Below are 113,462 nucleotides of genomic sequence, written 5' to 3'. Positions count from 1 at the left end.
GCGAACAGCGGCAACAGGGCCAGGCAGAGCAGGGCGGGGGAACGGCGAAGCTGGGACATGGAAACTCTCGACAATGGGAGGAAGGCAGCACGCGCATCCGGCGAGTGCTGCAGGGTCGCTAGCGTGGCGATACGCCGGCGACCGATCCGTCCGCAGTTGTGCGGGAGTTGTAATCAACTGTAATCGCGCCCAGGGGCGTTCAGCTGGCAGCCAGCGGCCAGTGCATTTCCATGCGCGCGCCGCCCAACGTGGCGCGGCTGATGCGAAGTTCGCCGCCGTGGCGGACGGCAATGCGGCTGACGATGGCCAGGCCCAGGCCGAAGCCCCCGGTATCGCGGCTGCGGCTGTCATCCAGGCGGGTGAACGGGCGCATCACCTTCTCGCGATCGGCTTCGGCAATGCCGGGACCGTCGTCATCCACACGCAGGCAGGCGCGGCCGCTGACACCGACCAGCGAGACTTCCACCTGCGAACGCGCATGGCGCAGCGCATTGCCCACCAGATTGCTGAGTGCCAGCTGCAGCAGGCGTGGTTCGGCATCCACCCGCGGCAACGCACTGGGCTGCACGCGCAGTACCACCCCGGCACGTTCGGCATCGCGGCGCGCATCGGCCAGGCAGGCCTGCAGCCAGTCGTTGGCTTCGATGCGCTGCATCGGCTCGCCCTCGCTGGGATGCTCCAGCCGTTCGTAAGCCAGCAGTTCGCTGACCAGCCGGTTGAGTTCGGCCAGATCGCCGTGCAGGCCCCGCGCCAGCCGTTCGCGGCGTTCGCGGTCATCGCTGTCCTGCATCAGGTCCAGGCCGAAGGCCACGCGCGCGATCGGCGTGCGCAGCTCGTGCGAGATCGCATGGGTCAGGTCGCGCTGGCGCTGCACCAGTTCGGCCACGCGTGCCGCCATGCGGTTGGAGTGGTCGACGATGACCCGGATCTGCGAGCGTGGCGAGACCTGGGCACGTGCCTGCAGATCGCCCGAACCGATGCGGTCGGCATGCCGGCGCAGCGCTTCCAGGTCGCGCCAGAGCAGGCGCACCCACGCGTACAGGCTGGCGCCCACCAGCAGCAGGATGCTGAGGTAGGCGGCGATGGTCATGTACGTCGTCATCTGCACCGCGCCAGGCAGGCGCAGGTGCAGCCAGCGGCCATCGCTGCCCTCGATGGGCAGCAGGACCTGCTGGTATTGATCGCGCACGATGAAACCATCGGCCTTCACGGCCACCTGTTCCTGCGCGTCGAGTGCGGGAGGTTTGTCGAGCAGGGCCAGGGCGATGCCGTAGTGTGGCTGCCACTGCCGCAGGCGCTCACGCTGCTGGTCGGCATCCAGGCCGGCCAGGCCACTGCGCAGGGCGTACACCTGACCACGCACCTGCTGGACGAAGACGCGATCCTGCACGGGCGTGTAGATGCCGTCCAGGATGTGGTTGAGGAAGAACACCGACACCAGGAAGCAGGCACCCGTGATAAACCACAACCACAGGAACAGCCGCTTCATGCCGTCCAGGCCGACGGATTGAACTGGTAGCCACGGCCCCACACGGTCTTGATCCGCCGCGGTTCGCGCGCATCATCACCGAGCTTGCGGCGCAGCTTGCCGATGCTGACATCGACACTGCGGTCCAGGCCGTCAAAGCCGATGCCGCGCACCGCCTGCAGGATCTGGTCGCGCGACAGGATCTGCCCCGGCTGGCTGGCCAGCAGCCACAGGATCTCGAATTCCGTGGTGCCCAGCTCGACCGGTTGACCGTGCAGGTGCACTTCGCGCTGCATGCGGTCGATCAGCAGTTCGCCATGCATCAGACGGCTGGGTGTACCGGTGTTGCTGCTGCCATGGCGGCGGCGCAGCAGGGCGCGCAGGCGGGCCAGCAGCAGGCGCGGCTCGATCGGTTTGTGCACATAGTCATCGGCGCCCGATTCCAGGCCCAGCACCTGCTCGATGTCGTCTTCGCAGGCGGTCAGCATCAGGATCGGCACGTCGGAGAAGCTGCGGATCTGCCGGCACACGTCGATGCCGCCGAGGCCGGGCAGCATCAGGTCCAGTACCACCAGCTCGGGCGCATGCTGGCGGCAGGCCGCGCCGGCAAGGTCACCGCGCGCCACATGCTGCACGGCGAAACCATGTTCGTGGAGATAGTCGCTGACCAGTTCGGCCAGGCGACGGTCGTCCTCCACCAACAAGACCTGGGTCGGGGTACCGTTGGCGGTGGGTGTCCAGGGGGATGGCTGCATGCGCGTGGGGCCTCCGTGCCCGGGCAGGAGCGCCCGGCGGCGAAGCCTATCAACGCCCCGTGACCGCTGCCTGAATCGCGGCCAACCTGATAACCCCCGGTATGGACGTCATCGCCAGCAGCTTTCAGCGGCGGGCGACGGCTGGCCTATGGTGGCGGTTTCCCCGGATGGAGCCTGGCGCAATGAGCGACCCGCAGTGGCAACTGGAAACCCTGGCCGTGCACGGCGGCTACCGTCCCGACCCGACTACCCGCGCGGTGGCGGTGCCGATCTACCAGACGGTGGCGTATGCCTTCGATGACACCCAGCACGGCGCCGACCTGTTCGACCTGAAGGTACCGGGCAATATCTATACGCGCATCATGAACCCCACCACCGACGTGCTGGAGCAGCGCCTGGCCGCGCTGGAAGGCGGCATCGGTGCGCTGGCGCTGGCCTCGGGGCAGGCCGCGATCACCTATGCCATCCAGACCATTGCAGAGGCTGGCGACAACATCGTCGCCTCCAGCGCGTTGTATGGCGGTAGCCTCAACCTGCTGGCGCACACCCTGCCGCAGTACGGCATCCAGGCGCGCTTTGCTGATCCGGCTGATCCTTCTGCGTTCGCCGCGCTGATCGACGAGCGCACCAAGGCGGTGTTCGTCGAATCGATCGGCAACCCGCGCGGCAACGTCACCGACATCGCTGCGATTGCGGAGGTCGCGCATGCCGCTGGCGTGCCGCTGATCGTCGACAACACCGTGGCCACGCCGTTCCTGCTGCGCCCATTCGAGCACGGCGCCGACATCGTGGTGCATTCGCTGACCAAGTACCTGGGCGGCCACGGCACCAGCCTCGGCGGCGCGATCATCGATTCCGGCCGCTTCGACTGGACCGCACAGCCCCAACGCTTCGCGCGGCTCAACCAGCCCGACCCCAGCTACCACGGCGTGGTCTATACCGAAGCCCTGGGGCCAGCGGCCTACATCGGCCGCGCGCGGGTGGTGCCGCTGCGCAATACCGGCGCTGCGTTGTCGCCGTTCAATGCGTTCCTGATCCTGCAGGGCATCGAGACCCTGGCCCTGCGCATGGAACGCATCAACGCCAACGCACTGGCCGTCGCGCAGTTCCTGAAGTCACACGCAAAGGTGGCGTGGGTGCGCTATGCCGGGCTGGCCGACGATCCCGAGCACGCCGCCGCGCAGCGCTATCTGGGTGGGCACGGCTCGGGCGTGCTGACCTTCGGCCTGCCGGGCGGGCGCGAGGCAGGCGCACGTTTCCTTGACGCGCTGAAATTGTTCACCCGCCTGGTCAACCTGGGCGATGCGAAGTCACTGGCCACCCATCCCGCCTCGACCACCCACCGCCAGTTGGATGCGGCGGAGCTGGCCAAGGCCGGCGTCAGTGAAGACACCGTGCGGCTGTCGATCGGCATTGAACATATCGGCGACCTGCGTGCCGACCTGGAACAGGCCCTGGCCGGCGCCTGATAGCCACACGCTTGGTCGTCATCGCCACAGGCGATCACCACCGGTGCCGCGATGCGCTACGGTGGAACTGCCTCTCCAAGGCGTGGCAACGTGGCGATCCAGATCCCCGGTCGATGCGGGTCGACCGGGGATTTTTCTGTTTCCGAGGTCAGATCCGTTTTCCTGTGGAAAATGGATCTGACCCCATGCACCGCCGTGTCGACCAAGGTCGACACCTACCAGAGCAGGACGCCGTTCCGGCAGATCGCAGGAATCTGTCGAAGGCGGGGTGGGTCCGGTGGCGGGAGTGTCCGCGGCATGGGCCCGAGGCATGCCTCGGGCGGGTTGGGCAGGACGCCCAACCCTGGTCTTGCCGTGTGTGCAAGGACTGCACACACGAGCAAGCCGCGGCCAAGCCCCCATGGAAGGGTTTACGGCGTCTCCCGCCACCGGACCCACCCCGCCATCCCACGGAATGCCTGCTTTTGCCGTTGCAGTTGAAGTTGCTTCAGCAGGTGCAGGGCTGCGAGCCCTGCCGCACGCACACCCCTCACACCACCGGAATACTGTGCTGGCCCAACCCGCGATACGGCGGCGTGGCCATCACCATCTCCGCCAGCGAATACGCCAGCTCACGTTCGGCCATTACCGTGCCATCCGCACCGTGTTCCAGCAGGTGCTTCACTTCCGCGTCGCTGTGCGCACGCGCCAGCAGGGTCAGATCCGGGTTGATCGCCCGCAGCTTGGCCAGTGCCTCACCGGCTTCCAGCGGCTGCGGAATCGCCAGCACCGCGATCTTCGCGCGTTCCGGATGGGCCTCGGCCAGCACCCGGTCGGCAGCGGCATTGCCGCGGATCGCCGCCAGGCCCTTGGCGTGCGCCTGCTCGACGTGTTCCTTGTTGTCATCGATCACCAGCACCGGCACGCCACGGTCGCGCAGCACCTGTGCCAGTTCGCTGCCGACCCGGCCATAGCCGATCACGATGGCGTGGTCATGCAGGTCGCGCGACGGGCCGATCGCTTCGGGCGGCTCGGGTACCTGCGGAGACTGCTCCTGCTTGGCCTGCCAACGGTCGAGCAGGCCGAACACCAGCGGGTTGAGCATGATCGACACCAGCGCACCGGCCAGCACCAGCGACTGGCCCTCCTTCGGCAGGATCTGCAGCGCCACGCCGAGGCCGGCGATGATGAAGGCGAACTCGCCGATCTGCGCCAGGCTGGCCGAGATGGTCAGCGCGGTGCTGGTCGGGTGGCCGAACGCACGCACGATGAAGAACGCGGCGGCTGACTTGCCGAACATGATGATCAGCACCGTGGCCAGCACCTGCCACGGGTGCTGCACGATGATGTTGGGGTCGAACAGCATGCCGACCGACACAAAGAACAACACCGCGAACGCATCGCGCAGCGGCAGCGAATCATGCGCGGCCTTGTGGCTCAGCTCCGATTCGTTGAGCAGCATGCCGGCAAAGAACGCGCCCAGCGCGAACGAGACGCCGAACAGCATCGCCGAGCCGAACGCCACGCCCAGCGCGATCGCCAGCACGGACAGGGTGAACAGCTCACGCGAACCGGTACCGGCGATGCGTTCCAGGATCCACGGGATGACCCGGCGCCCGACCACCAGCATCACCGCCACGAACAGGCCCAGCTGCACGAAGGTCCAGCCGATGTCGGCCAGCACGCTGCCCAGCGAGTGCGATTCCTTGGCCGCGTCGGGGCCGAACACGCCGGCCATCACCGGCATCATCACCAGTGCCAGCACGCAGGCCAGGTCTTCCACGATCAGCCAGCCGACCGCGATCTTGCCGCGCATCGTCTCCAGCAGGCGGCGTTCTTCCATCGCCCGCAGCAGCACCACGGTGCTGGCGGTAGCCAGCGAGAAACCGAAGATGACGCCATGGATGGCCGGCCAGCCCATCAGCGAGGCCACACCCCAGCCGAGCAGGGTGGCGACCGCGATCTGCCCGATGGCACCGGGAATGGCGATGGCCTTGACCGCCATCAGGTCCTTCAGCGAGAAGTGCAGGCCGACGCCGAACATCAGCAGCATCACGCCCAGCTCGGCCAGCTGGTTGGCCAGCGCCTGGTCGGCGACGAAGCCGGGGGTGAACGGACCTACGCAGATGCCAGCAACCAGGTAACCGACCAGGGGAGACAAGCGGAGCTTGTTGGCCAGCGCGCCGAAGATGAAGGCGAGCCCCAGGCCAACGGCAACGATGTTGATCAGGTCGGTGTCATGGTGCATCGGCACTCGCAGGAAATCGGGGGAATGCCCCGATTTTCACCGATGCGGCCAGATACGGCAAACCGGGCCAGCGTATCGGATCGTTGCGTGGGCGGAGCCATCAGTGGTCGGCGTCCGGCCTGGCGTGTGCGGGGCGGTCGAGGGTGGCGCTGTCGGGATCGGACCTGTTTGGGGTGGCCAGTGGCTCTGGACCGTGAACCGCAGCCAGGCCGACGCCACCCGAGAAAGGCACGGGAAGGGGATGGGTTCGATACGCGGCGGTGCCATCGCAGGACCCTTTGCCCCTGTGCGCCAAGGTTTTCAGTCGATGCGACAGCATCCAAGGGCCGGTGGCCGGCCGGGAGGCGCAGGCGACGGGGCTGAAGTTTGCAATCTGGCGGAGGGTTCCTCGAGTCCGGAACACGTCACCATGTGTCCGCTACTCCGTTCTGCTGACCAATCAGAGGGGCCTGCTCTCTCCAGACCGCATGGGCGAACGACCACATGAAGCTTCCCGGCATTGACGTAGTGATTCAGGCGATAGGTCAAGACACAAGCTCGGCGCCCCTGTCCCGCTTGCTCCTTGATCTGGAAATTGGTGAGCGCGACTTTCGTCACTATCCGTTGAAGTTGGCGGGAATGCGGTTCTGGACTGACGAGGAAAATACGCTGCAGTTGGAATTCAAGGACGTCGGGCTGCTGGTGGACATTCCTTACCACGACCTGGACGAAGGGCCCTGGGTACTGACGAGCGTAGCGCTCTGGGGAGCGAGAGTGAGTAAGAAGAACAAAGTCAGGAAGGAGAAGCCTGCCTACTCAGGCCCGTTGCCCTGTGGACTGAGCTTTTCCATGCTGCGCCAGCATGTAAGGGAGCGACTCGCCGCGTTGAGTGCAGGGAATGCTGTTGAAATGGGATTTGATGGTGAGGTGGATGTCTGGTGCGTCAGTGGCTTGGAGCTTGCGGTTGATTTCTCTGGTCCAGATGACTCGATCCGCTGCATCTCGTTGAGCATCCCCATCAAGCGTAGCGATCACCATCCGTAAGCGCTACGTAGGCGCATCTCGCCCATACAGATAGGCGGAATTTCATGAATCATCCCACCGTTGAAGAGTTCATCGCCGCGATCGGTAGAGATTCGGAATCGAAGGAGCTCGAAACCATCTTTTCCAGGATCGGAATCCAGCTTCAGAATCTGGATGATTACCGCCTGGGTGTCAGTGGTCACCGGATCTGGGCAGATGACGCTGCTGGACTGCAGCTTGAATTCAAGGATGCCGGTCTGGTCTCAGAGACCGCCTATCACGACATCGATGATGGCCCCTGGATGCTCACCGACGTGATCTTCTGGGGCTGGCGAAATGACACCGGCACCCAGTATGAAGGGCCGATGCCTTTCGGCCTGAACTTCCTGATGTCCAGGGACCAGATCAGGTCGGACGCATCTGTCGATCTGGGGGCGCCAACGGTGTTTGGTCTGTCTGGCAATGTCGACGCATGGACGCTCGGAAAGCTGGAGCTGGCTGTCGACTACGACGGTGAAAGGGGAGTCCGCTGCGTCAGCCTGGGGCTGCCACAAGAGGAATGAATGGACCTACAGGCGATAACAGCCCTGTTTGGCAGAAGCGCCACTGACCCAGCCGTCTCAACGATGCTGCAGTCGCTTGGCGTCAGGCGAAGGCCAGAGCTGGCCCGGCCTGCCAAAAGCCCTTACGAGACGATTGTGCGTGTGAGCGCGCGGGGCATGCTGTTCTCCTTCAGCGAGCGCAACTACTGGAACGGGCGATCCATTGCTTCGCACGGCAAGAGCGGTGAGCTGATCTTCACCAACGTTGCGGTGACGGCCGGCATTCCGGATGTCATGCGCAGGTACGAAGGCGACCTGCTGTTTGGCCTGCAATGGGAGGACGATAGGACGACAGCGCGCGAAAGGCTCGCCACGGCGGGCTTTGGGGACAGCTTGCACGCCGGCAGGCGTGACGCGTGGTGGTTGCCTGACTACCGCATCCGTCTGACGTATCAGGCTGGATGCATCAAACAGGCAGGAGCGTGTGGGATCTTTGATATCAGCTTGGGAATTCCCATGCATCCATTGGCTTGCGCACCGGCAACGCGCGAGTACCCTTCGGCGGAGCAGGTGCTCGCTGTCCTCGGCAGATCGACCAATGACCCCGATTTCCAGGTCGCGTTCCGGGACCTTGGTCTTGCGAGTCTGATGGCGGAGGCGAGCAGCGAGGTCGTTGATAGATCCGACGAGCATGGCTTCATCCTTTACTTTGACAGTAGGCAGGGCGTGCCCGGTAGCCATCCGGTATGCACCGGCATCAGTTTCGTCCGCGATCGACTGGGAAACTCAAGAGCCTGGGCTGGGCCGCTGCCATTCGGCCTTCAATTCGATGATCCGCCGTCCATTCTCGAAGAGCGCATGGATCAACGAGCCAGTCGTTGGCTTGATGAAGGAACGTTTGGCAGCGCGAGGTGGTCGCTGCCTGGTCTTCAAGTGAGCGTGAATTTTGACAGTCTGGACAACTGTCTCGAGTCTGTCCGTGTGATCGTAGAAGGTCATCGCACGTCCAATTGCCAGCCGCGCGGCTGATCTTGCCCGCAGCACATAACAAAACACCCGCCGGATCACTCCGGCGGGTGTGAGAGATGTGGCTAGGAGTTGCCGGCCAGCGGCCGGCACTACCAGAGCGTCGCTTACCAAGTGTACTTGATCCGCCCGTACACATACGCGCCGTTGAAGCCGAACGGCGAGTAGTTGCTGTACGGCAGCATGCCGAAGGTCGAGTTCTGCAGGTCTTCGGTGCGGTCCGGGTACTTGTCCAGCAGGTTGTCGGCGCCCACGGTCAGGGTCCAGTTGCTGCTCGGCTTGTAGCTGGCCGAGGCATCCACCACCCAGGCGTCGCCGTAGGTCTGGTCACGCAGCGCGGTGGCCGAGTTGCGCACGGTGAATTTGCCGTAGCGGGTGGCGGCCAGGCCCAGTTCCCAGTGGTCCGAACGCCAGGTGCCGCTCAGGATCGCCTTGTCGCGCGGGTAGCTGTCCTCGATGCGGCCAATTTCGTCGCGACCGATCAGCGACTGGGTCAGGCCCAGCGTTCCGAACACCGCCGGGGTGCCGCCGACGCGGCGCACTTCGGTGTCGTTGTAGCTGTACGCAGCGGTCAGCTCCAGGCTGCTGGCGTTGAACGGCACCGTATAGCTGGACACGAAGTCGACGCCACGGGTGCGCGTATCCAGGCCGTTGGTGAAGTAGGAGAAAGCGGTCACCTGCGGCAGGCCCAGGGTGCCCAGCAGCGCGCTGGTGGCCGCGTTGGTGGTGATGCTGGACGACAATGCGATGCGGTCATCGATGTCGATCTGGTAGGCGTCGACGGTGATATACAGGCGGTCGGCCGGCTGCAGCACCAGGCCCAGGCTGTAGGAGGTGGAGGTCTCGGCCTTCAGCGGCGAGGCGCCCAGCGCCTGCGCGGCCGGGCTGGTGGTCGGGAAGGTGCCACGCTCGACGAATACGCCATTGAGGAACTGGCTGGTGACCGCCTGGTAGCCCTGCTGCGCCAGCGACGGTGCACGGAAGCCACTGGAGGCGGTGGCCCGCAGCGCGACCTTGTCGGTGAATGCATAGCGCGCCGACAGCTTGCCGGAGAAGCGGTCGCCGAAGTCCGAGTAGTCCTCGTAGCGGCCGGTGATGCCGGCCGAGAACTTCTCGGTCAGGTCTGCTTCCAGGCCAGCATAGACCGCGTAGTTGTGGCGGTCCGCATGCACTTCATTGGTCGGGGTGAAGCCCGCGAAGCCCTGCGCGCCACTGCCGGTGTACGAGTTCAGTTCGCCCGGGTTCTGGTCCCACTTTTCCTTGCGGTACTCACCACCGAAGGACAGCGTGACCGGGTAGGCCAGGCCCCAGTCCAGCGACTTGGTCAGGTCGGCATTGAAGATGTCCTGCTGGTATTTCAGCGTGCCGTCGTAGAACGAGCGCGGGCTGGTTGCGCCGAGGCTGTAGTTGATGCTGTTGCGGGTGTGGAAGTCGAGGGTGTTCTCACCGTGGTTCAGGCTCAGGTCCCAGGTCCAGCCGTTGTCGGTGTTGCCCTTGACCCCGGCCACCAGCGAGCGGTCCTTCGAATACTGGTTGATCTCCGGCACGAAGCCGTCGGGGTAGGTCTGCGCCAGCAGCGCGCTCTGCCCGCTGTGGTTGCGCGAACGGTAGAACGCGAACGAGGTGATGTCGCGGTTGCTGAGCAGCGCGCTGGCGTAGCCGGTCACGTGGTCGCTGAAGTCGAAGCTGGCGTTGGCCGACGCGGCGGTGGCATCCACGCGCGGGTCGCCGACGATGAAGGTCTTCTGGCCGATGCTGGGGAAGTTGCCGGTGTTCGGGGCGGCGCCGCGGTACGGGCCGGCGCGGTTGCTCTCGTCCTGCTGGCTGATCTGGCCAGCCACGTGCACGCGACCACGGCCGTTGCCGAACTCGACGCCGGTATCGCCGGAGAGCTGGTACTTGTTGCCGTCACCGGCCGAGTACTGGCCGTAGTCCACGGCCAGGCTGCCGCCACGGCCGCTGCCCTTGAGCACGATGTTGATGACGCCTGCAATGGCGTCCGAGCCGTACTGTGCCGACGCACCGTCGCGCAGCACTTCCACACGCTCGATGGCGGCGATCGGAATCGCATTGATGTCCACCGCCGACGAGCCACGGCCGATGCTGCCGTTGACGTTGATCATCGCCGAGGTGTGGCGGCGCTTGCCGTTGACCAGCACCAGCACCTGGTCCGGCGACAGGCCGCGCAGCTGCGCCGGGCGCACGCCACTGGTGCCGTCGGTCAAGGCCGGGCGCGGGAAGTTCAGCGAGGGCAGGGCGCGCGACAGTGCGGTGGCCAGTTCACTGGTGCCGGTGGACTGCAGCACTTCAGGGGTGATGATGTCGATCGGCGACTGCGATTCGGCGACGGTGCGGTCGGCCACGCGGGTGCCGGTGACGATCACCGTGTCCAGGGTGTTGGCGGCGGTGCCGGCCTGCTGGGCAGCGGCAACGAACGGAGAGCCACCGAGTGCGACAGCGACGGCGGCGGCGATCAGGCTGGTCTTGCGGGTCATCGGGATGGGGCTCCGGTTGGCGGGGGTGGCACCGGAATCGACATCACGGGGGTGAGGCGGACGGCGGTTGTTGCGGTGCGCAAGGCAGGAATTAACGGGATATTCAGTGCCTGTCAAATGGTTGCAACAGGAAAAAACGTTGCAGCAGCAACCATTTAGCGGCAGAGGGCAGCGGCGGGAGGTGGGGCCCGGGGGCTGCGCGGGGCCGACGAGGGAGAGAGTTGGCCTGCCGCCGCGCATCCCGGGGCGCGTCAAGTATTCGTTAACGCTAGAATTACGTCGCAGGAACAGTGCTCACCAGCACATTCCATCCGGTTATATGGACCCCTCCCCCGATGATCTCCCTTCGTAATTTCGCCTTGCGCCGCGGCGAGCGGCTGCTGTTGTCCAATGTCGACCTGACCCTGCACGCCGGTTACCGGGTGGGCGTGGTCGGCCGCAACGGTGCTGGCAAGTCCAGCCTGTTCGCGGCGGTGAAGGGCGAGCTGGAGGCCGACAAGGGTGACGTCGACCTGCCCGGCAAGGTCCGTATCGCCAGCGTGGCCCAGGAAACCCCGTCGCTGCCGGACCCGGCGCTGAGCTTTGTGCTGGGCGGGGATACCGATGTGGCTGCGGTGCTGGCTGAAGAGGCTGAAGCAACCGCGCGCGAAGACTGGGAGGCGGTGGCCAACGCGCACACGAAGATGGCCGAGATGGGGGCCTACGACGCCGAAGCGCGCGCCGGCAAGCTGCTGCACGGCCTCGGTTTCCCGGCCGAGACCCACCACCGCGCGGTGTCCTCGTTCTCCGGCGGCTGGCGCGTACGCCTGAACCTGGCCCGCGCGCTGATGATGCCCAGTGACCTGCTGCTGCTGGACGAACCGACCAACCACCTGGACCTGGACGCGGTGTACTGGCTGGAGCAGTGGCTGCTGAAGTACCCCGGCACCCTGCTGTTGATCTCGCATGACCGTGAGTTCCTCGACAACGTGGCCACCCACACCCTGCACCTGCACGGCGGCGGCGCCAAGCTCTACCCGGGCGGTTATACCGATTTCGAGCGCCAGCGCGCCGAACAGCTGCGCCAGCAGCAGATCGCGCACGAGAAGGAACAGGCCGAGCGCGCCCACCTGCAGAGCTTCATCGACCGCTTCAAGGCACAGGCCAGCAAGGCCGCGCAGGCGCAGAGCCGCATGAAGCGCCTGGCCAAGCTGGCCGGCACCGAAGCAGTGCGCGCCGAGCGCGAGTTCCGCATCGAGTTCGCGCCGCCGGCCAAGCTGCCGTTCTCGCTGATCCGCCTGAACCATGTCGAGGCCGGCTACGGCAAGGACGCAGTGATCCTGCACAACGTCGGCTTCGGTCTGGAAGCGGGCCAGCGCATTGGCCTGCTCGGCCCGAACGGTGCCGGCAAGACCACCCTGGTGAAGACCCTGGTGGGCGAGCTGGCACCGATCGTCGGCGAGCGCATGGCGCACCCGGACCTGAAGATCGGCTACTTCGCCCAGCACACGGTGGAGTCGCTGCACGAAGGCCAGTCGCCGATGGAGCATTTCCGCGAGATCGCCCCGGACGCACCGAACCAGTCGTTCCGCGACTTCCTCGGCAAGTGGAACTTCCCGGGTGACCGCGCGTTCGAGCCGGTCGATGGCTTCTCCGGTGGCGAGCGCGCACGCCTGGCGCTGGCGCTGATCGCCTGGCAGCAGCCGAACGTGCTGCTGCTGGACGAACCGACCAACCACCTTGACCTGGAAATGCGCGAAGCGCTGGCCGAAGCATTGGCCACCTTCGAAGGCGCGATCGTGATGGTCTCTCACGACCGCCATCTGATCGGCCTGGTCTGCGATACCTACTGGCGCGTGGCCGATGGCGTGGTCGAGCCGTTCGATGGCGACCTGGATGCCTACGCCGCGTGGCTGCGTACCCGCCCGCAGGCGCAGGGCACCAAGGCGCGCATGGAACAGGTGGAAGAGCCGGTGGTGGTGAAGACCGCCCCGGTGGCGCAGGTGGTGCAGAAGAAGCCGGTGAACCCGCACAAGCTGGCCGCCGCTGAAGCCAAGGTGGCCGAGCTGGAAGGTGCCCTGGCCGAGCTGGACCGCCAGCTGGCCGACCCGGCCAACTACGCCGATGCCACGCGCATGGCCGTGCTTGGCCGCGATCGCGAAACCGCCGCCGCGCAGCTGGAAAAGGCCGAAGCCGCCTGGATGGAACTGCTTGAGTCCTGACCGGTAGTGCCGGCCGCTGGCCGGCAGCGCGATGCGCCCACAACGATCAAGGGATTGCCGGCCAGCGGCCGGCACTGACTACGCGCCCTGTGCCTGCAGCCACTCGCGGAACCGCTTGGCCGGCTCGCGCTCTGCACGCGATCGCAGCCGCGTCAGCCAGTAGCGCCCCAGCTCCAGCGTGGTGCTGAACGGCTGCAGCAGGCGACCCTCGGCCAGTTCCTGCTCGAACATGCGCAGCGGCAGCAAGGCCACACCGGCGCCACCGGCGGCCGCCATCGCGACCGTCAACGAGGAATCGAATACCGGCCCGCGCGCTTCCACGCCGCTGACCCCGGCCGCCTGCAGCCAGCGCGGCCATTCGTCGCTGCGGTAGGAACGAAGCAGCGGCAGCGTGCCCAGGTCGCGTGGCTGTTTCAGGCGCCGCGCCAGCGCCGGTGCGCACAGCGGTGCAAACGGCGCGTCGAGGATCGCCGTGCACGCCTGGCCCTGCCAGTCGCCATCACCAAAGCGGATCGCCAGGTCCAGCCCTTCTCCGGCCAGGTCGATGCGGTTGTTGTGGGTCTGCAGGCGCAGCTCGATGTCCGGGTGCGCTGCCTCGAACGCGGCCAGCCGTGGCAGCAGCCAGCCGGTGGCGAAGGTGCCGACCACGCCCAGGGTCAGCACTTCACGCGCAGGTCCGCCGGTGTAACGCGCGATGCTGGCGGAGATGCGCTCGAACGATTCGTTGAGCACCGGATACAGGGCCGCGCCTTCATCGGTGAGCGCCACGCCGCGCGGGAGGCGATGGAACAGGCGGATGCCGAGCCGGTCCTCCAGCCCACGGATCTGGTGGCTCAGTGCGGCCTGGCTGACACACAGCTCCAGCGCGGCACGGGTGAAGTTCTGGTGGCGGGCGGCGGCCTCGAAGGCGCGCAGCGCGTTCAGTGGCAGGGCAGGGTGCAACATCGCGCAGTCGTGAGCTGGAGTGATGGATGATCCTAACGCTTCAACGAGACATTTCGGAAAATTAAGGGGTTGAATGCGTCAGGCATTAATTGAACTAATGTCTCTCGCAGATTTTTTGCGCTGGTCGCCCCCGATCAAGGCTTCAATAATCGAGCAGTCCCCCAGGAGAACCCGCATGCTCGCCCGTCGCCGATTCCTGCAGTTCAGTGCTGCCGCCGTGGCTTCCTCGCTTGCCTTGCCGCTGCTGGCACGTGCAGCGGGCAAGGCCACCGCCAACGCACCCACCGATGCCGCCATCACCGCCGCCAGTGATTTCGCCGCGCTGGAAAAGGCCTGCGCCGGACGCCTCGGCGTGACCCTGCTGGACACTGCCAGCGGTCGCCGCATCGGTCATCGCCAGGACGAGCGCTTCCCGATGTGCAGCACCTTCAAGAGCATGCTGGCGGCCACCGTGCTCAGCCAGGCCGAACGCATGCCGGCATTGCTGGACAGGCGCGTGCCGGTGGGCGAGGCCGATCTGCTCTCGCATGCACCGGTCACCCGCCGCCACGCCGGCAAGGACATGACCGTGCGCGACCTGTGCCGTGCCACGATCATCACCAGCGACAACACCGCCGCCAACCTGCTGTTCGGCGTGGTCGGTGGCCCGCCCGCAGTGACCGCGTTCCTGCGCGCCAGCGGCGACACGGTGAGCCGCAGTGACCGCCTGGAGCCGGAGCTGAACAGCTTTGCCAAGGGCGACCCGCGCGACACCACCACGCCGGCGGCGATGGCCGCGACCCTGCAGCGCGTGGTGTTGGGCGAGGTACTGCAACCGGCTTCGCGGCAGCAGCTGGCCGACTGGCTGATCGACAACGAAACCGGCGACGCCTGCCTGCGCGCGGGCCTGGGCAAGCGCTGGCGCGTGGGTGACAAGACCGGCAGCAATGGTGAAGACGCGCGCAACGACATCGCCGTGCTGTGGCCCGTAGCCGGAGGCGCCCCGTGGGTGTTGACGGCTTATCTGCAGGCGGGCGCGATCAGCTACGAGCAACGCGCTAGCGTGCTGGCACAGGTGGGGCGGATTGCCGACCGGTTGATCGGATGAGGTAACCGGGGTCATTCAAACGTGGCTTGCCGGATCGGTTCGGCGCGCGCATCCTGCGCGCGTTCGAACCACACGGAAGTCCCCCATGAGCCATGAACTGATCTACCTGCTGCTGATCTTCGCGCTGCTGGTGATTCCGCGCGCGCTGCAGCGTTTCAGCCTGCCCGCGCCGCTGACCTGCCTGCTGTTCGGCATCATCGGCATGCTCTGGCTGGGCGACCAGGCCCACGATGCGGTGATCGGCCTGCTGGCCACGCTGGGCATTTCCTCGCTGTTCCTGTTCGCCGGCCTGGAAGTGGACCTGCAGGCGCTGCGCCGTGGCATGTGGCCGCTGCTGGCGCACCTGGTGATCCGTACCGGCACGCTGTTCGGCGTGGGCTGGCTGGCCTGGCGCTATGCGGGGCTGCCGTGGCAGGCCGCGGGCCTGTTGGCGCTGGCGCTGCTGACGCCGTCCACGGGCTTCATCATGGACTCGCTGTCGCGGCTGGGCCTCAGCGAAGACGAGCGGTTCTGGGTGACCAGCAAGGCCATCGCCGGCGAACTGCTGGCGCTGGCGGCGTTGTTCATCGTGCTGCAGGCCGGTGACCCAGGGCACATGGCGTTGTCCAGCCTGGCACTGCTGGCGATGATGATCGGCCTGCCGCTGCTGTTCATCGCGCTGGGCCGCTGGGTGGCACCGCACGCGCCGGGCTCGGAATTCTCGCTGCTGGTGATGGTCGGCATGGTGGCGGCCTACATCACCTACCTGCTGGGCGTGTACTACCTGGTTGGCGCGTTCATCGCCGGGCTGGTCGCGCGCCTGCTGCACCAGCGCATGCCGCTGCTGGCCTCGCACGAGAACCTGCACGCGCTGCGCCTGTTCGCCTCGTTCTTCGTGCCGTTCTACTTCTTCAACGCCGGCACCAAGGTGCCCGCCGAAGCGCTGAGCTTCGAGGCGCTGGGGCTGGGCATCGTGATCACCCTGGTGGTGCTGCCGCTGCGCATCGGCGTGGTCTGGCTGCAGCGCCGGGTGATGTTCGGCGAGAGCTTCCGCAGCAGCCTGCGGGTCTCGCTGGCGCTGGCACCGACGCTGATCTTCACCCTGGTGCTGGCGGCGATCATGCGTGAGCGCTTCCAGATTCCGGCGGTGCTGTTCGGTGCGCTGCTGCTGTACGCGGCGCTGACCACGCTGTTGCCGTCGCTGGTGTTCCGTACACCGTTTGACGTTGATCCGGTGGAGCAGGAGCCGGCCGGCGAGGGCGAGGCCGCACCGGTGGCGGCGACCGAAGCACTGCCGGCAGCACCGTCTGCCGAGCGCTGAGCGGGACTGGCGCGCGGTTTGCGCCCATCGTCCATGGCCGTTAGGGTTGGGGCATGAGACCGATTGCCGTTGCCACTACTGCCGCCCTCCTGCTCAGCCTCGCTGCGTGCACGCAGCGCTCCGATACAGTCGCTCATGACCTGGCGACCGCACCGGCCGATGCGTTCATGGCCGCCGTCGCCGCACATTGCGGCCAGGCCTACGTCGGCAAGGTGGTGGAGGACACGCCTGCACCGACCTCCAAGGATCCGTTCGCCGGGCAGCGCCTGGTCATGCATGTGCGCGGCTGCGCCGACCCGGCGCACGAGCTGCGCATCCCGTTCCATGTCGGTGATGACCACTCGCGGACCTGGGTGCTGACCCGCACGCCGAACGGGCTGCGGCTGAAGCACGACCATCGCCACGAAGACGGCAGCCCCGACGCGATCACCCTGTACGGTGGCGACAGCACGCCGCCGGGCACCGCCGAGCGCCAGCAGTTCCCGGCCGATGCCGATTCGGTGGCGATGTTCCGCCGTGCCGACATGCTGGCTTCCACGCACAACACCTGGGCAATGGAGATCGATCCGGACCAGACGTTCGTCTACGAACTGACGCGCCCGGACGGCCGCCGCTTCCGCGTCCAGTTCGACCTGAGCAAGCCGGTCGAACTGCCACCGCCACCGTGGGGCGACGACACAGCACCCGCGCCGTGATCCCGGGGTCGGATCCCTCCTGCGGAGGGCTCTGACCCCGACCCTGCACTCACCGCGTGCCGAAGCGCGCCCGGCAGCCGTTGCTCACCCACACCTGGCCACGCGAGTAACCCCAGCTGCGGCCTTCCTGGCAGACGCTGCCCGACAACTGCTGCTGCAGCACCGGCCGGCCCTGGCGCTCATCCCAGTCGCAGGTCTGCGAGCGGTTGTTGTTGCTGCTGCAGGTGACGGAATAGTTGCTGTTGCCACCGCCCCAGCCGCCACCGCCACCGCCCCAGCCGCGGGCCTCGGCGAATTCGGCGCGGCAGCCATTGCTGACCCATACCGCGCCGTTGCGCACGCCCCAGGTACGGCCCTCGTCGCAAGGGCTGCCGGACAACTGGCGGACCAGGCGGGCATTGCGCCAGCCGACCTGGCAGCTGCGCTCGCGGTTGTTCTGGCTTTCGCAGCGGATGGTCTCGCCGGGCCGACCGTTGTTGCCTCCCCAGCCACCGCCATTGCCGCCGCCCCAGCCACCACGGGCCTCGACGAACTCGGCGCGGCAACCATTGGTCACCCAGATGCTGCCATTGCGGCTGCCCCAGGAGCGCCCTTCCTCGCAGGGGCTGCCAGACAACTGACGGACCAGCTGCGCGCCGCGCCAGCCGGTGTTGCAGACCCGTTCGCGGTTGCTCTGGCTTTCGCAGCGGATCACCCCGTTCTGCGCAGAGGCGGACGGGGCGGGCAGGGCAAGGGTGCCCAGCGCACCCAGGCTGAGGGTCACGGCCAGGCTGGCCAGGGACAGCGGTTTCATGGCGGCATCCCATACGGTGGCAGGTGCCCGACTATAGGGAGGGGGACGATCAAGCCGGTGTGACTGGCCGGATTTGCCCCAGCCGGGGCCTCGGCCGCAGAATACGAGGCTTTCCGGCCCCCATCCGGTGCCGGCGTTCTCCAGCGGAGCTTCCCCCCATGCGTACCCACTTCTGCGGCCTGGTCGACGAGACCCTGATTGGCCAGACTGTCACCCTCGCCGGCTGGACCGACGTGGCCCGTAACCAGGGCGGCGTCTGCTTCATCGATCTCCGCGATCATGAAGGCATCGTGCAGGTGACGGTGGAGGTCGACAATGCCGAAGTGTTCGCGGTGGCCGCGTCGCTGGGCTACGAGGATGTGCTGCAGGTGGAAGGCGTCGTGCGTGCCCGCCACGCGGTGAACGACAAGATGCGCACCGGCAAGGTGGAAGTGATCGCCACCGCCATCACCGTGCTGAACAAGGCTGCGCCGCTGCCGTTCCACGCCCACGAGAACCCGGGCGAGGAAACCCGCCTGAAGTACCGCTACCTGGACCTGCGCCGCCCGGAAATGCAGCGCATGCAGCGCACCCGCATCAAGCTGGTGCAGGCGCTGCGCCGCCACCTGGACGAAAAGGGCTTCCAGGACATCGAAACCCCGATCCTGACCAAGGCCACCCCGGAAGGCGCACGCGACTTCCTGGTGCCGGCGCGCATGCACCCGGGCGAGTTCTACGCCCTGCCGCAGAGCCCGCAGCTGTTCAAGCAGATCCTGATGGTGGCCGGCTTCGACCGCTACTACCAGATCGCGCGCTGCTTCCGCGACGAGGCCCTGCGTGCCGATCGCCAGCTGGAATTCACCCAGCTGGACATGGAATTCGCCTTCGTCCGCGAGCGCGACGTGCAGGATTTCGTCGAGGACATGATCCGCGCCATCTTCAAGGAAGTGGTGGACGTGCAGCTGGACGCCAGCTTCCCGCGCATGACCTGGGCCGAGGCCATGCGCCGCTACGGCTCGGACAAGCCGGACCTGCGCATCGCGCTGGAGCTGGTGGACGTGGCCGAACTGGTCAAGGACAGCGAGTTCCCGGTGTTCACCGGCCCGGCCAATGATGCCGAGGGCCGCGTTGCCGCGCTGCGCATCCCGGGCGGTGCGTCGCTGTCGCGCAAGCAGATCGACGAATACGCCGCGCATGCCGCCAAGTACGGCGCCAAGGGCCTGGCCTACATCAAGATCGCCGACAACGGCGAAATCAGCTCGCCGATCCAGAAGTTCTTCAGCGAAGCGTCGTTCGCCGCGCTGGTCGCCCACGTCGGCGCCGGCAACGGCGACATCGTGTTCTTCGGTGCCGGCGGCTACAACAAGGTCTCCGACTTCATGGGCGCGCTGCGCCTGAAGGCCGGCAAGGACTTCGGCATGGTCGCCGACGGCTGGGCGCCGCTGTGGGTCACCGACTTCCCGATGTTCGAGTGGGACGAGGAAGAACAGCGCTACGTCGCCCTGCATCACCCCTTCACCGCACCGGCCGTGGACGACATCGCCGACCTGCGCGCCAATGCCCGTACCGCCGTTTCGCGCGGCTACGACATGGTGCTCAACGGCAATGAGATCGGCGGCGGTTCGATCCGTATCCACCGTCCGGACATGCAGAGCGCGGTGTTCGAGCTGCTGGGCATCGGTGCCGAAGAAGCCCGTGCCAAGTTCGGCTTCCTGCTCGACGCGCTGAACTACGGCGCGCCGCCGCACGGTGGCATCGCCTTCGGCATCGACCGCATCGCCGCGCTGATGGCCGGCACCGAGTCGATCCGCGACGTCATCCCGTTCCCGAAGACCACTGGTGCACAGGATCTGATGACCGACGCGCCGTCGCCGATCGTCGACGCGCAGCTGGCCGAAGTGCACATCCAGGTTCGCCCCAAGACCAACTGATCAGGAGATCCAGGCAATGACCGAGTTTGCGTTTTCGCTGGAGTGGGAAAAGCTGGGCAATGAAGGCTCCGAGGCCAACCTGGTCACCGAGCGTGCACGCGTGTTCGGCGGTTGGCTGGTCCGCGTCGGTACCAACCCGGCCGCGATGGCCCTGACCTTCGTCGCCGACGGCGAAGGCCGTTGGGATGGAGAAGACTTCGGCGTCGAGGATTACGAGGACGACGAAGAGGAAGAGTACGACGAGGACGAGGAAGGCGAAGAAGACGAGGACGAAGAGGAATACGAGGAAGAGGACGAGGAAGACGAAGAAGCGGAATCGTCGGAAAAGGCTTGACCGCCCCTCCGCGCTGACGTCAACTTGCTGCATGTATTCCATCCGCCGCGCCACCGTGGACGACGCGCCGACCCTGTCGGCGCTGGCCGCCCGCACGTTCACCGAAACCTTCGGCCATCTGTATCCGCCGCAGGACCTGCAGGCCTTCCTTGAGGAGGCCTACACGGTCGAGCGCCAGCGCGTGATCCTGGCCCACCCGGATTACGCGGTGTGGCTACTGGAGCTGGACGGGGAGGCGGTCGGCCATGCCGCCGCCGGTCCCTGTGGCCTGCCGCACCCGGACGTGAAGCCCGGTGACGGCGAACTCAAGCGCCTGTACCTGATCAAGACGCAGCAAAGCTGCGGCTGGGGCAGCCGCCTGCTGGAAACCGCGCTGGCCTGGCTGGAACACGAGGGCCCGCGCACCCTGTGGTTGGGCGTGTGGTCGGAGAACTTCGGCGCACAGCGCTTCTACGCCCGCTACGGTTTCGAGAAGGCCGGCGAATACCTGTTCCCGGTGGGCGACACGAACGATCTCGAATTCATCCTGCGCCGCGCACCGCGCGCGGCCTGATGTTCACTGCCGCTTGCTGCGCGCGCGTGTTCAATCACCGTACGTTCCTGCCCCGCTGACCGCCAGGCTGTTTGCATGACTCCCCCCGTATTGCTGCTGCATGGCATCTGGAATGCCCGCGCCTGGGTCGGGCCGCTGGCCTGGCGCCTGCGCGCGCGCGGCTTCCAGGTGCACGCGTTTGGTTATTCCTCGGTGTTCGGTGGCCCGGACGTGGCCGTACCGCAGCTGCTGGAGCGGCTGGCCGACGCCGGCCCGCTGAGTTTGGTCGGCCACAGCCTGGGCGGGCTGTTGGCGCTGGAAGCGCTGCGGCGCAATCCGCAGCTGCCGGTGCAGCGCGTGGTCTGCCTGGGTTCACCGCTGCGCGGCAGTGGCACCGCGCGCTCGTTGTCCGATCATGGCTGGGGCCTGGCGCTGGGGCGCAGCAGCGAGCTGCTGCTGGACGGCTTGCCGGACTGGCAGGGCAGGGCCGAGGTCGGGCTGATCGCCGGTTCGGTGCCGCATGGTCTGGGCAGCCTGCTGGGCGCGATGGACGACGCCTCCGATGGCACCGTGGCCCTGGCCGAAACCCGTCTGCCGGGCCTGACCGATCATTGCGTGGTGCGCACCAGCCACAGCGGCCTGGTCGTGTCGCCGGATGCCGCGCGGCAGACCGCGCATTTCCTGCGCCACGGCCAGTTCGACCACAGCCGCGACGCCGCCGCCGCGTAATCTGGTAGGGGCGACCGCCCTGGCTCGGTGGGTGCGAACCGTCCTGCCCTGGTGGGTGCGACCGGACTACCTCGGTGGGTGCGAACCGTCCTGCCCTGGTGGGTGCGAACCGTTGGTTCGCACGCGCTTCGCCGGGCCATGCCCGACGGCATCTCTCCGCCCTAGACACGGTTGCCGTCCCCGATCAGGTAGAATCCGCGCCTTGATCCTGAAGCAGCCAGACGGTAGCACCCATGGGTAGAGGCCCCTCCATCGAAGCCCGCAAGAACGCGTCCGACGCGAAGCGCGGCAAGATTTTCACCAAGATCATCCGCGAGATCGGCGTTGCCGCGCGCGGCGGTGGAGGCGACCCCAACAACAACCCGCGCCTGCGCGTGGCGGTGGACAAGGGCCTGGCCGTGAACATGTCCAAGGACGTGATCGAGCGCGCCATCAAGAAGGCCACCGGTGAACTGGAAGGCGTCGACTACGAGGAAATCCGCTACGAAGGCTACGCCCCGGGTGGCGTGGCCGTGATCGTCGACTGCCTGACCGACAACCGCGTGCGCACCGTGGCCGATGTCCGCCATGCGTTCAGCAAGTGCGGCGGCAACATGGGCACCGAAGGCTCGGTGGCCTTCATGTTCAAGCGCCTGGGCGTGCTCAGCTTCGCCCCGGGTGCCGACGAGGAAGCCATCACCGAGGCGGCAATCGAGGCCGGCGCTGATGACATCGTGGTCTATCCGGACGATGGCTCGATCGATGTGGTCACCAGCCCTGACGCGTTCAGCGCAGTCAAGGACGCGATGACCGCCGCTGGCCATGTCGCCGACCACGCCGAGATCACCTTCCGCGCCGATAACGACATCAAGGTCGAGGGCGAGGTCGCCCTGCAGGTCAAGAAGCTGCTGGACATGCTGGAAGACCTGGACGACGTGCAGGACGTGTATTCCAACGCCGAGCTCGGCGCCGACGCCTACGCCTGAGCCGTCTTCGACGGCCTGGGCGCGGGCCGTTGAACGGTCACCGCGGACAGTCATGAGCCCATACGCCTGCCAGCGCATTCCGTTCCGCCCCGCCAGGAGTGCAGCATGACCCGCATCCTCGGCATCGACCCCGGTTCGCAGCGGACCGGGGTCGGCATCATTGATGTCGATGCCACCGGCCGCGTCAGCTACGTGCACCACCAGCCGCTGGTGCTGCTGGGCGCTGACGACTTCCCGCAGCGCATGAAGCTGCTGGTGCTGGGCCTGGCCGACCTGTGCCGCGAGTATGAGCCGCAGGAAGTGGCCATCGAACGCGTGTTCATGGCCCGCAACCCCGATTCGGCATTGAAGCTGGGCCAGGCCCGTGGCGCGGCGATCTCGGCGGTGGTGCTGCGCGACCTGCCGGTGCACGAATATGCTGCCAGCGAGATCAAGCTGGCGGTTGTCGGGCGCGGTGGCGCCGAAAAGCAACAGGTTCAACACATGGTCGGGCTCATGCTCAACCTGAAAATCAAGCTGCAGGCCGACGCGGCCGACGCGTTGGCGGTGGCGATCACCCATGCCCACGTAAGGGCGACGGCCAACCGCCTGGGGCTCAGTGCCCGCCAGGCATGGGGCCGCAAATGAGGAGCTGCACGCAATGATCGGTCGACTGCGCGGCATCGTCGCCTACAAGGCGCCGCCGTGGCTGGTGGTGGACGTGAACGGAGTGGGCTACGAACTGGAGGCGCCGATGAGCACCTTCTACGACCTGCCCGAGCTCGGCCGCGAGGTCACCCTGTACACCCACTACTCGCAGAAGGAAGACAGCGTCTCGCTGTACGGCTTCCTGCGTGAAGGTGAGCGGCGCCTGTTCCGCGACGTGCAGAAGGTCAGTGGCATCGGCGCGAAGATCGCGCTGGCCGTGCTGTCCGGCGTCACCGTCGAGGAGTTTGCGCGCATGGTCCAGGCCGGTGACATCACCGCGCTGACCCGCATTCCGGGCATCGGCAAGAAGACCGCCGAGCGCATGGTGCTGGAGCTGCGTGACCGCGCGGCCCAGTTCGGTGCCGGCGGCGCGCTGCCCACCGGCAGTGGCCCGGCCCCGGCCGATCCGCTGTCCGACGCCACCGTGGCCCTGCAGCAGCTGGGCTACAAGCCGGCCGAAGCCGCGCGCATGGCCCGTGATGCCTTCAATGAAGGCGACGAAGTGGCCACCGTGATCCGCAAGGCGCTGCAGTCGGCGCTGCGTTGATCCGCCTTCCTTTCCTTCAACAAACCGCCTGAGCTTCGCCAGGAGTCCCATGTCCAGCAGTCAAACCCCGCACGCAGCCGCCCCCGGCGGCCATGGCCACGCCCCCTCCGCTGGAGGACTGGCGCTGGTCATCGGTGCGATCGGCGTGGTCTTCGGCGATATCGGTACCAGCCCGCTGTACACCCTGAAGGAGGCGTTCTCGCCGCACTACGGGCTCAACAGCGACCACGATACCGTGCTGGGCGTGCTGTCGCTGGCGTTCTGGGCGCTGAACCTGGTGGTGACGCTGAAGTACGTCACCATCATCATGCGCGCCGACAATGATGGCGAGGGCGGCATCATGGCGCTGATGGCGTTGACCCAGCGCACGCTGCGCCATGGCTCGCGCTCGGCTTATGTGGTGGGCATCCTCGGCATCTTCGGCGCCTCGCTGTTCTTCGGCGACGGCGTGATCACCCCGGCCATGTCCGTGCTCAGTGCGGTCGAAGGCCTGGAGGTGGCCGCGCCCGGACTGCATGTCTTCATCGTGCCGGTCACCCTGGTGGTGCTGCTGGCAGTGTTCGCCGCGCAACGCTTCGGTACCGAGAAGATCGGCAAGGCGTTCGGCCCGATCATGGCGATCTGGTTCGTATCGCTGGCGGCGATCGGCATCTACAACATTGTCGATGCGCCCGAGGTGCTGAAGGCCTTCAACCCGTGGTGGGGCATCCGCTTCTTCATGGAGCACGGCTGGCACGGCATCTTCATTCTCGGTGCAGTGGTGCTGGCGGTGACCGGCGGCGAAGCGCTGTATGCGGACATGGGCCACTTCGGCCTGCGCCCGATCCGCCACGCCTGGTACTTCTTCGTGCTGCCGTGCCTGGTGCTGAACTACCTGGGGCAGGGCGCACTGGTGCTCAACCACCCCGAGGCCCTGAAGAACCCGTTCTTCGAGGCGGTGCCCTCGTGGGCGCTGTACCCGATGATCATCCTGGCCACCATGGCGGCGGTGATCGCCTCGCAGTCGGTCATCACCGGCGCGTTCTCGGTCTCGCGCCAGGCCATGCAGCTGGGCTACATCCCGCGCATGCGCATCAAGCACACCTCGCACGACACCATCGGCCAGATCTACATCCCGGGCATCAACTGGGGCATCGCAGTGATGGTGTTCGGCCTGGTGCTGGCGTTCCGTAGTTCGTCCAACCTGGCCGTGGCCTACGGCATCTCGGTGTCGGCCACGATGCTGATCGACACCCTGCTGCTGGCGGTGGTGGCACGTTCGCTGTGGCCGAAGTCGCGTGGCTGGCTGCTGCCGCTGTGCGTGGTGTTCTTCATCATCGACCTTGGCTTCGTCATCGCCAACGGCGCCAAGCTGCTGCAGGGCGCCTGGTTCCCGGTGGTGCTGGGCATCTTCCTGTTCACCATGATGCGCACCTGGCGCCGTGGCCGCGAGCTGCTGCGTGATGAGATCCGCAAGGACGGCATCCGCCTGGATACCTTCCTGCCGGGCCTGATGCTGGCACCGCCGGTACGCGTGCCGGGCACCGCCGTGTTCCTCACCGCCGACCCGACCGTGGCCCCGCACGCGCTGATGCACAACCTCAAGCACAACAAGGTGCTGCACGAGCGCAACGTGTTCCTGCACGTGGAAACCCTGCCCATTCCCTATGCGATGGAAGGGCAGCGGCTGAAGATCGAGTCGGTGGGCGACGAGTTCTACCGGGTCTATGTGCGCTTCGGTTTCATGGAAACCCCGGACGTGCCGCTGGCGCTGATGCGCTCGTGTGACCACGGTGGCATCTACTTCGACCCGATGGACACCACCTTCTTCGCCAGCCGCGAAACCATTGTGGCCACCGCCAACCGCGGCATGCCCATCTGGCGCGACAAGCTGTTCGCGCTGATGCACCGGAATGCCGCGCCCGCGACCGGTTTCTTCCGGATTCCGGGCAACCGCCTGGTCGAACTCGGCGCGCAGGTGGAGATTTAATCTCCGCCTGCGCTACGTCCCACACGCATTCCACCTCATCCCCCGCCTATCGGCGCGCCCCCTTGAAACGCAGGCGCCGTTGGCGCCGGCGTTCCGCGCATTCCACCTTATCCCCCCGCCTATCGGCGCGCCCCCTTGAACAACAAGGGGGCTCCGCTTGCGGAGGCACCGCGCGCCAGAAGCTGAGCCAACTCTCCCCCTCTGTTCCATCCACGCATGGCGTGGATCTGCCGTGTCGACCAAGGTCGACACCCACAAGAGCAGGCACAGGCCACGCCATCCAGACAGATCGCAGGAAACTGTCGAAGGCGGGGTGGGTCCGGTTGCGGGGGCGTGAGCCGCATGGATGCGGCGACCGAGCTTACATGGACGTACTTGCAGCGTCCCCCGCAAGCGGACCCACCCCGCCATTCCCCAGAAAGCCCGCTTCGGCTGTTGCTCTGGATGTTGCCGTTGCCGTTGCCTCTGCGGGTGCCGGGCGCAGCCCGGCCGAAACCCGCACTTTTGCCGCATAATCAGCACATGACCGACGACCGCATCATCGGCGCCGGCGCCACCCGCGAGGATGACGCCGCCGACGCCAGCATCCGCCCCAAGCGCCTTGCCGACTACCTCGGCCAGGTGCCGGTGCGCGAGCAGATGGAAATCTACATCCAGGCGGCCAAGGGGCGTGGCGACGCGCTCGACCACGTACTGATCTTCGGGCCGCCGGGCCTGGGCAAGACCACCCTCAGCCATGTCATCGCCAACGAACTGGGCGTGGCCCTGCGCGTGACCTCCGGCCCGGTGATCGAAAAGGCCGGCGACCTGGCTGCGCTGCTGACCAACCTGCAGCCGCACGACGTGCTGTTCATCGACGAGATCCATCGCCTGTCGCCGGTGGTCGAGGAAGTGCTGTACCCGGCGATGGAAGATTTCCAGATCGACATCATGATCGGCGAGGGCCCCGCCGCCCGCTCGATCAAGATCGACCTGCCGCCGTTCACCCTGATCGGCGCCACCACCCGCGCCGGCCTGCTGACCGCGCCGCTGCGCGACCGCTTCGGCATCGTCCAGCGCCTGGAGTTCTACAGCGTCGAGGAACTGACCCGTATCGTGCGCCGCTCCGCCAGCATCCTCGGCATCGACTGCACCGCCGATGGGGCAGGGGAGATCGCGCGCCGCGCGCGTGGTACCCCGCGTATCGCCAACCGCCTGCTGCGACGCGTACGCGACTATGCGCAGGTCAAGGCCGGTGGCCACATCGACGAGCCCGTGGCCCAGGCCGCGATGAAGATGCTCAAGGTCGACCCGGAAGGCTTCGATGAGCTTGACCGGCGCCTGCTCAAGACCATGGTCGACTACTTCGATGGTGGCCCGGTCGGCATCGAATCGCTGGCCGCGGCGCTGTCCGAAGAGCGTGGCACGCTGGAAGACGTGGTCGAGCCGTACCTGATCCAGCAGGGCTTCCTGGTGCGTACCGCGCGTGGCCGCATGGCCACCCACAAGGCCTACCGGCACATGGGTCTGAAGCCGAAGAACCCGCCGCAGGACCTGTTCGCGGAGGTTCCCGATGTCGGTTGAGCCACTATTCAGTTGGCCGACACGCATTTACTGGGAAGATACCGACGCTGGCGGCGTGGTCTACCACGCCCGCTACGTGGCCTTCATGGAACGGGCCCGGACCGAATGGATGCGTTCGCTCGGCTACGGCCAGGAGCGCATGCGCGCCGAGCACGGGATGGTCTTCGCGGTGCGCTCGATGCAGATGGATTTCATCAGGCCGGCACGGCTGGATGACACCCTGCAGGTGAGCGCCCGCCTGGTCCAGCTGAAGAAGGCCAGCATGGTCTTCGACCAGCAGATCCTGCGCGACGGCGAATTGCTGCTGTCGGCCCAGGTCCGCATCGCCGCACTGGACGCGGCCAGTTTCCGCCCGCGTGGCATGGACGAGGCCGTCCTTGCCGTGCTGCAACCCCACCTCCACCCCGAATCCGAACACTGAGGAACAACGGATGATCGCAACGCTCCTGGCCCTGCAGGCCACGGTCACCGAGGCACTGCCGGCCGACGTCAGCAACGCCGCGACACAGACCCTTGCCCAGGCCACCACCGGCGGCGGCATCAACTACCTCGAACTGATGGCCAAGGCCAGCCTGCCGGTGAAGATCATCGTGCTGCTGCTGCTGGTCGGCTCGTTCGTCAGCTGGGTGATCATTTTCCGCAAGGCCCGCGTGTTCAAGCAGGCCACCCGCGAAGCCGACGAGTTCGAGAACCGCTTCTGGTCCGGCGCGGACCTGGGCAAGCTGTACAGCGCGGCCACCGACCGCAGCCGCAGCGTGACCGGCCTGGAAGCCATCTTCGAAGCAGGGTTCCGCGAATACACCCGCCTGCGTGACAAGCGCCGCCTGGATGGCCGCGCCCAGCTGGAAGGCGCGCAGCGTGCGATGCGCACCACCTATACCCGCGAAGTGGACCAGCTCGAGCGCAACCTGGAACTGCTGGCCAACATCGGTTCGACCGCGCCGTACGTGGGCCTGGTCGGCACCGTGTTCGGCATCATGGTGACCATGCACGACATGATCAGCAGTGGTGCGCAGGCTGGCATCGCCGCCGTCGCGCCGGGCATCTCCGAGGCACTGTTCGCTACCGCCATCGGCCTGTTCGTGGCGATCCCGGCGGTGTGGGCCTACAACCGCTTCACCACGCGCGTTGAGCGCATGTCGGTGCGGTTCGAGACCTTTGCCGAAGAGTTCAGCTCCATCCTGCAGCGCCAGAGCGCTGGCGACGAGTAAGCGCCTGACCCGGGAGTCCAAGCCATGTCCGCTGCCATCGGTCGCCGCAAGCGCCGCAAGCTGAAATCGGAAATCAACGTCGTTCCCTACATCGACGTCATGCTGGTGCTGCTGATCATCTTCATGGTCACCGCGCCGCTGCTCACCCTGAGCTTCGACGTCGACCTGCCGCAGTCCAACGCCAAGGCGCTGGAGAGCAAGCAGGACCCGGTGATCGTCTCGGTGCGGCAGGACGGCCAGCTCAGCCTGAAGCTGCCCGATGCCAAGGAACCGACCGCCGTGTCGGCCGAGGAACTGGAAGGCCGCCTGGCCGGCATCGCCGCCCAGGACAAGGGCGTGCGCGTGATCGTCGCCGCCGACCGTGCCGTGGCCTATGAAAAGGTCATCGCCGCGATGGATGTGATCAAGCGCGCCAAGGTAGACAAGGTAGGCCTGGCCACCGATGCACGCTGACGCCCTGCCACCCCCGCATCAGCGCGAACCCGGCTGGGGCCTGCCCCTGGCATTGGCGTTGCTGGTGCACCTGCTGGTCGCGCTGGTCTTCATCGTGGCCTGGTTCTGGTCGCCCGAGCGCAACACCGACGCCGCCGCCGGTGATCCGTCGGTCGAGGCCAGCCTGGCGCTGTCCGCGTCGGAGGCTTCCGCTGCGCGCCAGGCCCTGCGCCAGTCGGAAAAGCTGGAAGACCTGCCGCCGCCGGTGGCCGAGCCCATCCCGGTGCCGGAAGACACCATTCCGCCGCCGCAGCCGATCCCGGAACCGCGCCCGCAGGACGCGCCCACGCCGCAGCAGCAACAGGCGCAGGAGCGTGTCGCGCAGCCGGATACCAAGGACCAGGAAGCGGTGAGTGCGCTGGCCATCTCCCAGGAGAAGGCCAAGCAGGAACAGGAAGCCAAGCGCCGACAGGAACAGATCGACCTGACCGAACGCAAGCGCCAGGAAGAAGCCGAGCAGAAGCTGCGCCTGGCCAAGCAGCAGGAAGCGGACGAGAAGAAGAAGCAGGCCGAGCAGGAGCGCGTGGCCGCTGACAAGGCCGAGGCCGAGAAGCAGAAGAAGATCGCCGAGATCCGTGCCCGCCGCGAGCAGGCCGAGAAGGAAGCCAAGCTGGCCGAGCAGAAGCTGCGCCAGGTGGCCGCCGCGCGCAATGCCGCCGGCAGTGCCGCTGCCGGTTCCAGTGGTGCCTCGCAGCCGGCCGCCGGTGGCGGTGGCAACAGCGACGACCTTTCGGCCAAGTACGCAGCCGCCATCCAGGCCAAGGTGCTGTCGCAGTGGGTGCGCCCGGATACGGTGCCGTTGGGCCAGCGCTGCCAGATCACCATCACCCAGATTCCGGGTGGTACGGTGATGCAGGCCAAGGTCAGCCCGAACTGCCCGTACGACGAGGCCGGCAAGCGCTCGATCGAGGCCGCCGTGCTCAACGCGCAGCCGCTGCCGTACCGCGGCTTCGAGTCGGTGTTCGCACGCACGCTCAACTTCACCTTCACCGCCCAGGATCGCTGAGGCGGGCAGGGCAGGGTGGCTCTCCGCTGCCCGCGTCCACGGATGTCGCGCTTGCCTCTGGCAGGCCAGGTCTCGGCCGGGCAGGCTGTGGGCTGCTGTCGGACACCGCCCCGCAGGGCGGCGTGACGGGGCACATGGGCGCGATGTTAGCCACGACGTTAACGGTGCGTGAGAGGACGGGCTGGAACTGACCCGGAATTCACGTACCCTTGGTTCATGATTGCGAAGCGGTTCACTGCCGCTTTGTTATCCCTCGTTCCGGTTTCCCCCTATTGAGCGCTCCATGAAAAAGATGCCTCGCTGGCTTGCCGTGTTTGCGGCCCTGTTGCTGCCCTTTGCTGCCGTCGCGCAGCAGAAGGGGCTGGATATCGACATCATCGGCGGCAATGCTTCCGCGCTGCCGATCACCATCGTGCCGATGCCTTACCAGGGGTCGTCGGCTGCACCGCAGACCGACGTCGCCGGCGTGGTCCGTGCCGACCTGGAGCGTTCGGGCCAGTTCCGTACGCTGCCCGAAGCGCAGATCGTCGAGAAGCCGGTGCGCGGCGGCGACATCCAGTTCGCCACCTGGCGCGCGCTGAAGCAGAACTACATCGTGGTCGGCCGCGTGCTCGACGCCGGTGCCGGCGCCTACCGCGTCGAGTACGAACTGTTCGACGTACCCAAGGGCGAGCGCCTGCTGGGCCTGGCGATGACCGCCCGTGGCAACGCCATGCGCGACGTTGCCCACCAGATGGCCGACGCCATCTACGAAAAGATCACCGGTGTGCGCGGCGCCTTCTGGACCCGCATCGCCTACGTGACCGCCAGCGGCAAGGGCGACGCCATGCGCTACGCGCTGATGGTGGCCGACTCCGATGGCTTCAATCCGCAGACCATCGTGCGTTCGGCCGAGCCGCTGCTGTCGCCGTCGTGGAGCCCGGATGGCAGCAAGCTGGCCTACGTCAGCTTCGAGCGTGGCAATTCGGCCATCTACATCCAGAACATCGGTACCGGCGCGCGTGAGCTCGTCACCAGCTTCCGCGGCATCAACAGCGCCCCGGCGTTCTCGCCGGACGGCCGCAAGCTGGCCCTGACCCTGTCGCGTTCGGGCAACCCGGAAATCTACGTGATGGACCTGGGCAGCAAGCAGCTGACCCAGCTGACCAACCACTTCGCCATCGATACCGAGCCGACCTGGGCGCCGGACGGCAGCGCGGTGTACTTCACCTCCGACCGCGGCGGCCGTCCGCAGGTCTACAAGGTCGGCGCGGGCGGCGGCAGCGCCGAGCGCGTGACCTTCCAGGGCAACTACAATGCCAAGCCCTCGGTGTCCTACGACGGCAAGAAGATCGCCGTCGCCCAGGGCTCGGGCAACAGCTACAAGATCGCGGTGATGGACAGCTCGCTGGGTTCGCCGCGCTGGAGCACGCTGTCCCCGGGCTCGCTGGATGAATCGCCGAGCTTTGCGCCCAACGCGAGCATGGTGTTGTACGCCGCCCGCGAAGGTGGCCGTGGTGTGTTGTATGCCGTCTCGGCCGATGCGCGGGTTCGCCAGCGCCTGGTCCTGGCCGATGGTGATGTGCGCGAGCCGGCATGGTCCCCATACCGTACCCAGCGCTAAAAGAGTGTTAATATTTTCGTTGTCTTGAACCCCTCATCGGCCTAGGAGCCACAAAGGTATCGCCATGAACAAGTCCACCCGCGTTCTGCTTGTTTCCCTGCTGTCTGTGGCCGTCCTGGCCGGCTGCTCGAAGAAGGTGAAGGAAGAGCCGGCAGCCCCGGTCGACACCGGCACCTCGACCACCACCCCGACCGGTCCGTCGACCTCGGGCCTGTACGGCCCGGGCGACCTGGATACCGACGCTTGCCTGCGCCAGCGCGTTGTCTACTTCGACCTGGACAAGGAAGACGTGAAGCCGGAATTCCAGGCCATCATGGCGTGCCACGCCAAGTACCTGCGTGACCGTCCGTCCTCGCGCATCACCCTGCAGGGCCACACCGACGAGCGCGGTTCGCGCGCGTACAACCAGGCCCTGGGTGAGCGTCGTGGCAACGGCGTCAACTCGGCCCTGCAGGCCAACGGTGGCTCGGCTTCGCAGCTGACCGTCGTTTCCTACGGTGAAGAGCGTCCGGTCTGCACCGAGTCGAACGAGTCCTGCTGGTCGCAGAACCGTCGCGTCGAAATCGTCTACACCGCGCAGTAATCCATGCGCATTGGCATCAAACTGATGCTGGTCGTTGCGGCAGCCCTCGTGGCTGCCGCACCGGCGCATGCACAGCGACAGAGCCTGGCTGACCGTGTCGGCGCGCTCGAGCAGCAGATGTACAACAACAGTGCCAACCAGGACCTGTTGAACCAGATCAACCAGCTGCGGCAGCAGGTCACCAGCCTGCAGGCCTCGATCGAGCAGTTGCAGCACGACAACGCCCAGCTCAAGCAGTCCGCCCAGGACCAGTACCTGGATCTGGACAGCCGCCTGAACCGGTTGGAAGGGGGCAATGCCGCCCCGGCCCTGCCGCCCGTTCCGGCGAGCGCGCCGAAGGCCGCACCGGCCCCGGCAAAACCCGCAGCGGCGGCCACTTCCGAGCGGCCGCCTTCCGTCCATGGTGATGCTGGCAGCCTTGCCGCCACCGGCGACGAGCGCACCTCCTACAACGTCGCCTTCGATTCGCTGAAGGCCGGCAAGTACGATGATTCGGCACAGCTTTTCCTGAGCTTCCTGCAGCTGTATCCGAACGGCGTCTACGCGCCGAACGCGCTGTACTGGTTGGGCGAGAGCTACTACGCCACCCGCAATTTCCCGATGGCCGAGACCCAGTTCCGTGAACTGCTCGCGCGCTATCCGACCCACGACAAGGCCGCTGGCGGCCTGCTCAAGGTTGGCCTCTCGCAGTATGGCGAGGGCAAGGTCGACCAGGCCCAGCAGACGCTGGAGAGCGTCGTGGCGCAGTACCCGGGCTCGGACGCCGCGCGCACCGCCCAGGATCGGCTGCAGTCCATCCGCCTCGGCAAGCAGATCCGTTGATCCGCTGACCGGGCGTACAATGCGTACCCTGGCGCCGGGCTGATTTCCGGCAGCCTCCTGTAGAGCCGAGCCCATGCTCGGCTGCTTTCGTTTCCGGCGCCGATAAATCGGTCGCCCGTCCCATGAAGAATTGTTTGCCATGACCGCCGTTACCCCGTCCAACGCCGTCGCTACCCCCAGCGACATCGTGCAGTCGCCGCTGCCGCGCCTGAAGATCACCGAGATCTTCACCTCGCTGCAGGGCGAAGCCGATACCGCCGGCTGGCCGACCGTGTTCGTGCGCCTGACCGGCTGCCCGCTGCGCTGCCAGTACTGCGATACGGCCTATGCCTTCCACGGCGGCACCTGGTGGGACATCGACGACATCGTGGCCGAGGTGCTGGCCCAGGGCGTGCGCCACGTCTGCGTGACCGGCGGCGAGCCGCTGGCGCAGAAACGCTGCCTGGTGCTGCTGCAGAAGCTGTGCGACGCCGGCATGGACGTCTCGCTGGAAACCTCCGGCGCGCTGGACGTCAGCGCGGTGGACCCGCGTGTATCGCGCGTGGTCGACATCAAGACCCCGGGGTCGGCCGAAGTGGCGCGCAACCGCTGGGAAAACCTGCCGCTGCTGACCGCACGCGACCAGATCAAGTTCGTCATCTGCAGCCGCGAGGACTACGACTGGGCCAAGGCCCTGGTCGCCGAGCACGAGCTGGTGAAGCGCTGCACCGTGTTCTTCTCGCCCAGCAAGGGCGAGATCACCGCGCGGCAGCTGGCCGACTGGATCGTCGAAGACCGCCTGGCGGTGCGCTTCCAGATGCAGTTGCATAAAATCCTGTGGAACGACGAGCCGGGCCGATGAGCCCGCGCGGCGTTCCCTGATGTAGCTCCGGCGCGGGACAGCGTGCTGGCTTTCCCCTCCCAACCGGATGTTTTACCCATGAAGAAGGCAGTCGTGCTTCTCTCCGGCGGCATGGATTCAGCCGCCGTCATCGCCATGGCCCAGGAACAGGGCTTTGCCGTGCATGCCCTGAGCGTGCGCTATGGCCAGCGCCATACCTCCGAACTGGATGCCGCCGCCCGCGTGGCCAAGGCCCAGGGCGTGGTCGCGCACAAGACCGTGGACGTGGACCTGCGCAGCATCGGTGGCTCGGCGCTCACCGATGACATCGACGTGCCCGAGGCCGGCGGTGCCGGCATTCCGGTCACCTACGTACCGGCGCGCAACACCATCATGCTGTCGCTGGCCCTCGGCTGGGCCGAAGTGCTCGGCGCCAACGACATCTTCTGCGGCGTCAACGCGGTGGATTATTCCGGCTACCCGGACTGCCGCCCCGAGTTCGTGGCCGCGTTCCAGGCGCTGGCCAACCTGGCCACCAAGTCGGGCGTGGAAGGTGCGGGCATCAAGGTACACGCGCCGCTGCAGTTCCTCAGCAAGGGCCAGATCGTCAGCGAAGGCGTGCGCCTGGGCGTGGACTTCGGCCTGACCGTGTCCTGCTACAACGCCGACGCCAACGGCGCCGCCTGCGGCCACTGTGATGCCTGCCGCCTGCGCGCGCAGGGCTTCGCCGAAGCCGGCGTGCCCGACCCGACGCTATACGCCTGATCGCCCTTGGTAGTGCCGGCCGCTGGCCGGCTTCCCTGATGGGTGTGAATTTCCAGATGGTGGGTGCGAACTGCTCCTCGGTGGGTGCGAACCTTGGTTCGCACTCCCCGACCCGCCGGGTAGGTCTGACTCTGGTGGGTGCGAACCGTTGGTTCGCACTCCCTGACCCGCCAGGCATGGCCCGGCGCTACCGCTGCCGCAGCCACCCCGACGCTTCAATAAACATCCGCACCGCCCCCGGATCGGCATAATCCAGCTCGATCATCCGCGCGATCCCAGCCTTCTCATCCTTCTGCTGGCGCATGTACTCCTGCGCGATACGGTAGCCGGCGTAGTACCCCACATCACCCACCCCGAACGGATTACGGGCGCTGTTGTACAGCCAGTTGTCCAGATCCCCGCCGTCCATTTCAGCGACGAAACGCGTGCGGATTTCCGCTTCGTGCGCGGGCCCGTAGCTGTACAGCGGCAACGCCGGCCGACGCCCGCTCAGCCGTTCGGCCACATACTCCGCCACGCCCTCGCGCACCGCGTACTGCGCCAGGCTGCCGGTAGTCTCGCGCTGCTGGGTATGCACGTACTCGTGCAGGTTGTTCTGCGCGTTGTTCGCGCCCGGCCGGCTGTCGTAGAAGATTCGCAGGCGGTCGCGCATGTTCGCCGGCAGCTCGCTCACGTCCACGCGCTCATCGCCCAGCGCCATCTCCGCACCGATCAGTACCTTGTCACCCAGCGTGGTCCCGCCAGTACGCAGCACGCCCACGGCATAGGTGATGGTGGCCGGGCGCAGGGCGGGGTAGAGCGTGCGGAAGGCGGCCAGGTCCCGTTCCAGTGTGGCGCTGGCCTGCTGTGCGTTGGCGGTGAGCGGTCGCACCGAGGTCCAGAAGCGCGGCCACGCGTTCATGGCCTCGGCGTATTCGCGGGCGGTGTAGTTGCGCACCTGCATCAGCGCATGCAGTCCAGGGCTGCCCGGATCGATGTAGCGCTGCTGGACCAGCGCCACTTGGCGCTCGGCGTCGGGTTCGGCGCGCACCGCATCGTAGGTGGCCCAGAAGCGGGCGATGTCGTCGGTGACGACCTGGGACGGGGCAGCCAGGGCTGCGCAGGGCAGCAGCAGGGCGGCAATCAGGCTGAAGGGCAGGCGCATCCGGAATTCCGCGATGGGATCACAGTTGAGATGCGACGTTGGCCCGGAAGGTTTAAGCCCGCGGCCCAGATCGAGGTAGTGCCGGCCGCTGGCCGGCAACCTCGACACACCGGGGTTTCACGCGATCGGCCAAAGTAGGGTAGAATGCCCACCCCGCCGAAAGGCTGGGGTAGTGCAATGGGCCGTTAGCTCAGTCGGTAGAGCAGAAGACTTTTAATCTTTTGGTCGAAGGTTCGAATCCTTCACGGCCCACCAATGCAATCAACGACTTAAAGCGCCCTTGTGGCGCTTTTTTCGTCACGTCCGTAATTCTCTCCGTAATTCCGGTCAATCTTTGCCCCCGCACCTTGCGGGGATGGCATGGCAGCTTTAGCAATTACAGCTGTTCTGGATGTGCACCTGTTTACAGGCTGGCTATGATCCGGCTTGCAGAAGCAGGTATGATCCGCGTTACATCGCACCCAGTAGACAGTGGACGTCAGTGCCTACCATCAATGACTACAAAAGCAAAGGTGCCATACAACACATGGCGCCTTTCCTCGGCGTGTTTTTGGGTGCAGTTCTTGCATGGTATATCGCAGCAAGGATTGATCCCGAGAAGGTAGTTCAACCAGCCGAATGGGCGGTTCGCTTGTTCAGTATCTTGACGGCCACCGTAATGTGGGCATTGGTGACTAGTTGGGCTCAGAAGAAGGAGATGTACGGGGGAGGGCTGGTGGACATGTGCGATAGCCAGGACCGCCGACTGAACGTGGTCCGCCTTTGCTATTTCGGCCTCCTGCTCATCTCGACCGCAGCCCTTGCATCCAAGGATTTCACGCTCTACTGGATCGTGGCAGCGCTACTGTTGCTTTCGGTCGTGTCTGAAATTGGCTGGCGACGGCCAGCCCTGATCTTTGGATGGTGAGATATGAATAAGCTAAAGAAGTTCATAGTATTTGTATGGGGTACAGCGGCTGTACTCTCAACTGGGTTTGCCTTGTCCAAGGTCGCCGCTTCAGAGTATGCGGTGCATATTCCGGTAGTGCTTTTCGCTGGGGGTGTCCTGGCTATAGGTGGGGTTCTTTCTCTCGAACGGCTTCTCAAAGTTGGTGAACATCATTCAGAAAGAGAAGTTTCATTCGAATTTGAGCTCGTTGACCTTGCTTCTAATCATGGGTCTTCCGCCCAGGTGATTATTTTTAAGGCGATAGAAGTGGAAGCGTGGCGAAGAGATGTCCAAGGCAAAATTTGTGCATTCTTGAACTTTCCCGATCCACATTCCTCAAGTCGTCACTCGTCCTTTTCCAACTTTGAGGCTACTCCTCGATGACCGCAGACATCAGGCTTAACGCGTTAGTCGTTTGCGAAGAGGTGCGCCGTGAGGTGGATGGGCGTTGCACAATGATCGGTGTTTGGCCCGACAACGTGATATTTTTGGACTCTGAAACTGGTGGCAAGCATGAGTTCAATTCCCTAAACTTGTACTTCCAGTTTTCCGGTAAGGCTGGCTTGCTTCCAATTCAAGTGCATGTGCGGCTTAAGGATGATGGATACGCGCCCTTCGAGCTGGGCAAAGCCGCCTTTCATGATGACGTGAACGTTGTAAACGTGAGGCTGAAGACTTTTCCCACTTTGGGATTCGGACGTCACGACGTAGAAATAATGGTGGGAAGTGCTGCCTTTAAAACATGGTTTGATGTCGCACGGCGCGAAGAGAGTTTGTCGTAGTTAGGTCTCTCTCAATGCGCGCTTCTAACAAGCATGGCTTAGCTCTTGTCTGTTAGACCTGCAGGGCGAACGCGCGGGACACTCTTGTCATAGACCTTCATCATCGCGTCGGTAACGCCGAGTGCATCTTGGCGCTCGGCGCGATTGCCGACCGTGTCGGTGTCGCCCTTTCGCTTGAGGTCGTGCAGGCTGAAGCGTTCCTTGGCCACGATCACCTCGGAGGCGATTGCGAGCTGGATGAAGCGCTGCCAGGTGCTGTCCAGGCTGGTCTTCTGCAGAGGTTCGCCGTGCTCAGCGAGGAACAGGTGACGTTGGTCGGCCCGCATGTGCACCGGAAGGCTGTGGCGCTCAATGATGGCTTCACGGCGCGCGATCGCGGCATCCCATGCGCCCCGTAGCCGTAGTGTCCATTCCACCAGATTGTCGCGGCTGCGCTTGCGGCGATTGGTGTGCAGCCCCTCGGTGGTGCCTTGTGCCTCGGTAAGCGTTAGCGTCTCAATGCCCCTCAGTCTGCAGAGGTAGCCGAGTTCCATGATCATCCATAGATACGCCGGCACCGATCCCTCGGTCCTAGCCGTTCGCATGGAGCGCTCACGGGCGAATGCCAGCAACTTTGCATATGCTGCATCAGTAGGAAGACGCTGGCGCTTACGCTCCTTCGCCTGTTCCAGCCCCTGCGCAGGATTGCGGTCAACGATTCCCCGGTTGAGCGCCCAACGGAACATCAAGCGCGAGTAGCGCAGCACCTTGTTTGCTTTGGTGGGCGTGCCTGCTGACTCGATCTTATCGATCAAGCGCTGGAAATTGTGGTTGCGCAGCTTCGCAACCTGGAGCTTTCCGAATAGCACCCCAAGGTTTGGGATAGTTGATGAGTACGTTCCGCGCCGACTCGTAGTCGTCACAGGTTCCTGCTGCAAGGCCCTTGAACTTTGCGCTGTCGTGGTACTGGGCGCACACCCACTCCACAGTGCCAGTATTCTCGCCTGGAAGGCCAGAAGATGTGGCAGGTGAAGGAGGTGCGCGCGGCCAACGTACGGCAGGCGAAGCGCTGCGCGGAACGCTGGTGCGCGGCTCGGCTGTATCCCGACCTGCCTCTGCGCCAGGCCGTCGCACTCCTGACCGACAGCACCCCGATCCAGCCGCTGCCGTCATTGCCCGGCCCGCCGCCGACCCGTGAGCAGCAGCAACAGGCACGGCGTCTGGCCGAGGCCGGAGCGAAGGAGGTGGAGCGCATCAAGGCAGCGCTGGAGCCACGTAAGCCGCCATCGGAGGCGAAACCCCGTCCACGGGACGCACGCAAGGCGTGGGTAAGGGCAGGCCTACGCGATCTGTGCGGTTGGTGAGTGGAGAAGGTTCCCGCCCCACGGTGGCTGTCCTTTGCAGGGGTAGAGGCTCTCCTCCGGCGTCCTGACTTGACCTCAGTGCACAGCACGCAAGCCATATAAGCGAAATCGCAGACCTAGGGTGCTGTGGCAAAACGCTACGGCTCTACTACAATCGGGGCCTGCTCGAAGGGATTTCAGTCATGCCATCAGTTCTTGAACAGTATCGCGTAGCCGACTTTATCGAGTGGCACGAACAGCGAAGGTTGGAGCTAAATCCCAACTTTCAACGGGGTTCCGTCTGGACGCCCCCTGCCAAATCATTCTTGATCGACACGGTGCTGCGGCAGCTCCCAATCCCGAAGGTCTTCCTGCGGACCCGGATCGATGTGGCAACACGAAACTCCATCCGTGAAGTCGTTGATGGTCAGCAGAGACTTAGAGCGATACTCGATTTCGCTAATGACAAGTTCGCGTTGTCGAAACGTGCTGGTGAGTATGCCGGCCTGAAGTACTCGGACCTGAGCGACGTTGATAAAGAGAAGTTCCTCGGGTACTCAATCGCAGTGGATCAGCTGGTCAACGCTGATGATGAGGCGGTCCTTGAAGTCTTTGCTCGCTTAAATTCTTACAGCGTTGCACTTAATCCTGCTGAGAAAAGGCATGCCTATTTCCAGGGCGAGTTCAAGTGGGCGGTGCGTGACGCATCTCATAGATGGTCCGTTCTATGGGAGCGGTATGGGGTTATTTCAGTCCGAGATCGTGTTCGGATGCTGGATGATTCGCTGATGGCAGAAATGTTCGGCATCCTTCTTGAGGGTGTGCGAGATGGCGGTCAACCAAAGATCGATTTGTTGTACAAGAAGTACGATAGTGACGCTCTGGTAAACGATAACCTTGTAGCTAAGCTGGATGACGTAATATCCTACTTTGTCGCTCATCTCGCGGATTTCCTTGTTGGGAGCCCCGTGATGCGCGCTCCGCATTTCCTGATGCTGTTCGCAGCCCTGGCTCACGTTCGCTGGGGTATTCCGGACGGCGACGTTGGTCAAATGCCCGCTGCACCAGTTGAGCCGCTCGAAAATCTCGATGTAGTACGTACCAATATTCAAATGTTGGGTGCATACATTGAGGGGGATAATTACCCGGGGCTATATGAGGCATTCCACCTTGCGTCGGCTTCTTCGACTCAGCGAATCTCGTCCAGAAAGGTGAGGTTCCCTATGTTCGTCAAGGCTCTTGGGAATGCTTTGATTTGAGTCATGGCGACTACTTTTATTCGATCATTCAAGCTGGAAACGGAATGGCTTGCGCGAGAGTACGAAAGAGCCGCAGCTTCTGGCATCGATCGAGCCTCTCAGTTGGCGTGCGAGATGGCCATCGTTCGGCTACATGATTCGTGGGCGCGATGCTGCAGAAATATTGTCCTGCGCTCTGCCTGTGGATGCCGGACGCTGGGTGGCGCGAGGGTGCCGGCAGCAGTGGGCGTAACCAATGAGGCCGAAGCACTGGCAAAGTACTTCGCGAGTTTTCGACGTCCCCGTCTGCCACAAGAACCAAAATGGCACTCAGCGAGGGATGCCATTGATGCTGCCCAAAGAATCGATATCAGGAATCGCACCTCAGTTGTGGCTGCTCTTTCATCATCCAACTCGCCAGCAGAGGCGATGAGAAAAGTGCGGAACTACTACGCGCACCGGACCAGAGACACTGTGGCTAAAGCGATGGGTACTGGCTTCTTTCCCACTCTTTCCGTTCCTTCTGTCTTCAACCTCAACGAGCTCGGCGCCGGAGGCGAAACAATCTTGAGGGCTTGGATACGGGAGCTTCGTCTGATGGCAGACGCCGCCATGTTGTAGCGGGTTCCTTACTCCGAAGATGGCGGGTCGGGTGGCAAGAAATGTAAGTTATTGAAATTTAAACTGCAAAGCCGTTGACGTGAGCCTGTATACGCAGTCGCGACGAGCGGAAGCCAGCGCCAACAAGCTTGAGGGCCGTATGCGCCCAGGTGCGTTTTGCGTCGTTTGGCCTCCGTAAAATGGCTCGGGACCAAGACGAGATTCGCGGCGAAGAGAGGCAGTCCTCCGTAAAATATCTGGGGGCAAGTAATTGATTTGTAAGCAAGGATGGGCGGACTTTTAGTATTTTGGTCGAAGGTTCGAATCCTTCACGGCCCACCATTGCATCAATGACCCAGGTCATTCAGAAAGACACCGCCAAGCGGTGCCTTTTTTGTTGCTTGCGCCAACCCCTACTTGGCCTTGGCACCCTGTGCTCGCGCCGCCTCGCGTTCCGCTGCTGCCTGTGCGGCAGAGGCTGCGGCGTTGGCGGCCCGCTCCGCCGCGGCACGATCCGCATCGAACCGCGCCTGCCGCTGGACGCTGTAGGTGCGCTCCAGATCCAGCGAGGCAAGGAAACTGTCGGGATGCTTCGCGGCGCAGGCCTGCTGCACGAGCTGCACAGCGCGATCGGACAGGCCGGGCTGAATGTTGCTGAGCAGGCAATCGGCGTACGGTACGGATGCAGCGGGGCCAGCAGCCAGCGCGGCAACGATCACGACATTCAACATGCAAACCTCCTTGTAGGTTTTGATGGCACTCGGGGGCGGTCCGGCCCCAGTATGGGCCGGTTCGTGGCACGGGTGTATCTACTCCGGCCGCACATCCCGGCACTCCAGCTCCGCCAGCCCGTGGACGGCGAAGAACAGCCCCTCGACCACGTCCTCATCCAGATGGCGTTCCGGCGTTGCCATTGCTCGGCAGCGGTCAGCCGCGTGCAGCATTTCCGCCACGGTCAGCATGCCGATGGCGGACCGTTCCACCCGCGATAGGGCAGCCCCGCGCCCTGCGGAAACGCTGGTTTCAGGCCAGGGCAGGCCATCAACGACTTCGCCCGCGCGGATGCGTTTGAGGCAGCCCAGAAACGTGCTCAGTTCGGGCGAAGGGTTGTCGTCGTCATCGTTGGTGCTGGCGGCGTATGAAGCATAGGGCGGACGGTCGGTCATCTCGGCTTCCTCGGCTCTGGAGTGGGAATGCCACCGCGCAGGGCGGGTGGAGGGCGATGCGTGGCTGCAATCCGGAGTGACATCAAGCAATTGACCGGCGGGCCAGAAGACCCCCACGCACCGACCGCCATGAAGGCCGACGGATCACCCGTCGGCACCATCCAAAGACAGTGCCGACGGGCGAGCGCAAACAACGTGCTTGATAGTCACTTCGGGATTGCGGGCCCGGTGCCACCCGTTGTCGGTGGCGCTGCATGGTGTTTACGCACGAGCTTGGATTTCAATGAGGATTCTCCGAAGAGAAATGCGGAATCCAGGCGTGCGACGATGGTGGCGCAGGCACATCTGATGCAGCAAGCGACAGCACGCGACGTGTTGATGCTTACGTCCGGTTTATCGCGTTGGAAGTTGTCGAGAACAGCTGCTGGCGGCGATCATGCGGTGATGTGTCGCGTGGAAAGTGGGCGTGATTTTCGCCTGCAGTGGTGGCACGGCCTGCGAGTCGTACCCTCGAAAATCGGTGCATCTGCGACGACCGAGGCGTTGGCGTCTGAGCCGGGGCGACGCGGTGTAGAGCCGAGCCATGCCCGGCTGCGGTTTGCGCCAAGGCCTAGCCGAGCGTGGGCTCGGATCTACAGTGATCCCTCCACGCACGGCGTGGATCTACGCATCTGGCAGGGGTGTTGAGCATGCCGAAGCCGCCAATGCCTGCGGCAGGGCGCTATGCTCGGCCTCTTTCCCAGGATGGGTTTTCCCATGCGCTTGATCATGCTGTCGCTGTTGTTGTCCGCCATCTCCGCCGCCCCCTTGATGGCGGCCGAACCTGCACCGACTGCACAGGCCGCCGCCGCCACGCCGCTGGTCATCGGCGAGACCTTCACCATCGAGTCGAAGGCGCTGGGCGAGACCCGTCGTATCAACGTCTACCGCCCGCAGCCGTGGGGGCTGGACCCGAAGGCACCGCTACCGGTGCTCTACATGCCCGACGGCGGCATCGGCGAGGATTTCCTGCATTTGGCCGGGCTGGTGCAGGTGCTCAGCGGCAACGGCAGCATGCGTCCGTTCCTGCTGGTTGGCATCGAGAACACCGAGCGCCGCCGCGACATGACCGGCCCCAGCAAGGACCCGCAGGACCAGAAGATCGCGCCGCGCATCGGCGGCTCGGCGGCCTACCGTACCTTCCTGCGCGATGAACTGATGCCGCAGGTGCGCCAGCGCTACCCGACTACCGACGAACGCGCGTTGATCGGCGAGTCGCTGGCTGGCCTGTTCGTGGTCGAGACGCTGCTGCAGGAGCCGACGCTGTTCAACAGCTACATCGCGCTGGACCCCAGCCTGTGGTGGAACCGTGGCGCAATGCTGGCCGGCGCGGCCAAGCAGCTGCCGGCGGTGACGCGTGCGCAGCCGCGCGTGTTCCTGGCCAGCAGTGGGCAGCCAGAGCTGGCTGCGTCCGCCGCGCAGTTGGCCACGCTGCTGCAACAGGCGTCGCCGTCGCCGCTGGTGAAGTACCTGCCGTTGCCGGAGGAAACCCACGCCACCATCTATCACCCGGCCGCATTGCAGGCGCTGCGCACGCTGTTCCCGGCGCCGCCGCCGGCCTCGCCCTGACCGCACTGGTACCCGCCTGCACACCATGCAACGATGCGGCAGCGGCGCCATCGGGTGCGCCGCCCGCAACGGGAGCGTGTGGATGCAGCGTGTGCGTGGATGGAGTGTGGCGGCCTGCCTGGCCGTGAGTGGCTGTGCGATGTCGGTCGCGCCGCCCGCAGTGCAGAGTGAAGCGAAGGACAGTGCGCCGAGTGCCACGCCGGGTGTGGTGCTGCTGGACACCGAAGCGCTGCGCGTGCACGACCCGGTCGGCCGCGACTATCCGGTCTGGGTGGCGCTGCCGGCCGACTATGCGGCGCATCCGGAAAAGCACTACCCGGTGCTGTACGTGACCGATGCGCTGTACAGCTTCCCGCTGGTGCGCAGCGTGCGCAACATGGTCGGGCAGAAGGGCGTCAACATCGAGGATTTCATCCTGGTCGGGCTGCCGCCGCAGGAAGGCCTGACCTCCAAGCAGAGCCGCTCGCGCGATTACACGCCCAGCGACCCGGCGCGTACCGATCCGCGTGATTACAGCGATGACGTCAGCTACGGCGGCGCGGCGCACTACCGCGATTTCCTCGCTGGGCAGGTACTGCCGATGATCGATGCGCGCTACCGCACCGATCCGGCGCGGCGTGCCTATGCGGGTCATTCCTATGGTGGCCTGTTCGGCGCCTATGTGCTGACCACGCGCCCGGACATGTTCCGCACCTACATCCTGTCCAGCCCATCGCTGTGGTTCGACGACCATCGGGTGCCGCGCATGCAGGCCGAAGCCAAGGCGCCGGCGCAGCCGACCACGGTGGTGCTGTCGGTGGGCAGCTTTGAAACGGTCAAGCCCGAACCGCGCTACTTCACCCGCAACGACATGCTGCGCCACAACGCCGAATTCGCCGAGCAGCTGCGCAGCAGCGGGCGATCGTTGAAGGTGGAGAACATGGTGATCGATGACGAGGATCACTTCACCGTCTACCCGGACATGATCACCCGCGCACTGCTGAAGGTGTTCCCGGGTACCGGACCGTACAGCAGCGGTTGATGATGGGCGCCATCCACGCATGGCGTGGATCTACAGGGCCATTGCAGTAGATCCACGCCATGCGTGGATGAATGCCTCAGGCCGCCTGTGCATCCGGCCCGGTCAATACGCCCACATCGGCGTGCCGGAAGCACAGCCGGATGGCGTCGAGCAGTTCGCTCATGTTGTACGGCTTGGGCAGGAAATGGATGCCGTCGCGCAGCTGCGGCAGCACCTGGTGCTGGTCCATGCCCGACGTCACCAGGATCGGCAGCTGGGGATACAGGCCACGGACCCGGTTGGCGGCTTCAATGCCACTGATCGCGCCCAGATTCACGTCGGTGAACAGCAGGTCGAAACGCTCACCGGCGGCCAGCAGGCCCAGCGCCGCTTCGGCAGAGCTCACGCCCACTACGTGGCAGGCCTGGCTTTCCAGCGCCAGCCGGCTCAGTTCGCGGGTTTCCTCGGCGTCCTCGATGAGCAGGACGCGGGGTTCAACGTGGCGCTTGGACAGCAACATGACGCGACAACTCCGGACAGCAACGGTGAAAAGGCGCGCAAGTATGCGCAAGCCGGTAGTGATCCCGACGTGCACGGCAAGCTAAGCGGGCGTTACAGGCTTCTTTGGCGCCGAAGCCGCACGTGCCAGGCCAGCACCGCGACCGCGAGCAGGGCGGTGCCGATGCGCAGGCTGGTGGCCTGCCAGCCCAATGCGAGGGCGTCATCGAGGCTGAACACATTCCAGGCCAGGTTCATCGAAACATGCAGGACCAGGCCGCACCAGAGCGTGTTGCCGTCAAGGTGGTCGAGCCAGGCGAAGATGAAGCCGCCCAGGGCGATCACCGCGCCGACGAACAGCGCGATGCCGCCACCGTCGAACCCGCCGAAGCCGAGCCAGTGCACCATGCCGAACAACAGCGCCTGCGGCAGTGCAAGCCATGGCCAGGGGCCGCGCACGATCTTCACCAGCAGCACGAAGCCCAAGCCGCGGAAGAGCACTTCCTCGGCCAGCGGGAACAGCACCGCCAGCATCGTGGCATCCAAGACGGTCAGCGCGGTGTTCGGCGTGCCGAGCAGCGCCAGGCCGAGCCAGCAGGGCAGGCTGGCCAGCAACACCCACATTGGACCGCTCCAGCCGTTTGTGCGCAGCCCGAGGCTGGCCAGCAGGCTCATGCCACGGCGCCGCAGCAGCGCGGCCAGCAGCAGTGCCACCAGTACCGCCAGCGCGTTGTCCAACAGGCTGCCGCCATAGGGGATGGGCAGTGCGGGAATCGGTGTGCCGATGGCCGTGGCGATATCGCGCAGGTTCAGGCCAAGGCCGACACCCAGCAGCACCAGCAACAGGCGTGCGGTGGTGGGCAGGCGGGACAACACGGTCATGTACGCATTCCCTGCGGAACAAGGACGCAGCGTGCCACGCGGTATGCATGTGGACACCCGCCGGAAGTCCCTGTGCCATCGGTCACGCGTTGCCGCACAGTCATCGCGGTGCAGGTACAGTCGAAACCAGACCGACAGGAGCAATGCCGATGCTGTGCCCCGTGTGCAAGACCCAGACGCTGCAGATGGCCGAACGCCATGGCATCGAGATTGATTACTGCCCGAGTTGCCGCGGTGTGTGGCTGGATCGTGGCGAGCTGGACAAGATCATCGAACGTGCAGGCGCCGGTGCTGCAGTACCTCCGCCAGCGCCCGTGCAGGCTCAGCCGGCGTCCGCGCCGCCACCGGTGACGCACCGTGATACCCGCCACCTCGGCCAGCGCTACGAGGACAACCGGGGACACGGCTACAAGAAAAAGAAGAAGGACAGCTTCCTGTCGGAGTTGTTCGATTTCTAGTTTGTAGCGTCGAGCCATGCTCGACGTTTGGCGCTAACAGTCGAGCAAGCTTGACTCTACATGGGGCGCGTGATCACGGCCGACGCAGGATGAACTCGCGGTCGTGGGTATCGCCCACGATGAAGTCGTACTCGCCAACCTTGCTGCAGCCATAGCGCGCGTAGAAGCGCTGCGCGCCGAAATTCTCTTCCCACACGCCTACCCACAGGGTGCGGCGCTGCGGCTGGTCCAGCCACGCCATGAACGCGTCCATCATGCGTGCACCATGTCCGCCGTTCTGGTGTCCGGCCAGGATGTAGAACCGCTTCAGTTCGATGTCACCTTCGCATGCATCCGTGTGCGGCAAGGTGTTGGCACCCGCGGCCAGGTAGCCGACCACGGCGTCACCGTCCAGCAACAGCCAGATGGCACTGCGTGGGTCGGACAGTTCGATGCGCTGCGGTTCGCTGCTGTAGTGCGCCTGCAGGAAATCGTGCAGCTCCTGCGGCGGATAGGAATCGCCCCAGGTTTCGTTGTACGTGGCGATGGCGATCGCCGACAGCGCATCGACATCGGCAAGGGTGGCGCGGCGGATCTGCAACGACATGGCGGTGCCTGCATTGGAACGTGGCGCAGTGTAGCCGGCCCCGGCGGCTGCCGGGGCTGGCCATTGCTCACGATCCGCTGCTCAGAACCACATGCGCACGCCGGCCACCCAGCGCGTGTCGCGCGCGTGGTCACCGGCATAGTCGGCGGTGTCGCCAAAACTGCGTTCGTGACTGATGCCGATGTAGGGCGCGAAGCGACGGCTGAACTCGTAGCGCAGGCGCAGGCCGGCCTCTACCTTGTTCAGGCCACGGCCGATGCCGTACTCCTGCTCGTCCTTGGCCGCAACGGTAGCTTCCAGCAGCGGCTGCAGGATCAATCGGTTGGTCAGCAGCACGTCGTACTCGACCTCGGCCTTGGCCAGCACCTGGCCGCCGGAGCCCATGTACAGCGTGGCCGAGCTTTCGAACTTGTACGGCGCCAGACCCTGGATGCCGATGGCCGCCCATGTGCGCGAGTCGGACGGGCGGAAGTCCTGGCGCACGCCGACCAGCACGTCCCACCACGGCGACACGCTGCGGCCATACAGTGCTTCCAGTGACGACGATTCGGTGCGGCCGCGGCTGCGTTCGCCATCGGTGCGCAGCCACAGGCGGTTGATGTTGCCGCCGATCCAGCCGGTGGCTTCCCATGCTTGGCCGTTGCTGCTCTTGCCATCCCAATGCTCAAGCCGGTCGATCAGCAGCAGGCTGTTGATCTCCGGCGCGTGTTCCATCGCGCCATGCGCGATCGGCGGGAAGGCGGCAGCGCGGTCGGCATCGGTCGGGACCGGGATCGGTTCGCGCGGTTCGGTGGGTGCAGGCGTGCCATGGCCCATCGCCCCGTGGTCCATCTGCGAATGGTCCATCGCCGCTGGCTGCATCGAGCCATGGTCCATCTTCGAGTGGTCCATCATGGAGTGGTCCATGCCGGCCTGATCCGCCGCACCCATGTCCATCTCCGAATGATCCATCTTTGAGTGATCGACCGGTTCGGCCGGGGTCTTCGCGCTCTTCGCAGGCGCGTTCATCGCGCCCATGTCATGGCCGGCGTGCGACTGCGCGAACACCGGCAACGCGGCGGCGAGGCCCAGGGCCAGCAGGCTGGGGGAAAGCAGTGAACGGCTCATTCTTCGATCCTCACTTCGCGCATCATGCCCGCTTCCATGTGGTACAGCAGATGGCAGTGGTAGGCCCAGCGGCCGAGTGCATCGGCGCGCACGCGATAGCTGCGGCGGGTGCCCGGCGGCATGTCGATGGTGTGCTTGCGGACCTGGAACTCACCTTGCGCGTTTTCCAGATCGCTCCACACGCCGTGCAGGTGGATCGGGTGCTGCATCATGGTGTCGTTGACCAGCACGATGCGCATGCGCTCGCCGTAGTTCAGCCGCAGCGGCTCGGCGCTGGCGAACGGGACGCCATCGAACGACCAGGAGAACTTCTCCATGTGGCCGGTCAGGTGCAGCTCGATCTCGCGGCTCGGCTCGCGGCCATCCGGGTCTTCGAACAGGCTGCGCATCGCGCCGTAGGTCAGCACCTGGCGGCCGTTGTCGCGCAGACCAATGCCGGGGTCGTCCAGCTTCGGTTCGGTGGCCGAGCTCTGCATGTCCACCAGCGGGTTGTTGCGCTCGCTGGCCGGATGCTTCGGTGCCTTGCCGGCAGCATCGCCACCGCCGTGCGCACCGTGGCCCATGCTGGCGCCGCAGCCACCCTCCATGCCCTTCATCGCGGCCATGTCGTGGCCACCATGGCCACCACTGCCCATGTCGTGCCCCATGTCGCTCATCGTCAGCAACGGGCGTGGGTCGCGCGCGGGAATCGGGGCCTGCAGCCCGTGGCGCACCGCCAGCGTGCCGGCGGCGTAGCCGGTGCGGCCCATGTCCTGGCAGAAGATGGTGAAGGCGTCCTGGCCGGTGGGTTCGACCAGCACGTCGTAGGTCTCGGCCGGCGCGATGCGGAATTCGTCGATGCTGACCGGATGGATGTACTGGCCGTCGGCGGCCACCACGGTCATCTTCAGGCCGGGGATGCGCACATCGAAGTAGGTCATCGAGGCGCCGTTGATGAAACGCAGCAGCACCTTCTCGCCGCTGCGGAACAGCCCGGTCCAGTTGCCGGCTGGGGCGGTGCCGTTCATCAGGTAGGTGTAGGTATGCGCGTTGATATCGGAGATATCGGTGGGCGTCATCCGCATCCGGCCCCACATGCCACGGTCGGACAGCGCCGCGGACCAACCGTCGCGTTTCGCGTCGCGCAGGAAGTCGGGCACGGTGCGCTTGTAGTAGTTGTCGTGCTCGGCCAGCTTCTTCATGCGCCGGAACAGCGCGCCCGGATCCATGTCGGTCCAGTCCGACAGCATGATCACGTGCTCGCGGTCGTGGTGGTACGGCGCCGGTTCGGCCGGGTCGATGATCAGCGCGCCGTACAGGCCGGCCTGTTCCTGGAACATCGAGTGGCTGTGGTACCAGTAGGTGCCCGACTGCTTCAGCTGGAAGTGGTAGTGGTAGGTCTCGCCGGGGCCGATGCCGTTGAAGCTCAGGCCCGGCACGCCGTCCATGTTGGCCGGCAGCAGGATGCCGTGCCAGTGGATGGAGGTCGGGTGGCGTTCCAGCGTGTTGCGCACGAACAGGTCCACGGTCTGGCCTTCGCGCCAGCGCAGGATCGGGGCCGGCAACGAGCCGTTGACGGTGATCGCCGGGCGGGTGCGGCCGGTGAAATTGGCCAGCGATTCGCCGATGGCCAGTTCGATGCGGGTATCGCTGAGCACGGCAGGGGCACCGGCCAACCGTGGGGCGGCAGTGGCGGCGGCGAGCGCGCGCTGCGGCACGCCGACAGCGGCGATGCCGGCGACCACGCCACCGGCGGCCAGGCCCTGCACGAACAGGCGGCGCGACGGCATGGGCACAGCGCCCGGACCGGGGGGATTGCGGGTATTCATGGTGGAGACTCCAGACACGGAAAGACGCCGGCAGGCCGCCGGCTCCGGTGCGCAGGGCGCACAGTGCGTGTGGAATCAGCCGATGGGAGGGCGTGAGATCGGCGGCAGCGGCGGCGACGGGCGGCCGGTGGCCGGCATCGGCTGCGGTGCCAGCGACAACGCCGGGCCGGCCATGAACGGCAACGCCTGCACCACCAGCAGCGGGTGCTGGGCGCAGCTGCGCACGCAGTCCTTGATCTGGCAGTGGGCGTCGTGGGCGGGGGCCTTGGCCTGCGGGGCCTGATCGGCGTGCATGGCGGCGTGGTGGTGGCAGTCGGCATTGCCGCCTTCAAGGGCGGCTGCCGCGTGGGCCATCCGGCCCATTTCCTCGTGACCGCTGGCCATGGCCGCGTTCAGCCCGTTGAGCAGCAGGCTGAGCATGAGCACGACACGGAGCAGGGTCGAGGCGAGGGACATGGCGCTAATCTAGCCGCAAGCGGCCGTGGATGCACTTCCGGCTGAATGGCCGGTTCAAGGTTGGACCGGCACCAATGTAGAGCCGAACCCGCGCTCGGCTGCTTCTGCGGCCACGGCAGCCGAGCGTGGGCTCGGTGCTACAGGGAGCCGGGCGTTACCCTTCTTCGCGCACGATCTCGACCAGGCGCGGGCCGTAGCGGCTCAGCTTGGTGCCGCCGATGCCGCCGACCCGGGCCAGTTCATCCAGGCTGGTCGGGCGCTGCTCGGCGATGTTGCGCAGGGTGCTGTCGTGGAAGATCACGAAGGCAGGCACGTTCTGTTCGCGCGCCAGTTCGGCACGCAGGCCGCGCAGGGCGTTGAACAGTGCCAGGTCCTGCGGCAGTACCGACAAGCCGGTGCGCTGCGCACTGCGCTCGCGTCCGCTGGTGCTGCTGGCCGGGTCGCGGCGCATGCTGATCTGGCGGCGGCCGGTCAACACGTCACGGCTGGCATCGGTCAAACGCAGGCCACCGTGGCCCTCGCTGTCCACTTCCAGCAGGCTGGCGGCGACCAGCTGGCGGAACACGCTGCGCCAGGTGCGCGCATCCAGATCGCGGCCGATGGCGTAGGTGCTGAGCTTGTCGTGGCCCTGCTGCTTCACCTTCTCGTTCTCGCTGCCACGCAGGACGTCGATCAGGTGGCCGACGCCGAAGCGCTGGCCAGTGCGGTAGACACAGCTCAGCGCCTTCTGCGCCGGAATGGTCGCGTCCCACGAGGCCGGCGGCGTCAGGCAGTTGTCGCAGTTGCCGCACGGCTGGGGATAGGTCTCGCCGAAACCGGCCAGCAGCACCTGGCGGCGGCACTGCATGGATTCGCAGTAGCCCAGCAGGTGATCGAGCTTGCCCCGCTCCAGCTGCTTGCGTTCTTCGCCGGCCTCGGATTGTTCGATCATCTGCTTGAGCAGTACCACGTCGCCCAGGCCGTAGCACAGCCAGGCCTCGGCAGCTTCACCATCACGACCAGCGCGGCCGGTTTCCTGGTAGTAGCCTTCCATCGACTTGGGCAGGTCGGTATGCGCCACGAAGCGCACGTCCGGCTTGTCGATGCCCATGCCGAAGGCGATGGTGGCGCACATGACGATGCCGTCCTCGCGCAGGAAGCGGCGCTGGTTGTTCGCGCGCACTTCCGGCGGCAGGCCGGCGTGGTAGGGCAGGGCGTTGAAGCCCTGGCCGCAGAGGAATTCAGCGGTCTCCTCGACCTTGCGCCGCGACATGCAGTAGACGATGCCGGCCTCGCCACGGTGGCCGCGCAGGAAATCGGTCAGCTGCTTGCGCGCGTTGTCCTTCTGCACCACGGTGTAGCGGATGTTGGGGCGGTCGAAGGAGCTGACGAAGTGGCGTGCTTCCTGCAGATCCAGGCGCTCGGCGATCTCGCGCTGGGTCGGCGGGTCGGCGGTGGCGGTGAGCGCGATCCGCGGGATCTGCGGCCAGCGCTCGTGCAGTACGGTCAGCTGGCGGTATTCCGGGCGGAAGTCGTGGCCCCACTGCGACACGCAGTGGGCTTCGTCGATGGCGAACAGGGCGATCTGGCTGCGCGACAACAGCGACAGGAAGCGGCCGGTCAGCAGCCGCTCGGGAGCGACATAGAGCATGTCCAGCTCACCCGCGAGCAGTTCGCGCTCGACGCGGCCGGCGGTCTCGGCATCCAGGGTTGAATTCAGGTACTCGGCACGCACGCCGAGCTGGCGCAGGGCTTCGACCTGGTCCTGCATCAGCGCGATCAGCGGCGAGATGACGATGCCACATCCGTCACGCAGCAGGGCCGGGACCTGGTAGCACAGCGACTTGCCACCGCCGGTGGGCATCAGTACCAGGGCATCATGACCGGCAGCCACATGCTCCACGATGTCCTGCTGCGGACCACGGAAATCGTCGTAACCAAAGACGCGTTGGAGCAGGTCGTGCGCGGGACGGGAAGCCATCCGGCTAGTTTACCCCGGCGGGGGAGTCGGCAGGGCTGCGCCCTGCACCTGCTACAAGCCAGAGCAACGTCAAAGGCAACAGCCGGCTCTGGGGTGTCTTCTGGCTGGGCGGGGCGGTGTGGGCTTGCAGGACACGCCGTAAACCCGTCCTTGGGGGCTCGATGGCGCCATCCATGGCGCCAACGGTCCTGCAAGCCCACACAGCCCCACCCCCGACAGTTTCCCGGTGACGGTGGATCCATCCACGCCATGCGTGGATGAAATCTGTCAGATATCGACAAACAAAATGGGGTCGGATCCGTTTTCCTGCGGAAAACGGATCCGACCCCACTGGCTTTGCTGGCAGATCGCGGAAAACTGTCGAAGGCGGGGTGGGGCCGGTGGCAGGGGTGTCCGCGGCATGGATGCCGCGGCCAAGCCCCCAAGGACGGGTTTACGGCGTCCCCTGCCACCGGATCCACCCCGCCAACCCTCAGGAAACCAGCTTCTGCTCTGGCTCTGGCCTTTGATTCAAGGCCTCTGCGGGTGCAGGGCGCAGCCCTGCCGAATACCCCCAACCCTTACTGGAGCAGGGAACGCAGCATCCAGGCGTACTTCTCGTGTGTCTGCAGCCGCTGGGTCATCAGATCCTCGGTCGGGGCGTCGTCACCCTTGGCCGCCACCTCCAGCACTTCACGCGCCGTACGGCAGACTGCTTCGTTGGCGACCACCAACTGGCGTACCATTTCACGCCAGTCCGCACTGTCGGTCAGGCCCGGTTCCTCGGCGATCGAGGTCAGCGCAGCGAATTCCCGGTAGGAGCCCGGGGCATTGAAGCCCAGCGCGCGGATGCGCTCGGCCACGTCGTCCAGTGCCGCCCACTGCTCGGTGTACTGCGTCTCGAACATGGTGTGCAGCGAGTTGAACATCGACCCGGTCACGTTCCAATGGAAGTTGTGCGTCTTCAGGTAGAGCGTGAACGCATCGGCCTGGAAGCGCGACAGACCGTCGGCGATCTTCTTGCGGTCGCCCTGGGTGATCCCGATATCGATGTTCGGTGCCGACGGTGCCGCCGCAGCAAGCTTCTGCTTGCCGGTCTTGGCCTTGGTCGTGCTCTTGGTCTTCGCCATGGGGTTCCTCCTTGTGGAATCGTTGGCCTTCACAATAAACCGGTCGTGATGACTGGTCGCTTTCAAAGTTTTGAACGAACCGATTGATGAACTCTATCGAAAAAAATCCATCGCCCCGCCTGCGCCAACAGCGTGCCGCCATCGACGGCGCCATGAGCCGCGACCGGGGCCGTTTGCTGGGGATGCTCTCGCGTTGCCAGGCCAAGCCACAGGATGCGGCACTGGCCGCCACCTTCGAGCAGGCCTTGCAGGCGTCGGTGCAGCGCCGGCAGGTGCGGGCGCAACAGCAGCCGTCCATTACTCTGGACCCGCAGCTGCCGATTGCGCGTGAAGCCGACGCCATCATCGGGCTGATCCGCGAACATCAGGTGGTGGTGATCGCCGGTGAAACCGGCTCGGGCAAGACCACCCAGCTGCCGAAACTGTGCTTGGCCGCCGGCCGTGGCCAGGCCGGCATGATCGGCTGCACCCAGCCGCGACGGATTGCCGCACGTGCGGTGGCCAGCCGCGTGGCACAGGAACTGCAGAGTGAACTGGGCCAGCTGGTCGGCTACCAGGTGCGCTTCAATGACAAGGTCAGCGAAGACAGCCGCATCAAGTTCATGACCGACGGCATCCTGCTGGCGGAGATCGCCAGTGACCGCTGGCTGTCGAACTACGACACGATCATCGTCGACGAGGCGCACGAACGCAGCCTCAACATCGATTTCCTGCTGGGCTACCTGAAGCAGCTGCTGCGCAAGCGCCCGGACCTGAAGCTGATCGTCACTTCGGCCACCATCGACACCGAGCGCTTCGCCCAGCATTTCGACAATGCGCCGGTGATCAGCGTCGAAGGCCGTACCTATCCGGTGGAAGTGCGCTACCGCGCGCTGGAAGGCGAGGGCGAAGACCAGGGCGAACGCACCGTCAACGACGCCATCGTGTCGGCCATTGACGAGATCACCCGCCTGGATGCGCGCGGCGACGTACTGATCTTCCTGCCGGGCGAGCGCGAGATCCGCGATGCGCACCAGTCGCTGGAACGGCGCAAGTACCGTAATACCGAGGTGCTGCCGCTGTACGCGCGCCTGTCCAACCAGGACCAGGACCGGGTGTTCAACCCCGGGCCGAACCGGCGCATCGTGCTGGCCACCAACGTGGCCGAAACCTCGCTGACGGTGCCGCGCATCCGTTACGTGGTCGATCCGGGCTTCGCCCGCGTCAAGCGCTACAGCCCGCGCAACAAGCTGGACCGCCTGCACATCGAGCCGATCTCGCAGGCCAGCGCCAACCAGCGCAAGGGCCGCTGCGGCCGTATCGCCGAAGGTATCTGCTACCGCCTGTACGCCGAATCCGATTTCCAGGCGCGGCCGGAGTTCACCGATCCGGAAATCCGCCGCTCCAGCCTGGCCGGGGTGATCCTGCGCATGCTGCAGCTGGGCCTGGGCCGGATCGAGGAATTCCCGTTCCTGGAGGCACCGGACGAGCGTGCGGTGGCCGATGGCTGGCAGCAACTGACCGAACTGGGCGCGATCGACGCCGAGCGGCGCATGACCACCATCGGCAAGCAGATGGCACGCCTGCCGGTGGACGTGAAGCTTGCGCGCATGCTGGTGGCCGCGCAAGCTGCCGGCTGCCTGCGGCCGATGCTGGTGATCGCCTCGTTCCTGGGCATCCAGGACCCGCGCGAACGCCCACCCGAAGCGCGTGGTGCGGCCGACAGCGCGCACGCGCAGTTTGCCGATGGCCGCTCCGAGTTCGTTGGCGTGCTGCGCCTGTGGGATGCCTACCGGCAGGCCCATGAAGACCTGACCCAGTCCAAGCTGCGCGACTGGTGCGGACGTCATTTCCTCGGCTTCCTGCGCATGCGCGAGTGGCGCGAGCTGCATCGCCAGCTGCGGCTGCTGTGCGAGGAACTGGGCTGGAAGGAGGAGGCCAGCGAGGCGTCGATGGCGCCGTTGCTGGCCGGCAGCAGTGCGCCGGCCCCGGCGCGTGATGACGCGGCGGCGGTGAAAGCCACCCGGGGCCAGCTGCACCGCGCCGCGCGCCTGGCCCGCGAAGGCAAGGCGGAGACTGCACCGGCGCCGGTGGCCGTGCGCGCTCAGAAGGAACAGGCGCCGGTTGGCGGCGGTTTCAGCGAACGCGTGCGCGCCGCTGCCTACCAGACCCTGCACCGGGCGCTGGTGGCGGGCCTGCCGACGCAGATCGGCCACCGCACCGAGAAGGGCGATTTCCAGGCGCCACGCCAGCGCCGCTTCCTGCCGTTCCCGGGTTCGGCGCTGTCCAAGCGGCCGCCGCCGTGGCTGCTGGTGGCCAATCTGCTGGATACGCAGAAGGTGTGGGGCATGACCCTGGCCGCGATCGAACCGGACTGGGTGATTGCCGAGCTGCCGCACCTGCTGTTGCGCAAGCACTTCGATCCGCACTGGTCGCGCGCACAGGGACAGGTGCTGGCGTCCGAGCAGATCAGCCTGTTCGGCCTGGTGCTGGCGCCGAAGAAGCCGGTGCATTACGGCCGCATCGAGCCGGGCGAGGCACATGACATCTTCGTGCGCCAGGCATTGGTGACCGGCGAGATCAACACCCGCGCCAGTTTCGTGGCCGACAACCAGAAAGTGCTGGAGGTCGCCCGCGAGGAGGAAGCCAAGCTGCGTCGCGCCGGCATCGTCGCCGACGAGGACTGGCAGGCGCGCTGGTACCTGGACCGGGTGCCGCCGCAGATCCATTCGGTTGCGGGCCTGGATGCCTGGTGGAAGGGGCTGGCGCCGGAACAGCGCAAGACCCTGCACTGGTCGCTCGCAGACTTGCTGCCCGGAGAGGGCAGTGAGCAGGAGCGCTACCCGAAATACCTGGCGCTGGGCCAGGCGCGGCTGCCGCTGCACTACCGCTTCGAGCCGGGTGCCGACGATGACGGCGTGACCCTGGACGTGCCGCTGCACCTGCTCAATGCATTGGACCCGGTGCAGCTGGGCTGGCTGGCGCCGGGCTTCGTCGCCGACAAGGCCTCGGCACTGATCCGCAGCCTGCCCAAGGCAATGCGCCGCAACTACGTGCCGGCGCCGGACTTCGGCCGCGCGTTCTACGAGGCGTTCCCGCAGCCCAGCGCCGATGCCATCATCGGCGAACTGGCGCGTTTCCTGTCACGTGCAACCGGTGCCACCGTGACCGCGCTCGATTTCGAGCCGGGTTCGATCGAACCGCACCTGCACATGAATCTGCGCCTGCGCGACGAACAGGGCAAAGTGCTGGCCACCTCGCGTGATCTGGACGCGCTGCGCGCGAAGTTTGGCGGCCGTGCCGGTGATGCCTTCGCTGCACGCGCTGGCCGCGAGATGGCGGCCGATGGCCTGCGTACGTTCCCGGCCACGCCGATCCCGCTGCAGGTGCCTGGCGAAGCCGGCGTGCCGGCCTATCCGGCGCTGCTCGATGAAGGCGACAGCGTGGCGCTGCGCATCTTCGCCGATCGGCAGCAGGCGCAGGAGGCGCACCCGCTGGGTGTGCGCCGGTTGCTGGAGATCGCCCTGGCCGACAAGGTGAAGCAGGCGCGCAAGCAGTTGCCGGTCGGTGCCAAGACCGGTCTTCTCTACGCGGCGATCGAATCGCAGGAGCGGCTGCGCGGCGACCTGGTCGATGCGGCGATGAATGCAGTGCTGGCCGAGGGCCTGGAGGAAATCCGCGATGCGACGGCGTTCGAGCAGCGCCGCGAACACGCTGCCAAGGCCCTGTTTGGCGAGGCGATGTCGCGGCTGAAGCTGGCCGAGACCATCCTGGCGCTGGTGGCCGAACTGAAGCCGATGCTGGAGGCGCCGCTGATGGGCTGGGCGCGCGGCAACCTGGACGACATGGAAGCGCAGCTGGCCGGGCTGATCCACCCCGGTTTCCTGCGCGATACGCCGGCCGACGCGCTGGCGCAGTATCCGCGCTACCTGAAGGCCATGATCCTGCGCACCGAACGCGCCAAGCGTGATCCGCCACGTGACCAGGCACGCATGCTGGAACTGCATCCGTTCCTGGAAGCGCTGGAAACGGCAGAGCAGCAGGGCCTGCGCGATCGCCCGCAATGGCAGGCGCTGCGCTGGGACCTGGAAGAGCTGCGGGTGTCACTGTTCGCGCAGGAGCTGGGGGCACGTACCGGCATTTCGGCGAAGAAGCTGGCGCAGCGGGTGACGGCACTGCGCCAGGCCTCGTAACCCCCGACCCGACCCCGCCGGATGATGACCGGCGGGGTACGGTGGAATGTCATCCACGCGTGGCGTGGATCCACTACTTGGAGCGGCGCACCTTGGGCTGGCTGTTCACGCCTTCCACCTTCATGTACCACACGCCCATCACGCCGGGCTTGATGCTGACCTTGGGCGATTGCTTGCGCACGCCGACCACGCTGGTGCTGTCGGTCTGCTCCCATTCCTGGCCGTTGTCCAGCACGTAGACGCGGCCCTTGCCGAAGCCACGGAACTCGCCCTGCAGCACGCCGGTGATCGGCTCGCTGCTGCCGAAATCGAAGAACCCGCGGTTCTTCACGATCACTTCCTGGCGGCCCTGTTCGCGGGCTTCTTCGCGTACCGCTGCCACAGCCTGGGTCGTCGCCGCTTCAACCTTGCCCTGCAGCCAGCGGTTGAGCGTGGCCAGTTCCTGCGCGCTCAGCTTGTCCAGGCCGGCCGCCTTGAATTCGGTCGGCGACATCTGCTGCTGCAGGTCACCGTCCACCACGCGCTGGGCCAGCGCAGGCGCCGACAGGGACAGCAGCAGTGCGGCGCAGGCCAGCAGCCGTGGACGGAAACGTGGGGCGATCGAGGGCATGGCGGAACTCTCCTGGGTTTGCCGGCGAGTGTAGCGGCATGTCTTCATGCCGGGTGATGGTGGCTGCGGTGATTGTCCCTGAACGGCGCCGGCGCTAGTGTAGGAACCTCTGTCTTGCCTGCTCGATGCTGTGAACCGCGCTTCTGTCCCCGGCCTGGATGCCTTGTTGAACCGTCCCTCCGCCGCGGTGCTGCCCGCTCCGCTGCGCCAGGCCCTGCGCGAACACTGGGAAGCACCGGAGTGCGACCACCAGATGCGCGCCAGCTGGTCGGTGCTGGGAGATACCCTCGATGCACTGTCGATGCTCTCGGCCGACGAAGGCGCGGTGGTTGCCGCGCTGTTGTTCGACCTGCCCGGCCTGCGCGCCAGCCTGGACCAGCTGCCGCTGGGCAACCACAAGGCGGCGGTGATCGGCCTGCTCGACGGCCAGGACGCCGCCGATCCGGTCTGGGCGCTGCATGCTGGCCGCGAGGCCGGGCGCAACAGCGAGGGCCTGCGCCGCCTGCTGCTGGCGATCATCCGCGACCTGCGCGTGGTGCCGATCCTGCTGGCCCGGCAGCTGGCGAGAATGCGCGCTGCCGACAAGCTGGACGACGAGCAGCGCCGGGCGCTGGCGCAGCTGACCCGCGACATCCATGCGCCGCTGGCCAACCGGTTGGGCATCTGGCAGCTGAAGTGGGAGCTGGAGGACCTGGCGTTCCGCCACCTGGAGCCGGAAACCTACCGCCGCATCGCGCGCGAAGTGGACGAAACCCGCGTGGCGCGCGAGCGCTACGTGCAGAACGTGAAGAAGCAGCTGTCGCGCGAGCTGGCCGCACAGGGCATCCATGCCGAAGTGAGTGGCCGCCCCAAGCACATCTACAGCATCTGGCGGAAGATGCAGAAGAAGCGGCTGGCGTTCGACCAGCTGTACGACATCCGCGCGGTGCGGGTGATGGTCGACGACGTCGCCGCCTGCTACGCCGCGCTGGGTGTGGTGCATGCGCTGTGGGCCCCGGTGCCGAGCGAGTTCGACGATTACATCGCACGCCCGAAGGCCAACGACTACCGTTCGCTGCACACCGCCGTGGTCGGCCCGGAAGGGCGCACGATCGAAGTGCAGATCCGCACCCACGAGATGCATTCCCAGGCCGAGCTGGGCGTGGCCGCGCACTGGAAGTACAAGGAAGGCGGCAAGGGCGCGGAAAAGTCGTTCGATCGCAAGATCACCTGGATGCGCCAGCTGCTGGAGCAGGCGCAGGACGGGCAGGGCAATGAACTGGCCGGGGCACTCGACGCCGAGCTGACCGAGGACCGGGTCTATGCGCTCAGCCCGAAGGACGAGGTGCTGGACCTGCCCCAGGGGGCCACGCCGCTCGATTTCGCCTACCAGGTACATACGATGGTGGGCCACCGCTGCCGTGGCGCCAAGGTCAATGGCCGCATCGTGCCGCTGACCTATCGCCTGCGCAGCGGCGACCGTGTCGAGATCCTCACCGGCAAGGAGGCCGACCCCCGCCGCGACTGGCTGATGCCCGCGCTGGGCTTCCTGGCCAGCAACCGCTCGCGCGAAAAGGTGCGCAGCTGGTTCCACAAGCTGGACCGCGCGCGCAACGTGCAGGCCGGGCGCGAACTGCTCGAGCGCGAGCTGAAGCGCCTGGGGCTGCAGCATTCGGATCTGGCGGTGGCGGCGAAGAAGTTCCATGCCGACAGCGTTGACGACCTCTACATCCAGGTGGCGCTGGGCGACACCGGCCCGAACCAGGTCAGCCGTACGCTGCTGGAGGCAGAGCGCGCGGCCAGCCAGCCGGCCCCTGCGCCGGCGCTTCCGCGCCCGACCGCCCGCCGCGAGAACCTGGGCAAGTCCAAGTTCACGGTGCAGGGCGTGGGCAATCTGCTGGTGCAGCTGGCGCGCTGCTGCCAGCCGGTGGCCGGCGAACCGATCGTCGGCTACCTCACCCGTAGCCGCGGTGTCACCGTGCACCGGGCAGACTGTGCCGCGCTGGCCCGGCTGGCGGCCACCAGCCCGCAGCGCATCCTGCCGGTGGAATGGGGCCAGGCCGGGGGCGGCTACGAGGTGGACGTGGTGGTCGATGCGGTCGACCGCCGCTGGCTGCTGAAGGACATCACCAACCTGATCGCCCAGGAAGACGCCTACGTGCTCGACATCCACAGTGACAACGTGCGCAACAGTGGCCGTGCCCATCTGCGCCTGAGGCTGAAGGTCAGCGACTACGACCAGTTGTCGAACCTGCTGGGCAAGCTGGACGCGCTGCCGGGTGTGAGCGAGGCGCGTCGCCTCGGCTGAGCTTCACGCCGCCCCGGCTACCCTGCACGCATGGAACGCGAGCCCCCGCATCGCCCGCATGGCGCTGAACACCCTGCGCTGGATCGCGTCCGCCGCGAAGGCCGCTGGTGGTGGCTGCAGGCACGTCATGCGCGGCGGGTCTGGCGATGGGCGCTGGTCGCGGCGCTGGCGGTGTTCGTGCTGCTGGTGCTGCTGCGCAAGCCGCTGGCCGACTGGTTCTGGGACGAGCCGCAGATCGAACAGCTGCTGGTCGAAGGCGATCGCGCGCTCGCCGCCGGCCGGCTGAGTGCGGCCGACGGCAGTGGTGCGCGGGAGCGCTACCAGGCGGTGCTGGCACTGGATGGCGATCGGCCGCAGGCGCGCCAGGGCCTTGCACGAACCGCCGCGGCAGCACTGCAGCAGGCCCGCGACAAGCTGCAGGGCGACGATCTCGAGGGCAGCGCGCAGTCACTGGCGCTGGCCCGCGAGCTGCAGGTGCCGCAGGGCGACGCCGACGCCGTGGCCCGCCAACTGCAGGCGCGGCGTAGCGCCGGCGCCGGTATCGGCGCGTTGCTGGCCCAGGCCCGCAATGCGTTCGCGGCCGGCCGGCTGGACGATGGCGACAGCAGTGCGTTGCCGCTGTTCCAGCGCATCCTGGCACTGCAGCCGGACAACCTGCCCGCTCTGGAGGGGCGCGAGGATGCACTGAGCGATCTGCTGCAGCATGCGCGCGCGCTGGCCGGACGCGGGGAACTGGCTGAAGCCGCTGCGACGTTGCAGCGCGCGCGCCTGTTCGATGCAGGCCACGCCGATCTTCCCGCCAGCCAGGAGGCCCTGGCACGGGCGGTCGACGAGCGCTTGCGGCAGGCACAGCGCGCACTTCAGCGACAGCAGCTGGAACGTGCCGCAAAGGGGTTCCTGGCCGTGCTGGCGGTGGCGCCGGACGATCCCACTGCCCAGCGGGGCCGCGAGCAGGTGCTGCAGGCGGTGCTGGCGCGAAGCCAGATCCAGGCCGACGATTTCCAGTTCGAGGCGGCGCAGCGTGATGCCGTGCTGGCCGAAGCACTGGGCGCTTCGCAGGCGGCACGACAGCAACTGGTGCAGCGCCTGCAGCGTGCACGGCAGGCCCGGGAGGCACTGCAGCAGCCCGCAGTGAGCAACGCGCAGCGTGAACGCGAGCTGCGCGATCACCTGCGCCGGATCGAACGCGCCGAGCGCGCAGGCCAATGGATCAGCCCTCCGGGGCACAGCGCATTCGATGCCCTTCGCGAAGCACAGGCGCTGGCACCGCGCGATTCACGGGTGAAGGCCGCGGCCGCGCGCCTGCTGCCTGCCAGTCGCCGTTGTTTCGACGACAACCTCCGGCAGAACAGGGTGCAGGCTGCTGGTGCCTGCCTGCAGGCCTGGCAGACGTTGTCTCCCACCGCCGGCGGCCTGCCTGCGGCCCGCCAGCGCCTCGCGCAGCGTTGGATTGCGATTGGCAGCGAACGATTGGGCAACGGAGATGTCGCCTTTGCCGAACGCGCGCTCCAGCAGGCGGGCGAGCTTGGCGTCGGCCCTTCCAGCAGCGAGTACCAGCAGTTGCGGCAGCGCCTGCGCGACATCGGGGTGTCGTCGCCCTGAGCCCGCCGCTGCCGGAGGGACCGCTATAGTAGCCACCCCTCGCAACATCCCCACGGAGTGCCGATGACCGTCCTCGTTTCCGGAGCCACCAGCCAGATCGGCCGGTTCCTGCTGCCGCGCCTGGTGCAGGCGCATGGGCGGGTACAGGCGGTGAGCCGGCAACCGCAACCGGCACAGGACGGCGTGCAGTGGCTGTGCGGGGACCTGGCGGCTGCGCTGGACAGCGTGCCGTCTCCGGACTGGCAGGCGATTGCCAGCTTCGGCCCCCTTGAAGCATTGGCGCAGTGGTTGTCGCGGCAGACGGCGGCCCCCGCGCGGCAGGTTATCGCCACCAGTTCGATGAGCGTGCTGAGCAAGCAGAATTCCGAGCAGGCCGACGAGCAGGACGTCGTGGCGATGCTGCAGCGGGGCGAAGCGGGCCTGATCGCGCAGGCCGAGCGTCTTGGCATGGGCTGGACGATCCTGCGGCCGACCCTGATCTATGGGGCCGGCATCGACCGCAGCATCACCCCGATCGTGCAGCGTGCGCTGCGTCTGCGCCTGTTTCCGATTCCGCTGGTGGGAGGCCTGCGCCAACCGGTGCATGCCGACGATATCGCCCGCGCCGTGGTGGCCTGCATCGCCACCGGTGCAGCGTCGGCACGGGTGCTGGAAATCGGCGGTGGCGAGCGCCTGCCCTATCACGCGATGTTCCGCCGCGTGCACGCCAGCCTGGCACAGCCGACATTGGCGCTGCCGTTGCCGGGCGCGGCACTGCGGGGCCTGGCCGCGGTGCTGCCGCGGGCGCGTGGTCCGGTGTCACGCCTGCAGCAGGATCTGATTGCGGACAATGGCCCGCTGCGGGCGCTGCTGGACGTACATCCGCGGCCGTTCCAGCCCGACGCGGACACGTGGCGACCGATGAGCGCGGCCCAGGCCGTGCAGCGGATCGCTGCGTATCCCGGCAACGGCTAGCCAGCCACCGTATCCATCCTCTTTGGGGGCTCTGCTACCATCCCCCGGCCCTTGTTTCCGCGAGTACGTTCGATGCCTGACGCGCCATCCCGATCGGCCCCTGCCGAGCGCATTGGCGTCGCGCTGTGCACCTACAACGGTGCGCGCTACCTGCAGGCGCAGCTGGACAGCATCCTCGACCAGGATCTTCCGGTGAACGAAGTCATGATCGGCGATGACGGTTCCAGCGACCAGACGCTGCAGCTGCTGCAGGCCTTCGTGCCGCGTGCACAGGCGCTGGGCATCCGTGTCGAGATCGTCCAGCACGCGCGCAATCTCGGCTATGTGCGCAATTTCGCCGATGCGCTGATGCGTTGCCAGGCCGACATCCTGTTCCTGTGCGACCAGGATGATGTCTGGCATCCGGGGCGTGTCCGCCGCTACGTGGAGCGCTTCCACGCCGATCAGGGCCTGTTGCTGCTGCACAGCGATGCATGGCTGGTGGACGCGCAGGGCGCGCCGCTTGGCCAGCGGCTGCTGGGGGTACTGGTGGTCCATCCGGCCGAGGTCGAGCTGGAACGCTCGGGCCTTGCGATCGACGCGATCCTGCTGCGCAACTTCATCACCGGTGCCACCTGTGCGCTGCGCCGCGGGCTGCTGGCCGGATCGCTGCCGGTCCCGCCGGGCTGGAGCCACGACGAATGGCTGGCGGTCCACGCATCGCTGCGTGGAGGATTGGACATGCTGGCCGAACCGACCATCGACTACCGGCAGCATGGCAACAACCAGATCGGTGCCAGTCGCCGCGGTTTCCTGCAACGCCTGCGCCATCTCGATCTGTTCGATTCACAGGCGCGCCAGCGCACGGCCGGGCGCCTGCTGGCCCTGGCCGATCTGCTGGGGCAGCGCGGCGTGGTGGTGGCGCCGGAGCGCTTCCAGGGACTTCACGCGCTCGCCTGGCGCATGGCCTGGTCGCGACTGCAGCTGTATCGCCGCGTGGATGTGCCGGCAGGCTGGATCGCCCATGATGCGCCGCGGTTGATCGCACGCCTGGCCAACGTCTGCCTGGCGGGGGGCGGCTGGAAAGGGGGCTGGGCAGCGCTTGCGGGTGCGTGGGCCGGGTGGCGGGCGCCGCGCGCTGCTTGAACTGCAGTGAAACCGCGGGCCATCGCCTGCCAGCCACCGCGGCGCCTGCGTTAGACTCGCCAGACCCTACCTGCCTGCATGCCCGTGCCCCGACGCTACGATTCCGACGACATCGACGATTTCGACGACGACCAGCAGGACGACAGCCCGCTGTGGCGGCGTCGCCTGATCACCTGGAGCATGGCTGCGGTCGCGTTGGGATTGGGCTTCCTGATCCCTTATACGCTGTACCTGAACCAACAGGTGACCCAGCGCTTCGGTGAACTGCGTTGGCAGATCCCGACCCGGGTATATGCGCGGCCGCTGGTGCTCACACCCGGCAAGGCGATGGACGCGGCGACCCTGAAGACCGAACTCGCCGCATCTGCCTACCGCGATGACGGGCAGGGCAAGGAGCCGGCGACCTATGCGGTGAACGGCGGGCGCTTTGTCATTTCCAGCCGTGGCTACAACGATGTGGATGGCCGCGTCGCACCGCGTCGGCTGGAACTGTCGCTGGCAGACGGTGCGGTCGCGTCGCTGCGTGATGCCGACAACCGCAAGGCGCTGAAGGCTGCGCGCCTGGACCCGGCACGTATTGCCACCCTGTACGGGCAGAAGCAGGAAGAACGCCGCCTGATCCGCATGGATGAGGCGCCGGACCTGCTGGTGACCGGCCTGCAGGCGGTGGAGGACAAGGACTTCAACCGTCACCACGGCATCGATCTGTCCGGCATCGCGCGCGCGGTGTGGGTGACGGTCCGTTCCGGTGGCCAGAGCCGCCAGGGGGCGTCCACGCTGACCCAGCAGCTGGCCCGCAGCGGCCTGCTCGGGATCGGCAAGGAACAGACGGTCACCCGCAAATTCAACGAAGTGCTGTACGCGCTGATCATGGAGGCGCGCTACGACAAGCGCACCATCTTCGAGGCCTATCTCAACCAGGTGTACCTGGGCCAGCGCGGCAGCCAGGCCATCCACGGCATGTCTTCCGGCGCCGAGTTCTGGTTCGGCCGTGACCTGCAATCGCTGGAAACCGAGCAGATCGCGCTGCTGATCGGCCTGGTCAAGGGCCCGTCCTACTACGATCCGCGGCGCAACCCGGAACGCGCGCTGGATCGCCGTAATTTCGTGCTGGGCAAGCTGCATGAGGCGACGCTGATCGACGATGCCGAGTACCAGCGTGCGTTGAAGGCGCCGCTGGGCGTGCCCAAGACGCCGGGCCTGGTGGCGGCCAACCGCTTCCCGGCCTATGTGGACCTGGTTCGCCGCCAGCTCGGCCATGACTATCCGGAATCGGCGCTGCAGGGCGCCGGCCTGAGCGTGATGACCGGCATGTCGCCGTCTGCGCAGGCCTATGCCGAAGGCGCGGTGACCCGCACCATCAAGTCGCTGGAGAGCAAGCGCCGTCCCGAACTGCAGGCCGGCATGGTGCTGACCGACGTGCACAACGGTGACGTGCTGGCGGTGATCGGCAGCCGTGAGGTGTCCGAGGTGGGGTTCAATCGAGCGATCGAAGCACAGCGCCCGGTCGGCTCGCTGTTGAAGCCGTTCGTGTACCTGCTGGCGCTGGCGCAGCCGGACCGCTACTCGCTGGCCAGCTGGGTCGACGATTCGCCGGTGACGGTGCAGCTCGGCCGTGGCCGCAACTGGAGCCCGGGCAACGCGGACAACCGCAGCCACGGCACCGTGCGCCTGATCGACGCGCTGGCGCATTCCTACAACCAGGCCACGGTGCGCGTGGGCATGCAGGTCGGCCCCGAGCGTGTGACCCAGCTGATCCACGTGCTGGCCGGCATCAAGGCCGAAGCGAATCCGGCGGTGATCCTCGGTTCGACCGACCAGAGCCCATACGCGATGGCACAGCTGTACCAGTTCCTCGCGTCCGGTGGCGAAATCCAGCCATTGCATGCGGTGCGTGGCGTGCTCGATCCGCAGGGCAAGCTGCTCAAGCGTTACGACAAGACCCCGGCACCGGCCCAGGAAGGCGATTCGATTGCCGCCAACCTGATCAGTGTCGGCCTGCAGCAGGTGGTTGCCAGCGGCACCGCGCAGCGGCTCAACGCCGATGGCCTCAGCCGCCTGCAGCCGGCCGGCAAGACCGGTACCACCAACGATGGTCGTGACAGCTGGTATGCCGGTTACACCGGGGATCACCTGGCGGTGATCTGGATCGGCAACGACCAGAACGAGCAGGCTGGCCTGTACGGTGCCACCGGCGCGATGCGGGTCTGGTCGGGTATCTTCCAGCGTCTTCCCAGTGCGCCGCTGCGGGTCAGCAACAAGGGCCTGGACTGGCAGTCGGTGGCCGCCACCGGCCTCAACACGACTGATGAGGGCTGCCCGGGAGCGCGCCGCTTCCCGTTCGTGGTCGGCTATGCGCCGGCCTATGCGCCCTGTGCACCGGCGGTGTCGCCGGACGGGCAGGGCGAGACCGAAGGCGAGGGTGGTGGCTGGCGCAGCTGGTTCGGCCTGGACCGCAAGCCGGAAGCGCCTGCCGAACCTGCCGCGACGCCCGCCGCCACTCCTCCCCCGAGCCGATGATGCCGATGAACATGCGATCCCTGCTGCAGCCCCTGACCCTGACCGGCCTCAGCCTGGCCCTGGCCGCCTGCGTGAGCAGTGCACCGCCGGTGGTCAAGCCGGTCGATACCACCACGCCGGCGCAGCGCCTGGCCGCAGTTGACGCAGCCGCTGGCCCCGATGACAAGGAGTTGTCGGTGCAGCCGTTGCGTGACTCGCAGGTGGAAGATCTGCGGGTGACCGCGCAGGCACAACGCCAGGTCAACGATCTGGCCGGTGCCGCCAGCAGCCTGGACCATGCGCTGGAGATCGTCGCTGGTGACCCGGCGGTGCTGCAGGAGCGCGCCGAGCTGGCGCTGCTGCAGGGGCAGTGGGCGCAGGCGGAGGCGTTCGCGCGCAAGGCGGTCGACCTGGGCTCGAAGACAGGGCCGCTGTGCCGCCGGCATTGGGCGACGATCGAGCAGTCGCGCCTGGCGCGGGGCGAGAAGGAGAATGCGGTGTCGGCGCATGCGCAGATTGAGGGCTGCACGGTGCCGGGGATCAAGCGGTACTGAGGTATTCCACTCCATCGGGCGCTGCCCCCTCTGCGGCAAGCGCTCGCACTGATGGATGGTCGTGATGGGCCGTGTGGGTGGGGCGTGCAGGACACGCCGTAAACCCATCCCTGGGGGCTCGATGGCGCCATCCATGGCGCCAACGGTCCTGCACGCCCCACCCACCCGGTCCGCCATACATCGCGCGGGCCGCAGGCAAGAACAAAATCAAAATCAAAAGCGGGTCGCGCGCTGCGCGCGCTCGCTGCCATTTCTTTTCTTCTTTCCCCGTTACTCCCATCGCTTCTGAGCTGCCAGTCGAGCAGGCTCGGCTTTGCGAAGTCTGTCCCCTCCGTCACCGGGAAACTGTCGAAGGCGGGGGACTGTGGGTTTGCGGGGTGTCCGCGGCATGGATGCCGCGGCCAAGCCCCCAAGGACGGGTCTACGGCGTCCCCGCAAACCCACAGTTCCCCGCCAGCCCTCCGTGCAACCCAGAGCCATGACCGCCGTTGCCGTTGCTGTTGCTCCGGCTCTGGCTTGAAACGGGTGCCGGGCAGCGCCCGGCCGGGTATCCTTTCCCTCTGATGTCCGACCTTGTCCATGCCAGCCGCGAAGCCCTCAGCGACGGCGGCGCGCTCGCCTCGCACCTGGATGCCTTCGTCCCGCGTCCGGCACAGCTGCACCTGACCGAAGCCATCGCCGATGCGCTGCAGCAGCGTGACCTGCTGCTGGCCGAGGCCGGTACCGGCACTGGCAAGACCTTTGCCTATCTGGTGCCGGTGCTGCTGTCCGGGCTGCGTACCATCATTTCCACCGGAACCCGCGCGCTGCAGGACCAGCTCTACCACCGCGATCTGCCACGGGTGCGTCAGGCGCTGGGTGTCGGCCTGCGCAGTGCGCTGCTGAAGGGGCGCGCGAACTACCTGTGCCGCTATCGCCTGCAGCAGGCGCGTGGCGAGCCGCGTTTTTCCAGCCCCGAACAGGCGGCGCAGTTCCAGCGCATCCTGGCCTGGTCCGGTCGTTCGGAGTTCGGTGACATCGCCGAACTGGAAGGCCTGGCCGATGATTCGCCGCTGCTGCCGATGGTCACTTCCACTGTCGACAACTGCCTGGGTACCGACTGCCCGTTCTGGGATGACTGCTTCGTGGTGCGCGCGCGGCAGCGTGCGCAGGCCGCCGACGTGGTGGTGGTCAACCATCATCTGCTGCTGGCCGATCTGGCCCTGAAGCAGGATGGCTTCGGTGAATTGCTGCCGGGGGCGCAGGCCTTCGTCATCGACGAGGCACACCAGCTGCCCGAATTGGCCGCGCAGTTCTTCGGCGAAGGTTTCGGCATGCGCCCGTGGCAGGAACTGGGCCGCGACTGCCTGGCCGAAGCGCGTGGCGTCGGCGGCGCGCAGTCGGCGCTGCAGGAACCGGTCGACCAGTTGCAGCAGGCGCTGCTGGCCCTGCGTTCGGCGATGGAGGGACTGCCGCCGCGTGGCACGCAATGGCGCGCGTTGGCGATGCCGCAGGTGCGCGATGGATTCGATACGGTGATGGCGGGGTTGGTGACGCTGGAGCAGGCACTGCAGCCGCTGCGCGAAGCCGCAGCGGGCCTGGATGCCTGCCATGCGCGGGCGCGCGAGGCGGTCTCGCGGCTCAGCCGCTGGCTGGGCGATGACGAACCTGCCCTCGATTTCGATACCGACCCGGCGGAAACCGCCACTGCCGCTGATGTGCTCTGGTACGAGCTCACGCCACGTGGTTTTCGCTGCCAGCGCACGCCGATGGATGTGTCCGGCCCGTTGCGTGAGCATCGCGAACGCAGTCGCGCGGCATGGATCTTCACCTCGGCGACGCTGACCGTGGGCGGTGGCTTCGACCACATCGCCACCCGCCTGGGCCTGGATGACCCGCATACGCTGGTCCAGCCAAGCCCGTTCAATTGGCCGGAGCAGGCGCTGTGCTACCTGCCCGAAGGCCTGCCTGATCCGGCTGCGCGGGGCTTTGGTACTGCGTTGATCCAGACCCTGCGGCCCGTGTTGCAGGCGTCGCAGGGCAGGGCATTCCTGTTGTTTGCCTCGCACCGTGCATTGCGCGAGGCCGCCGAGGCACTGCGTGATGGGCCATGGCCGTTGTTCGTGCAGGGCGAGGCGCCGCGCGCGACGCTGCTGCAGCGCTTCCGCGAGTCGGGCAATGGCGTGCTGCTGGGCTCGGCCAGTTTCCGCGAGGGCGTGGACGTGGTGGGGGAGGCGCTGAGCGTGGTGATGATCGACAAGCTGCCGTTCGCGGCGCCGGACGATCCGGTGTACGAGGCACGGCTGGAGGCGATCCGCAGCCAGGGCGGCAATCCGTTCCGCGATGAGCAGCTGCCGCAGGCGGTGATCGCGCTGAAACAGGGCGTCGGTCGCCTGATCCGCAGTGAGAGCGACCGTGGTGTGTTGGTATTGTGCGACCCGCGCCTGCTCAACCGTGGCTATGGTCGGGTCTTCCTTGATTCACTGCCGCCATTCCGCCGTACCCGCAGTCTGGCCGATGTGCAGGCCTTCTTTACGCCACAATGGGCGCCCGTGGCCGATGATGCGGCTGCTCCGGCGGCCGTTGCGACCGGCCCCGAGCCGGCGCCCGGTGCCACGTTCCCCCTGTTCTGACCCGATCCGATGAAACTGCTCGCCTTTGAAACCGCCACCGAAGCCTGTTCCGTTGCCCTGCATGTCGATGGGCAGGTGCTGGAACGCTTCGAGATCGCCCCGCGCCGGCATGCCGAACTGAGCCTGCCGTGGGCCGAGGCGCTGCTGTCCGAAGCCGGCATCAGCCGCCGCCAGCTGGACGGTATCGCGCTCAGCCGCGGCCCGGGTGCGTTCACCGGTGTGCGCCTGGCGATCGCCATCGCGCAAGGCATTGCGCTGGCACTGGATCGGCCGTTGCTGCCGGTCTCGACGCTGCAGGTGCTGGCGCTGCGGGCACCGGCGGACGAAACGCAGATCCTGTCGGCGATCGACGCACGGATGGGGGAGTTGTACGTCGCGCGCTTCGAGCGTGTAGACGGCCTGCCGGTGGCACGCGATGCCGAGCGCGTGTGCGCACCCGCTGCGGTTGCGCTGCCGGAAGGGATGTCGGCCTACGGTGTCGGCACCGGTTTCGGTGCAGCCGAGGGGGCACTGGTGACCCAGCTGGGCACCGGCCTGCGCGGCTTTGATGCGACGGCGCTGCCGCGGGCGTCGGATGTATTGGCACTGGCGGTGCCGGCGTTCGCTCGCGGCGAAGCCATTGCACCGGAGAAGGTCGAGCCGGCGTACCTGCGTGACAATGTGGCGCTGACCCTGGTCGAGCAGCAGGCCGCGCGCGAGGCGAAGGCGAAGGCCAACGGCTGAGCCCCTCGTGGCGGGGTTGGTCGCGTAGATCAAAAGCCGTGGTTTGGCCGGGCGGGTGGGCTGCGCAGGGGGCGCTGCAAGTACGTCCCTGTAAGCTCGGTCGCCGCATCCATGCGGCTCACGCCCCTGCGCAGCCCACCCGCCCGGCCCCTGACAGTTTCCGTGTGCGTCCGCCACGGAAAATCAAGAAAAGAAAAGTCAAAGTCAAAAGCGGGTCGCTTCGCTCGCATCCACGCGTGGCGTGGATGTGTGTCGACCAAGGTCGACACCTACCAAAGCAATGGTGCGCCGCGATCTGTCAGAGGCGGGGCGGTGTCGGGCGGCGGGGTATCCGCGGCATGGATGCCGCGGCTAAGCCTACACGGACGTACTTGCGGCGTCCCCGCCGCCCGACACCGCCTCGCCACGCTTCAGTACACCAACCGCCGCTGTTGCTGTTGCCGTTGCTCTAGCCTTTCAGCGGGTCCCGGGCCGCAGGCCCGGGCAACAAAACCCTATCGGTCGTCGTGCAGGGTGCCGCCCGGCAGGAACACCCACGTACGTGTAACCTGCAGGATGTCGATCTCATCCTCGGTCTTCGGCAAGGGCGGGAACGGCTGGGCCAGCTGCACCACCCGCAGGGCGGCCTCATCCAACAATGGCGTCCCGCTCGAACGCAGGATCCGGCTGCTCTCCACGCTGCCATCGCGGCGCACGCCCACGCTGATCACTACCTGGCCGCCGAGGCGGCGCTGCCGCGCCTCATCCGGGTAATTCAGGTTGCCTACCTTCTCGGCACGGTCGACCCAGGCACGCAGGTAATTGGCATAGGCATATTCGCGCGTGCTGGCCGATACGAACTTGCGGTTCGGGCGCTTGGCGTATTGCGCCGAGCGCAGGTGCACTTCGGCGGCCAAGCGCGCCATCTCCACGTCGCGCTGCTCGCGCGCGCTCAGCGGTGCGTCCGGTTCGGGCTGATCCGGCGTGGGGCGGGACTGCGCCTGCGCCACCACCTCTTCGCCATTGCGGCTGCTGACCACCCGTGCCTGTGGCGGCGGAACCGGCGCGGCCGATTGCTGCTGCTGTGGAACCGGGCTGATTCCGGACTGGGCCTGCGGCACGATGCCGGCCTGGTTGTCGCGCGGACGCTGTGCGCGGTCGTGCTCGCCACCGCCTTCCTGATTGGCCGCGGCCAGGAAATCGGCCTGCTTCGGGGTCAGCGCGGTGCGGGTCTGGCTGAAAATGACTTCCAGTGTCGGCACCAGCGGCGCATCGCCCTTCACGGCGAAGCCCACGCCCAGGATCAGCAGGGCGTGGACCAGCACCGACAGCGCGATGGTCGCCCCCAGCCGTTGCGCTTCGCGCGGCGGCGGGGGCAGGACGGCAGGTGCGGCAGACATCAGCGCAGGCCGGCCTCGAGTGCGTCGAACAGGGTGCCGGCGATGTTCAGGCCGTACTGCGCGTCCAGTTCGCGCACGCAGGTCGGGCTGGTCACGTTGACCTCGGTCAGGTAATCGCCGATCACGTCCAGGCCGACGAAGCGCATGCCGCGGCGCTTCATCTCCGGGCCGACCTGGGCGGCGATCCAGCGGTCGCGCTCGCTCAGCGGGCGGCCTTCGCCGCGGCCGCCGGCGGCCAGGTTGCCGCGGAATTCATCGCCCTGCGGGATGCGCGCCAGGCAGTAGTCCACCGGTTCGCCATCGACCAGCAGGATGCGCTTGTCGCCGGCGGTGATGTCGGGAATGAACTTCTGGGCCAGCGCCAGCTTGCGGCCGCCGTCGGTCAGGGTTTCCAGGATCACGTTCAGATTCGGATCGCCCTGGCCGCTGCGGAAGATCGAGCGGCCGCCCATGCCGTCCAGCGGCTTCAGCACGGCCTGGCCGTGCTCCAGCGCAAAGGCCTTCAAGACCTTCGCGTCGCGGCTGACCAGGGTCGGCGGGCAGCACTGCGGGAACAGCAGCGCGGCCAGTTTCTCGTTGTAGTCGCGCAGGCCCTGCGGGTTGTTGACCACGCAGGCGCCGGCCGCTGCGGCCACGTCCAGCACCTGGGTGTCGTAGATGTATTCGGCGTCGACCGGCGGGTCCTTGCGCATCAGCACGATCTGGCCAGGGCCGAACTCGGTACGGCTGAACGCGCCCAGCTCATACCAGCCGGCCGGGTCGTCGCGCACCTGCAGCGGCGCGGTCTGGGCCACCGCTACGCCACCTTCCAGGGCCAGGCCGCCCGGGCGCACGTAGTGCAGGGCATGGCCGCGGCGCTGGGCTTCCAGCAGCATGGCGAAGGTGGTGTCCTTGGCGATCTTGATGTGGGCGATGGGGTCCATCACCACGATGACGTTCAACGGCATGGGCGCACCTGTCAGGCAAGGCGTTGATGGTAGCGGCAACGCCGCTCGCGCGCCTCCCCGCCGTACTGCAACGCAGCGTCCGCCCGGCGCTCGCGCACGCATTGCGAAACCCGTCACGTTCAGGAGGGCGCCATGCCCCGCGCCAAGGGGCGGCCTTGAAGCGGGCGCGGAAAGTGCGATATAGATACGCTTTCGTAGCGGCCCCCGCCAGAGATCGGGCCGTGCGCTTGGGGATAGGCAATGACTGAAAACACGACTGCGGGCGGGGAACTCGCAGGACTCCGGGTGATGGTCATCGATGATTCGAAGACCATCCGCAGGACTGCGGAAACGCTGCTCAAGCGCGAAGGCTGCGAGGTGGTCACCGCCACCGACGGCTTCGAAGCGCTTGCGAAGATCGCAGACCAGCAGCCGCAGATCATCTTCGTCGACATCATGATGCCGCGCCTGGACGGGTACCAGACCTGTGCGCTGATCAAGGGCAACCAGCTGTTCAAGGCGACCCCGGTCATCATGCTCTCGTCCAAGGATGGCCTGTTCGACAAGGCGCGGGGACGCATCGTCGGCTCGGAGCAGTACCTGACGAAGCCTTTCACGCGTGAAGAACTGCTGGGTGCCATCCGCACATACGTCAACGCCTGACCAGGGGGGAAAGGCACAATGGCTCGTATCGTTCTGATCGAGGATTCACCGACCGACCGCGCGGTGTTCACCCAGTGGCTGCGCCGTGCCGGCCACGAGGTGCTGGAGGCGGACAATGCCGAGGATGGACTGCAGCTGGTCCGCGACCAGGTGCCGCAGCTGGTGCTGATGGACGTGGTACTGCCCGGCATGAGCGGCTTCCAGGCCACCCGCGCGATGGCCCGTGATGCGGCGATCAAGCACATCCCGGTGATCATCGTCAGCACCAAGGCGATGGAAACCGACAAGGCATGGGGCCTGCGCCAGGGCGCGGCCGATTACATCGTCAAGCCGCCGCGCGAGGATGAACTGATCGCGCGGATCAACGAACTGGTGGCCTGATGCGCTCGCCCTTCGACATTCTCGAAGCCTACGAACGGCGCAGCCTGGCCCACGCGGTGCAGCTGCCCGAGCGGCAGTTCGCCCAGGACCTCTGGCGTGGCGTGGGTTACCGCGTCGGCCAGCGCCGGCTGGTGTCCGATTTCCGCGAAGTGGTGGAAATCGTGCCGATGCCGCCGGTGACCCCGGTGCCGTGCGCGCAGCCGTGGCTGCTGGGCGTGGGCAATCTGCGCGGCAACCTGTTCCCGGTGGTCGACCTGAAGTACTTCCTGGAAGGCACGCGTACCGTGCAGCAGGAAGGCCAGCGCGTGCTGATCATGCGCCAGGCCGGCGGCGACGTCGCCCTGACCATCGATGAACTGTTCGGCCAGCGCAGCTTTGAACTGGACCAGCAGATCGCGGCCGGCACGCTGGCCGAAGGGCGCTACGGCCACTTCGTCGATCGCGCCTTCCACGCCGACGGCCACGACTGGGGCGTGTTCTCCCTCTCGCTGCTGTCGCGTACCCCTGAATTCCGGCAAGCCGCGGCCTGAGGCCGGGCATCGCCCCCTGCATTGAAGATCGAGGTTGAACGATGAGTACTGCTTCGGACGCCACCAAGACCGGCAAGCTGCGGCTGGGCGGCAGCAACCTCTGGCTGTTCCTGCTGCTGGCATCGATGATCCTGTTCGGCGTCAACACCGGCGTCGCCACCTGGCAGGGCAGTCGCCTGGCCGATGCCGGTTCCAAGGCGGCCGACCTGCAGGTGCTTTCGCAGCAGCTGGCCAACCAGGGCCGTGACGCGGTGGGCGGCAACGCGCAGGCGTTCACCGCTTTCAAGGCGACCCGCAACGCGATCGAACAGAACGTGTCGACACTGCAGGGGCGCTACGGCAAGGAGCCGGGCGTGTCCGGTGCCATCGCCACCCTGGGCGAGACCTGGGCGCCGCTGGGCAAGCAGGCCGGGCAGCTGGTCGCCAGCGAACCGGCGGTGCTGGCGCTGGCCGGCAATGCCAACAACTTCACCGGCGCGGTGCCGGGCCTGCAGGCCCAGCTGAACGAGCTGGTGCGTGCGATGTCGGCCTCCGGCGCGCCGTCGTCGCAGGTGTACAGCGCACTGCAGCAGGTCGTGGTGGCTGGCTCGATGGCCCGCCGCGTAACCGAAATGCGTGCCGGTGGCAGCGCCGCAGCGACGTCCGGCGATGCACTGGCACGCGACATCACCGTGTTCTCGCAGGTGCTCGACGGCCTGCGCAACGGCAACGAGGAACTGGGCATCACCGCCGTGCGCGGTGCCGCCGCCGTCGCCGCACTGGAGCAGTCGCAGCAGAAGTGGGAAGCGATGAAGCAGGACGCTGACGCGATCCTGGCCAGCTCGCGCCAGCTGTTCGCGGCGCAGTCCGCAGCCACCGCGCTGGGCCAGGGTTCGGCCCACATGCTGGATGACAGCCGCAAGCTGTTCGACGCGTTCTCCTCGTTCGGCTCGGTGTCTGACACCCGCCTGTTCCCGAACTTCTGGATCGGTGTGGTGTCCGGTGCGCTGTCGCTGATCGCGATCATCGGCTTCGTTTCCACCAACGTGCGCAGCCGCTCGCGCGAGCAGGAACTGCGCTACCAGACCCAGGTGGAATTCAACAGCCGCAACCAGCAGGCGATCATGCGGCTGCTGGACGAAATCTCCTCGCTGGGTGAGGGCGACCTGACGGTGAAGGCTTCGGTGACCGAGGACATGACCGGCGCCATCGCCGACGCAATCAATTACGCCGTCGACGAGCTGCGCCACCTGGTGACCACCATCAACGACACCTCGGCCAAGGTCGCGCTGTCCACCCAGGAAACCCAGGCCACCGCCATGCAGCTGGCAGAGGCGGCGGGCCACCAGGCCAACCAGATCACCTCGGCGTCGGACCGCATCGGCGAAATCGCGGCGAGCATCGAACAGGTGTCGCGCAACTCGGCCGAGTCGGCCGACGTGGCACAACGTTCGGTGGTGATCGCCGCTGAAGGTGCCGGCGTGGTGCGCGAGACCATCCAGGGCATGGACCAGATCCGTGACCAGATCCAGGAAACCTCCAAGCGCATCAAGCGCCTGGGTGAGTCGTCGCAGGAAATCGGCTCGATCGTGGAACTGATCAACGACATTTCCGAACAGACCAACATCCTGGCGTTGAACGCGGCAGTGCAGGCGGCGTCGGCAGGTGAAGCAGGCCGCGGTTTCGCGGTCGTGGCCGACGAAGTGCAGCGCCTGGCAGAACGTACCTCCGGCGCGACCCGACGCATCGAGAACCTGGTGCAGGCCATTCAGGCCGATACCAACGAAGCGGTCACCTCGATGGAACAGACCACCGCCGAAGTGGTGTCCGGTGCACGCCTGGCCGAGGACGCCGGCACCGCGCTGACCGAAATCGAGCGCGTGTCCAATGCACTGAACACCCTCATCAAGAACATCTCCATCGCCGCCCAGCAGCAGTCGGCCGCGGCCTCGGACATCACCCGCACCATGGGCGTGATCCGGCAGATCACCGGCCAGACCTCGCAGGGTGCCGGGCAGACCGCCGAATCGATCGGCCACCTCGCGCAGCTGGCGGCCGACCTGCGTCGTTCGGTCGCCGACTTCAAGCTGCCGGCGTGACGCGGGCAGGGCGGCGAGCAAGGAACCAGTCGATGAAGCATTTCCATTCCCCACGCCAGAACTCGCGCGGCTTCCGCGCGGCGGCGAACGGAGCGCGTCCATGAGCAGTCTGCGCGATGCGATGAGCCACGCAGCGCTGGGCTGGGTCAAGCCCGAGCTGGACGAGACCCTGCGCCAGGTGCGCAACGAAGTCGAGTACTACGCGGAAGACCCGACCGACGCCAGCCGCATGCGCATCTGCGCCGGCTACCTGCACCAGGTACAGGGCACCCTGCGCATGGTCGAGCTGTACGCCCCGGCCATGGTGGCCGAAGAGCTGGAGCAGCTGGCCAACGCCATCGGTGCCGGCCGCGTGGCCGACCGTGATGAAGCCTGCGCGACCCTGATGCGTGGCAGCGTGCTGCTGCCCGATTACCTGGAGCGCCTGCAGAACGGTCACCGCGACATCCCGATCGTGCTGATGCCGCTGCTCAACGAGATCCGTGCCGCACGTGGCGAAGAGGGCGTGCATGACAGCGTGCTGCTGGCATTCGCACCGGACAGCGTCACCGCCACCGAGGCCGAGCTGGACCATGCACGTGGCAGCCTGAGCGGGCGCAACCGCGAGCTGCTCGATACCGTGGGCAGTGCAGTGAAGGAAGAATTGCTGCGCATCAAGGATGCGCTGGACCTGCACCTGCGTACCGGCGGTGCGCCGGAGCAGCTGCAGACCCAGGCCAACGAGCTCGGTGCGGTCGCCGATACGCTGGGCATGATGGGCCTGGGCGTGGCCCGCGGCGTGGTCGTGCAGCAACGTGATGCCCTGCGTGGCGTGGTCGAGGGCCGCCAGCAGATCGACGAAAACCTGCTGCTGGATATCGCCGGGGCACTACTCTACGTGGATGCGTCGCTGGATGACCAGGTCGCCCATCTGGGCGCCGGCGGCAGTGGCCAGGACGATCCGAGCGCAGTGGAGAACCGGCGCACGGTAGAGGTGCTGGCGCATGAGGCCATCGCCAACTTCGCCGCCGCGCGCGAGCACTTCGTCGCGTTCATTGAAACCAGCTGGAACCATGCCGAGCTGCACGACGTGCCGCGCCTGCTGGGCGATGTGTCCGGTGCGCTGCGCATGCTCGACCTGGGTACCGCCGCCGATTACCTGCGCGGTGTGCAGCAGTACATCGAAGCCGAGCTGATCGGTCGCCAGCGCGTGCCGAGTGGCCGCCAGCTGGACACGCTGGCCGACGCCATGGCCAGCCTGGAGTACTACCTGGAAGCCCTGCGCGACCGTCGTCCGGGTCGCGAGGACATCCTCGACATCACCCGCAGCAGCCTTGAGGCGCTGCGCTACTGGCCGTTGCCGAACCACGATGCGGCTGAGCCGGCAGCGTCCGTGCCGCAGTCGATCGAGCGTGAGCCGGTCGTGCTGCAGGGCGAGGCACTGCAGCCAGAGCACATCGAGATCCCGGTACAGTCGGCCGCGCCGGCACCCGGTGAGGTGCCGGTACCGCTGCCGGACTTCACCTTCGATCCGCCACCGCCCAGGCCTTCGCCTGCAGTGGCGGACAACAGCTTGATGTTCGGTGGGCTGGAATCCGTCGCCTCCGCGCCGCTGTCGCTGCGTGACGAGTCGGATGCACCGCTGGTCTTTGCCGCCTCCAGTGCACCTGCACCCGAGGTCCCGCAATGGGATCTGGCACCGTTCCATCCTGAGACCGATCCGCTCGCTCCAGCGGACGATGAGCGCAGTCCGACGTTTGCCAGCTTCGATCCGGTCAGTTTCGAACAGCTCGATGCAGGGCAGGGGGCCGCCACCCAGTGGACACTGTCAGAGGCGGCTCTGCCAGTGCAGTCCAATGCGACAACCGGCCTGGACGTAGAGGACGCCGCCGACGCCTCGCTGTCCATCGAGACCGGCGCGCATGCCGCACCGGGGTTCGACCCGGTGGCCGCCGAACATGACGCGGTTTCTGCAAGTGACGACGTCGTGTTCCGTTTCGATGCCGATGCGCTGGACAATGCCGACGACGTGTTGTCGCTGCATGCGATGGAGGCATTGTCGCTGGAGGACGCTGCCGGGCTGCATCCGTCGCTGGAGAGCGTCGATGCCACTGCCCCTGCGGTGGTGGAAGAGAGCCCGGCTGCCGCAGAGCCGGACATCACCCCCGTGGATGTGCCGGTGGAAGCGCCCGCACCGCTTGCCGATGCGCCGGCAGCGGCGGTGTCGATGATCGACATCGACACCATCGCACCAATTGATTTCAGCGAAGCCGACGCGCAGTTCTTTGCCGAGCTGAGCGCTGCCGCCGCGGACTTCAATCCGCAGGCGACCCCGACGTCGGCCGATGCGGAAGCGCCAGTCGCCGTGGGCAGCGCGGAAGATGCAGACGCCGGCTTCGAGGCCGGCTTCGACGACGATGCCGAGAACATCGACGAGGACATCCGCGAGGTGTTCCTGGAAGAGTTCGACGACGAACTGGCCAACCTCGGAACGTTGCTGCCGGCATGGCGCATGCAGCCGGACAACATGGATCGTCTGCGTCCCATCCGCCGCATCTTCCATACGCTCAAGGGCAGTGGCCGACTGGTCGGTGCACGCACCCTGGGCGAATTCGCGTGGAAGATCGAGGGCATGCTCAACCGCGTGCTCGACGGCAGCCGCCCGGCGACGCCAGCCGTGCTGGCCATGGTCGACAACGCGCATGCCGCGCTGCCGCAGCTGAACGCCGCGTTGCGTCATGGCCAGCGGATCAGCGTGGACCTGCAGGCGATGCAGGCCATTGCCGATCGCGTCGGCGCGGGTGAGGAAACCTATTACGTACCGCTGCCGGTTGCGGCCGCTCCCGCCGCACCGGTGGTCGAAGCCGATGGCGAGGACGAGATCAGCCGCATCCTCGAAGCCGAAGCAATGGCGTCGGTGCAGGCTGAAGCCGATGCGGACCCGGCGCCCGAAGCATTGGGCACGCCGGCCAACATCGACAGCGTGCTGCGCGAGATCCTGGAAGCCGAAGTGGAAGTCCACCAGGCGACCCTGCAGGACTGGCTGCGCTCGGCGCAGCAGGCGCCGCAGCCGGTCAGCGACGCACTGCTGCGTGCGGTGCACACCATGAACGGCGCCTTCGCGATGACCGAAGTGCCGGAAATCACTGCCGTTACCGGCGGTGCCGAGTCCTACATCAAGCGCGCGCTGGCTGCAGACGTGGTGCCGGGCGACGAGGGCGTGGCCGCGCTGGATGCGACCGCGCAGGCGATCACCGCGACCATGGAAGCGCTGCAGGCCGAGCAGCCGCGCATCACGCCACAGGAAGCGCTGGTACAGCGCCTGCAGGCGCTGGCCGGTGAACTGCCGGAAGCGCGCTGGCCGATGGTCGGGCTGGAGGACGAGGATGAAGAGGGCATCGAGCTGGCGCCCGATGTCGGGCGGGCATCCGAAGCCGAAGCGCCGCTGGCCGGGCTGGACACGCTGGACGAAACCAGCATGGCGTCCGCTTTCGATGTGGCGCCCGATCTCATTGCCGAGCCGCAGCCGCTTGCCGAAGATGCGCTGGAACCGGTTCCAGCTGCAACCGACCCGCAGACGCTGGACATCGCGGCCGACAGCGGCCTGGACGTGGGCGAGCTGACCGCCAGCGACGATCTTTCGCGTTACTTCGACGCCGGCTGGCCGTCGGTGCCGGGCGAAGGTGAACCTGCCGTGGCGGACACCGGCGCGATTGAATCGATCCAGCCGGTCGAGAGTGCGCCTGTTGTCGAAGTGGCCGAAGCAGATGCCGTGCCCACGATCGCGACGGTCGACGACGCTGATCTGACCATGGCCGACGATCTGTCGCCCTACCTCGACGCCAGTGCGCTGCCGGTGGATGACCGCGACGCGGAAGAGCGGCCGGTGCCTGCGGAAGTTGACGCGATCGACCTGAATACGCCGTTGTCCTTTGATTCGGGCAGTGGCGATGACAGCGACATTGACGCCGCTGCTGCACTGCCACTCGACAGCGGGCTGTCGAGCCTGCAGGATGAAATGGCTGCGCCGGGTTTTGCAGAACCGGTCACGCTGGCAGCCGCGCTCGAGGCCGGCCTGCACGTGATCGAAGAAGAGCAGACCCTGGACGACGACGGGCAATGGCCCGTGCTCGGCCTCCAGGCCAGCGAACTCGCGCCGGGCGAGGCGGAAGCCTTTGCCGAGGATGCGGACGTCGGCGGGGAGGCGGCGGTCGGCGAAGGAGAGAGCGCCGATCAGCCGTCCCCGGCGACGGTGAACGAGGTGAGCGCTGCCGAAGCACTGCAGGCCACCGCCGAGCCGGTGCGGTTCTTCGAACTGGAAGAAGCGCCGGGGCAGGGCACGGCCGACGCCGATGCCGAACCTGCCGAGGCCGACGCCGGGGAGCGGGCGCCGCTCCACGATGAAGCCTCCACCCTGGAAGACACCGCGGATGGCGCCGATGCGCTCGACTTCAGCGTGTACGACCGCGAACTGGTCGACATCTTCGTCGAGGAAGGCAAGGACCTGCTCGACCACTGCGATGGCCTGATCAGCGAGCTTCGCAATGCGCCGCAGGATCGCGAGGTGCTGGCCGGCCTGCAGCGTGACCTGCACACCCTGAAGGGTGGCGCACGCATGGCCGGCATCAATGCCATCGGCGACCTTGGCCACAGCATCGAATCCCTGCTGGAAGCCGTGGCGGCCGGCCGCACCGAGATCGAACGCCGCGACGTGCAGCTGCTGGAGCGCGGCTTCGACCGCCTGCACCAGCTGCTGACGCGGACCGGTGCCCACCGCGTGGTGGCGCCTGCACAGGACCTGGTGGAGGCCTTCGAGGTCCGCACCACCACCGATATCGCGGCGGCCGCTGCGGCCGCGCGTGCGGCCAGCGAGACCGAGGCCGTGCCGGCACAGGCTGTGGGCCCGCTGACGCCGCCGGCCGATGCCCCGCTGTCGGCACCACTGCCGGCCGAAGGCGTGGCCGACGAAGATCCGCTGGCGCGTCCGCAGCAGGAGCAGGTGCGGGTGCGCGCCGACCTGCTCGACCGCCTGGTCAACCATGCCGGTGAAGTGGCGATCTATCGCTCGCGTCTGGAACAGCAGCTGGGTGCCTTCCGTGGTGCCATGGCCGAACTGGAGCGCACCAATGCGCGATTGCGCGACCAGCTGCGCCGACTCGACCTGGAAACCGAGGCGCAGATCGTCGCCCGCTACCAGCGCGAGCAGGACCAGGCGGACCAGAAGTTCGATCCGCTGGAACTGGACCGTTTCTCCACCCTGCAGCAGCTCAGCCGTGCGCTGAACGAGTCCGCCGCCGACCTTGGCGGCCTGCAGGGCGTCCTGGACGATCTGTCGCGCCAGTACGACTCCCTGCTGCAGCAGCAGTCGCGCGTAAGCTCGGAACTGCAGGATGGCCTGATGCGCGCGCGCATGGTGCCGTTCGACGGTCTGGTGCCGCGCCTGCGCCGCGTGGTCCGCCAGTCCGGCATGGATACCGGCAAGCAGGTCCACCTGACCCTGGAAGGAACCCACGGCGAACTGGACCGCAACGTCCTCGACCGCATGGTCGCGCCGCTGGAACACATGCTGCGCAACTCCGTGGCGCATGGCCTGGAAGCGCCGGAACAGCGCCGCGCCGCCGGCAAGCCGGAGGAGGGCGAGATCGCCATCCGCCTGCACCGCGAAGGCTCGGAAATCGTGCTGGAAGTGGCCGACGACGGCGCCGGCCTGGACCGCGAGGCGATCCGCCGCCGCGCCATCGACCGTGGCCTGCTGGCTGCCGATGCGCAGCCGAACGAGCAGGAACTGGACAACCTGATCTTCGCCTCTGGTTTCACCACCGCTGACCAGGTCAGCCAGCTGGCCGGCCGTGGCGTGGGCATGGACGTGGTGCGCAACGAAGTGCGCCAGCTGGGCGGTTCGGTCGATATCCAGTCAGTGCGGGGCCAGGGCGTGCGCTTCACCCTGCGCCTGCCGCAGACGCTGGCGGTCACCCAGGCGGTGTTCGTGCAGATCGGCGAAACCACCTTTGCGGTGCCGGTCGCATCGGTCAGTGGCATCGGCCGCCTGTCGCGCGAGCGTTTCGAAGCGGCCGACAGCAGCTATCGCTACAGCGGCGAGGACTATCCGCTGTACGACCTCGGCAGCCTGGTCGGGCAGGCCCCGGCGCGTGCCGATGGCCAGGACCAGGTACCGCTGCTGCTGGTCCGTGCCGGTGACCTGCGTGCCGCTGTCGCGATCGACCAGGTGCTGGGCAACCGCGAAATCGTGGTCAAGCCGGTCGGCCTGCAGATCGCGTCGGTGCCGGGCATCTACGGTGCAACCATCACCGGCGATGGCCGCGTGGTGGTGATCCTGGACGTCGCGCCGCTGGTGCGCCGCTTCCTCGCCAACCCGACGCTGCCGGTGCTGGCCAACGCGCCACGCCAGGAGCGCCAGGTGCCGCTGGTGATGGTGGTGGACGATTCGTTGACCATGCGCAAGGTGACCGGGCGCATCCTCGAACGCCACAACTTCGAGGTCAGCGTCGCCCGCGACGGCGTTGAAGCACTGGAGCGCCTGGAAGAACGCGTGCCCGACCTGATGCTGCTGGACATCGAGATGCCGCGCATGGATGGTTACGAGCTGGCCACCGCGATGCGTGCCGACCCGCGCTACAAGGACGTGCCGATCGTGATGATCACCTCGCGCAGCGGCGACAAGCACCGCCAGCGCGCCTTCGAGATCGGCGTGCAGCGCTACCTGGGCAAGCCGTACCAGGAGCTGGACCTGATGCGTAACGTGTACGACCTGCTGGGGATCGCCCGTGTCCGTGAGTGAAGCCCAGGCGGCCCCGGCCGTCGCCCTGCTGGCCCGTCCTGGCGCGGCGCGCGAGCGTCTGCGCGAGGCGTTGTCGCATGCCGATGTGCAGCTGGTGCTGGAAGACGACCCCAATGGCCTGGAGCCGCAGCTGCTGCAGGACGCGCGTCCACAGTTCGTGGTGATCGCGCTGGAAGCGGCCATCGAGGATGCTCTGGAGCGGCTTGAAGCGGTGCTGTCCGCACCAGGCATGACCCTGGTCTTCGACGAAGCCGAGCTGGCGGCGCGCCGTGATGGCTGGGAGGCACAGCGCTGGGGCCGCCACCTGGCCGCCAAGCTGCACGGCCACCAGCAGGTGCTGCCGCCGGGTGCGGAAGACGAACCCGCCCTGCAGCTGGAACCGGGTCACCCGGCACCGCCGCCGGCACCACGGGAAGAAGCGCTCCAGCCGCATCTGGACCAGGCATTGAGCTGGGCCGACGAGGTGCCGGCGGACAGCCTGTATGCGCCACCGGCGCACCTGCACGAACCGATCGCGCTGGAGCAGGCACTGGCCGCGCTGCAGCCGGTGGTGCCGGAGCCGCTGGAGGCAGCGCCGATGCAGCCGGTTGCCACACCGGCAACGCCGCCGGTGTCCTTCGACCACACCGCGTGGTCGCTGGTCGAGGACGTAGCAGACGCACCCGCAGCCACCGGGTACAGCGCCGCGATGGAAGCCCCGCTGCCGTCCTTCGATACCGATCACCTCAGCCTGGTGGACCTGGACACTGCGGCGCCTGCGGGCGCACGTGCCGGCTCGCTGCTGGTGCTGGCCGGCATTGGCGGCCCGGATGCGCTGCGCCGCCTGCTCGGTGCGCTGCCGTCGTCGCTGAGCGTGCCGGTGCTGGTGCACATGCGCCTGGACGGTGGCCGCTACGGCAACCTGGTCAAGCAGATGGCACGGGTGTCGCCGCTGCCGGTGCAGCTGGCCGAAGCCGGCCAGCGTGCAACACCCGGTGAAGTGCACGTGCTGGCCGATGACATCGGCGTGCAGGCAGCCAGCGACGGCCTGTATTTCGTCAGCGACGCGCAAGGCATTTCGATTGCCGGGCTGCCGGCCGACCACACTGCGCTGGTCCTGCTCAGCGGCGCCGACCTTGCGCATGTGGGTCCGGCGCTGGATCTGGCCGCCGCCGGTGCCTGGGTGGCCGGGCAGGTCGGCGAGGGCTGCTATGACCCTGCCGCAGCCACGGCGGTGGTCGCCGCTGGCATGGTGGCGGGTGAGCCACAGGAACTGGCGCAGGCCATCGCCTCGCGCTGGGGCGTGGAAGACGATAACGGAGAGGCACCATGAGCTATGCCAGCAATGACGAAATCCGCGGCGTCCTGATCCAGGCCGGCAACGAGCGCGTGCTGCTGCCCAATGCCACCGTGGCCGAAATGATGTCGCGGGTGCCGGTGCAGCCGGTTTCCGACGCCCCGCGCTGGCTGGTCGGCGAAATCGGCTGGCACGGCTGGCAGGTGCCGCTGGTGTCGTTCGCGCGCCTTTCCGGCCTGGGCGAGGAAGCCGTGGGCGGCCACAACAAGGTCGTCGTGCTGAAGGCCCTCAGCGGCAACGCGCAGCGCCCCTACTACGCGCTGCTGACGCAGAATTTCCCGCAGTTGATCTCGGTGCCGCGCGATGGCCTGCTGGCCGATGCTTCCGAGGAAACCCTGCCGCAGATCGTGCACATGCGCGTGCTGCTGGGTGAGCAGAGCGCGCTGCTGCCGAACCTGGATGCGCTGGAAGCCGCGCTGGATTCGCTGGCGACCTGATCGGCAATCCGCCGGTCGGGTTCCCGGTAGTGCCGGCCGCTGGCCGGCAACCTCGTGATCCCTTGGATGCCGGCCAGCGGCCGGCACTACCACCAATCAACCTTATCCCAGGTCGCCCAACCGCGCCTGCAATGCCGCGATCGCGGCCAGCCCGGCGGTCTCCGTGCGCAGGATGCGCGGCCCCAGCTGCAGGCCCTGGAATCCTGCCGCTGCCAGCTGATCCCGGTCGCGCGGCGACCAGCCGCCTTCCGGGCCGATCGCGATCACGATGCCGCCCGTCGGCGCCGCGTCGAGCGTCGACAGGCGATGGGCACCGTGCGGGTCCAGCGTCAGCCGCAGCGTATCGGCCGGCAGCGTCGTCGCCGCCTGCGCCAGTGACACCGGCGAGCCAACCTGCGGAATGCGCGCGCGCCCGGACTGGCCGCAGGCCGAGGTCACCACGTTGTTCCAGTGCGCTACGCGCTTCTCCGCGCGCGCGGCATCCAGCTTCACTTCGGTGCGCTCGGCATTCACCGGAACGATGGCGCTCACGCCCAGCTCGGTGGCCTTCTGCAGGATCAGGTCCATCTTCTCGCCTCGGGCAATGCCCTGCAGCAGAGTGATCGCCAGCGGCGATTCGTTGTCCACCGCCTGCACCGCATCGATGCGCACCTGCACCTCGCGCTTGCCGGCGGCGGTCAGCGTGGCGCTGTAGTCTTGGCCATCGCCGTTGAACAGCACGCAGGTATCACCCTCGCGCAGGCGCATCACCCGCACCAGATGGTTGGCCGTCTCTTCCGGCAGGGTCACGGTCTGGCCGCTGTGCAGCGCCAGGTCGATGGGGCAGCGGGTCACGCGCATGCAATCGCCTCGTCAATCGCCGCCAGCGTGGTATGTGCCAGCAGCTCCAGTTGTTCGTCATCCACGCAGTAGGGTGGCATCCAGTACAGCACGTCGCCCAGCGGACGCAGCACCACGCCACGTTTCAGCGCAGCCTTGTAGGCGTGCAGGCCCAGTCGCAGCGCCGGATCGAACGGCGTGCGCTTGTTGCCATCCCGCGACAGCTCGAAGGCCACCACCATGCCGGCCTGGCGGACGTCGGCCACGTGCGGATGGTCGCTCAATGGCGCAGCCAGCGCGCCCATCACCGAGGCGATGCCACGGTTGCGGGCGATCACATCGTCGTCGCGGAAGATGTCCAGCGTCGCCAGCGCAGCCGCACAGGCCAGCGGGTTGCCGGTGTAACTGTGCGAATGCAGGAAGGCGCGCTCGCGCGAGTCATCAAGGAAGGCGTCGTACAGCGCCTGCGTGGCCAGCACCGCGGCAAGCGGCAGGAAGCCGCCGGTCAGGCCCTTGGACAGGCACATCAGGTCCGGCATCACGCCGGCCTGCTCGCAGGCGAACAGGGTGCCGGTGCGGCCGAAGCCGGTGGCGATCTCGTCGGCGATCATGAATGCGCCGTGCGCATCACACAGTTCGCGCACCCGCTGCAGGTACACCGGGTCATGCATGCGCATGCCGCCGGCGCACTGCAGGCGCGGTTCCAGGATCACTGCGCAGATCTCGCCGGGATGCTGGTCAAACAGGGTGGCCAGGCCATCAGCGGCCTGGCGTGCGCGATCAGCCGCACTCTGGCCCGGCTCGGCCAGGTAGGCATCGGGCGAGGGCGCGAACAGGCCTTCGGCCAGCAGCGGCGCGTAGACGCGGCGGTACAGCGGAATGTCCGCCATCGCCAGCGCTCCAAGGGTCTCGCCGTGGTAACCGTTCTCCAGCGCGATGAAGCGCGTGCGCCGTGGCTCGCCGCGGTTCTGGAAATACTGGAAGGCCATCTTCAGCGCGACTTCAACGCCGGCCGAGCCGTTGTCGGCATAGAACACCTTGGCCAGCGGCTCGCGGCCGGGCTGGCGTGGCGCCAGCGCCAGCAGGCGCTCGGCCAGGGTGATCGCCGGCTCATGGCCGAAGCCAGCCAGCATCACCTGTTCCAGCTGCCCGGCCTGCGCCGCGATGGCGCCGCCGATGCGCGGCTCGGCATGGCCGAACAGATTGGTCCACCAGCTGCTGACGGCGTCCAGATAGCGGTTGCCGTCGTGATCGATCAGCCATGCGCCTTCACCACGGGCGATCGGCACCAGCGGCAGGGTATGCGGGTGCTCACGCATCTGCGTGCACGGATGCCACAGCACCTGCAGGTCGCGTTGCCGCCAGTGCTGGGCCAGCGGGGAGGGGGTTGGGTCTGCTAGCATTTCGGGCTCATGAACATGTTGCTGCCTGCACATTCTATCGGCCCCGGCGCTGGCGCCGGCCGCCGTGGAGATTCCGCATGAACGATGACCGTGCCGGCCGGCGCTTGCCGATCATCCATCGGATCACCGATGAGGAGAACGGCCCCTTCCAGCGCCAGCACCTGGACCTGGAGTTCTCCAACGGTGAACGCCGCCGCTTCGAACGCCTGGTCAGCCGTGGCCATGGTGCGGTGGTGGTGGTGCCGATGCTCGACGACGAGACGGTGCTGCTGGTGCGTGAATACGCCGCCGGCATGCATCGCTATGAACTGGGCCTGGTCAAGGGCCGGATCGACGCCGGCGAAACCCCCGGGCAGGCCGCCGACCGCGAGCTGAAGGAAGAGGCCGGATACGGTGCACGCCGGGTCGACGTGCTGCGCGCGATGACCCTGGCCCCCACCTACATGAGCCACCAGTCGTGGCTGGTGGTGGCACGCGACCTGTATCCGGAAAAGCTGGCCGGCGACGAGCCGGAAGAACTGGAGGTGGTGCCGTGGAAGCTGGCCGAACTGGACCAGCTGATGCTGCGCGAGGACTTCTCCGAGGGACGCTCGCTGGCGGCGCTGTTCATCGCTCGCCAGTGGCTGCAGGGAACGCGATGATCAAACTGACCACGGACCTGCGCGAGACCGCCATCGCCATCGCCCAGGAAGCCGGACAGGCCATCATGCAGGTGTACGCCGATGGCTTCGAGGTGCAGATCAAGGACGACGACAGCCCGGTCACCGCCGCCGACCTGGCCGCCAACCAGGTCATCGAACTGGGCCTGCGCCAGCTGACCCCGGACCTGCCGATCCTGTCGGAGGAATCGGCGCAGGTGCCGTGGGAGCACCGCCGCCACTGGGGCGCGTACTGGCTGGTGGATCCGCTCGACGGCACCCGCGAGTTCGTCAAGCGCAATGGCGAGTTCAGCGTCAACATCGCGCTGATCTACCAGGGCGCACCTGCCTTCGGCGTGGTGTTGGCCCCGGTCACCGGCATCGTCTGGCATGCCATGCGTGGCGAGCTGGCCTATCGCCGGCAGGGCCTGCACGACACCGTGCTGCGCACCCGCACGCCGGCCACCGCCCCGCTGCGCGTCGCCGCCAGCCGCTCGCACCGCTCACCGGAAACCGAGGCGCTGCTGGCGCGCATGGGCCGCATCGAGACCATCGCGCAGGGCTCGTCGCTGAAATTCTGCCGGATCGCCGAAGGTGGCCTGGATGTCTATCCGCGGCTGGGCCCGACCTCCGAATGGGATACCGCCGCCGGCCAGTGCGTACTGCACGCCGCCGGCGGTGCGGTACTGTCGGCTGCGACCGGCAAGCCGTTCCGCTACAACCGCCGCGAAACCCTGTTGAACGGCGATTTCATTGCCCTTGGTGATACCAGCCTGCCGTGGCGCGACTGGTTGTCCGACTGACCCTGGAGGCCGCATGAGCGCGCACGACACCCCCACCACCGGCAGCGCCGCCGCCCACGAGCTGGAGCGCCTGCTGGCGATCATGGCGCGCCTGCGTGACCCGCAGGGCGGCTGCCCGTGGGATCTGGAGCAGAACTTCGCAACCATCGCGCCGTACACCATCGAGGAAGCCTACGAGGTGGCCGATGCGATCGACCGTGGCGATCTCGACGATCTCTGTGACGAGCTGGGCGACCTGCTGCTGCAGGTGGTGTTCCATGCGCGCATGGCCGAAGAGCAGGGGGCCTTTGCCTTCGCCGAGGTCGCACGCGCGATCAGCGACAAGATGCAGCGCCGTCACCCGCACGTGTTCGCCGACGTGAGCGTCGACGATGCCGACGGCGTGACGCGCAACTGGGAGGCGATCAAGCGTGCCGAGCGTGCCGCAAAGGGCGAGCAGGACACCTCCGCGCTGGCCGGCATTTCGCGCGGGCTGCCGGAATGGCAGCGGGCGGTGAAGCTGCAGTCGCGTGCGGCCAAGGTCGGCTTCGACTGGCCCGGCCCGTTGCCGGTGCTGGACAAGGCGGCCGAGGAACTGCAGGAACTGCGCGAGGAGTTCGAACGCGGCGATATCGCCGGCAACAAGGCGCGGCTGCAGGAAGAACTGGGCGACCTGCTGTTCGTCTGCGCCAACCTGGCGCGCCATGCCGACATCGACCTGGGTGCGGCGCTGCGCGGGGCCAACCACAAGTTCGAACGCCGCTTCCGCGCGATGGAAGCGCAGGCCGACGCGCAGGGTGGGGCGCTGGCTGCGATGGACCTGGATGCGCAGGAAGCGCTGTGGCAGCACGCCAAGGCAGCAGAAAAAGCGTGAAGACGCTTGGCCTGTTCCTGCTGACCGCGCTGGCCGAGATCGTCGGCTGTTACCTGCCATGGTTGTGGCTGCGCAAGGGAGGCAGCGTCTGGTTGCTGCTGCCGGCCGCGGCCAGCCTCGCCCTGTTCGCGTGGCTGTTGACCCTGCACCCGACCGCCAGTGGGCGGGTCTATGCGGCCTACGGTGGCGTGTACATCGGCACCGCGCTGTTCTGGTTGTGGTTGGTCGACGGCATCCGCCCCAGCCGCTGGGACCTGCTGGGCGCTGCGCTGTGCCTGGCCGGCATGGCGGTGATCATGTTCGGGCCGCGCACCTCATCAGGGTAGCGCCGGGCCATGCGTGGCTGCGCCTCCTTCCGACCGCGCTGGCGCGCGCAAGCCGGGCATGGCTCGGCGCCACAAGGTCAGCGATGGTGCATGATGGCGACGACCCTGGTTCCCGGAGCACGCGCATGTCCCGCTTCGCCAGCTTCCGCGAGTTCTATCCGTTCTACCTCAGCGAGCATCGCCACCCGGTATCGCGCCGGCTGCACTTCATCGGCAGCTGCGGCGTACTGCTGCTGGTCGCGGAAGCGATCCTGCGTGGGCAGCCGGTGCTGCTGCTGGCTGCCCTGTTCTGCGGTTACAGCTTCGCCTGGGTTGGCCATTTCTTTTTCGAGAAGAACCGCCCGGCCACCTTCCAGCACCCGCTGTACTCGTTCATGGGCGACTGGGTGATGTTCGCCGACATCCTGCGCGGGCGCATGCCCTGGTAGCTCCGCTGTGAATGCGGCCTTCACGCGCTATGCTGGGGCCTGGACGTCATAGATAAGGAAAGCAAGATGTTCCCGACCATGTTCTTTACCGTGGTGCTGGCCTTCGTGGCCGTGGTGATCCTGTTCAAGGCGGTACGGATGGTGCCCCAGGGCTACGAGTGGACCGTCGAGCGCTTCGGGCGCTACACGCACACCATGACCCCCGGCCTGCACTTCCTGATTCCGATCGTGTACGGGGTCGGGCGCAAGGTGAACATGATGGAGCAGGTGCTGGATGTACCCAGCCAGGAAGTAATCACCAAGGACAACGCCGCCGTGCGCGTGGACGGCGTGGTGTTCTTCCAGGTCCTGGATGCGGCCAAGGCTGCCTATGAGGTGGCCAACCTGGAAGTGGCGATGATCGCCCTGGTGCAGACCAACATCCGTACCGTGATCGGTTCGATGGACCTGGATGAATCGCTCAGCCAGCGCGAGGTGATCAATGCCCAGCTGCTGAGCGTGGTCGACCATGCCACCAACCCGTGGGGTGTGAAGGTCAACCGCATCGAGATCCGCGACATCCAGCCGCCGCGCGACCTGCTGGATGCGATGGCGCGGCAGATGAAGGCCGAGCGCGAGAAGCGCGCGCAGATTCTAGAGGCAGAGGGTTCCCGCCAGTCGGAGATCCTGCGCGCCGATGGCGAAAAGCAGGCCACCGTGCTGGAGGCCGAAGGCCGTCGCGAAGCCGCGTTCCGCGATGCCGAGGCGCGCGAGCGCCTGGCCGAGGCCGAAGCGATGGCGACCAAGGTGGTGTCGGCGGCGATTGCCGAGGGCGACGTGCAGGCGATCAACTACTTTGTTGCGCAGAAGTACGTGGAAGCGTTCAAGGAGCTGGCCAGTTCGCCGAACCAGAAGCTGGTGCTGATGCCGATGGAGGCCAGTGGCGTGATCGGTTCGATCGCGGGCGTGGCCGAACTGGCGAAGCAGGCGCTGGCCAGCCAGGACAACAAGGCCGCCGGCAAGCGGCCGCCGCCGCTCGGAGGCTGACATGCGCTGGGAAGTCGTCGGTTGGGGCGCGCTGGCGCTGCTGCTGTTTGCCGCCGAGGCGTTGGCGCCCGGGGCGTTCATGCTGTGGATCGGCATTGGCGCGGCGGCGGTGTTCGTACTGGTTGCGGTGTTCAGCGGCATTCCATTGCTGTGGCAGGTCGTTGCCTTCGTCGTGCTGAGCGTTGTCTCGATCCAGTGCTACCGGCGCTGGGGCAAGGCAAGGGCGCGACCCAGCGATGCACCGTTGCTCAACCGCCGCGCCGAACAACTGGTCGGACGGGTGGTGCCGTTGCAGCAGGGTATCGTTGGTGGGCAGGGCCGGGTCAGCATCGACGACGCGTACTGGCAGGTCAGCGGCCCGGAGTTGCAGGCCGGTGCCATGGTGCGGGTGGTAGCGGTGCAGGGCAGCACGCTGGTGGTCGAGTCTGCTGCGGGTAGAGTCGACTGATAGTCGACTGGCATGTGTTGGGTCGGGCGGGTTGGGTTCGCGGTACACGCCGTAAACCCCGCTCTGCGGTCCGGCCCAGCCGCTGGCGGCTGCGCGTTCGGGCGCTTGCGAAGCAGTGCTTCGCAAGCAAAGCGCCCCCAGGGATGGGTTCACGGCGTGTCCCGATCGCCCATACCGCTCCGGCCAAGCCGTCGACTTCGCAGAGCCGATACGCTTTGGCTGTTGCCGTTGCCTGGCTTGTAAAAGGCGCCCGCCGGCCGCAGGCCGGCCAAACACCCCCGCTGCGCTGCGGCGCGACCTGCGGGCGACCGATCTGGGATAATGGGGATTCTTGTTTCCTCTGCTGCCGGACCCGGTCATGACCCAGAAGACGCTGCTCAACGATACCCACCGCGCCCTTGGCGCCAAGATGGTCGATTTCGGGGGTTGGGACATGCCCATCCACTACGGCTCGCAGCTGGACGAGCACCACCTGGTGCGTCGCGAGTCCGGGGTGTTCGACGTCAGCCACATGACCGTGGTTGACCTGCGCGGTGACCAGGTCAAGCCGTTCCTGCGCCGCCTGCTGGCCAACTCGGTCGACAAGCTGAAGGTGCCGGGCAAGGCGCTGTACTCGTGCATGCTGAATCCGCGCGGCGGCGTCATCGACGACCTGATCGTCTACTACCTGGGCGACGATTTCTTCCGCATGGTGGTCAACGCCTCCACCCGCGAAAAGGACCTGGCCTGGCTGCGCGAGCAGGCCGCGCCGTTCGGCGTCAGCGTCGAGCAGCGCCCGGACCTGGCCATCCTGGCCGTGCAGGGCCCGCAGGCGCGCGCGATCGTGATCGGCCTGGCCCGCGAATCCGAGCGCGAGGCGCTGACCAAGCTGGGCCGCTTCGCCGCCCTGCAGGTGCAGTCCGACGACGGCGTCGAGCTGTTCGTCGCCCGTACCGGTTACACCGGCGAAGACGGCTTCGAAATCCTGCTGCCGCAGGACGCGGTGGTCGCGTTCTGGAACCGCCTGCTGGCGGCGGGCGTGAAGCCGGCCGGTCTCGGCGCACGCGACACGTTGCGCCTGGAAGCCGGCATGAACCTGTATGGCCAGGACATGGACGAAGAGATCAGCCCGTACGAAGCGGCGCTGGCCTGGACCGTGTCGCTGGACGAAGGCCGCGACTTCATCGGCCGCGACGTGCTGGAAGCGCAGAAGAACGCAGGCACCGCGCGCCAGATGATCGGCCTGGTGATGGACGAGAAGGGCGTGCTGCGCCACGGCCAGGCAGTGACCACGGCCAGCGGCCAGGGCGAGATCCTGTCCGGCACCTTCTCGCCGACCCTGGCCAAGGGCATCGCTTTTGCCCGCGTGCCCGCCGGTGAACTCGGCGAGGTCACCGTCGACATCCGCGGCCGGCAGGTGCCGGTGCGCGTGGTCAAGTTCCCGTTCGTGCGCGAAGGCCAGGCCCAGCCCGGCGTGCTCGCCGACGCCTGATCCGGACATGCCGGTCGTCACTGACAGCAGTGGCGGCCGGTTGGTTACACTAGCCCCGTTTTTTCCACCCCTGCATATCTCTGGAGCAGTCCCATGAGCGAGATCCCCGGCGACCTCAAGTTCCTCAAGTCCCATGAGTGGGCCCGTGTCGAAGGCAATGGCCGCGTCACCGTCGGTATTTCCGACCATGCCCAGGGCCTGCTGGGTGACCTGGTCTACGTCGAACTGCCGGAAGTCGGCGCCGACGCCAAGGCCGGCGAACAGATCGCCGTCGTCGAGTCGGTGAAGGCCGCCTCGGACGTCTACAGCCCGATCAGCGGCAAGGTTGTCGAGGTCAACTCGGCCCTGTCCGACAAGCCGGAAACCATCAACGAAGATGCCTACGGCGAAGGTTGGATGTTCGTGGTCGAACTGACCAACGCTGAAGAGGTCAACGAGCTGCTGGACCCGGACGCGTACGCCGAAGCCCTGGAGAACGACGACCACTGAGTCGTCGTTTCCGGGTTCTGCAACGGCCACCTTCGGGTGGCCGTTTTTGTTTTGGCGAGTACGTTGGCTCATGACGCAGGGTTTGCTGCGCGCCCTCGACGCGGCATCAGCAGACCCGCGAACGGTACCGAGGGGTGTGCGCAGTTTTGCGCAAATCCGCGTTTCCGCCCCGCGCCGACGCGTCCGGATGTGAAAACTTTTCGCCCCCCGTTGCGGTGCCGTTGTGCTGGCGCTGGTGCCGGCGCCGGCCGGTGCCGGCGTTGCGTGCATGCAGCGGCCGCCAACATGCATGCATCTGCGCAGAGTGCCTATTTCAAGTGGTTTTTGTTCAACGCTTGCGTTGTTGTTGCTGCAGGCAACGCGCGTGCGTGGTGCTTTGTTGGTCGTCGAGGGCGGAGCGTCGCGACCGTGCAGGCAACACCGCGGATGGCGCGGATGTGAAAATTTTTCGCGGGGGTTGTTGACAGTAAAAAAAACCGTGATTAGGTTTCGCCTCAGCAGACCTTGCCTGCCAAACCGAGTGCGCAGAATCAATCGTCCGATGCGAAGCAGCCCCTTCAAGACCACCGCGACCCAGATGACGGTGGACATGGCCCCGCTTCCCCCGGAGAAATGCAAGGCACCTCCCGTTCCGATGCCCGCTCCGCCGATCGAGGCGGGCATTGCCGCATCCGTAACGGCGCGCTTGACGCGCCGGCGGTCCCCGCACGCAGCATCCGCGGGTTTGATCCACCTGGGCGTTTCAACTCCCTATCACTGACGAGGAGCCATCCCATGGCAACCAAGAAAGCTGCGAAGAAAAAGCCCGCCGCCAAGAAGGCGGTGAAGAAGGTCGCGAAGAAGGCCGCTGCCAAGAAGGCAGTGAAGAAGGTCGCGAAGAAGGCGACCGCCAAGAAGGCAGTGAAGAAGGCTGCGAAGAAGGTCGCCAAGAAGGCCACTGCGAAGAAGGCAGTGAAGAAGGCGGCGAAGAAGGTAGCCAAGAAGTCTCCTGTCAAGAAGACCGCGAAGAAGGCCGTCAAGAAGGTAGCCAAGAAGGCCACCAAGAAGACTGCCAAGAAGGCAACGGCCCGCAAGCCGGCCAAGAAGGTCGCGAAGAAGGCGACTGCCAAGAAGGCCGTCAAGAAGACCGCCAAGAAGGCAGTGAAGAAGACCGCGAAGAAGGCCACCAAGAAGGCTGCCCCGAAGAAGGCAGCGAAGAAGGTTGCCAAGCGCAAGCCGGCCGCCCGCAAGAAGAAGGCCGCTCCGGTCGCTCTGCCGGCAACCCCGGCGCCGCTGATCTAAGTACTTCCCGATAGCCGCATCCTGAAACCCCTTCCCTGGCTGCCCAGCGGGGAGGGGTTTTTTTTTATGGAGCCATTGGTAGCGTCGAGCCATGCTCGACCGCCTTGCTGACGGTCGATGCTAGCGGTGCGGCGCCGGTGGAAAGCGCTCCACCAGGAAATCGATGAAGCTGCGCAGGCGGGTCGAGGGGTAGCGGTCGTGGGCGTAGACCACGTGCATCGGCCGCCCCGCGTGGCCGTGTTCGGGAAACAGCTGCACCAACCGCCCAGCCTCGACATCCGCGGCCAGAAGCAGTGCCGATTGCAGCACGATGCCCAGCCCATGCAGCGCCGCTGTACGCAGCGCTTCGCCGTTGTTGATCTGCAGCCGACCTGTGGGCACATGGCCGAGCCCGCCAGCATCGGCCTGCAGCCACTGCGCCAGCGCGCTGGGTTCGAAGGACAGGCATTGGTGCCGGGCAAGCGCCAGCAGGTCTGGGGGCGTACCGTGCCGGGCGAGGTATCCGGGCGAGGCGCACATCATCAAGCGATATGGTGCCAATGCACGCGCCACCAGCACGCTGCTGTCGGCCAGCGTGCCGATGCGCAGGGCTGCTTCGAAACCTTCCTCTGCGAGGTCGACCACGCGGTCGGTCAGCACCGCGTCGACACGCACGTCGGGGTAGCGCGCCATGTAATCGGCCAACGCCGGTACCAGCGCATGCGTGCCGAAGATCACCGGCGCGCTGATGCGCAGCGTGCCTGCAGGTGCCAGGTGCTGGTACTGGGCCTGAGCATCGGTTTCCTCCACCAGCCGCAGGATCTCCCGGCAGCGGGCGTAGTAGTCCTCCCCGAACGGCGTCATGTGCTGGCGCCGGGTGGTACGACTGAGCAACTGCATGCCCAGCCGCGCCTCCAACGCACGCAGGTGCTTGCCGGCCATCGTCGGGGAGATGGCCAGTGCTGACGCTGCAGCGCTGAGGCTGCCCTTGTCCACGATCAGCACGTAGACCTGCATGCTTTCCAGCAGGTTCATCTGACACTCCGGGTGTTGAATGCTGAAACTTTTGCGGAGTTTATCAATCACGGGTGATCAAACAGCATGCACTGCAGGGGCCGGATCCACCGGCCGTGCTGAAAGGAGAACACGATGGATTTGAATCTTGAGGGACGCACAGCGCTGGTCACCGGGGCGGGCAGTGGCATCGGTGCCGCTGTCGCCAGGCAACTGGCCGCGCAGGGCGTACGTGTTGCCATCTCGTCACGGCGGCAGGCACCGCTGCAGGCGCTGGCGGCAGGGATCGAAGCGGCGGGCGCACCCGCGCCGATCATCCTGCTGGGCGATGTCACCGACGCCGGGGACGTGCGACGCATTGCTGACGCGTCGCTGGCGGCGTTGCAGCGGGTGGACATCCTGGTCAACGCGGCTGGCGGTTCGCGGCCAACGACCGTCGATGCAGCCGACACGATCTGGGAGGAGGCATTGGCGCTGAACTTCTCTGCCGCACGACGGCTGACCCAGGCACTGCTGCCGGCGATGCAGGCGCAGGGATGGGGGCGGGTGATCAACTTCAGCGGTTCGATGGAGCCCCGTTCGGTGAATGCCGCCACCGCGGCGAAGGCAGCGCTGCATCTGTGGAGCAAGGGGCTGTCGTCGGAGGTGGCCGGGCAGGGCATCACGGTGAATGCCATTGCGCCGGGTCGGATCAACAGCCCGCAGATCCTGGACCGCCTGCATCCCGCCGAGGAAAGCCGACGCGCGTTCATCGCCAGTAACATCCCGATCGGACGCTTCGGTGAGCCGGAAGAAGTGGCGCCGCTGGTGGCATTCCTCGCCTCGCCGCTGGCCGGTTACATCACCGGTGCGGTGATTCCGGTGGACGGCGGCATGCACTACTTCGCGCATTAGCCCTCCGTTTGTAGAGTCGAGCGTGGCTCGATTCCACAACAGCCAACAAAAAGGGCGGTCCCCAGGCCGCCCTTCATGCTCACGGTCGCGCTCGCCTGATCAGCGCGGCGACGCCACCGCGCGGTTGCTCGAGGCGCCCTTGCCCTTGCGCTTGTCCTGCTGCGCCGGGCTCGCGCCTTCGGCCATCAGGTTGTCGCTGCCGAAGTCGGTGTCCACATCCAGCCAGCGCTGTGCCGGCAGACCGAGCGCGGAATCGAGCACGGTCGGCAGCAGGCCGCTGGGCAGGCCGCTCTCGCCATTCCACATGATGGCGATGCCGAGATCGCGTTCCGGCACCAGCGCGACCAGGCCGCGGTAGCCCTGTACGGCACCGGCATGGAACACCACGTCGTGGCCGGCGTAGTCGAAGGTGCGCCAGCCCAGTGCGTAGCCGGCCGAGTGCAGGCGCTCGCGGCGCCAGCCCGAACGCATCTCGCCGGGGGTGTTGATCAGGCTTGAATGCAGGGTGGCCAGCAGCGGTGCCGGCAGCACGTCGGGGCGATGGCCGGTGTGCGCCAGCAGCCACTGCGCCATGTCGCTGGCGCTGGCGTTGACGCCAGCGGCCGGAGCCACGCGGTAGTAGGTCGGCTTCGGTGTCAGCGACACCCAGCCGTTGCGGCTGCGCACGTGCGGACGCGCCCAGCGCGAGCTGGCCTGGATGCCGGCCAGGCCGAGGCTGGCATCGTTCATGCCCAGCGGCTTGAAGATGCGGCGCTCGACCGACTGCTCGTAGAAGCTGCCGGAGGCGGCATAGACGACGTCGCCGATCAGGCTGAAGGCCACGTTCTGGTAGGCGTAGCAGTCGCCCGGCAGGCACTTCAGGCTGGTGTTGGCCAGCTTCTGGGTCAGCGCGTAGTACTCGGCGTTGCCTTCGATGTCGCGGTCGTAGGCGTTGTAGGGCAGGCCGACGCGGTGGCTGAGCACATCGGCCACGGTCAGGCGGTCGGTGGCTTCGGGCGAGTTGAGGCGGAAGCCCGGCACGTAGTCGGTGACCTTGCTGTCCCAGCGCAGCGTGCCGTCGTTGACCAGCAGTCCGGCCATGGTGCCGGCGAAGGCCTTGGACAGCGAAGCCAGGCGGAACACGGTGTGGGCGTCGACCGGCAGCGGATTGTTGACGTCAGTGACGCCATAGCCGCGCGCGCTGAGGATGCGGCCGCCCTGCACGATGGCCACGGCCATGCCCGGCACGCGCTCGCCATAGGTGAGCTGCTGCGCCATCGATTCGATATTGGCGACGTTGAAGCCTGCGGCGGGCGCCTGCACCTGCGGCACCAGCCCGGTACGGTAGGCCGCCGGCTGGGTGTGGGCAACGGCGGTGGCCGCAGCGGACTCGATGTTGGCCGGCATCGGCGGCAACGGCGGCGGGGTCTGCGCGGTGGTGGACAAGGCAACGGGCATCAACATGCCCAGCAAACCGGTGGCCGCCGAACGGATCGGACGACGCAGGCTGTTCTTTTTCATCGGTGGGACCCGTGCGCGACTGCTGACGGCGATTCTAGCGCCGCTTTTCCTCTGTGCACAAACAAAGCGAAGATGAATGCGCATCTCGTTGAAAAAGTTGGGATTTTGACGCCTCGAAAGCGTGTATCGGAACGTGTCATCCGGACCCGGTCATGACACCGCGTTGCGGCCTTCAGACGGCCACCTGCTGGCGATGTTGCAGTGCATTGGATAACGTACGCGCTTCACTGCCCCGGAGCCTGCCATGCCGCTGTCCAACCGCCGTCATCTGGCGAGGGACGCCGCGTGAGCGCGGTACGAGGGAAAGGCCCGCTGCAGGGGCTGATGGCGGCACTGCGCGAGTCCCCGGCGCTGTGGTGGTCGTTCCTGTACTTCTTCTGCCTCCTCAGCGGCTACTACGTGTTGCGTCCGGTGCGTGAAGCCATGGCCGCCTCGGCGGACCTGGAAACGGTGTTCCCGCCCGTGCTGATTGCCTGGTTCGCCAGTCACGGCGTCGCGCTGAAGGACTTCGTCCTGCAGTTCCTGTTCTCCTGCGTGTTCGTGATCATGCTGGTGCTGCAGCCGGTGTACGGCTGGCTGGTCAGCCGCTTCCCGCGACGGGTGTTCCTGCCGGCGGTGTATGGGTTCTTCATCGTGACCCTGCTTGGCTTCTACATGATGTTCGACAGCGGCGTGCCTGGCCGCGGCATGGCCTTCTTCTTCTGGATCACCGTCTTCAACCTGTTCGCGGTGGCGGTGTTCTGGAGTTTCATGGCCGATGTCTTCTCCAATGTGCAGGCCCGGGCCTTCTATGGCTACATCGGCGCGGCGGGCACCGTCGGAGCCTTCCTTGGTCCGGTCATCACCAGTGCGCTGGTGCAGCGCGTGGGCATCGCCAACCTGATGCTGGTGTCGGCCGGTTTCCTGGCGATCTGCTTGTTCTGCATCTGGCGCCTGCGGCACTGGGCGGTGCTGCGCGAGCAGGAGCAGCAGTTGGTATCGGGCGAAACGCCGATGGGCGGCAGCGTGCTGGATGGCCTGAAACTGATCGTGCGCGAGCCGTTGCTGCGCTGGCTGGCGATCATGGTGGTGTTCGGCGTGGGCGTGGGGACGCTGCTCTACAACCAGCAGGCTGCAATCGTGCGCGCGGCGTTCACCGATCCGGCGGCCAGTACCGCGTTCTTCTCGCGCATCGACCTGGCGGTGAACGCGCTGGCGCTGCTGATGCAGGTGGGCCTGACCCGCTGGCTGCTGTCGCGCCACGGCATCGCGCCGGCGCTGCTGATTCCCGGTTTCGCGATCCTGATCGGCTTCTCGGTGCTGGCAGCCTCGCCGATGCCGTTGATGGTCGCGGTGGTGCAGGTGATGACCCGCGCCAGCGAATTTGCACTGGCCAAGCCGGCGCGCGAGACCATCTACACGCGCGTGGACCGGCAGTGGCGCTACAAGGCCGGCGCAGCGATCGACACCGTGGTCTACCGCGGTGCGGACCTGAGCTTTGCCTGGGTGCACAAGGGCCTGTCATTGTTCGGCTCGCACGTGGTGTTCATCGGCGGCATGCTGGTGGCCGCGTGCATGACCGCAGCCGCGTTCGGTGTACTGCGCGAAGAAAAGAAACTGCCGCGCGACCGCTGATTTTCCGGGGCCCGATCCCCATCCCTGTCCAAGGAACTGCCCATGTACTGGATCGCACTCACCCTGACGTTGCTCGTCGCCTTGCTGCACGTTTATTTCCTGGTGCTGGAGATGTTCCTGTGGACCCGCCCGCTGGGCCTGAAGACCTTCCGCAACACGCCGGAGAAGGCGGAGACCACGCGGGTGCTGGCGGCCAACCAGGGCCTCTACAACGGCTTCCTGGCGGCGGGCATCGGGGTGGGGCTGGTGATCGGGCAGCCGGTGCTGGTGACGTTCTCGCTGGCCTGCGTGGTGGTGGCAGGGTGCTATGGCGCCTACAGCGTGAGCCGCCGCATTTTCATGATCCAGGCGGTGCCGGCGATCCTGGCGCTGGTGTTTCGCGCGCTGGCGTAGTTTCCAGCCAACGGCGCAGCCCCTCGTGGGTTGGTCGCGGAATGCGGGTCGTGGATCTGGCCGGGCGGATGGGCTGGGCAGGGGACGCCGTAAACCCGTCCCTGGGGGCTTGGCCGCGGCATCCATGCCGCGGACACCCCTGCCCAGCCCATCCGCCCGACCCCGGACAGGTTCCGTGTGCGGCCAGCCCACGGAGAAGAAAAAGAAGATCAAGAGCAACAGCGGGTCGCTGCGCTCGTGGGTTCTGCGCGCATGAAAAAAGCGGCCAGTGGGCCGCTTTTGCTTTTGTTCTTATTTTTCTCTTGCGTTGGTGGACGCCGCAGAAATCTGTCAGAGGCTGGGGGCGGTGAGTTCGCGGGGGTGTCCGCGGCATGGATGCCGCGGCCAAGCCCCCAAGGACGGGTTCACGGCGTCCCCCGCGAACTCACCGCCCCCAGCCAAACCAAAGCTTTCCGCGATCAACCGTCCACCCACGAGGGGCTGCGCCGTTCGCCGGAACACTACTTCGCCGGCGACATCCACATGTCGATGACCGCGCTGAACACCTCCGTCCCCGCGCGGTCGCGCACACTCACCGTCACCGGCAGTGCATAGCCCTCGGCAGCGGCCACGATCGGCTGGGCCGGCAATGCCACCGCCTGCAGCATGCCCCGTGCCTTGGCCAGGTACTGCACCTGCATCCCCTTCGGAATCCAGCGCATGCCCTTCGGCAGCGAGGCGTCGACCATCAGCCCGGCGGTCAGTTCGGCCAGGTTGCACATCGCGATCGCGTGCACCGTGCCGATGTGGTTGCGCACCCTGCGGCGGTCGGCCAGCGTGCCTTCGCAGCGGCCGTGTTCCAGGCGGGTGATGCGCGGCGCGATGCTGGCGAAGTAGGGCGCCTTGAAGCAGACCGCGCGCGAGAACAGCCAGGTGCCGGCAGGCCAGCGTTGCAGCCGGTGGTAGAGCGAGAGCAGAGGCGTGGACATGGTCGGTGTTCCGGTCGTCGGATAGAGCGACGGCGGGCCGAGGCCCGCCGTCGAAGGCAACGCGTATCGCGGGCGATCAGGCGGCCTGCGAATGCGGATCCTTGTGCTGGCGGTCGTAGTAGCTGGCCGCGCGCAGTTCGTGGGTGTCGAAGTCGTCCACGGTGATCGTATCCAGGGTCAGCGTGCGCAGCTCTTCCAGCAGGCTGCGCTCGTCCTGGGTGATCACGCCCTCGGCCACGGCTTCGTCCAGCTGGCTCTTGAAGTCCAGCGCCTCGATGCCCTTGCTCTTCAGCGCCTTCAGGAACTTGCGCTCCACCGGCTCGGCCATGATCGCCTTGCTCAGGTAGCTGTTGATGCGGCCACCCGGGTTGTTCTCGCACGGGGTCAGGAACACGCCACTGGCCAGGCGGTCGCGGGCTTCGTTCGGCGCCATCAGCAGGGCGGCGACGCGGCGGCTCAGGCGGTCGCCCGGGGCCTCGGCACGACGGCCCAGCGGGAAGATCAGCGCCCACATCAGCCAGCCGATCGGACGGATCGGGAAGTTGCGCAGGGCCGCCGACAGCGATTCCTCGATCTTGTGCACGCTGTCATGGAAGGCCCAGGCCAGCAGCGGCTGGTCGGCCTGCGGTGCGCCTTCATCGTGGTAGCGCTTGAGCATGGCGCTGGTCATGTAGACGTGGCTCAGCACGTCGCCCAGGCGGCCGGACAGCGATTCCTTGAACTTCAGCTTGCCGCCGAGGGTCATCATCGAGATGTCGGCCATCAGCGCCAGGTTGGCCGAGTAACGGTCCAGCTTGCGGAAGTAGCGGCGGGTGTAGGCGTCACCCGGGGCGGCGCCGAAGCGCGCGCCGGTCAGGCCAAACCAGAACGAGCGCACGGCATTGGAGATGCCGAAGCGGATGTGGCCGAACAGGCTGCGGTCGAAGTCCTGCAGGCCGGCACGGGTATCCGGATCCTGCGCGGCCTTCATTTCCTTCAGTACCCACGGGTGGCAGAGGATCGCACCCTGGCCGAAGATCAGCAGGCTGCGGGTCATGATGTTGGCGCCTTCCACGGTGATCGCGATCGGCGCGGCCTGCCAGCTGCGGCCGGCGAAGTTGCGCGGCCCCAGGATGATGCCCTTGCCGCCGATCACGTCCATCATGTCCGAGATCACTTCGCGGCTCATGGTGGTGCAGTGGTACTTGGCGATCGCCGACGGTACCGACGGCACGTCACCACGGTCGACTGCAGCAGCGGTGGCCTGCGACAGCGCGCTGATCTTGTACGCCTTGCCGCCGATGCGGGCCAGCGCTTCTTCCACGCCTTCGAAGCGGCCGACCGACAGGCCGAACTGCTTGCGGATGCGTGCATAGGCGCCGGTCACGGCGGCACCGGCCTTGGCACCGCCGCTGGCGGTGGACGGCAGGGTGATCGAGCGGCCCACGGCCAGGCACTCGTTGAGCATGTTCCAGCCCTTGCCAGCCATGGCCGCGCCACCGATCAGCTGGGTCAGCGGAATGAACACGTCCTTGCCGCGGATCGGGCCGTTCTGGAACGTCGAGTTCAGCGGGAAGTGGCGACGGCCGATTTCAACGCCGGCGGTGTCGCGCGGCAGCAGGCCCAGGGTGATGCCGATGTCGCGGGTGTCGCCGATCAGGCCATCCGGGTCGTACATGCGGAAGGCCAGGCCGATCAGCGAAGCGACCGGGGCCAGGGTGATGTAACGCTTGTCGAAGGTCAGCTTGACGCCGAGCACCTGCTCGCCGTTCCACTCGCCCCTGCAGACGATGCCGTAGTCCGGAATCGAGGTGGCGTCGGAGCCGGCGAACGGACCGGTCAGGCCGAAGCAGGGCACTTCGCGACCATCGGCCAGGCGCGGCAGGTACTGGTCCTTCTGTTCCTGGGTGCCGTAATGCACCAGCAGTTCACCCGGGCCCAGCGAGTTGGGCACACCGACGGTCGAGCTGACCACCGAGGACACCGAGGCCAGCTTCTGGATCACCTTGTGGTGGGCCAGCGCAGAGAAGCCCAGGCCGCCATATTCCTTCGGGATGATCATGCCGAAGAACTTGTTCTTCTTGATGAAGGCCCACAGCTCCGGCGGCAGGTCAGCGTGGACGTGGGTGATTTCCCAGTCGTTGACCATCGTGCACAGCTCTTCGACCGGGCCATCGAGGAAGGCCTGTTCTTCGGCGGTCAGCTGCGGCTTGGGGTAATTGAGCAGGATGTTCCAGTCCGGATCACCGGTGAACAGTTCGCCCTCGAAGCCAACCGAGCCGGTTTCCAGCGCGATGCGCTCGGTCTGCGACAGCGGCGGCAGCACCTTGCGGAACACCTTCATCATCGGGCCGGTCAGCAGCGGCTTGCGGATGAACGGCAGCAGCAGCGGCACGGCGATGACGGCCAATACGGCGGCAGCCACGATCGTGGCGGTCTGGTTGACGTAGGGAATGAACCAGCAGGCGACCAGCAGGGCCACGCTGATCAGCGTCCAGGTAACCAGCCGCATGCGGTGGTAGGCGACGAACGCGCCTGCCAGCAGCAGGGCGAGGAAGGGAAGAACGATGCTCATGAGCGTGCTCCGGTGACGTGCTCGTTTGTGGCGGACGAAGCTGCAGCATCCGCTGCGGGCAACACGTCCAGATAGTCCAACACAGTAGCGGTAAAGGCGTCGTTGTCATCGCCGGCGACCATGTGCGTGGCCTGCGGCAGCTGTACATGACGCGCGTGCGGCGCCAACGCCAGGAATTCGGCCACGGTCTGTGGCGTGACCAGGTCGCTTCGGCCGCCGCTGACCAGCAGCAGCGGGCACTTCACCTGGCGTGCGGCCTCGGCCAGCGCATCCTGGTGCTGCTCGCTGTCGCGCGCCAGTTCAGCCACCAGGCGCGGGTCCCAGTGCCAACGCCAGCGGCCGTGGCCGTCCTCGCGCAGCAGTGCGCGCAGCGACTGCTCGGATTTGCGCGGACGGTGCGGCATGTAGGCCGAGATCACATCGGCGGCCTGGGTGAGCGAGGCAAAGCCGTCGGGATGGGCGGTCATGAAGGCCAGGATGCGTTCAACACCGGCGGTATCCCAACGCGGGGTGATGTCCACCAGCACCATCGCCGAGAACAGGCCCGGCCAGCGCGATTCGGCCAGCAGGCCGAACAGGCCGCCCATCGAGGCTGCGACCAGCACCGGCGGGCGTGGCTGTTCCCCGGCCAGCACGATCAGGTCATCAGCGAACTGCTCGCCGTGATAGGGCAGTTCGGCAGAATTCCAGTCCGAATCGCCGTGGCCACGGGCGTCGTAGGCCAGCGTCTGCAGCCCCGCCGCAGACAGGGCCCGCGCGGTGGCGTTCCATGCGTGCCGGGTCTGGCCGAAGCCATGCGCGAACAACACGCGGCCACGGCGGCCGTGGTCGCTGGCGGTTGCGGCCAGGCGTGCGCCATGGGCGGCCTCCAGGCGAAGATCATGGAACGCAGCGGGAGTAGGGGACGTAACCATACTTGCTAGTATGGATCGCTTGTGAGGGAAGTCAATACTGCACGGTATGGTGCGCTGCGGCAGGTGCCCAGGCGGGCGTCGCGACGGTTTCGGCCGCAACCGCGTACTGCAACGAACCCCGGCGTATGGTTAAATCAGCCCATGAATCAACCTGACGCTTCCGCCGGCGAACCGCGCGCCGGCCGCAACAGCCGCCTGAGTGCCGAAGACTGGGCCCAGGCCGCTCTCGATCTGATTGCTGAACAAGGTGTGGGGGCCGTCGCGGTGGAACCGTTGGCGCGGCGCCTGGGTGTGACCAAGGGCAGTTTCTACTGGCACTTCCCCTCGCGTGATGCACTGCTGCAGGCGGCGCTGGAACGCTGGGAACTGTTCGAACAGGAACAGGTGTTCGGCAGCCTGGAGGACGTGCCGGATCCGCGCGTGCGCCTGCGCCAGCTGTTCCAGATGGTCGCGCACGAAGTGCAGCCGCACATCATCTACAGCGAACTGCTGAAGGCGCTGGACCACCCGATGGTGCGCCCGGTGATCGACCGCGTTTCGCAGCGCCGGCTCGACTACCTGGTTGCTTCGTTCCGCCAGGCCGGGCTCAGCTCCACCGATGCACGGCATCGCGCGCGCCTGGCCTATGCCGCCTACGTCGGCTTCCTGCAGCTGTCGCTGCAGCTGCAGCAACCCAAGCAGGCCCGCGAGGATTTCGAGGCCTATGTCGAGCATCTGATCGAGACGCTCATTCCCAGCTGAATGGGAGAATGGCGCCCTGCAAGTGCCGAATGCGCCTTGCAGGCGACCTCAATGCGCCAACGTATGTCGTGGTGAGGCTGGTTTCACGCGATTTGGGCATTTTCTTAACGACTCTTTAATTCCAGATGAAGTGTGGCTACTATCGGGTCACCAGCCGTTTTTTGTGCCTCCCTTTTGGGGCACGTCGGTTGGACTCAGCACACAACCCAAGATCCATGGAGAGAGAGCCCATGAAGTTGAACAGCAACAAGCTGCGCGATGCAGTGTGCGTTGCGCTGGCCGCCAGCGCCGCATCCGTTGCCGGTACCGGGGTGGCGTCTGCCCAGACCGCCACCAACCTGGACCGCATCGAAGTCACCGGTTCGCGCATCCGTACCGTCGACGTCGAAACCGCCCAGCCGGTCCTGACCCTCAACCGCGCTGACATCGAGAAGCAGGGCTTCTCGTCGGTCGCTGACATCCTGCAGAACATCAGCGCCGTGGGTACGCCGCCGATCAGCCGTGCCCAGCCGCTGTCCTCGGGCGAAGCCGTCGGCGGCACCTACATCAGCCTGCGTGACCTGGGCGCCACCCGCACCTTGGTGCTGCTCAACGGCAAGCGCCTGGGCATCACCACCGGTGGCCTGCAGGACATCTCGACCGTGCCGGTCTCGGCCATCGAGCGCATCGAAGTGCTGAAGGACGGCGCTTCGTCGATCTACGGTTCCGATGCCATCGCCGGCGTCATCAACATCATCACCCGTACCAACTTCGAAGGCGCCACCGGCAGCGTCTACTACGGCCAGTACAGTGAAGGCGACGGTGCCACCCGCACCATGGACTTCACCATGGGCGTGAAGGGTGAGCGCGGTTCGCTGACCATCGGTGCCGAGTACGCCAAGGAAGACAAGGTGCGGGCGGCCGATCGTCCGTACGGTGCGTTCCCGCGCAGCTCCAACCACCCGGACTTCGGTTGGACCACCGTCGGTGAGTTCGGCGGTTTCGTCAGCCGTCCGGCCGATGGGCTGCCGGGCGTCACCTATCCGGCCGCCAGCGCATCCAACCCGAACCGCGAAGTGCGCGTGATCCTGCGTGAGGGTGGCAACGCGAACAACAAGGCCGACTACGTCGCGCAGAACGTCAACAGCTTCTCCACCAAGGACAAGACCAACACGAACCTGCAGACCGACCTGCGTACCCCGCAGGAACGCCGTGCAGTGTTCGTCGATGGCATCTACGACCTGACCGACAACGTGCGCCTGCGCACCAACATGCTGTACAGCTTCCGCGATTCGAACCGCCAGATCGCCGGCTACCCGTACGGCGCACTGGCCTTCGGTTCGCCGATTTCGGCCAGCAGTGTGTTCAATCCGCTGGGTGCTGACATCGCCAACTGGTGGCGTCGTACTTCGGAAGTGCCGCGCAACACCCGCGCCGAGCTGACCACCTTCCGCTTCAGCGGCGGCCTGGAAGGCAGCTTCGAGTTCTCCGACCGCCTGTTCGACTGGGATGTCGGCTACCTGTACAACAACAACAAGCTGGTCCAGACCAGCACCGGCGACCTCAACCTGACCGCGCTGCGTGCGGCGGTGGGTCCGTCCTTCATCAACAGCAGCGGCGTGGCGCAGTGCGGTACCGTGGCCAACCCGATCGGGCTGAACCAGTGCGTGCCGTACAACCCGTTCCTGCACGCCGGCATCCAGAGCAACGGTGCCAACGGCGCATTGACCGGCAACACCGCCCTGCAGAACCTGCTGTTCCCGTCCGCGCACTCCACCGCCGAGACCACCACCAAGGTCATCACCGCCAACCTGGCCGGCAGCCTGTTCACCCTGCCTGCCGGCGACCTGGGCTTCGCCGTGGGTGTCGAGCACCGCAAGGAAACCGGCAGCTTCAGCCCGGACGCGCTGGTGCAGTCGGGCAACACCTCCGGCCTGGCCAACTTCCCCACCGGTGGTGGCTACAAGGTTGACGAAGTCTATGCCGAGTTCAACGTGCCGATCCTGGCCGACCTGCCGGGCGCCCGCGAGCTGAGCCTCAACGCGGCCACCCGCCATTCGGACTACGACACCTTCGGCACCACGCTGAACAGCAAGTTCGGCTTCAAGTGGAAGCCGATCGACTCGCTGCTCATCCGCGGTACCTGGGCGGAAGGCTTCCGTGCCCCGACCATCGCCGACCTGTACAGCGGCGGTTCGCAGTCGTTCGACTTCTTCACCGATCCGTGCGACGTGGTCTACGGTGCTTCGCGCACCAACGCTGCGGTGCGTGCCCGTTGCGCCGCCGCACTGCCGGCTGGCGTAAATGCAGCCAACTTCCGCCAGCAGCAGCAGGGCTTCACCCCGACCACCGCTGCATCGTCGCAAACCCCGCTGGCCTTCGTCTCCGGCTCCAACGACCAGCTGACCCCGGAAACCTCGACGTCCAAGACCCTGGGCTTCGTCTGGAGCCCGGGTTTCATCCAGAACTTCAACATGTCGCTGGACTGGTGGGAAATCCGCGTCGAGAACACCATCATCTCGGACACGGCCAACCTGATCCTCAACGACTGCTACATCAACGACATCGCGGCACGCTGCTCGGCGTTCACGCGTGACCCGGTGACCGGCATCGTCAACAACCTCAAGCGCACCGGCATCAACGCCGGTTACCGCGAGGTGGAAGGCTTCGACCTGGATGTCAGCTACCGCCTGCCGACCGATCGTTTCGGCAACTTCAGCGCGCAGTGGACCAGCACCTACACCTCGCGTGATGACCTGGTCACCACCAAGAACGCGGTCACCCACCCGAACCCCCGCACCGGCGTGGGCTGGGCTGGCTACGCCTTCCGCGTGCGTTCGAACCTGAACCTGGGTTGGGAAATGGGTGACTTCGGCGCCAGCTGGACCGTCCGTTACTTCTCCGGCATGAAGGAAGCGTGCCTGAGTGCCGTGACGTTCCCGGAAGAGTGCAACCTGCCGAACTACGCTTCGCCGAACAACCAGGGCGTGGCGGTGGGCAGCGCGACCAACCAGCGTGGCGCGACCGTGTTCAACGACGTCCAGCTGCGCTGGAACGCACCGTGGAATGCGACCGTGGCCGTGGGTGCCAACAACGTGTTCGGCCGCGTGGGCCCTACCATGTACAGCCAGCCGAGCGCGAACGTCTCCTACTACGGTGGCTTCGACATCGGTCGCTTCCTGTACATGAAGTACACCCAGCGCTTCTGATCGCGGCGTAATATGTACGTGTGACATGGCCACGCCCCGAAAGGGGCGTGGCTTTTTTCATGGGGCAGCCAGGCTTGATGGCGCAGGCCTTTGCGCAGCCGTGCTGGACCAGGCCGCGCACAGGCGCTTGCGCATCGCCGCGTGGTGGCGGCGAGGTGTCATTACGGGGATGGGCGAAGGGAGCGCGCGCGGAAACGTCGCGGTGAGGCAGCAGGGAGCTTACAGGTCCTGCTCGTAGCGCACGTACGGCACGGTGCCGTCGTCGTTGCTTTCGTTGCGTGGCGAGAACGGATTCTTGCCGCGGCTGATCACGTTCTCGGCGCCCACGGTGAGCTGGCCGGACCATGGCGTGCGCCAGGTCAGGCCGATACCCAGGCCTTCCCACTTGCCGGGCTTGCCGGGCACGTCGATGACGCGGCCGATGATGCTGCCGCTGAAATTGCCGTAGCCGGCGCCGATGCTCAGGCTCTTGCTGTCCCAGCGGTCGGCAATGGCCGGCGAGGCGTCGGCCAGCGGCACCAGGCGGGCCTTGGCGTAGGTGCCGGCGATGGACACGAAGCCTTCGCGGCCGATGTTCTTCTGCGCGAACACGGTCAGGTCATTCTGCTCGGCGCGCAGCGAAGGGGTCTTGTTCGGGCCTGCCAGCCATGCCGGCAGGGTTTCACGGCCGGTGCCGGCGGTGATGCCGAGGCGGCTGCTGCCACGGTTCAATGCGGCGGTGCCGGTGAAACGCCGGCTGTTGAGGTCGTCCTCGTCGCCGAGGCTGGCCAGCATGCAGTGGCTGGCCAGACCGCTCATGCTGGTCCCGCTGCTGCTGCAGAGCAGGCCCAGCGAATCGCCGGAGGACAGGCCAAAGGCCGCATCCAGCGAGTTGCGGCCGAAATGCCAACGCGCCCCGGCCGCCTGCTCACCGGTCGGCTCCAGGTACAGCAGGGCCTCGACCTTGCCGCTGCCCTTGTTCCATACCGGCAGCACGGTGCGGGTGTCCTTGCTCTGCGCATGCACGCCCGTGATCGCGCCAAGGGCGATCATCATGGCCAGCGGTAGACGCAGGAAGGTACGCATCGGACCAGTTCAGACAGGGACGGACAACGGAAGTTCCCGTGGGGACGGGAACTTGATCCTAGGGTGTTTATGAATTCTTAACAAGCCTTGATCCTCCCCAGGTACAAGACTGCCGTTCATTGAAGCCGTTCAGGCGCCGGTACAGCCCCCTGGGCGCCGTGGAACAGTATGCCGAACTCCGTCAATGGAAAGTGATACTCACGCCCGCAGAATTCGCAACGGACCTCGACGGCGCCGGTGTCTGCAGCCGCTGCACGGGCCTCTTCCTCACCCAGCGACTGCAGCATCGCCGCCACCCGCTCGCGGGAACAGGAGCAGGCAAAGGACAGCGGCTTTTCGCCCATCAGCGCCGGCTTCTCCTCGTGGAACAGGCGGTGCAGCAGCTGCTCGGCCGGGGTGGCCAGCAGTTCGGCCTTGCCCAGGGTCTCGAACAGGGCGCTGGCGCGCGCCCAGCCGTCCTCGTCGCCCTCGTCGCCCGGCAGCTTCTGCAGCAGCAGGCCGGCGGCACCATTGCGGTCGGCCGCCAGCAGCAGGCGGGTCGGCAGCTGCTCGGACTGGCGGAAGTAGTCCTCGAAGGCCTCGTCCAGCTCCGGTGCGGTCAGTCCGACCAGGCTCTGGTAGCGCTGTGGTTCACGCGGGTCCAGGCCGGGGTTCTCGATGGTGATGGCGAGGATCGCGTCATCGCCCAGGCTGGACAGGTCGCGCGGCGCGTCGCCGCCTTCGCTGAGCTGGGCGATGCCGCGCAGGGTGCCGGCGGCGGTGCATTCGGCGAACAGGGTGCGCAGGGCAGTGCTGCTGCGCAGCTGGATCGACAGGCGTCCATCGATCTTGGTATGGCCGGTGAACAGCGCCGAGGCCACGCAGGCCTCGCCGAGCAGTTCGGCGGCGGTATCCGGGTACTCGGCGTGGGACAGGATCTCCTGCCAGGTAGCCTGCAGGCGCACGTGGACGCCGCGGACGCCGGCGTCGGGGAGCAGGAAGCGGATCAGGGAATCGGAGTTGGCGGTCATCGGCTCACATCGCGCGTAAACGGGGGCAGTTGCCGGATAATGCGCCGACAACCAGATAGAAGAAGGATGCACCAGTAATGGGGGCAGGGGGAGAGCAGCACAAGGTGGAAGCTGTCGTAGAAGGCCCACGCCGCAGGCGCTGGCGCTGGAAACGGCTGCTGTGGCTGCCGGTGCTGCTGGCTGCTTTCAGCTGCCTGCAGGTCCTGGTGCTGCGGTTCATCGACCCGCCCGTGTCCATGGTGATGCTGTGGCGCTATGGCGAGGCGCTGGGCGAGGCCGATTGGTCCTATCGCCTGCATTACCAGTGGCGCGACCTTGACCAGATGGCGCCGAGCCTGCCGATTTCGCTGGTGGCCGCTGAGGACCAGCGTTTCCCCGACCACAACGGCTTCGACCTGCAGGCCATCGAGAAGGCCCGCGACCACAATGCCAAGGGCGGGCGACTGCGTGGCGCCAGCACGATCAGTCAGCAGGTGGCCAAGAACCTGTTCCTCTGGCAGGGCCGCAGCTGGATCCGCAAGGGGCCGGAGGTCTGGTACACCGTGCTGATCGAAGCGCTGTGGCCAAAGGAGCGCATCCTGGAGATGTACGCCAACATCGCCGAGTTCGGTGATGGCGTGTACGGAGCTCAGGCGGCGGCGCAGAAGTTCTGGGGCAAGGACGCGGCCAGGTTGAGCCCGGCCGATAGCGCGCGGTTGGCGGCGGTGCTGCCGGCACCGCGGCGCTACAACGCCGCAAAGCCAGGGCCGTACGTGCAGCGGCGCGCCGCCTGGATCCAGCGCCAGGCACGGCAGCTGGGCGGGGCCGCGTACCTTTCGGAAGAGTGAGCGCGCGCCGCCTGATCTACGGCCGGCGGCAACGTACAATCCGGGCATGACCCGCGAACGGCTCACTTTCGTCATCGCCGCCTACAACGAGGCCCTGGCACTGCCGTTGCTGCATCCGCGGTTGTGCGCGGTGCTCGACGCGCTGCCCGACATCGACGGCCACATTCTGTACGTGGACGACGGCAGCCATGACGGGACCTGGGAGGTGATCGCCCGCCTGGCCCAATCCGACGCGCGGGTCTCCGCGCTGAAGCTGTCGCGCAATTTCGGCAAGGAAGCCGCACTGACCGCTGGCCTGGACCTGGTGCGCGAAGGGGCGGCGATGATCCTGGATGCCGATGGCCAGGACCCGCCGGAGCTTGTGCCGCAGTTCGTCGCGCGCTGGCGCGAGGGCCATGACAACGTCTATGGCACGCGCCTGGCGCGCGATGGCGAGGCCTGGATCAAGCGTGCCACGGCGGCGATCTTCTACCGCGTGATGGGGCGCCTTTCGCGTACGCCGATCCCGGCCGACACCGGGGATTTCCGCCTGCTGTCACCACGCGCGCTGAGTGCGCTGCGCGAGATGCGTGAGCGCCATCGTTTCATGAAGGGGCTTTTCAGCTGGGTGGGTTTCAAGCGCGTGGCGGTGCCCTACCACCGCCACGCACGCGTGGCCGGCACCAGCAAGTTCAGCCTGTGGCGGCTGTGGAACTTCGCCCTGGAAGGCATCACCGGGTTCTCGACCGTGCCCCTGCGCGCGGCGACCTACCTGGGGCTGGCAACCGCGGCGGTGGCCTTCGTGTTCGGCATGTGGGTGATCGTCAAGGCCGCGCTGTACGGCGACCGGGTGGCGGGCTGGCCGACGATGATGGCGGTGATCCTGTTCCTGGGCGGGGTGCAGTTGATCGCGCTGGGCCTGATCGGTGAGTACCTGGGGCGCCTGTACGAAGAGTCCAAGCAGCGGCCGTTGTACCTGGTTGACGCGTGGCTAGCATCCGCCGTGGCAGACTCGGCTCTGCAACCCACCCTCGGAGGGCAGGCAGATGACCACGGTACGGCAACTGTTGGACGGCAAGTCTCCTGAAGTACATGCGGTCGCGCCGGATGCGGCGGTGATCGATGCGATCCGGTTGATGGCGGAAAAGGGCATTGGCGCGGTCCTGGTGATGGACGGGCCACGGTTGGTCGGGATCCTTTCGGAGCGCGATTACGCGCGCAAGATCGTGTTGCGTGATCGTTCTTCGCGCGATACGGCGGTGGCCGAGATCATGACGACGCAGGTGGTGACGGTGTCGCCGGGCGAACAGGTGGAGCATTGCCTGCAGCTGGTGACCGACTACCGCATCCGCCACCTGCCGGTGGTGGAGGGCGCGCAGGTGCTGGGGGTGATTTCCATTGGCGACCTGGTGAAGTCGGTGATCGATGCGCAGCGCAGGGAGCTGGATCAGCTGCAGCAGTACATCGTGGCGGGATGAGTTTTTCGCTGGCGGGCCTGCGGCCCGCCAGCCCGCTTTTCGAAGCTCAAAGCCAAAGTCAAAGCCAAAGCTAAAGCCAAAGCTAAAGCCAAAGCCAAAGCCAAAGCCAAAGCCAAAGCCAAAGCAGCGCCTTCCTGATACGTTGGGAGGCGGAGGGTGCGGCTGGGCAGGGTCCTCCGCCTCTGGACACGTTCCCGCGAGCGCGGTGCGTTTCAGTGCCGATCCCCCGCTCCTGGTAGATGCCAACCTTGGTTGGCAACAGCTTTTGACTTTGCTTTTTTTTTTGACTTTGAATTTCGCTCTCGTTCCGCGCGCGCAGGAAACTGTCCGGAGCCGGAGCAAGGCGGCAGGCAGGACCGTGAGGCGCATGGATGCGCCGACCGAGCCTTATCTGATGAAAATCTGTCAGCGTAGGTGTCGAGAGCCGGCGTGGGCCGCCGTACGAGCCTGGATCTCGACGATCGCCATGTAGCTTGGCGCCCACGCCGGAATCTCCCTTGATCCGCCCGAACAGTTGC

Annotated in this window: 99 protein-coding genes and 1 tRNA gene (1 of these 100 running past the window's edge); 69 read left to right on the top strand and 31 right to left on the bottom strand. The window is 66.6% G+C overall.

What is annotated here, in order from left to right; translation table 11 throughout:
• The 3 genes from AC5P9L_RS17550 to AC5P9L_RS17540 all read right to left on the bottom strand — a co-directional run.
• Positions 1 to 59: the 5' portion of a MipA/OmpV family protein gene (locus tag AC5P9L_RS17550; protein WP_099527680.1), read on the bottom strand. It extends 742 nt beyond the left edge of the window; only the first 59 of its 801 coding nucleotides appear in the window; its start codon is at positions 57 to 59; the stop codon falls past the left edge of the window.
• Between the two features lie 140 nt (positions 60 to 199).
• Positions 200 to 1,489 carry an ATP-binding protein gene (locus tag AC5P9L_RS17545; protein WP_227415649.1) on the bottom strand — a complete coding sequence of 430 codons (1,290 nt, stop codon included), beginning with the start codon at positions 1,487 to 1,489 and terminating at the stop codon, positions 200 to 202.
• A complete protein-coding gene (locus AC5P9L_RS17540; RefSeq protein WP_005414287.1) occupies positions 1,486 to 2,223 on the bottom strand; it encodes a winged helix-turn-helix domain-containing protein in 738 nt (245 codons plus the stop codon). The genes AC5P9L_RS17545 and AC5P9L_RS17540 overlap by 4 nt, the downstream gene beginning before the upstream one ends.
• 182 nt (positions 2,224 to 2,405) lie before the next feature.
• Between AC5P9L_RS17540 and AC5P9L_RS17535 the strand changes: the two genes are divergently transcribed.
• The gene (locus AC5P9L_RS17535) at positions 2,406 to 3,692 is read left to right on the top strand and encodes an O-acetylhomoserine aminocarboxypropyltransferase/cysteine synthase family protein (protein ID WP_005410771.1); all 1,287 of its coding nucleotides are present in this window, start codon (positions 2,406 to 2,408) and stop codon (positions 3,690 to 3,692) included.
• Positions 3,693 to 4,221: 529 nt separating this feature from the next.
• Here AC5P9L_RS17535 and ybaL read toward each other — a convergent pair.
• The gene (ybaL, locus tag AC5P9L_RS17530; RefSeq protein ID WP_495230679.1) at positions 4,222 to 5,919 is read right to left on the bottom strand and encodes a YbaL family putative K(+) efflux transporter; all 1,698 of its coding nucleotides are present in this window, start codon (positions 5,917 to 5,919) and stop codon (positions 4,222 to 4,224) included.
• 483 nt (positions 5,920 to 6,402) lie between these two features.
• On the opposite strand from ybaL, the gene AC5P9L_RS17525 reads away from it, so the two are divergent.
• The 3 genes from AC5P9L_RS17525 (at position 6,403) to AC5P9L_RS17515 (ending at position 8,492) form a co-directional block, all read left to right on the top strand.
• Positions 6,403 to 6,942 carry a hypothetical protein gene (locus tag AC5P9L_RS17525; protein ID WP_049411116.1) on the top strand — a complete coding sequence of 180 codons (540 nt, stop codon included), beginning with the start codon at positions 6,403 to 6,405 and terminating at the stop codon, positions 6,940 to 6,942.
• A 44-nt stretch (positions 6,943 to 6,986) separates the two neighbouring features.
• Positions 6,987 to 7,484, top strand: a complete 498-nt coding sequence (locus AC5P9L_RS17520) for a hypothetical protein (RefSeq protein WP_111173678.1) — start codon at positions 6,987 to 6,989, stop codon at positions 7,482 to 7,484.
• A gap of 156 nt (positions 7,485 to 7,640) precedes the next feature.
• The gene (locus AC5P9L_RS17515; RefSeq protein WP_227843754.1) at positions 7,641 to 8,492 is read left to right on the top strand and encodes a hypothetical protein; all 852 of its coding nucleotides are present in this window, start codon (positions 7,641 to 7,643) and stop codon (positions 8,490 to 8,492) included.
• Positions 8,493 to 8,596: 104 nt separating this feature from the next.
• Here the strand turns inward: AC5P9L_RS17515 and AC5P9L_RS17510 are convergent, their stop codons facing one another.
• Positions 8,597 to 10,984, bottom strand: coding sequence for a TonB-dependent receptor plug domain-containing protein (locus tag AC5P9L_RS17510; protein ID WP_262101762.1), 2,388 nt, complete (start codon positions 10,982 to 10,984; stop codon positions 8,597 to 8,599).
• Between the two features lie 335 nt (positions 10,985 to 11,319).
• Here AC5P9L_RS17510 and AC5P9L_RS17505 point away from each other — a divergent pair, with 335 nt between their 5' ends.
• Positions 11,320 to 13,185, top strand: coding sequence for an ABC-F family ATP-binding cassette domain-containing protein (locus tag AC5P9L_RS17505; protein ID WP_005414284.1), 1,866 nt, complete (start codon positions 11,320 to 11,322; stop codon positions 13,183 to 13,185).
• Between the two features lie 78 nt (positions 13,186 to 13,263).
• Here AC5P9L_RS17505 and ampR read toward each other — a convergent pair whose 3' ends face one another.
• Positions 13,264 to 14,130: a LysR family transcriptional regulator AmpR gene (gene ampR, locus AC5P9L_RS17500; RefSeq protein ID WP_062605799.1), complete on the bottom strand. Its 867-nt coding sequence runs from the start codon at positions 14,128 to 14,130 to the stop codon at positions 13,264 to 13,266.
• A 175-nt stretch (positions 14,131 to 14,305) separates the two neighbouring features.
• Here ampR and blaL2 point away from each other — a divergent pair, with 175 nt between their 5' ends.
• The 3 genes from blaL2 (at position 14,306) to AC5P9L_RS17485 (ending at position 17,212) form a co-directional block, all read left to right on the top strand.
• Positions 14,306 to 15,217 (top strand): L2 family extended-spectrum class A beta-lactamase, encoded by a 912-nt coding sequence (gene blaL2, locus AC5P9L_RS17495; protein WP_012481073.1) that lies wholly within the window; start codon positions 14,306 to 14,308, stop codon positions 15,215 to 15,217.
• Between the two features lie 85 nt (positions 15,218 to 15,302).
• Positions 15,303 to 16,517, top strand: a complete 1,215-nt coding sequence (locus AC5P9L_RS17490) for a cation:proton antiporter (RefSeq protein WP_005410765.1) — start codon at positions 15,303 to 15,305, stop codon at positions 16,515 to 16,517.
• A 53-nt stretch (positions 16,518 to 16,570) separates the two neighbouring features.
• The gene (locus AC5P9L_RS17485; protein WP_099527675.1) at positions 16,571 to 17,212 is read left to right on the top strand and encodes a hypothetical protein; all 642 of its coding nucleotides are present in this window, start codon (positions 16,571 to 16,573) and stop codon (positions 17,210 to 17,212) included.
• 49 nt (positions 17,213 to 17,261) lie between these two features.
• Here AC5P9L_RS17485 and AC5P9L_RS17480 read toward each other — a convergent pair whose 3' ends face one another.
• Positions 17,262 to 18,005 (bottom strand): DUF3011 domain-containing protein, encoded by a 744-nt coding sequence (locus AC5P9L_RS17480; protein ID WP_005414281.1) that lies wholly within the window; start codon positions 18,003 to 18,005, stop codon positions 17,262 to 17,264.
• Positions 18,006 to 18,163: 158 nt separating this feature from the next.
• On the opposite strand from AC5P9L_RS17480, the gene aspS reads away from it, so the two are divergent.
• The 18 genes from aspS to queC all read left to right on the top strand — a co-directional run bounded on the left by aspS (position 18,164) and on the right by queC (position 34,543).
• Positions 18,164 to 19,915: an aspartate--tRNA ligase gene (gene aspS / locus AC5P9L_RS17475; protein ID WP_043035111.1), complete on the top strand. Its 1,752-nt coding sequence runs from the start codon at positions 18,164 to 18,166 to the stop codon at positions 19,913 to 19,915.
• A gap of 16 nt (positions 19,916 to 19,931) precedes the next feature.
• Positions 19,932 to 20,249, top strand: a complete 318-nt coding sequence (locus AC5P9L_RS17470) for a hypothetical protein (RefSeq protein ID WP_005410761.1) — start codon at positions 19,932 to 19,934, stop codon at positions 20,247 to 20,249.
• Positions 20,250 to 20,280: 31 nt separating this feature from the next.
• Positions 20,281 to 20,802 (top strand): GNAT family N-acetyltransferase, encoded by a 522-nt coding sequence (locus AC5P9L_RS17465; protein ID WP_005410760.1) that lies wholly within the window; start codon positions 20,281 to 20,283, stop codon positions 20,800 to 20,802.
• Between the two features lie 75 nt (positions 20,803 to 20,877).
• Positions 20,878 to 21,510, top strand: coding sequence for an esterase/lipase family protein (locus tag AC5P9L_RS17460; RefSeq protein ID WP_024958675.1), 633 nt, complete (start codon positions 20,878 to 20,880; stop codon positions 21,508 to 21,510).
• Positions 21,511 to 21,743: 233 nt separating this feature from the next.
• Complete coding sequence (locus AC5P9L_RS17455) at positions 21,744 to 22,475, top strand: YebC/PmpR family DNA-binding transcriptional regulator (protein WP_005414277.1); 732 nt, start codon at positions 21,744 to 21,746, stop codon at positions 22,473 to 22,475.
• 105 nt (positions 22,476 to 22,580) lie between these two features.
• The gene (gene ruvC, locus AC5P9L_RS17450) at positions 22,581 to 23,102 is read left to right on the top strand and encodes a crossover junction endodeoxyribonuclease RuvC (RefSeq protein ID WP_005410757.1); all 522 of its coding nucleotides are present in this window, start codon (positions 22,581 to 22,583) and stop codon (positions 23,100 to 23,102) included.
• 13 nt (positions 23,103 to 23,115) lie between these two features.
• Complete coding sequence (gene ruvA / locus AC5P9L_RS17445; RefSeq protein WP_005410756.1) at positions 23,116 to 23,709, top strand: Holliday junction branch migration protein RuvA; 594 nt, start codon at positions 23,116 to 23,118, stop codon at positions 23,707 to 23,709.
• A 49-nt stretch (positions 23,710 to 23,758) separates the two neighbouring features.
• Positions 23,759 to 25,678 carry a potassium transporter Kup gene (locus AC5P9L_RS17440; protein WP_049396251.1) on the top strand — a complete coding sequence of 640 codons (1,920 nt, stop codon included), beginning with the start codon at positions 23,759 to 23,761 and terminating at the stop codon, positions 25,676 to 25,678.
• 522 nt (positions 25,679 to 26,200) lie between these two features.
• A complete protein-coding gene (gene ruvB / locus AC5P9L_RS17435) occupies positions 26,201 to 27,241 on the top strand; it encodes a Holliday junction branch migration DNA helicase RuvB (protein WP_005410754.1) in 1,041 nt (346 codons plus the stop codon).
• Positions 27,231 to 27,662 (top strand): tol-pal system-associated acyl-CoA thioesterase, encoded by a 432-nt coding sequence (ybgC, locus tag AC5P9L_RS17430; RefSeq protein ID WP_062605806.1) that lies wholly within the window; start codon positions 27,231 to 27,233, stop codon positions 27,660 to 27,662. Before ruvB ends, ybgC begins: the two co-directional genes overlap by 11 nt.
• A gap of 10 nt (positions 27,663 to 27,672) precedes the next feature.
• On the top strand, positions 27,673 to 28,452 hold the full coding sequence (tolQ, locus tag AC5P9L_RS17425) for a protein TolQ (RefSeq protein ID WP_005410752.1): 780 nt from the start codon (positions 27,673 to 27,675) through the stop codon (positions 28,450 to 28,452).
• Between the two features lie 24 nt (positions 28,453 to 28,476).
• Positions 28,477 to 28,905 (top strand): protein TolR, encoded by a 429-nt coding sequence (gene tolR / locus AC5P9L_RS17420; protein WP_005410751.1) that lies wholly within the window; start codon positions 28,477 to 28,479, stop codon positions 28,903 to 28,905.
• Positions 28,895 to 29,950, top strand: a complete 1,056-nt coding sequence (tolA, locus tag AC5P9L_RS17415) for a cell envelope integrity protein TolA (RefSeq protein ID WP_005410750.1) — start codon at positions 28,895 to 28,897, stop codon at positions 29,948 to 29,950. The genes tolR and tolA overlap by 11 nt, the downstream gene beginning before the upstream one ends.
• A gap of 283 nt (positions 29,951 to 30,233) precedes the next feature.
• Positions 30,234 to 31,553 (top strand): Tol-Pal system beta propeller repeat protein TolB, encoded by a 1,320-nt coding sequence (tolB, locus tag AC5P9L_RS17410; protein WP_005410749.1) that lies wholly within the window; start codon positions 30,234 to 30,236, stop codon positions 31,551 to 31,553.
• Between the two features lie 64 nt (positions 31,554 to 31,617).
• Positions 31,618 to 32,136: a peptidoglycan-associated lipoprotein Pal gene (gene pal / locus AC5P9L_RS17405; protein WP_005410748.1), complete on the top strand. Its 519-nt coding sequence runs from the start codon at positions 31,618 to 31,620 to the stop codon at positions 32,134 to 32,136.
• A 3-nt stretch (positions 32,137 to 32,139) separates the two neighbouring features.
• Entirely contained in the window at positions 32,140 to 32,958 is an 819-nt protein-coding gene (gene ybgF / locus AC5P9L_RS17400) for a tol-pal system protein YbgF (protein WP_005414274.1), read from the top strand.
• Between the two features lie 139 nt (positions 32,959 to 33,097).
• Entirely contained in the window at positions 33,098 to 33,799 is a 702-nt protein-coding gene (queE, locus tag AC5P9L_RS17395) for a 7-carboxy-7-deazaguanine synthase QueE (RefSeq protein ID WP_099473404.1), read from the top strand.
• Positions 33,800 to 33,877: 78 nt separating this feature from the next.
• Complete coding sequence (gene queC, locus AC5P9L_RS17390) at positions 33,878 to 34,543, top strand: 7-cyano-7-deazaguanine synthase QueC (protein WP_005410745.1); 666 nt, start codon at positions 33,878 to 33,880, stop codon at positions 34,541 to 34,543.
• Between the two features lie 187 nt (positions 34,544 to 34,730).
• On the opposite strand, the gene AC5P9L_RS17385 is transcribed toward queC, so the two are convergent.
• On the bottom strand, positions 34,731 to 35,687 hold the full coding sequence (locus AC5P9L_RS17385) for a DUF2268 domain-containing protein (protein ID WP_262094570.1): 957 nt from the start codon (positions 35,685 to 35,687) through the stop codon (positions 34,731 to 34,733).
• A 179-nt stretch (positions 35,688 to 35,866) separates the two neighbouring features.
• Between AC5P9L_RS17385 and AC5P9L_RS17380 the strand changes: the two genes are divergently transcribed.
• From AC5P9L_RS17380 to AC5P9L_RS17365, 4 genes are all read left to right on the top strand, one after another.
• Positions 35,867 to 35,942: transfer RNA gene (locus AC5P9L_RS17380), tRNA-Lys, on the top strand.
• A gap of 271 nt (positions 35,943 to 36,213) precedes the next feature.
• Entirely contained in the window at positions 36,214 to 36,594 is a 381-nt protein-coding gene (locus AC5P9L_RS17375; RefSeq protein ID WP_262094572.1) for a hypothetical protein, read from the top strand.
• A gap of 3 nt (positions 36,595 to 36,597) precedes the next feature.
• Positions 36,598 to 36,999, top strand: a complete 402-nt coding sequence (locus tag AC5P9L_RS17370) for a hypothetical protein (protein WP_262094574.1) — start codon at positions 36,598 to 36,600, stop codon at positions 36,997 to 36,999.
• Positions 36,996 to 37,397 carry a hypothetical protein gene (locus tag AC5P9L_RS17365; RefSeq protein ID WP_262094576.1) on the top strand — a complete coding sequence of 134 codons (402 nt, stop codon included), beginning with the start codon at positions 36,996 to 36,998 and terminating at the stop codon, positions 37,395 to 37,397. The genes AC5P9L_RS17370 and AC5P9L_RS17365 overlap by 4 nt, the downstream gene beginning before the upstream one ends.
• Positions 37,398 to 37,435: 38 nt before the next feature.
• On the opposite strand, the gene AC5P9L_RS17360 is transcribed toward AC5P9L_RS17365, so the two are convergent.
• Entirely contained in the window at positions 37,436 to 38,245 is an 810-nt protein-coding gene (locus AC5P9L_RS17360; RefSeq protein ID WP_414489178.1) for a phage integrase central domain-containing protein, read from the bottom strand.
• Between the two features lie 150 nt (positions 38,246 to 38,395).
• On the opposite strand from AC5P9L_RS17360, the gene AC5P9L_RS17355 reads away from it, so the two are divergent.
• A complete protein-coding gene (locus AC5P9L_RS17355) occupies positions 38,396 to 38,740 on the top strand; it encodes a hypothetical protein (RefSeq protein ID WP_262094580.1) in 345 nt (114 codons plus the stop codon).
• A 182-nt stretch (positions 38,741 to 38,922) separates the two neighbouring features.
• Positions 38,923 to 39,978: a DUF262 domain-containing protein gene (locus AC5P9L_RS17350; protein ID WP_262094582.1), complete on the top strand. Its 1,056-nt coding sequence runs from the start codon at positions 38,923 to 38,925 to the stop codon at positions 39,976 to 39,978.
• Between the two features lie 992 nt (positions 39,979 to 40,970).
• Here AC5P9L_RS17350 and AC5P9L_RS17345 read toward each other — a convergent pair.
• Both AC5P9L_RS17345 and AC5P9L_RS17340 read right to left on the bottom strand, forming a co-directional pair.
• Positions 40,971 to 41,288: a hypothetical protein gene (locus tag AC5P9L_RS17345; protein WP_262094583.1), complete on the bottom strand. Its 318-nt coding sequence runs from the start codon at positions 41,286 to 41,288 to the stop codon at positions 40,971 to 40,973.
• Positions 41,289 to 41,366: 78 nt separating this feature from the next.
• Positions 41,367 to 41,723 carry a hypothetical protein gene (locus tag AC5P9L_RS17340; protein WP_262094584.1) on the bottom strand — a complete coding sequence of 119 codons (357 nt, stop codon included), beginning with the start codon at positions 41,721 to 41,723 and terminating at the stop codon, positions 41,367 to 41,369.
• Between the two features lie 756 nt (positions 41,724 to 42,479).
• Between AC5P9L_RS17340 and AC5P9L_RS17335 the strand changes: the two genes are divergently transcribed.
• Together AC5P9L_RS17335 and AC5P9L_RS17330 are read left to right on the top strand one after the other, a co-directional pair.
• Positions 42,480 to 43,331, top strand: a complete 852-nt coding sequence (locus AC5P9L_RS17335) for an alpha/beta hydrolase (protein WP_262094585.1) — start codon at positions 42,480 to 42,482, stop codon at positions 43,329 to 43,331.
• Positions 43,332 to 43,413: 82 nt separating this feature from the next.
• Complete coding sequence (locus AC5P9L_RS17330) at positions 43,414 to 44,352, top strand: alpha/beta hydrolase (protein WP_262094586.1); 939 nt, start codon at positions 43,414 to 43,416, stop codon at positions 44,350 to 44,352.
• Positions 44,353 to 44,428: 76 nt separating this feature from the next.
• Here the strand turns inward: AC5P9L_RS17330 and AC5P9L_RS17325 are convergent, their stop codons facing one another.
• Positions 44,429 to 44,851, bottom strand: coding sequence for a response regulator (locus tag AC5P9L_RS17325; RefSeq protein ID WP_005414268.1), 423 nt, complete (start codon positions 44,849 to 44,851; stop codon positions 44,429 to 44,431).
• 92 nt (positions 44,852 to 44,943) lie between these two features.
• The gene (locus tag AC5P9L_RS17320; RefSeq protein WP_262094587.1) at positions 44,944 to 45,711 is read right to left on the bottom strand and encodes a CPBP family glutamic-type intramembrane protease; all 768 of its coding nucleotides are present in this window, start codon (positions 45,709 to 45,711) and stop codon (positions 44,944 to 44,946) included.
• 149 nt (positions 45,712 to 45,860) lie between these two features.
• Here AC5P9L_RS17320 and AC5P9L_RS17315 point away from each other — a divergent pair, with 149 nt between their 5' ends.
• Positions 45,861 to 46,169 carry a TFIIB-type zinc ribbon-containing protein gene (locus AC5P9L_RS17315; protein ID WP_044570743.1) on the top strand — a complete coding sequence of 103 codons (309 nt, stop codon included), beginning with the start codon at positions 45,861 to 45,863 and terminating at the stop codon, positions 46,167 to 46,169.
• A gap of 73 nt (positions 46,170 to 46,242) precedes the next feature.
• Here the strand turns inward: AC5P9L_RS17315 and AC5P9L_RS17310 are convergent, their stop codons facing one another.
• The 6 genes from AC5P9L_RS17310 to AC5P9L_RS17285 form a co-directional block, all read right to left on the bottom strand.
• Positions 46,243 to 46,755, bottom strand: coding sequence for a GNAT family N-acetyltransferase (locus tag AC5P9L_RS17310; protein ID WP_262094588.1), 513 nt, complete (start codon positions 46,753 to 46,755; stop codon positions 46,243 to 46,245).
• A gap of 81 nt (positions 46,756 to 46,836) precedes the next feature.
• The gene (locus AC5P9L_RS17305) at positions 46,837 to 47,862 is read right to left on the bottom strand and encodes a copper resistance protein B (protein ID WP_279915611.1); all 1,026 of its coding nucleotides are present in this window, start codon (positions 47,860 to 47,862) and stop codon (positions 46,837 to 46,839) included.
• Positions 47,859 to 49,670, bottom strand: a complete 1,812-nt coding sequence (locus tag AC5P9L_RS17300; protein ID WP_227415653.1) for a copper resistance system multicopper oxidase — start codon at positions 49,668 to 49,670, stop codon at positions 47,859 to 47,861. The genes AC5P9L_RS17305 and AC5P9L_RS17300 overlap by 4 nt, the downstream gene beginning before the upstream one ends.
• Before the next feature lie 75 nt (positions 49,671 to 49,745).
• The gene (locus AC5P9L_RS17295; protein WP_099524736.1) at positions 49,746 to 50,126 is read right to left on the bottom strand and encodes a CopL family metal-binding regulatory protein; all 381 of its coding nucleotides are present in this window, start codon (positions 50,124 to 50,126) and stop codon (positions 49,746 to 49,748) included.
• 154 nt (positions 50,127 to 50,280) lie between these two features.
• Complete coding sequence (gene recQ, locus AC5P9L_RS17290; protein WP_005410733.1) at positions 50,281 to 52,086, bottom strand: DNA helicase RecQ; 1,806 nt, start codon at positions 52,084 to 52,086, stop codon at positions 50,281 to 50,283.
• A 560-nt stretch (positions 52,087 to 52,646) separates the two neighbouring features.
• Positions 52,647 to 53,195 (bottom strand): Dps family protein, encoded by a 549-nt coding sequence (locus AC5P9L_RS17285; RefSeq protein WP_005410730.1) that lies wholly within the window; start codon positions 53,193 to 53,195, stop codon positions 52,647 to 52,649.
• A gap of 86 nt (positions 53,196 to 53,281) precedes the next feature.
• Between AC5P9L_RS17285 and hrpA the strand changes: the two genes are divergently transcribed.
• The gene (gene hrpA / locus AC5P9L_RS17280) at positions 53,282 to 57,367 is read left to right on the top strand and encodes an ATP-dependent RNA helicase HrpA (protein WP_262101757.1); all 4,086 of its coding nucleotides are present in this window, start codon (positions 53,282 to 53,284) and stop codon (positions 57,365 to 57,367) included.
• Between the two features lie 73 nt (positions 57,368 to 57,440).
• On the opposite strand, the gene AC5P9L_RS17275 is transcribed toward hrpA, so the two are convergent.
• Positions 57,441 to 57,977 (bottom strand): hypothetical protein, encoded by a 537-nt coding sequence (locus AC5P9L_RS17275; protein WP_005410728.1) that lies wholly within the window; start codon positions 57,975 to 57,977, stop codon positions 57,441 to 57,443.
• A gap of 130 nt (positions 57,978 to 58,107) precedes the next feature.
• Between AC5P9L_RS17275 and AC5P9L_RS17270 the strand changes: the two genes are divergently transcribed.
• The 8 genes from AC5P9L_RS17270 to tsaB all read left to right on the top strand — a co-directional run bounded on the left by AC5P9L_RS17270 (position 58,108) and on the right by tsaB (position 70,333).
• Positions 58,108 to 60,264 (top strand): bifunctional (p)ppGpp synthetase/guanosine-3',5'-bis(diphosphate) 3'-pyrophosphohydrolase, encoded by a 2,157-nt coding sequence (locus tag AC5P9L_RS17270; protein WP_032965949.1) that lies wholly within the window; start codon positions 58,108 to 58,110, stop codon positions 60,262 to 60,264.
• 30 nt (positions 60,265 to 60,294) lie between these two features.
• Entirely contained in the window at positions 60,295 to 61,866 is a 1,572-nt protein-coding gene (locus tag AC5P9L_RS17265) for a hypothetical protein (protein ID WP_099484100.1), read from the top strand.
• Positions 61,867 to 61,929: 63 nt separating this feature from the next.
• Entirely contained in the window at positions 61,930 to 62,820 is an 891-nt protein-coding gene (locus AC5P9L_RS17260; protein WP_062605829.1) for an NAD-dependent epimerase/dehydratase family protein, read from the top strand.
• A gap of 72 nt (positions 62,821 to 62,892) precedes the next feature.
• The gene (locus AC5P9L_RS17255; protein WP_062605831.1) at positions 62,893 to 63,945 is read left to right on the top strand and encodes a glycosyltransferase family 2 protein; all 1,053 of its coding nucleotides are present in this window, start codon (positions 62,893 to 62,895) and stop codon (positions 63,943 to 63,945) included.
• A gap of 84 nt (positions 63,946 to 64,029) precedes the next feature.
• Positions 64,030 to 66,465 (top strand): penicillin-binding protein 1B, encoded by a 2,436-nt coding sequence (mrcB, locus tag AC5P9L_RS17250; protein WP_062605866.1) that lies wholly within the window; start codon positions 64,030 to 64,032, stop codon positions 66,463 to 66,465.
• Positions 66,462 to 66,998 (top strand): hypothetical protein, encoded by a 537-nt coding sequence (locus AC5P9L_RS17245; protein WP_080052382.1) that lies wholly within the window; start codon positions 66,462 to 66,464, stop codon positions 66,996 to 66,998. Before mrcB ends, AC5P9L_RS17245 begins: the two co-directional genes overlap by 4 nt.
• A gap of 563 nt (positions 66,999 to 67,561) precedes the next feature.
• Positions 67,562 to 69,610, top strand: a complete 2,049-nt coding sequence (gene yoaA, locus AC5P9L_RS17240) for a DNA repair helicase YoaA (protein WP_043033640.1) — start codon at positions 67,562 to 67,564, stop codon at positions 69,608 to 69,610.
• A 9-nt stretch (positions 69,611 to 69,619) separates the two neighbouring features.
• Positions 69,620 to 70,333 (top strand): tRNA (adenosine(37)-N6)-threonylcarbamoyltransferase complex dimerization subunit type 1 TsaB, encoded by a 714-nt coding sequence (gene tsaB / locus AC5P9L_RS17235; protein ID WP_062607978.1) that lies wholly within the window; start codon positions 69,620 to 69,622, stop codon positions 70,331 to 70,333.
• 494 nt (positions 70,334 to 70,827) lie between these two features.
• Here the strand turns inward: tsaB and AC5P9L_RS17230 are convergent, their stop codons facing one another.
• On the bottom strand, positions 70,828 to 71,712 hold the full coding sequence (locus AC5P9L_RS17230; protein WP_005410719.1) for an energy transducer TonB family protein: 885 nt from the start codon (positions 71,710 to 71,712) through the stop codon (positions 70,828 to 70,830).
• Positions 71,712 to 72,659, bottom strand: coding sequence for a glutathione synthase (gene gshB, locus AC5P9L_RS17225; RefSeq protein ID WP_005410718.1), 948 nt, complete (start codon positions 72,657 to 72,659; stop codon positions 71,712 to 71,714). The genes AC5P9L_RS17230 and gshB overlap by 1 nt, the downstream gene beginning before the upstream one ends.
• A 240-nt stretch (positions 72,660 to 72,899) precedes the next feature.
• On the opposite strand from gshB, the gene pilG reads away from it, so the two are divergent.
• The 7 genes from pilG to AC5P9L_RS17190 all read left to right on the top strand — a co-directional run bounded on the left by pilG (position 72,900) and on the right by AC5P9L_RS17190 (position 84,841).
• Complete coding sequence (pilG, locus tag AC5P9L_RS17220) at positions 72,900 to 73,301, top strand: twitching motility response regulator PilG (protein WP_005418455.1); 402 nt, start codon at positions 72,900 to 72,902, stop codon at positions 73,299 to 73,301.
• A gap of 18 nt (positions 73,302 to 73,319) precedes the next feature.
• Complete coding sequence (locus AC5P9L_RS17215) at positions 73,320 to 73,682, top strand: response regulator (protein WP_005410717.1); 363 nt, start codon at positions 73,320 to 73,322, stop codon at positions 73,680 to 73,682.
• The gene (locus tag AC5P9L_RS17210) at positions 73,682 to 74,212 is read left to right on the top strand and encodes a chemotaxis protein CheW (protein WP_005410716.1); all 531 of its coding nucleotides are present in this window, start codon (positions 73,682 to 73,684) and stop codon (positions 74,210 to 74,212) included. Before AC5P9L_RS17215 ends, AC5P9L_RS17210 begins: the two co-directional genes overlap by 1 nt.
• Before the next feature lie 41 nt (positions 74,213 to 74,253).
• A complete protein-coding gene (locus AC5P9L_RS17205; RefSeq protein ID WP_005410715.1) occupies positions 74,254 to 76,290 on the top strand; it encodes a methyl-accepting chemotaxis protein in 2,037 nt (678 codons plus the stop codon).
• 100 nt (positions 76,291 to 76,390) lie between these two features.
• Complete coding sequence (locus AC5P9L_RS17200; RefSeq protein ID WP_197584670.1) at positions 76,391 to 83,068, top strand: Hpt domain-containing protein; 6,678 nt, start codon at positions 76,391 to 76,393, stop codon at positions 83,066 to 83,068.
• Positions 83,055 to 84,380 carry a chemotaxis protein CheB gene (locus AC5P9L_RS17195; RefSeq protein WP_062607974.1) on the top strand — a complete coding sequence of 442 codons (1,326 nt, stop codon included), beginning with the start codon at positions 83,055 to 83,057 and terminating at the stop codon, positions 84,378 to 84,380. The genes AC5P9L_RS17200 and AC5P9L_RS17195 overlap by 14 nt, the downstream gene beginning before the upstream one ends.
• On the top strand, positions 84,377 to 84,841 hold the full coding sequence (locus AC5P9L_RS17190; RefSeq protein ID WP_033833436.1) for a chemotaxis protein CheW: 465 nt from the start codon (positions 84,377 to 84,379) through the stop codon (positions 84,839 to 84,841). Before AC5P9L_RS17195 ends, AC5P9L_RS17190 begins: the two co-directional genes overlap by 4 nt.
• A 102-nt stretch (positions 84,842 to 84,943) precedes the next feature.
• Here AC5P9L_RS17190 and AC5P9L_RS17185 read toward each other — a convergent pair whose 3' ends face one another.
• Together AC5P9L_RS17185 and bioA are read right to left on the bottom strand one after the other, a co-directional pair.
• Positions 84,944 to 85,681 (bottom strand): 16S rRNA (uracil(1498)-N(3))-methyltransferase, encoded by a 738-nt coding sequence (locus AC5P9L_RS17185; protein WP_197584671.1) that lies wholly within the window; start codon positions 85,679 to 85,681, stop codon positions 84,944 to 84,946.
• Positions 85,672 to 87,063 carry an adenosylmethionine--8-amino-7-oxononanoate transaminase gene (bioA, locus tag AC5P9L_RS17180; protein ID WP_033833434.1) on the bottom strand — a complete coding sequence of 464 codons (1,392 nt, stop codon included), beginning with the start codon at positions 87,061 to 87,063 and terminating at the stop codon, positions 85,672 to 85,674. The genes AC5P9L_RS17185 and bioA overlap by 10 nt, the downstream gene beginning before the upstream one ends.
• Positions 87,064 to 87,140: 77 nt before the next feature.
• On the opposite strand from bioA, the gene nudE reads away from it, so the two are divergent.
• The 10 genes from nudE to AC5P9L_RS17130 all read left to right on the top strand — a co-directional run bounded on the left by nudE (position 87,141) and on the right by AC5P9L_RS17130 (position 94,826).
• The gene (gene nudE, locus AC5P9L_RS17175) at positions 87,141 to 87,704 is read left to right on the top strand and encodes an ADP compounds hydrolase NudE (protein WP_033833433.1); all 564 of its coding nucleotides are present in this window, start codon (positions 87,141 to 87,143) and stop codon (positions 87,702 to 87,704) included.
• Positions 87,701 to 88,504: a 3'(2'),5'-bisphosphate nucleotidase CysQ gene (cysQ, locus tag AC5P9L_RS17170; protein WP_005410708.1), complete on the top strand. Its 804-nt coding sequence runs from the start codon at positions 87,701 to 87,703 to the stop codon at positions 88,502 to 88,504. Before nudE ends, cysQ begins: the two co-directional genes overlap by 4 nt.
• 13 nt (positions 88,505 to 88,517) lie before the next feature.
• The gene (mazG, locus tag AC5P9L_RS17165) at positions 88,518 to 89,357 is read left to right on the top strand and encodes a nucleoside triphosphate pyrophosphohydrolase (protein WP_005414245.1); all 840 of its coding nucleotides are present in this window, start codon (positions 88,518 to 88,520) and stop codon (positions 89,355 to 89,357) included.
• Positions 89,354 to 89,683: a YnfA family protein gene (locus AC5P9L_RS17160; RefSeq protein ID WP_005410706.1), complete on the top strand. Its 330-nt coding sequence runs from the start codon at positions 89,354 to 89,356 to the stop codon at positions 89,681 to 89,683. Before mazG ends, AC5P9L_RS17160 begins: the two co-directional genes overlap by 4 nt.
• 125 nt (positions 89,684 to 89,808) lie before the next feature.
• Positions 89,809 to 90,111, top strand: a complete 303-nt coding sequence (locus tag AC5P9L_RS17155) for an Mpo1-like protein (protein ID WP_197584673.1) — start codon at positions 89,809 to 89,811, stop codon at positions 90,109 to 90,111.
• A gap of 66 nt (positions 90,112 to 90,177) precedes the next feature.
• Complete coding sequence (locus tag AC5P9L_RS17150) at positions 90,178 to 91,137, top strand: SPFH domain-containing protein (RefSeq protein WP_005410704.1); 960 nt, start codon at positions 90,178 to 90,180, stop codon at positions 91,135 to 91,137.
• 1 nt (position 91,138) lies between these two features.
• The gene (locus AC5P9L_RS17145; protein ID WP_049454216.1) at positions 91,139 to 91,585 is read left to right on the top strand and encodes an NfeD family protein; all 447 of its coding nucleotides are present in this window, start codon (positions 91,139 to 91,141) and stop codon (positions 91,583 to 91,585) included.
• A gap of 358 nt (positions 91,586 to 91,943) precedes the next feature.
• On the top strand, positions 91,944 to 93,056 hold the full coding sequence (gene gcvT / locus AC5P9L_RS17140) for a glycine cleavage system aminomethyltransferase GcvT (RefSeq protein ID WP_005410702.1): 1,113 nt from the start codon (positions 91,944 to 91,946) through the stop codon (positions 93,054 to 93,056).
• 93 nt (positions 93,057 to 93,149) lie between these two features.
• Entirely contained in the window at positions 93,150 to 93,545 is a 396-nt protein-coding gene (gene gcvH, locus AC5P9L_RS17135; protein WP_005410701.1) for a glycine cleavage system protein GcvH, read from the top strand.
• Positions 93,546 to 94,157: 612 nt separating this feature from the next.
• Complete coding sequence (locus tag AC5P9L_RS17130; RefSeq protein ID WP_176394318.1) at positions 94,158 to 94,826, top strand: histone; 669 nt, start codon at positions 94,158 to 94,160, stop codon at positions 94,824 to 94,826.
• A 120-nt stretch (positions 94,827 to 94,946) separates the two neighbouring features.
• Here AC5P9L_RS17130 and AC5P9L_RS17125 read toward each other — a convergent pair whose 3' ends face one another.
• On the bottom strand, positions 94,947 to 95,840 hold the full coding sequence (locus tag AC5P9L_RS17125; RefSeq protein WP_062607970.1) for a LysR substrate-binding domain-containing protein: 894 nt from the start codon (positions 95,838 to 95,840) through the stop codon (positions 94,947 to 94,949).
• Between the two features lie 114 nt (positions 95,841 to 95,954).
• Here AC5P9L_RS17125 and AC5P9L_RS17120 point away from each other — a divergent pair, with 114 nt between their 5' ends.
• Positions 95,955 to 96,713 (top strand): SDR family NAD(P)-dependent oxidoreductase, encoded by a 759-nt coding sequence (locus AC5P9L_RS17120; RefSeq protein WP_062607967.1) that lies wholly within the window; start codon positions 95,955 to 95,957, stop codon positions 96,711 to 96,713.
• Between the two features lie 99 nt (positions 96,714 to 96,812).
• On the opposite strand, the gene AC5P9L_RS17115 is transcribed toward AC5P9L_RS17120, so the two are convergent.
• Positions 96,813 to 98,213 (bottom strand): serine hydrolase domain-containing protein, encoded by a 1,401-nt coding sequence (locus tag AC5P9L_RS17115; protein WP_005410697.1) that lies wholly within the window; start codon positions 98,211 to 98,213, stop codon positions 96,813 to 96,815.
• A gap of 324 nt (positions 98,214 to 98,537) precedes the next feature.
• Here AC5P9L_RS17115 and AC5P9L_RS17110 point away from each other — a divergent pair, with 324 nt between their 5' ends.
• Positions 98,538 to 99,827, top strand: coding sequence for an NTP/NDP exchange transporter (locus tag AC5P9L_RS17110; protein ID WP_176394319.1), 1,290 nt, complete (start codon positions 98,538 to 98,540; stop codon positions 99,825 to 99,827).
• A 42-nt stretch (positions 99,828 to 99,869) separates the two neighbouring features.
• Complete coding sequence (locus AC5P9L_RS17105) at positions 99,870 to 100,220, top strand: DUF1304 domain-containing protein (RefSeq protein WP_012481032.1); 351 nt, start codon at positions 99,870 to 99,872, stop codon at positions 100,218 to 100,220.
• 500 nt (positions 100,221 to 100,720) lie between these two features.
• On the opposite strand, the gene AC5P9L_RS17100 is transcribed toward AC5P9L_RS17105, so the two are convergent.
• From AC5P9L_RS17100 to AC5P9L_RS17090, 3 genes are all read right to left on the bottom strand, one after another.
• Entirely contained in the window at positions 100,721 to 101,188 is a 468-nt protein-coding gene (locus tag AC5P9L_RS17100; RefSeq protein WP_005410693.1) for a hotdog fold domain-containing protein, read from the bottom strand.
• A gap of 76 nt (positions 101,189 to 101,264) precedes the next feature.
• Positions 101,265 to 103,742, bottom strand: a complete 2,478-nt coding sequence (locus tag AC5P9L_RS17095) for an acyl-CoA dehydrogenase (protein WP_005410692.1) — start codon at positions 103,740 to 103,742, stop codon at positions 101,265 to 101,267.
• A complete protein-coding gene (locus AC5P9L_RS17090; protein ID WP_005410691.1) occupies positions 103,739 to 104,656 on the bottom strand; it encodes an alpha/beta fold hydrolase in 918 nt (305 codons plus the stop codon). Before AC5P9L_RS17090 ends, AC5P9L_RS17095 begins: the two co-directional genes overlap by 4 nt.
• A gap of 141 nt (positions 104,657 to 104,797) precedes the next feature.
• Between AC5P9L_RS17090 and AC5P9L_RS17085 the strand changes: the two genes are divergently transcribed.
• Both AC5P9L_RS17085 and AC5P9L_RS17080 read left to right on the top strand, forming a co-directional pair.
• Positions 104,798 to 105,397, top strand: coding sequence for a TetR/AcrR family transcriptional regulator (locus AC5P9L_RS17085; protein WP_005410690.1), 600 nt, complete (start codon positions 104,798 to 104,800; stop codon positions 105,395 to 105,397).
• A gap of 230 nt (positions 105,398 to 105,627) precedes the next feature.
• Entirely contained in the window at positions 105,628 to 108,585 is a 2,958-nt protein-coding gene (locus AC5P9L_RS17080; RefSeq protein WP_065184119.1) for a TonB-dependent receptor domain-containing protein, read from the top strand.
• 219 nt (positions 108,586 to 108,804) lie between these two features.
• Here AC5P9L_RS17080 and AC5P9L_RS17075 read toward each other — a convergent pair whose 3' ends face one another.
• Positions 108,805 to 109,617, bottom strand: coding sequence for an XOO1806 family protein (locus tag AC5P9L_RS17075; protein ID WP_171974399.1), 813 nt, complete (start codon positions 109,615 to 109,617; stop codon positions 108,805 to 108,807).
• A gap of 149 nt (positions 109,618 to 109,766) precedes the next feature.
• Positions 109,767 to 110,660, bottom strand: coding sequence for an Hsp33 family molecular chaperone HslO (gene hslO, locus AC5P9L_RS17070; RefSeq protein ID WP_005414237.1), 894 nt, complete (start codon positions 110,658 to 110,660; stop codon positions 109,767 to 109,769).
• A gap of 77 nt (positions 110,661 to 110,737) precedes the next feature.
• Here hslO and mtgA point away from each other — a divergent pair, with 77 nt between their 5' ends.
• Genes mtgA through AC5P9L_RS17055 form a run of 3 tightly spaced genes read left to right on the top strand, consistent with a single transcriptional unit; the run spans position 110,738 to position 112,944 of the window.
• Entirely contained in the window at positions 110,738 to 111,487 is a 750-nt protein-coding gene (gene mtgA / locus AC5P9L_RS17065; protein ID WP_279915866.1) for a monofunctional biosynthetic peptidoglycan transglycosylase, read from the top strand.
• Between the two features lie 46 nt (positions 111,488 to 111,533).
• The gene (locus tag AC5P9L_RS17060; protein WP_005410685.1) at positions 111,534 to 112,553 is read left to right on the top strand and encodes a glycosyltransferase family 2 protein; all 1,020 of its coding nucleotides are present in this window, start codon (positions 111,534 to 111,536) and stop codon (positions 112,551 to 112,553) included.
• On the top strand, positions 112,513 to 112,944 hold the full coding sequence (locus AC5P9L_RS17055) for a CBS domain-containing protein (protein ID WP_005414236.1): 432 nt from the start codon (positions 112,513 to 112,515) through the stop codon (positions 112,942 to 112,944). Before AC5P9L_RS17060 ends, AC5P9L_RS17055 begins: the two co-directional genes overlap by 41 nt.
• Positions 112,945 to 113,462: the final 518 nt, after the last annotated feature.

It is taken from the genome of Stenotrophomonas sp. YJH_SMC_64, from assembly GCF_059371375.1.
Note: the sequence above shows the minus strand (reverse complement) of the source record. Positions and strands in the feature narration are given on the sequence as shown.

Coding starts and splice junctions, on each gene's coding strand:
- AC5P9L_RS17545 (WP_227415649.1), bottom strand. CDS start 1,489: ATGAAGCGGCTGTTCCTGTGGTTGTGGTTTATCACGGGTGCCTGCTTC.
- AC5P9L_RS17540 (WP_005414287.1), bottom strand. CDS start 2,223: ATGCAGCCATCCCCCTGGACACCCACCGCCAACGGTACCCCGACCCAG.
- AC5P9L_RS17535 (WP_005410771.1), top strand. CDS start 2,406: ATGAGCGACCCGCAGTGGCAACTGGAAACCCTGGCCGTGCACGGCGGC.
- ybaL (WP_495230679.1), bottom strand. CDS start 5,919: ATGCACCATGACACCGACCTGATCAACATCGTTGCCGTTGGCCTGGGG.
- AC5P9L_RS17525 (WP_049411116.1), top strand. CDS start 6,403: ATGAAGCTTCCCGGCATTGACGTAGTGATTCAGGCGATAGGTCAAGAC.
- AC5P9L_RS17520 (WP_111173678.1), top strand. CDS start 6,987: ATGAATCATCCCACCGTTGAAGAGTTCATCGCCGCGATCGGTAGAGAT.
- AC5P9L_RS17515 (WP_227843754.1), top strand. CDS start 7,641: ATGCTGTTCTCCTTCAGCGAGCGCAACTACTGGAACGGGCGATCCATT.
- AC5P9L_RS17510 (WP_262101762.1), bottom strand. CDS start 10,984: ATGACCCGCAAGACCAGCCTGATCGCCGCCGCCGTCGCTGTCGCACTC.
- AC5P9L_RS17505 (WP_005414284.1), top strand. CDS start 11,320: ATGATCTCCCTTCGTAATTTCGCCTTGCGCCGCGGCGAGCGGCTGCTG.
- ampR (WP_062605799.1), bottom strand. CDS start 14,130: ATGTTGCACCCTGCCCTGCCACTGAACGCGCTGCGCGCCTTCGAGGCC.
- blaL2 (WP_012481073.1), top strand. CDS start 14,306: ATGCTCGCCCGTCGCCGATTCCTGCAGTTCAGTGCTGCCGCCGTGGCT.
- AC5P9L_RS17490 (WP_005410765.1), top strand. CDS start 15,303: ATGAGCCATGAACTGATCTACCTGCTGCTGATCTTCGCGCTGCTGGTG.
- AC5P9L_RS17485 (WP_099527675.1), top strand. CDS start 16,571: ATGAGACCGATTGCCGTTGCCACTACTGCCGCCCTCCTGCTCAGCCTC.
- AC5P9L_RS17480 (WP_005414281.1), bottom strand. CDS start 18,005: ATGAAACCGCTGTCCCTGGCCAGCCTGGCCGTGACCCTCAGCCTGGGT.
- aspS (WP_043035111.1), top strand. CDS start 18,164: ATGCGTACCCACTTCTGCGGCCTGGTCGACGAGACCCTGATTGGCCAG.
- AC5P9L_RS17470 (WP_005410761.1), top strand. CDS start 19,932: ATGACCGAGTTTGCGTTTTCGCTGGAGTGGGAAAAGCTGGGCAATGAA.
- AC5P9L_RS17465 (WP_005410760.1), top strand. CDS start 20,281: ATGTATTCCATCCGCCGCGCCACCGTGGACGACGCGCCGACCCTGTCG.
- AC5P9L_RS17460 (WP_024958675.1), top strand. CDS start 20,878: ATGACTCCCCCCGTATTGCTGCTGCATGGCATCTGGAATGCCCGCGCC.
- AC5P9L_RS17455 (WP_005414277.1), top strand. CDS start 21,744: ATGGGTAGAGGCCCCTCCATCGAAGCCCGCAAGAACGCGTCCGACGCG.
- ruvC (WP_005410757.1), top strand. CDS start 22,581: ATGACCCGCATCCTCGGCATCGACCCCGGTTCGCAGCGGACCGGGGTC.
- ruvA (WP_005410756.1), top strand. CDS start 23,116: ATGATCGGTCGACTGCGCGGCATCGTCGCCTACAAGGCGCCGCCGTGG.
- AC5P9L_RS17440 (WP_049396251.1), top strand. CDS start 23,759: ATGTCCAGCAGTCAAACCCCGCACGCAGCCGCCCCCGGCGGCCATGGC.
- ruvB (WP_005410754.1), top strand. CDS start 26,201: ATGACCGACGACCGCATCATCGGCGCCGGCGCCACCCGCGAGGATGAC.
- ybgC (WP_062605806.1), top strand. CDS start 27,231: ATGTCGGTTGAGCCACTATTCAGTTGGCCGACACGCATTTACTGGGAA.
- tolQ (WP_005410752.1), top strand. CDS start 27,673: ATGATCGCAACGCTCCTGGCCCTGCAGGCCACGGTCACCGAGGCACTG.
- tolR (WP_005410751.1), top strand. CDS start 28,477: ATGTCCGCTGCCATCGGTCGCCGCAAGCGCCGCAAGCTGAAATCGGAA.
- tolA (WP_005410750.1), top strand. CDS start 28,895: ATGCACGCTGACGCCCTGCCACCCCCGCATCAGCGCGAACCCGGCTGG.
- tolB (WP_005410749.1), top strand. CDS start 30,234: ATGAAAAAGATGCCTCGCTGGCTTGCCGTGTTTGCGGCCCTGTTGCTG.
- pal (WP_005410748.1), top strand. CDS start 31,618: ATGAACAAGTCCACCCGCGTTCTGCTTGTTTCCCTGCTGTCTGTGGCC.
- ybgF (WP_005414274.1), top strand. CDS start 32,140: ATGCGCATTGGCATCAAACTGATGCTGGTCGTTGCGGCAGCCCTCGTG.
- queE (WP_099473404.1), top strand. CDS start 33,098: ATGACCGCCGTTACCCCGTCCAACGCCGTCGCTACCCCCAGCGACATC.
- queC (WP_005410745.1), top strand. CDS start 33,878: ATGAAGAAGGCAGTCGTGCTTCTCTCCGGCGGCATGGATTCAGCCGCC.
- AC5P9L_RS17385 (WP_262094570.1), bottom strand. CDS start 35,687: ATGCGCCTGCCCTTCAGCCTGATTGCCGCCCTGCTGCTGCCCTGCGCA.
- AC5P9L_RS17375 (WP_262094572.1), top strand. CDS start 36,214: ATGGCGCCTTTCCTCGGCGTGTTTTTGGGTGCAGTTCTTGCATGGTAT.
- AC5P9L_RS17370 (WP_262094574.1), top strand. CDS start 36,598: ATGAATAAGCTAAAGAAGTTCATAGTATTTGTATGGGGTACAGCGGCT.
- AC5P9L_RS17365 (WP_262094576.1), top strand. CDS start 36,996: ATGACCGCAGACATCAGGCTTAACGCGTTAGTCGTTTGCGAAGAGGTG.
- AC5P9L_RS17355 (WP_262094580.1), top strand. CDS start 38,396: ATGTGGCAGGTGAAGGAGGTGCGCGCGGCCAACGTACGGCAGGCGAAG.
- AC5P9L_RS17350 (WP_262094582.1), top strand. CDS start 38,923: ATGCCATCAGTTCTTGAACAGTATCGCGTAGCCGACTTTATCGAGTGG.
- AC5P9L_RS17345 (WP_262094583.1), bottom strand. CDS start 41,288: ATGTTGAATGTCGTGATCGTTGCCGCGCTGGCTGCTGGCCCCGCTGCA.
- AC5P9L_RS17340 (WP_262094584.1), bottom strand. CDS start 41,723: ATGACCGACCGTCCGCCCTATGCTTCATACGCCGCCAGCACCAACGAT.
- AC5P9L_RS17335 (WP_262094585.1), top strand. CDS start 42,480: ATGCGCTTGATCATGCTGTCGCTGTTGTTGTCCGCCATCTCCGCCGCC.
- AC5P9L_RS17330 (WP_262094586.1), top strand. CDS start 43,414: ATGCAGCGTGTGCGTGGATGGAGTGTGGCGGCCTGCCTGGCCGTGAGT.
- AC5P9L_RS17325 (WP_005414268.1), bottom strand. CDS start 44,851: ATGTTGCTGTCCAAGCGCCACGTTGAACCCCGCGTCCTGCTCATCGAG.
- AC5P9L_RS17320 (WP_262094587.1), bottom strand. CDS start 45,711: ATGACCGTGTTGTCCCGCCTGCCCACCACCGCACGCCTGTTGCTGGTG.
- AC5P9L_RS17315 (WP_044570743.1), top strand. CDS start 45,861: ATGCTGTGCCCCGTGTGCAAGACCCAGACGCTGCAGATGGCCGAACGC.
- AC5P9L_RS17310 (WP_262094588.1), bottom strand. CDS start 46,755: ATGTCGTTGCAGATCCGCCGCGCCACCCTTGCCGATGTCGATGCGCTG.
- AC5P9L_RS17305 (WP_279915611.1), bottom strand. CDS start 47,862: ATGAGCCGTTCACTGCTTTCCCCCAGCCTGCTGGCCCTGGGCCTCGCC.
- AC5P9L_RS17300 (WP_227415653.1), bottom strand. CDS start 49,670: ATGAATACCCGCAATCCCCCCGGTCCGGGCGCTGTGCCCATGCCGTCG.
- AC5P9L_RS17295 (WP_099524736.1), bottom strand. CDS start 50,126: ATGTCCCTCGCCTCGACCCTGCTCCGTGTCGTGCTCATGCTCAGCCTG.
- recQ (WP_005410733.1), bottom strand. CDS start 52,086: ATGGCTTCCCGTCCCGCGCACGACCTGCTCCAACGCGTCTTTGGTTAC.
- AC5P9L_RS17285 (WP_005410730.1), bottom strand. CDS start 53,195: ATGGCGAAGACCAAGAGCACGACCAAGGCCAAGACCGGCAAGCAGAAG.
- hrpA (WP_262101757.1), top strand. CDS start 53,282: ATGAACTCTATCGAAAAAAATCCATCGCCCCGCCTGCGCCAACAGCGT.
- AC5P9L_RS17275 (WP_005410728.1), bottom strand. CDS start 57,977: ATGCCCTCGATCGCCCCACGTTTCCGTCCACGGCTGCTGGCCTGCGCC.
- AC5P9L_RS17265 (WP_099484100.1), top strand. CDS start 60,295: ATGGAACGCGAGCCCCCGCATCGCCCGCATGGCGCTGAACACCCTGCG.
- AC5P9L_RS17260 (WP_062605829.1), top strand. CDS start 61,930: ATGACCGTCCTCGTTTCCGGAGCCACCAGCCAGATCGGCCGGTTCCTG.
- AC5P9L_RS17255 (WP_062605831.1), top strand. CDS start 62,893: ATGCCTGACGCGCCATCCCGATCGGCCCCTGCCGAGCGCATTGGCGTC.
- AC5P9L_RS17245 (WP_080052382.1), top strand. CDS start 66,462: ATGATGCCGATGAACATGCGATCCCTGCTGCAGCCCCTGACCCTGACC.
- yoaA (WP_043033640.1), top strand. CDS start 67,562: ATGTCCGACCTTGTCCATGCCAGCCGCGAAGCCCTCAGCGACGGCGGC.
- tsaB (WP_062607978.1), top strand. CDS start 69,620: ATGAAACTGCTCGCCTTTGAAACCGCCACCGAAGCCTGTTCCGTTGCC.
- AC5P9L_RS17230 (WP_005410719.1), bottom strand. CDS start 71,712: ATGTCTGCCGCACCTGCCGTCCTGCCCCCGCCGCCGCGCGAAGCGCAA.
- gshB (WP_005410718.1), bottom strand. CDS start 72,659: ATGCCGTTGAACGTCATCGTGGTGATGGACCCCATCGCCCACATCAAG.
- pilG (WP_005418455.1), top strand. CDS start 72,900: ATGACTGAAAACACGACTGCGGGCGGGGAACTCGCAGGACTCCGGGTG.
- AC5P9L_RS17215 (WP_005410717.1), top strand. CDS start 73,320: ATGGCTCGTATCGTTCTGATCGAGGATTCACCGACCGACCGCGCGGTG.
- AC5P9L_RS17210 (WP_005410716.1), top strand. CDS start 73,682: ATGCGCTCGCCCTTCGACATTCTCGAAGCCTACGAACGGCGCAGCCTG.
- AC5P9L_RS17205 (WP_005410715.1), top strand. CDS start 74,254: ATGAGTACTGCTTCGGACGCCACCAAGACCGGCAAGCTGCGGCTGGGC.
- AC5P9L_RS17200 (WP_197584670.1), top strand. CDS start 76,391: ATGAGCAGTCTGCGCGATGCGATGAGCCACGCAGCGCTGGGCTGGGTC.
- AC5P9L_RS17190 (WP_033833436.1), top strand. CDS start 84,377: ATGAGCTATGCCAGCAATGACGAAATCCGCGGCGTCCTGATCCAGGCC.
- AC5P9L_RS17185 (WP_197584671.1), bottom strand. CDS start 85,681: ATGCGCGTGACCCGCTGCCCCATCGACCTGGCGCTGCACAGCGGCCAG.
- bioA (WP_033833434.1), bottom strand. CDS start 87,063: ATGCTAGCAGACCCAACCCCCTCCCCGCTGGCCCAGCACTGGCGGCAA.
- nudE (WP_033833433.1), top strand. CDS start 87,141: ATGAACGATGACCGTGCCGGCCGGCGCTTGCCGATCATCCATCGGATC.
- cysQ (WP_005410708.1), top strand. CDS start 87,701: ATGATCAAACTGACCACGGACCTGCGCGAGACCGCCATCGCCATCGCC.
- mazG (WP_005414245.1), top strand. CDS start 88,518: ATGAGCGCGCACGACACCCCCACCACCGGCAGCGCCGCCGCCCACGAG.
- AC5P9L_RS17155 (WP_197584673.1), top strand. CDS start 89,809: ATGTCCCGCTTCGCCAGCTTCCGCGAGTTCTATCCGTTCTACCTCAGC.
- AC5P9L_RS17150 (WP_005410704.1), top strand. CDS start 90,178: ATGTTCCCGACCATGTTCTTTACCGTGGTGCTGGCCTTCGTGGCCGTG.
- AC5P9L_RS17145 (WP_049454216.1), top strand. CDS start 91,139: ATGCGCTGGGAAGTCGTCGGTTGGGGCGCGCTGGCGCTGCTGCTGTTT.
- gcvT (WP_005410702.1), top strand. CDS start 91,944: ATGACCCAGAAGACGCTGCTCAACGATACCCACCGCGCCCTTGGCGCC.
- gcvH (WP_005410701.1), top strand. CDS start 93,150: ATGAGCGAGATCCCCGGCGACCTCAAGTTCCTCAAGTCCCATGAGTGG.
- AC5P9L_RS17130 (WP_176394318.1), top strand. CDS start 94,158: ATGCAAGGCACCTCCCGTTCCGATGCCCGCTCCGCCGATCGAGGCGGG.
- AC5P9L_RS17125 (WP_062607970.1), bottom strand. CDS start 95,840: ATGAACCTGCTGGAAAGCATGCAGGTCTACGTGCTGATCGTGGACAAG.
- AC5P9L_RS17120 (WP_062607967.1), top strand. CDS start 95,955: ATGGATTTGAATCTTGAGGGACGCACAGCGCTGGTCACCGGGGCGGGC.
- AC5P9L_RS17115 (WP_005410697.1), bottom strand. CDS start 98,213: ATGAAAAAGAACAGCCTGCGTCGTCCGATCCGTTCGGCGGCCACCGGT.
- AC5P9L_RS17110 (WP_176394319.1), top strand. CDS start 98,538: ATGGCGGCACTGCGCGAGTCCCCGGCGCTGTGGTGGTCGTTCCTGTAC.
- AC5P9L_RS17105 (WP_012481032.1), top strand. CDS start 99,870: ATGTACTGGATCGCACTCACCCTGACGTTGCTCGTCGCCTTGCTGCAC.
- AC5P9L_RS17100 (WP_005410693.1), bottom strand. CDS start 101,188: ATGTCCACGCCTCTGCTCTCGCTCTACCACCGGCTGCAACGCTGGCCT.
- AC5P9L_RS17095 (WP_005410692.1), bottom strand. CDS start 103,742: ATGAGCATCGTTCTTCCCTTCCTCGCCCTGCTGCTGGCAGGCGCGTTC.
- AC5P9L_RS17090 (WP_005410691.1), bottom strand. CDS start 104,656: ATGGTTACGTCCCCTACTCCCGCTGCGTTCCATGATCTTCGCCTGGAG.
- AC5P9L_RS17085 (WP_005410690.1), top strand. CDS start 104,798: ATGAATCAACCTGACGCTTCCGCCGGCGAACCGCGCGCCGGCCGCAAC.
- AC5P9L_RS17080 (WP_065184119.1), top strand. CDS start 105,628: ATGAAGTTGAACAGCAACAAGCTGCGCGATGCAGTGTGCGTTGCGCTG.
- AC5P9L_RS17075 (WP_171974399.1), bottom strand. CDS start 109,617: ATGATCGCCCTTGGCGCGATCACGGGCGTGCATGCGCAGAGCAAGGAC.
- hslO (WP_005414237.1), bottom strand. CDS start 110,660: ATGACCGCCAACTCCGATTCCCTGATCCGCTTCCTGCTCCCCGACGCC.
- mtgA (WP_279915866.1), top strand. CDS start 110,738: ATGGGGGCAGGGGGAGAGCAGCACAAGGTGGAAGCTGTCGTAGAAGGC.
- AC5P9L_RS17060 (WP_005410685.1), top strand. CDS start 111,534: ATGACCCGCGAACGGCTCACTTTCGTCATCGCCGCCTACAACGAGGCC.
- AC5P9L_RS17055 (WP_005414236.1), top strand. CDS start 112,513: ATGACCACGGTACGGCAACTGTTGGACGGCAAGTCTCCTGAAGTACAT.